This window comes from Paenibacillus sp. NPDC058898 (genome assembly GCF_049316025.1).
In the GTDB taxonomy this organism is placed as follows: Bacteria; Bacillota; Bacilli; order Paenibacillales; family Paenibacillaceae; genus Paenibacillus_AQ.
The window spans coordinates 57,672-173,014 of the sequence record NZ_JBMOSM010000004.1; the positions used below are offsets into that span (position 1 = coordinate 57,672).

At 50.3% G+C, this 115,343-nt stretch carries 97 protein-coding genes and 1 pseudogene (2 of these 98 cut by a window edge); 67 read left to right on the forward strand and 31 right to left on the reverse strand.

Annotated elements, in window-relative coordinates; all coding sequences use genetic code 11:
* Nucleotides 1-816: the 3' portion of a polysaccharide deacetylase family protein gene (locus tag ACOZB4_RS12250; protein ID WP_379415470.1), read on the forward strand. It extends 567 nt beyond the left edge of the window; the window shows 816 of its 1,383 coding nt (coding positions 568-1,383); its start codon lies beyond the left edge, outside the window; the stop codon is at nt 814-816.
* A 129-nt stretch (nt 817-945) separates the two neighbouring features.
* Here ACOZB4_RS12250 and ilvD read toward each other — a convergent pair whose 3' ends face one another.
* Together ilvD and ACOZB4_RS12260 are read right to left on the reverse strand one after the other, a co-directional pair.
* Nucleotides 946-2,634 (reverse strand): dihydroxy-acid dehydratase, encoded by a 1,689-nt coding sequence (gene ilvD, locus ACOZB4_RS12255; protein ID WP_076320468.1) that lies wholly within the window; start codon nt 2,632-2,634, stop codon nt 946-948.
* Nucleotides 2,635-2,872: 238 nt separating this feature from the next.
* Nucleotides 2,873-3,112 (reverse strand): annotated as a pseudogene (locus ACOZB4_RS12260) (KGG domain-containing protein); the annotation flags it as partial.
* A gap of 209 nt (nt 3,113-3,321) precedes the next feature.
* Here ACOZB4_RS12260 and ACOZB4_RS12265 point away from each other — a divergent pair.
* The 3 genes from ACOZB4_RS12265 to mgrA all read left to right on the forward strand — a co-directional run bounded on the left by ACOZB4_RS12265 (nt 3,322) and on the right by mgrA (nt 6,019).
* Nucleotides 3,322-4,089, forward strand: coding sequence for an HAD family hydrolase (locus tag ACOZB4_RS12265; protein WP_379415474.1), 768 nt, complete (start codon nt 3,322-3,324; stop codon nt 4,087-4,089).
* Between the two features lie 37 nt (nt 4,090-4,126).
* Nucleotides 4,127-4,879, forward strand: a complete 753-nt coding sequence (locus ACOZB4_RS12270) for an NAD-dependent protein deacylase (protein ID WP_339271798.1) — start codon at nt 4,127-4,129, stop codon at nt 4,877-4,879.
* Nucleotides 4,880-5,002: 123 nt separating this feature from the next.
* Nucleotides 5,003-6,019 carry an L-glyceraldehyde 3-phosphate reductase gene (gene mgrA / locus ACOZB4_RS12275; RefSeq protein ID WP_076320471.1) on the forward strand — a complete coding sequence of 339 codons (1,017 nt, stop codon included), beginning with the start codon at nt 5,003-5,005 and terminating at the stop codon, nt 6,017-6,019.
* 137 nt (nt 6,020-6,156) lie between these two features.
* Here the strand turns inward: mgrA and ACOZB4_RS12280 are convergent, their stop codons facing one another.
* The gene (locus ACOZB4_RS12280; protein WP_379415476.1) at nt 6,157-7,020 is read right to left on the reverse strand and encodes an AraC family transcriptional regulator; all 864 of its coding nucleotides are present in this window, start codon (nt 7,018-7,020) and stop codon (nt 6,157-6,159) included.
* Nucleotides 7,021-7,209: 189 nt separating this feature from the next.
* Between ACOZB4_RS12280 and ACOZB4_RS12285 the strand changes: the two genes are divergently transcribed.
* The 12 genes from ACOZB4_RS12285 to ACOZB4_RS12340 all read left to right on the forward strand — a co-directional run bounded on the left by ACOZB4_RS12285 (nt 7,210) and on the right by ACOZB4_RS12340 (nt 23,527).
* Complete coding sequence (locus ACOZB4_RS12285) at nt 7,210-8,388, forward strand: galactokinase (protein ID WP_379415488.1); 1,179 nt, start codon at nt 7,210-7,212, stop codon at nt 8,386-8,388.
* A gap of 1 nt (nt 8,389) precedes the next feature.
* The gene (gene galE / locus ACOZB4_RS12290; RefSeq protein ID WP_379415478.1) at nt 8,390-9,379 is read left to right on the forward strand and encodes a UDP-glucose 4-epimerase GalE; all 990 of its coding nucleotides are present in this window, start codon (nt 8,390-8,392) and stop codon (nt 9,377-9,379) included.
* 19 nt (nt 9,380-9,398) lie between these two features.
* Nucleotides 9,399-10,988 (forward strand): UDP-glucose--hexose-1-phosphate uridylyltransferase, encoded by a 1,590-nt coding sequence (locus ACOZB4_RS12295; protein ID WP_379415481.1) that lies wholly within the window; start codon nt 9,399-9,401, stop codon nt 10,986-10,988.
* A 169-nt stretch (nt 10,989-11,157) separates the two neighbouring features.
* The gene (locus ACOZB4_RS12300) at nt 11,158-12,321 is read left to right on the forward strand and encodes an iron-containing alcohol dehydrogenase (RefSeq protein WP_379415483.1); all 1,164 of its coding nucleotides are present in this window, start codon (nt 11,158-11,160) and stop codon (nt 12,319-12,321) included.
* A gap of 202 nt (nt 12,322-12,523) precedes the next feature.
* Nucleotides 12,524-13,057 carry a protease gene (locus ACOZB4_RS12305; RefSeq protein ID WP_076320476.1) on the forward strand — a complete coding sequence of 178 codons (534 nt, stop codon included), beginning with the start codon at nt 12,524-12,526 and terminating at the stop codon, nt 13,055-13,057.
* 4 nt (nt 13,058-13,061) lie between these two features.
* On the forward strand, nt 13,062-14,594 hold the full coding sequence (locus ACOZB4_RS12310; RefSeq protein WP_076320477.1) for a flotillin family protein: 1,533 nt from the start codon (nt 13,062-13,064) through the stop codon (nt 14,592-14,594).
* A gap of 147 nt (nt 14,595-14,741) precedes the next feature.
* The gene (gene glcT / locus ACOZB4_RS12315; RefSeq protein WP_076320478.1) at nt 14,742-15,599 is read left to right on the forward strand and encodes a glucose PTS transporter transcription antiterminator GlcT; all 858 of its coding nucleotides are present in this window, start codon (nt 14,742-14,744) and stop codon (nt 15,597-15,599) included.
* Between the two features lie 282 nt (nt 15,600-15,881).
* Nucleotides 15,882-17,963 (forward strand): glucose-specific PTS transporter subunit IIBC, encoded by a 2,082-nt coding sequence (ptsG, locus tag ACOZB4_RS12320; RefSeq protein ID WP_379416031.1) that lies wholly within the window; start codon nt 15,882-15,884, stop codon nt 17,961-17,963.
* 59 nt (nt 17,964-18,022) lie between these two features.
* Entirely contained in the window at nt 18,023-18,298 is a 276-nt protein-coding gene (locus ACOZB4_RS12325; RefSeq protein ID WP_009591829.1) for an HPr family phosphocarrier protein, read from the forward strand.
* Complete coding sequence (gene ptsP, locus ACOZB4_RS12330) at nt 18,291-20,012, forward strand: phosphoenolpyruvate--protein phosphotransferase (protein WP_339292762.1); 1,722 nt, start codon at nt 18,291-18,293, stop codon at nt 20,010-20,012. Before ACOZB4_RS12325 ends, ptsP begins: the two co-directional genes overlap by 8 nt.
* A 329-nt stretch (nt 20,013-20,341) precedes the next feature.
* Nucleotides 20,342-22,717: a type I pullulanase gene (gene pulA, locus ACOZB4_RS12335; protein WP_379416098.1), complete on the forward strand. Its 2,376-nt coding sequence runs from the start codon at nt 20,342-20,344 to the stop codon at nt 22,715-22,717.
* 180 nt (nt 22,718-22,897) lie between these two features.
* Complete coding sequence (locus ACOZB4_RS12340) at nt 22,898-23,527, forward strand: 50S ribosomal protein L25 (RefSeq protein WP_379416036.1); 630 nt, start codon at nt 22,898-22,900, stop codon at nt 23,525-23,527.
* 84 nt (nt 23,528-23,611) lie between these two features.
* Here ACOZB4_RS12340 and ACOZB4_RS12345 read toward each other — a convergent pair whose 3' ends face one another.
* From ACOZB4_RS12345 to kduI, 4 genes are all read right to left on the reverse strand, one after another.
* Nucleotides 23,612-24,496, reverse strand: a complete 885-nt coding sequence (locus ACOZB4_RS12345; RefSeq protein ID WP_379416039.1) for a transporter substrate-binding domain-containing protein — start codon at nt 24,494-24,496, stop codon at nt 23,612-23,614.
* A gap of 264 nt (nt 24,497-24,760) precedes the next feature.
* A complete protein-coding gene (gene kduD / locus ACOZB4_RS12350; RefSeq protein ID WP_076320483.1) occupies nt 24,761-25,513 on the reverse strand; it encodes a 2-dehydro-3-deoxy-D-gluconate 5-dehydrogenase KduD in 753 nt (250 codons plus the stop codon).
* A 76-nt stretch (nt 25,514-25,589) separates the two neighbouring features.
* Nucleotides 25,590-26,339 carry a DeoR/GlpR family DNA-binding transcription regulator gene (locus tag ACOZB4_RS12355; protein WP_379416042.1) on the reverse strand — a complete coding sequence of 250 codons (750 nt, stop codon included), beginning with the start codon at nt 26,337-26,339 and terminating at the stop codon, nt 25,590-25,592.
* Between the two features lie 40 nt (nt 26,340-26,379).
* Nucleotides 26,380-27,213, reverse strand: a complete 834-nt coding sequence (gene kduI, locus ACOZB4_RS12360; protein ID WP_379416045.1) for a 5-dehydro-4-deoxy-D-glucuronate isomerase — start codon at nt 27,211-27,213, stop codon at nt 26,380-26,382.
* A gap of 274 nt (nt 27,214-27,487) precedes the next feature.
* Between kduI and ACOZB4_RS12365 the strand changes: the two genes are divergently transcribed.
* From ACOZB4_RS12365 to ACOZB4_RS12430, 14 genes are all read left to right on the forward strand, one after another.
* Nucleotides 27,488-28,315 carry a glycerophosphodiester phosphodiesterase gene (locus ACOZB4_RS12365; RefSeq protein ID WP_379416047.1) on the forward strand — a complete coding sequence of 276 codons (828 nt, stop codon included), beginning with the start codon at nt 27,488-27,490 and terminating at the stop codon, nt 28,313-28,315.
* 193 nt (nt 28,316-28,508) lie between these two features.
* Entirely contained in the window at nt 28,509-29,249 is a 741-nt protein-coding gene (locus ACOZB4_RS12370; RefSeq protein ID WP_379416049.1) for a hypothetical protein, read from the forward strand.
* A gap of 226 nt (nt 29,250-29,475) precedes the next feature.
* Nucleotides 29,476-29,886, forward strand: a complete 411-nt coding sequence (locus tag ACOZB4_RS12375; RefSeq protein ID WP_076320488.1) for a BlaI/MecI/CopY family transcriptional regulator — start codon at nt 29,476-29,478, stop codon at nt 29,884-29,886.
* Nucleotides 29,886-31,748: a M56 family metallopeptidase gene (locus ACOZB4_RS12380; protein ID WP_379416053.1), complete on the forward strand. Its 1,863-nt coding sequence runs from the start codon at nt 29,886-29,888 to the stop codon at nt 31,746-31,748. Before ACOZB4_RS12375 ends, ACOZB4_RS12380 begins: the two co-directional genes overlap by 1 nt.
* 328 nt (nt 31,749-32,076) lie before the next feature.
* Complete coding sequence (gene araA / locus ACOZB4_RS12385) at nt 32,077-33,564, forward strand: L-arabinose isomerase (protein WP_379416056.1); 1,488 nt, start codon at nt 32,077-32,079, stop codon at nt 33,562-33,564.
* A 101-nt stretch (nt 33,565-33,665) separates the two neighbouring features.
* A complete protein-coding gene (locus ACOZB4_RS12390; protein ID WP_379416100.1) occupies nt 33,666-34,754 on the forward strand; it encodes a GntR family transcriptional regulator in 1,089 nt (362 codons plus the stop codon).
* Between the two features lie 95 nt (nt 34,755-34,849).
* Nucleotides 34,850-35,539 (forward strand): L-ribulose-5-phosphate 4-epimerase, encoded by a 690-nt coding sequence (gene araD, locus ACOZB4_RS12395; protein ID WP_339271837.1) that lies wholly within the window; start codon nt 34,850-34,852, stop codon nt 35,537-35,539.
* A gap of 45 nt (nt 35,540-35,584) precedes the next feature.
* Complete coding sequence (locus tag ACOZB4_RS12400; protein WP_379416059.1) at nt 35,585-37,255, forward strand: ribulokinase; 1,671 nt, start codon at nt 35,585-35,587, stop codon at nt 37,253-37,255.
* Nucleotides 37,256-37,315: 60 nt separating this feature from the next.
* Nucleotides 37,316-38,506, forward strand: a complete 1,191-nt coding sequence (locus tag ACOZB4_RS12405) for a sn-glycerol-1-phosphate dehydrogenase (RefSeq protein WP_379416062.1) — start codon at nt 37,316-37,318, stop codon at nt 38,504-38,506.
* 390 nt (nt 38,507-38,896) lie between these two features.
* Complete coding sequence (locus ACOZB4_RS12410) at nt 38,897-40,255, forward strand: FAD-dependent oxidoreductase (RefSeq protein WP_076320495.1); 1,359 nt, start codon at nt 38,897-38,899, stop codon at nt 40,253-40,255.
* A 46-nt stretch (nt 40,256-40,301) separates the two neighbouring features.
* Complete coding sequence (locus tag ACOZB4_RS12415; protein ID WP_256720371.1) at nt 40,302-41,594, forward strand: citrate transporter; 1,293 nt, start codon at nt 40,302-40,304, stop codon at nt 41,592-41,594.
* 61 nt (nt 41,595-41,655) lie between these two features.
* Nucleotides 41,656-43,803 carry a hydantoinase/oxoprolinase family protein gene (locus ACOZB4_RS12420; protein WP_379416066.1) on the forward strand — a complete coding sequence of 716 codons (2,148 nt, stop codon included), beginning with the start codon at nt 41,656-41,658 and terminating at the stop codon, nt 43,801-43,803.
* A gap of 12 nt (nt 43,804-43,815) precedes the next feature.
* Nucleotides 43,816-44,511, forward strand: coding sequence for a hypothetical protein (locus ACOZB4_RS12425; protein ID WP_379416068.1), 696 nt, complete (start codon nt 43,816-43,818; stop codon nt 44,509-44,511).
* A gap of 94 nt (nt 44,512-44,605) precedes the next feature.
* Nucleotides 44,606-45,466 carry a MurR/RpiR family transcriptional regulator gene (locus ACOZB4_RS12430; protein ID WP_076320497.1) on the forward strand — a complete coding sequence of 287 codons (861 nt, stop codon included), beginning with the start codon at nt 44,606-44,608 and terminating at the stop codon, nt 45,464-45,466.
* Nucleotides 45,467-45,793: 327 nt separating this feature from the next.
* Here the strand turns inward: ACOZB4_RS12430 and ACOZB4_RS12435 are convergent, their stop codons facing one another.
* The gene (locus tag ACOZB4_RS12435; protein WP_379416071.1) at nt 45,794-46,711 is read right to left on the reverse strand and encodes an ArsR/SmtB family transcription factor; all 918 of its coding nucleotides are present in this window, start codon (nt 46,709-46,711) and stop codon (nt 45,794-45,796) included.
* A 433-nt stretch (nt 46,712-47,144) separates the two neighbouring features.
* On the opposite strand from ACOZB4_RS12435, the gene ACOZB4_RS12440 reads away from it, so the two are divergent.
* The 5 genes from ACOZB4_RS12440 (at nt 47,145) to ACOZB4_RS12460 (ending at nt 52,253) form a co-directional block, all read left to right on the forward strand.
* A complete protein-coding gene (locus tag ACOZB4_RS12440) occupies nt 47,145-48,632 on the forward strand; it encodes an alpha-N-arabinofuranosidase (RefSeq protein WP_379416102.1) in 1,488 nt (495 codons plus the stop codon).
* Nucleotides 48,633-48,793: 161 nt separating this feature from the next.
* Nucleotides 48,794-50,122: an ABC transporter substrate-binding protein gene (locus ACOZB4_RS12445; protein ID WP_379416074.1), complete on the forward strand. Its 1,329-nt coding sequence runs from the start codon at nt 48,794-48,796 to the stop codon at nt 50,120-50,122.
* A 78-nt stretch (nt 50,123-50,200) separates the two neighbouring features.
* On the forward strand, nt 50,201-51,094 hold the full coding sequence (locus tag ACOZB4_RS12450; RefSeq protein ID WP_379416077.1) for a carbohydrate ABC transporter permease: 894 nt from the start codon (nt 50,201-50,203) through the stop codon (nt 51,092-51,094).
* A gap of 2 nt (nt 51,095-51,096) precedes the next feature.
* Entirely contained in the window at nt 51,097-51,930 is an 834-nt protein-coding gene (locus tag ACOZB4_RS12455) for a carbohydrate ABC transporter permease (protein ID WP_339271848.1), read from the forward strand.
* Between the two features lie 107 nt (nt 51,931-52,037).
* A complete protein-coding gene (locus ACOZB4_RS12460; RefSeq protein WP_379416080.1) occupies nt 52,038-52,253 on the forward strand; it encodes a DUF2905 domain-containing protein in 216 nt (71 codons plus the stop codon).
* A gap of 179 nt (nt 52,254-52,432) precedes the next feature.
* Here ACOZB4_RS12460 and ACOZB4_RS12465 read toward each other — a convergent pair whose 3' ends face one another.
* From ACOZB4_RS12465 to ACOZB4_RS12485, 5 genes are all read right to left on the reverse strand, one after another.
* Nucleotides 52,433-53,302, reverse strand: a complete 870-nt coding sequence (locus ACOZB4_RS12465; protein WP_379416104.1) for a YitT family protein — start codon at nt 53,300-53,302, stop codon at nt 52,433-52,435.
* 17 nt (nt 53,303-53,319) lie between these two features.
* Nucleotides 53,320-54,564 carry a cation:proton antiporter gene (locus tag ACOZB4_RS12470; RefSeq protein WP_098742636.1) on the reverse strand — a complete coding sequence of 415 codons (1,245 nt, stop codon included), beginning with the start codon at nt 54,562-54,564 and terminating at the stop codon, nt 53,320-53,322.
* Between the two features lie 3 nt (nt 54,565-54,567).
* A complete protein-coding gene (locus tag ACOZB4_RS12475) occupies nt 54,568-55,059 on the reverse strand; it encodes a cation:proton antiporter regulatory subunit (RefSeq protein WP_076320505.1) in 492 nt (163 codons plus the stop codon).
* Between the two features lie 234 nt (nt 55,060-55,293).
* Nucleotides 55,294-55,638 carry a hypothetical protein gene (locus tag ACOZB4_RS12480; protein ID WP_339271849.1) on the reverse strand — a complete coding sequence of 115 codons (345 nt, stop codon included), beginning with the start codon at nt 55,636-55,638 and terminating at the stop codon, nt 55,294-55,296.
* A gap of 140 nt (nt 55,639-55,778) precedes the next feature.
* Nucleotides 55,779-55,970, reverse strand: a complete 192-nt coding sequence (locus tag ACOZB4_RS12485; protein WP_076320507.1) for a hypothetical protein — start codon at nt 55,968-55,970, stop codon at nt 55,779-55,781.
* A 213-nt stretch (nt 55,971-56,183) separates the two neighbouring features.
* Here ACOZB4_RS12485 and ACOZB4_RS12490 point away from each other — a divergent pair, with 213 nt between their 5' ends.
* The 5 genes from ACOZB4_RS12490 (at nt 56,184) to ACOZB4_RS12510 (ending at nt 62,629) form a co-directional block, all read left to right on the forward strand.
* Nucleotides 56,184-56,807 carry a stalk domain-containing protein gene (locus tag ACOZB4_RS12490; RefSeq protein ID WP_379416084.1) on the forward strand — a complete coding sequence of 208 codons (624 nt, stop codon included), beginning with the start codon at nt 56,184-56,186 and terminating at the stop codon, nt 56,805-56,807.
* A gap of 48 nt (nt 56,808-56,855) precedes the next feature.
* Entirely contained in the window at nt 56,856-57,287 is a 432-nt protein-coding gene (locus ACOZB4_RS12495; protein ID WP_339271852.1) for a zinc ribbon domain-containing protein, read from the forward strand.
* 314 nt (nt 57,288-57,601) lie between these two features.
* Complete coding sequence (locus ACOZB4_RS12500; protein WP_379416087.1) at nt 57,602-59,161, forward strand: extracellular solute-binding protein; 1,560 nt, start codon at nt 57,602-57,604, stop codon at nt 59,159-59,161.
* Nucleotides 59,143-60,981 (forward strand): sensor histidine kinase, encoded by a 1,839-nt coding sequence (locus ACOZB4_RS12505; RefSeq protein WP_422759542.1) that lies wholly within the window; start codon nt 59,143-59,145, stop codon nt 60,979-60,981. Before ACOZB4_RS12500 ends, ACOZB4_RS12505 begins: the two co-directional genes overlap by 19 nt.
* A 37-nt stretch (nt 60,982-61,018) precedes the next feature.
* On the forward strand, nt 61,019-62,629 hold the full coding sequence (locus ACOZB4_RS12510; protein ID WP_379416092.1) for a response regulator: 1,611 nt from the start codon (nt 61,019-61,021) through the stop codon (nt 62,627-62,629).
* Here ACOZB4_RS12510 and ACOZB4_RS12515 read toward each other — a convergent pair.
* The gene (locus tag ACOZB4_RS12515; protein ID WP_379416094.1) at nt 62,619-62,816 is read right to left on the reverse strand and encodes a hypothetical protein; all 198 of its coding nucleotides are present in this window, start codon (nt 62,814-62,816) and stop codon (nt 62,619-62,621) included. The genes ACOZB4_RS12510 and ACOZB4_RS12515 overlap by 11 nt on opposite strands.
* Nucleotides 62,817-63,759: 943 nt before the next feature.
* Here ACOZB4_RS12515 and ACOZB4_RS12520 point away from each other — a divergent pair.
* The 6 genes from ACOZB4_RS12520 to ACOZB4_RS12545 all read left to right on the forward strand — a co-directional run bounded on the left by ACOZB4_RS12520 (nt 63,760) and on the right by ACOZB4_RS12545 (nt 73,377).
* The gene (locus ACOZB4_RS12520) at nt 63,760-64,728 is read left to right on the forward strand and encodes an ABC transporter permease (RefSeq protein ID WP_379416380.1); all 969 of its coding nucleotides are present in this window, start codon (nt 63,760-63,762) and stop codon (nt 64,726-64,728) included.
* Nucleotides 64,729-64,744: 16 nt separating this feature from the next.
* The gene (locus tag ACOZB4_RS12525; protein WP_379416374.1) at nt 64,745-65,662 is read left to right on the forward strand and encodes a carbohydrate ABC transporter permease; all 918 of its coding nucleotides are present in this window, start codon (nt 64,745-64,747) and stop codon (nt 65,660-65,662) included.
* A 282-nt stretch (nt 65,663-65,944) separates the two neighbouring features.
* Nucleotides 65,945-67,477, forward strand: a complete 1,533-nt coding sequence (locus ACOZB4_RS12530) for an extracellular solute-binding protein (protein ID WP_379416372.1) — start codon at nt 65,945-65,947, stop codon at nt 67,475-67,477.
* Between the two features lie 132 nt (nt 67,478-67,609).
* Nucleotides 67,610-72,265 carry an S-layer homology domain-containing protein gene (locus ACOZB4_RS12535; protein ID WP_379416366.1) on the forward strand — a complete coding sequence of 1,552 codons (4,656 nt, stop codon included), beginning with the start codon at nt 67,610-67,612 and terminating at the stop codon, nt 72,263-72,265.
* 441 nt (nt 72,266-72,706) lie between these two features.
* Nucleotides 72,707-72,979, forward strand: a complete 273-nt coding sequence (locus ACOZB4_RS12540; RefSeq protein ID WP_379416362.1) for a hypothetical protein — start codon at nt 72,707-72,709, stop codon at nt 72,977-72,979.
* A gap of 224 nt (nt 72,980-73,203) precedes the next feature.
* On the forward strand, nt 73,204-73,377 hold the full coding sequence (locus tag ACOZB4_RS12545) for a hypothetical protein (protein WP_379416359.1): 174 nt from the start codon (nt 73,204-73,206) through the stop codon (nt 73,375-73,377).
* Between the two features lie 145 nt (nt 73,378-73,522).
* Here the strand turns inward: ACOZB4_RS12545 and ACOZB4_RS12550 are convergent, their stop codons facing one another.
* A complete protein-coding gene (locus ACOZB4_RS12550) occupies nt 73,523-73,729 on the reverse strand; it encodes a hypothetical protein (protein WP_379416357.1) in 207 nt (68 codons plus the stop codon).
* A 332-nt stretch (nt 73,730-74,061) separates the two neighbouring features.
* On the opposite strand from ACOZB4_RS12550, the gene ACOZB4_RS12555 reads away from it, so the two are divergent.
* The gene (locus ACOZB4_RS12555; protein WP_379416355.1) at nt 74,062-74,310 is read left to right on the forward strand and encodes a hypothetical protein; all 249 of its coding nucleotides are present in this window, start codon (nt 74,062-74,064) and stop codon (nt 74,308-74,310) included.
* Here ACOZB4_RS12555 and ACOZB4_RS12560 read toward each other — a convergent pair.
* Complete coding sequence (locus tag ACOZB4_RS12560; RefSeq protein WP_379416353.1) at nt 74,304-74,843, reverse strand: GNAT family N-acetyltransferase; 540 nt, start codon at nt 74,841-74,843, stop codon at nt 74,304-74,306. The two genes, ACOZB4_RS12555 and ACOZB4_RS12560, sit on opposite strands and share 7 nt — an antisense overlap.
* A 607-nt stretch (nt 74,844-75,450) precedes the next feature.
* Nucleotides 75,451-76,215 (reverse strand): aminoglycoside adenylyltransferase domain-containing protein, encoded by a 765-nt coding sequence (locus ACOZB4_RS12565; protein ID WP_379416347.1) that lies wholly within the window; start codon nt 76,213-76,215, stop codon nt 75,451-75,453.
* Between the two features lie 192 nt (nt 76,216-76,407).
* Here ACOZB4_RS12565 and ACOZB4_RS12570 point away from each other — a divergent pair, with 192 nt between their 5' ends.
* Nucleotides 76,408-77,109, forward strand: a complete 702-nt coding sequence (locus tag ACOZB4_RS12570; RefSeq protein ID WP_379416345.1) for a 4'-phosphopantetheinyl transferase family protein — start codon at nt 76,408-76,410, stop codon at nt 77,107-77,109.
* Nucleotides 77,110-77,183: 74 nt separating this feature from the next.
* On the opposite strand, the gene ACOZB4_RS12575 is transcribed toward ACOZB4_RS12570, so the two are convergent.
* The gene (locus ACOZB4_RS12575; protein WP_379416342.1) at nt 77,184-78,758 is read right to left on the reverse strand and encodes an FAD-dependent oxidoreductase; all 1,575 of its coding nucleotides are present in this window, start codon (nt 78,756-78,758) and stop codon (nt 77,184-77,186) included.
* Between the two features lie 146 nt (nt 78,759-78,904).
* Nucleotides 78,905-81,217: a helix-turn-helix domain-containing protein gene (locus tag ACOZB4_RS12580; protein WP_379416340.1), complete on the reverse strand. Its 2,313-nt coding sequence runs from the start codon at nt 81,215-81,217 to the stop codon at nt 78,905-78,907.
* Between the two features lie 198 nt (nt 81,218-81,415).
* On the opposite strand from ACOZB4_RS12580, the gene ACOZB4_RS12585 reads away from it, so the two are divergent.
* The 8 genes from ACOZB4_RS12585 (at nt 81,416) to ACOZB4_RS12620 (ending at nt 90,619) form a co-directional block, all read left to right on the forward strand.
* Complete coding sequence (locus ACOZB4_RS12585) at nt 81,416-82,954, forward strand: extracellular solute-binding protein (RefSeq protein ID WP_379416337.1); 1,539 nt, start codon at nt 81,416-81,418, stop codon at nt 82,952-82,954.
* A 216-nt stretch (nt 82,955-83,170) separates the two neighbouring features.
* On the forward strand, nt 83,171-84,706 hold the full coding sequence (locus ACOZB4_RS12590) for an extracellular solute-binding protein (RefSeq protein ID WP_379416390.1): 1,536 nt from the start codon (nt 83,171-83,173) through the stop codon (nt 84,704-84,706).
* A 150-nt stretch (nt 84,707-84,856) separates the two neighbouring features.
* Nucleotides 84,857-85,750: an ABC transporter permease gene (locus tag ACOZB4_RS12595; RefSeq protein WP_372238778.1), complete on the forward strand. Its 894-nt coding sequence runs from the start codon at nt 84,857-84,859 to the stop codon at nt 85,748-85,750.
* Between the two features lie 20 nt (nt 85,751-85,770).
* On the forward strand, nt 85,771-86,649 hold the full coding sequence (locus ACOZB4_RS12600; protein ID WP_379416335.1) for a carbohydrate ABC transporter permease: 879 nt from the start codon (nt 85,771-85,773) through the stop codon (nt 86,647-86,649).
* A 19-nt stretch (nt 86,650-86,668) separates the two neighbouring features.
* The gene (locus ACOZB4_RS12605) at nt 86,669-88,108 is read left to right on the forward strand and encodes a family 43 glycosylhydrolase (protein WP_379416386.1); all 1,440 of its coding nucleotides are present in this window, start codon (nt 86,669-86,671) and stop codon (nt 88,106-88,108) included.
* Nucleotides 88,109-88,123: 15 nt separating this feature from the next.
* Nucleotides 88,124-89,242, forward strand: coding sequence for a hypothetical protein (locus ACOZB4_RS12610; protein WP_379416333.1), 1,119 nt, complete (start codon nt 88,124-88,126; stop codon nt 89,240-89,242).
* 178 nt (nt 89,243-89,420) lie between these two features.
* Nucleotides 89,421-89,738 (forward strand): cupin domain-containing protein, encoded by a 318-nt coding sequence (locus tag ACOZB4_RS12615; RefSeq protein WP_215157421.1) that lies wholly within the window; start codon nt 89,421-89,423, stop codon nt 89,736-89,738.
* A 71-nt stretch (nt 89,739-89,809) separates the two neighbouring features.
* Nucleotides 89,810-90,619 (forward strand): alpha/beta hydrolase, encoded by an 810-nt coding sequence (locus tag ACOZB4_RS12620; RefSeq protein WP_379416383.1) that lies wholly within the window; start codon nt 89,810-89,812, stop codon nt 90,617-90,619.
* Nucleotides 90,620-90,703: 84 nt separating this feature from the next.
* On the opposite strand, the gene ACOZB4_RS12625 is transcribed toward ACOZB4_RS12620, so the two are convergent.
* From ACOZB4_RS12625 to ACOZB4_RS12635, 3 genes are read right to left on the reverse strand one after another with little or no spacing between them, the layout of a single operon-like run.
* Nucleotides 90,704-91,807 (reverse strand): ABC transporter permease, encoded by a 1,104-nt coding sequence (locus ACOZB4_RS12625; RefSeq protein WP_379416331.1) that lies wholly within the window; start codon nt 91,805-91,807, stop codon nt 90,704-90,706.
* On the reverse strand, nt 91,773-92,795 hold the full coding sequence (locus tag ACOZB4_RS12630) for an ABC transporter ATP-binding protein (RefSeq protein ID WP_379416328.1): 1,023 nt from the start codon (nt 92,793-92,795) through the stop codon (nt 91,773-91,775). The genes ACOZB4_RS12625 and ACOZB4_RS12630 overlap by 35 nt, the downstream gene beginning before the upstream one ends.
* Nucleotides 92,796-92,800: 5 nt before the next feature.
* On the reverse strand, nt 92,801-93,964 hold the full coding sequence (locus ACOZB4_RS12635) for an NEW3 domain-containing protein (RefSeq protein ID WP_379416325.1): 1,164 nt from the start codon (nt 93,962-93,964) through the stop codon (nt 92,801-92,803).
* A 231-nt stretch (nt 93,965-94,195) separates the two neighbouring features.
* Between ACOZB4_RS12635 and ACOZB4_RS12640 the strand changes: the two genes are divergently transcribed.
* The 3 genes from ACOZB4_RS12640 (at nt 94,196) to ACOZB4_RS12650 (ending at nt 96,791) form a co-directional block, all read left to right on the forward strand.
* Nucleotides 94,196-94,801: an RNA polymerase sigma factor gene (locus ACOZB4_RS12640; RefSeq protein ID WP_379416323.1), complete on the forward strand. Its 606-nt coding sequence runs from the start codon at nt 94,196-94,198 to the stop codon at nt 94,799-94,801.
* Entirely contained in the window at nt 94,776-95,672 is an 897-nt protein-coding gene (locus ACOZB4_RS12645) for an anti-sigma factor (RefSeq protein ID WP_379416322.1), read from the forward strand. The genes ACOZB4_RS12640 and ACOZB4_RS12645 overlap by 26 nt, the downstream gene beginning before the upstream one ends.
* An 84-nt stretch (nt 95,673-95,756) precedes the next feature.
* Nucleotides 95,757-96,791 carry a dienelactone hydrolase family protein gene (locus tag ACOZB4_RS12650; RefSeq protein WP_379416321.1) on the forward strand — a complete coding sequence of 345 codons (1,035 nt, stop codon included), beginning with the start codon at nt 95,757-95,759 and terminating at the stop codon, nt 96,789-96,791.
* A gap of 173 nt (nt 96,792-96,964) precedes the next feature.
* On the opposite strand, the gene ACOZB4_RS12655 is transcribed toward ACOZB4_RS12650, so the two are convergent.
* From ACOZB4_RS12655 to ACOZB4_RS12675, 5 genes are all read right to left on the reverse strand, one after another.
* Nucleotides 96,965-100,219 (reverse strand): carbohydrate-binding protein, encoded by a 3,255-nt coding sequence (locus ACOZB4_RS12655; RefSeq protein WP_422759543.1) that lies wholly within the window; start codon nt 100,217-100,219, stop codon nt 96,965-96,967.
* An 80-nt stretch (nt 100,220-100,299) separates the two neighbouring features.
* Nucleotides 100,300-101,649 (reverse strand): ABC transporter substrate-binding protein, encoded by a 1,350-nt coding sequence (locus ACOZB4_RS12660; RefSeq protein WP_379415825.1) that lies wholly within the window; start codon nt 101,647-101,649, stop codon nt 100,300-100,302.
* 99 nt (nt 101,650-101,748) lie between these two features.
* Nucleotides 101,749-102,642, reverse strand: a complete 894-nt coding sequence (locus ACOZB4_RS12665; protein WP_379415822.1) for a carbohydrate ABC transporter permease — start codon at nt 102,640-102,642, stop codon at nt 101,749-101,751.
* A gap of 14 nt (nt 102,643-102,656) precedes the next feature.
* Entirely contained in the window at nt 102,657-103,547 is an 891-nt protein-coding gene (locus ACOZB4_RS12670) for a carbohydrate ABC transporter permease (RefSeq protein ID WP_379415820.1), read from the reverse strand.
* Nucleotides 103,534-104,865, reverse strand: a complete 1,332-nt coding sequence (locus ACOZB4_RS12675) for a glycoside hydrolase family 125 protein (protein ID WP_379415817.1) — start codon at nt 104,863-104,865, stop codon at nt 103,534-103,536. Before ACOZB4_RS12675 ends, ACOZB4_RS12670 begins: the two co-directional genes overlap by 14 nt.
* A gap of 598 nt (nt 104,866-105,463) precedes the next feature.
* Between ACOZB4_RS12675 and sigK the strand changes: the two genes are divergently transcribed.
* On the forward strand, nt 105,464-106,165 hold the full coding sequence (gene sigK / locus ACOZB4_RS12680) for an RNA polymerase sporulation sigma factor SigK (RefSeq protein WP_076320533.1): 702 nt from the start codon (nt 105,464-105,466) through the stop codon (nt 106,163-106,165).
* 105 nt (nt 106,166-106,270) lie between these two features.
* On the opposite strand, the gene ACOZB4_RS12685 is transcribed toward sigK, so the two are convergent.
* The 3 genes from ACOZB4_RS12685 to ACOZB4_RS12695 form a co-directional block, all read right to left on the reverse strand.
* The gene (locus ACOZB4_RS12685) at nt 106,271-106,543 is read right to left on the reverse strand and encodes a hypothetical protein (RefSeq protein ID WP_379415813.1); all 273 of its coding nucleotides are present in this window, start codon (nt 106,541-106,543) and stop codon (nt 106,271-106,273) included.
* 313 nt (nt 106,544-106,856) lie between these two features.
* Complete coding sequence (locus tag ACOZB4_RS12690) at nt 106,857-107,135, reverse strand: hypothetical protein (RefSeq protein WP_076320535.1); 279 nt, start codon at nt 107,133-107,135, stop codon at nt 106,857-106,859.
* 168 nt (nt 107,136-107,303) lie between these two features.
* On the reverse strand, nt 107,304-108,140 hold the full coding sequence (locus ACOZB4_RS12695) for a sugar phosphate isomerase/epimerase family protein (protein ID WP_379415810.1): 837 nt from the start codon (nt 108,138-108,140) through the stop codon (nt 107,304-107,306).
* Nucleotides 108,141-108,443: 303 nt separating this feature from the next.
* Between ACOZB4_RS12695 and ACOZB4_RS12700 the strand changes: the two genes are divergently transcribed.
* The 4 genes from ACOZB4_RS12700 (at nt 108,444) to ACOZB4_RS12715 (ending at nt 112,289) form a co-directional block, all read left to right on the forward strand.
* The gene (locus tag ACOZB4_RS12700) at nt 108,444-109,409 is read left to right on the forward strand and encodes an acetylxylan esterase (RefSeq protein ID WP_379415807.1); all 966 of its coding nucleotides are present in this window, start codon (nt 108,444-108,446) and stop codon (nt 109,407-109,409) included.
* A 291-nt stretch (nt 109,410-109,700) separates the two neighbouring features.
* Nucleotides 109,701-110,048 carry a DUF2294 domain-containing protein gene (locus ACOZB4_RS12705; RefSeq protein WP_379415805.1) on the forward strand — a complete coding sequence of 116 codons (348 nt, stop codon included), beginning with the start codon at nt 109,701-109,703 and terminating at the stop codon, nt 110,046-110,048.
* Between the two features lie 514 nt (nt 110,049-110,562).
* Nucleotides 110,563-110,787: an isochorismatase family protein gene (locus ACOZB4_RS12710; RefSeq protein ID WP_379415803.1), complete on the forward strand. Its 225-nt coding sequence runs from the start codon at nt 110,563-110,565 to the stop codon at nt 110,785-110,787.
* 98 nt (nt 110,788-110,885) lie between these two features.
* Nucleotides 110,886-112,289 (forward strand): MFS transporter, encoded by a 1,404-nt coding sequence (locus ACOZB4_RS12715; RefSeq protein WP_379415800.1) that lies wholly within the window; start codon nt 110,886-110,888, stop codon nt 112,287-112,289.
* Between the two features lie 73 nt (nt 112,290-112,362).
* On the opposite strand, the gene ACOZB4_RS12720 is transcribed toward ACOZB4_RS12715, so the two are convergent.
* Complete coding sequence (locus ACOZB4_RS12720) at nt 112,363-113,436, reverse strand: M42 family metallopeptidase (protein WP_339271888.1); 1,074 nt, start codon at nt 113,434-113,436, stop codon at nt 112,363-112,365.
* Nucleotides 113,437-113,588: 152 nt separating this feature from the next.
* Here ACOZB4_RS12720 and ACOZB4_RS12725 point away from each other — a divergent pair, with 152 nt between their 5' ends.
* The 3 genes from ACOZB4_RS12725 to spoVAD all read left to right on the forward strand — a co-directional run.
* Nucleotides 113,589-113,750, forward strand: a complete 162-nt coding sequence (locus ACOZB4_RS12725; protein WP_179090563.1) for a hypothetical protein — start codon at nt 113,589-113,591, stop codon at nt 113,748-113,750.
* A gap of 243 nt (nt 113,751-113,993) precedes the next feature.
* Nucleotides 113,994-114,482 carry a stage V sporulation protein AC gene (gene spoVAC / locus ACOZB4_RS12730; protein ID WP_076320540.1) on the forward strand — a complete coding sequence of 163 codons (489 nt, stop codon included), beginning with the start codon at nt 113,994-113,996 and terminating at the stop codon, nt 114,480-114,482.
* Between the two features lie 6 nt (nt 114,483-114,488).
* Nucleotides 114,489-115,343 carry the 5' portion of a stage V sporulation protein AD gene (gene spoVAD, locus ACOZB4_RS12735; RefSeq protein ID WP_379415796.1) on the forward strand. 159 nt of this gene lie beyond the right edge of the window, so only the first 855 of its 1,014 coding nucleotides appear in the window; the start codon lies at nt 114,489-114,491; the stop codon falls past the right edge of the window.

Consider the following 115,343-nt stretch of genomic DNA (forward strand, 5'->3'; position numbering starts at 1 on the left):
GACTGCGGCACGACTGTGGGGGCGAACCCCGATGCACCGGAGCAAATGCTGATCGCATTGGAACGTGTTCTGAAAGTCGCAGAGCAGAAGGGAATGAGCAGCGTCCGAATCGACGACATGATAGCGAAGGAAAGCAAAGTGAAAGCGAAGAAGCCGTCTCCTCTCAAGCGTATGATCGTCTCGTTGTGGCTTCTCTGGGAAAAAGGATTTCATGCGGTGTTTGCGCTCGAAACGGTTACTCCGGAGGATCCGATGCTGCATTTCCGGAAGCGTGCTTTTACCGGTAAAACGGTCGTGATGGAAGATGGCAGCCGACTTGAAAAGGGAGACCAGATACTAGAACTTCATTTTGATAACAAAAAATTGTTTGAGATCGGCAGCCGCTCCCGTTCGGAAGTACAGCTCGCCATCAAAATGATTCGTGCCGTGCAAAAAGACCTGCCTTCTCTGGCTAATATGGTGCTGGAACGGCCTGAGTACAAGGATATCAAGGGTTTGTATGCTGTTACCATGATTTCACGGGGACCGGAGCAATTCGGATTTCATGTCATGGATTTACCGCGGGGACTGTTTGCAAGTTCGTCCAGACTGTATCTGAAACTGCTGCTTAGCGTCATTCATCCGAAAGGGCAGGCCCGTCTTAAAGAGGGCAGTCAGATCATGGAGCCAAGAATGCTCATGATGCCGGTGGATGTACTGATTGGCCGTTATGCTGAGAAGAAGAATCAGGCCCAGCCTCCATCCGAGGAGCAGCAGGAAATACAACAAGAACATGTGGGTGACATGGCCGTTGCCAGTGCATCGCAGGGTATGTAATTCATCGAACCGATTGTTTACTGTCATTATGTATGGATCATCTCTCAGATGGAATTTGGATATAAAAAAGGGGTTATCCCTGCAGGCTTACCAATGCCTGCGAGGGATAACCCCTTTGCTTTGTTTGAATTAGATTTTCAATACGCCGCCTGAGCTGGCGTTCGTAACAAGCTTCGAGTAACGAGCGAGATAACCAGTCTTCACTTTCGGTTCGAAGTCAACCCATTTGCTGCGGCGTACAGCCATTTCCTCATCGGAAACGCCCAGCAATTGAATCGTCCGGTTATTCAGGTCAAGCTCGATGATATCTCCGTCTTCAACGAAAGCGATAGGTCCGCCTTCTGCCGCTTCCGGCGAGATATGTCCGATACTGATACCGCGGGATGCGCCGGAGAAGCGTCCGTCTGTGATCAGACCGACTTTGGCCCCAAGCCCCATACCTGCGATCTGTGAAGTCGGTGCCAGCATTTCTGGCATACCAGGTCCGCCCTTCGGCCCTTCATAACGAATGACAACCACATGGCCTTCTTTAACCTTGCCGTTGGCGATGCCGCTAAGCGCTTCATCTTGCGAGTTAAAGCAGATGGCAGGTCCTTTATGGTATCCTCCAACCGATGGATCAACGGCACCGACTTTGATGATCGAACCTTCAGGAGCCAGATTACCATACAGTACGGCGAGACCACCGCGCTCGGAATATGGGGAATCGATCGGATGGATAACGTTCTGATCCTGAATTTCGCAGCCCTCTACGTTCTCGGCTAGCGTCTTGCCTGTTACGGTGATGCGATCCCCGTGCAATGCGCCAGGCTTCTTAAGAAGCTCGTGCAGAACCGCGCTTACGCCGCCTGCCAAATGCACATCCTCGATAAAGTAATCCGAAGCTGGAGCCAGCTTGGAGATGTGAGGAACGCGGTCAGCAACTTCGTTGATTCGCTCCAGCGGGTAATCGAGACCGGCTTCTTGAGCGAGAGCCAATGTATGAAGCACCGTGTTGGTGGAGCCGCCCATGGCCATATCGAGCGCAAACGCGTTGTCGATGGCTTCTACGGTTACGATATCACGCGGCTTGAGGTCCATTTTTACGAGCTCCATCAATTGTTTGGCTGATTGTTTAACGAATTCTTTACGCTCTTCGGCAATGGCAAGAATGGTGCCGTTGCCCGGCAGAGCCAGACCCAGCGCTTCGGCGAGACAGTTCATGGAATTGGCGGTGAACATGCCGGAACAGGATCCGCAGGTTGGACAACCGAATTGTTCCAATTCGAGGAGCTCATCATCATTGATTTTGCCAACCTGGTGAGCGCCGACGCCTTCAAATACGGAGGTCAGTGACAATTTACGGCCTTTGCTGTCCACGCCGGCTTTCATCGGTCCGCCGCTGACAAACACCGTTGGGATGTTGACGCGCAGGGCACCCATCAGCATGCCTGGCGTGATTTTGTCACAGTTCGGAATACATACCATACCATCGAACCAGTGAGCGGATACGACAGTTTCCAGGGAGTCGGCTATGATCTCGCGGCTTGGCAGCGAGTAGCGCATGCCGATATGTCCCATGGCAATTCCGTCATCCACGCCGATGGTGTTAAATTCGAACGGAACGCCGCCGGCTTCACGGATCGCTTCCTTCACGATTTTACCGAATTCCTGAAGATGCACATGACCCGGAACGATGTCGATGTAAGAGTTACATACGGCGATGAACGGTTTGCCGAAATCTTCTTCCTTAACGCCTGCTGCACGCAGAAGGCTGCGGTGCGGCGCGCGGTCGAAGCCTTTTTTGATCATGTCTGAACGCATTTTTTTGGTTGTCATGATGTCGATTTCCCCCCAGATCTATTATAAAATTGTTACGCTTTAGCGCGGTCTTCCGGCAAAGCAGCCGGGTACCTGTAAACAGCGAATAGGTTTTAAATGAGTCTATCACAAAAAGGTAGGTTTTTCTACATGATATTAATTAGGAAGCGATGGAAAGAGGCCTGTTGTGATGGCATGCAAAGAGCCTGTTCCCATAGGGGGGGCACAGGCTCCTATTTGAGTGATGGTACTATTTCTTGCCGCCTTTGCGGCCAATTTCCTGATAGAATTCACGATTATGATTCCGCGAGGTGGCTTCGCCGCCCTTTTGACCGATTTCCTGGTAAAACTCGCGGCTATGGTTCTTGGACGTCGCTTTGCCGCCTTTTTTGCCGATTTCCTGGTAGAATTCGCGGCTATGCTTTTTAGCGGTCGCTTCGCCGCCAAGACGTCCTGCTTCTTCGCGGGTCATCTTTCGATTGCTGCTTGTTGCCATCACAAATCACTCCTTTACCGTCGTATTTGCTATGCGTATATGTTACTTACCACGGCTCATTTGTCATGAATCAAAACATTCGACTAAAGATTGGAAAATTTCCGTTTCGGATCGATTTCTGAGTCCCAGCGTTAAATCCGTTTAAATCAGAGTTTATTTCATGGTTTAATAAGAGTATGATCAAGAATAGGATAGGGAGGTTTTTTACATTGCCGTTTGTTCAAGTGAAGGGACGAACCGTTCCCTGCAAAGGGATTTTGTTTGATAAAGACGGAACGCTGCTCCATTTCATGGCGCTATGGGGAGGGTGGACCGATTATGTGCTCAAGTTCATGGAGGAACGGCTGGAATTAATGGGAGCCGGCTTCACGCTGCCGAAAGAGCAGGTGCTGGGCACAAAGCATGATGCAAGCGGGCGCGTGTCGGGTTACGATCTTCAGGGTCCGCTCGCCATGGGCACCGTGGAGGAGACAAACGGGCTATTGGCTTGGCAGCTGTACGCTGCAGGAATGCCCTGGAACGAAGCGATTATGCAGGTCCATCAAATTACGAAAAACGCCATGTATGAAGTTCGTCAGCAGAAGCCGGCATTCCCGATGCCGGGGCTGGAGAATTTTCTGAAGAAGTGCAGCTTGGCTTCCGTGAAGATGGCCGTGGTTACTTCGGATGAAACCTCAAATGCCAAGGAACAGCTGGAGTGGATGGGGCTTCACTCTTCCTTTACGGCCATTTTGGGAAGAGATCAGGTTCGAAACGGCAAGCCGCACCCTGAAATGACGGAGACCGCATGCCGCCTGCTTGGGATTATGCCCGAGGAAGCGGTGGTGATCGGTGACAGCAATGCGGATATGCAAATGGCGAAGCAAGCAGGCGCCGCTCTGGCTGTGGGTTTATTGACAGATGAGGGGGAACCTGTACATCTGACAGATGCCGATGTTATCATATCCGATTATAATGAATTAGACGTGCACAGGTAGACGTGTTATTTTAAGGGCTGTACGGAGGTGTAAAAGAGTGGAGAACAGGGAAAAGATCGAGCAGTTGGCAACATGGATCGAAGCGAGCGACTACATTGTTTTTTTCGGGGGAGCCGGTACCTCCACGGAGAGCGGGATTCCTGACTTCCGTTCGGCAGCCGGACTATACCAGAGCGAGCACCAATCTCCGTATCCGCCGGAGGTCATGCTCAGCCACACTTTTTTTATGAAGCATCCGGAAGTGTTTTACGACTTTTACCGGAGCAAGATGCTTCACCCGCATGCGCAGCCGAACGGCTGTCACCGGCTATTGTCGAGACTGGAGCATGACGGTAAGCTGAAGGCGGTGGTCACGCAAAATATCGACGGTTTGCATCAGACCGCTGGATGTTCTGAGGTGTTGGAGCTTCATGGCTCTGTGCACCGCAATTATTGCATGGATTGCTCCCGGTTCTACAGCCTGCAGGATATTCTGGACATCAAGGAAATTGTCCCGCGCTGCAAGGATTGCGGAGGACTGGTGCGTCCGGATGTCGTGCTGTATGAAGAGGAATTGGACCAAAACATCATCATGCGCTCGATCCAGGAAATATCGACTGCGGATTTGTTGATTATAGGCGGGACTTCCCTGACAGTACATCCCGCTGCGAGTTTGATATCCTATTTTCATGGGAGCAAGGTGGCTTTGCTGAATGCAGACCCAACCCCTTATGATCACCGGGCAGGCCTCTTGATTGCGGATCGGATCGGTCAGGTCATGACGCAGGTGGATAAGCTGATCAGCACGTAAAGGCGACAGAGGCGGCGTGCTGCTGCACCTATAACTGTAATCGTTTTCTTGTCAAAGGACGACCAAACACGATAAGATGGAATTTAGCAATGGACCTATCACTTAGAGAGGCAGGGATTGTAAGTGACCTATGTGGCTAGCGAAGACCGCTATGAAGGAATGAAGTATAACCGCGTGGGGCGATCCGGATTGAAACTTCCGGCGATCTCCCTTGGATTATGGCATAATTTCGGTGGTGTCGACACGTATGAAAACGGGCGTAATATGATTACGCGCTCCTTCGATCTGGGCATAACCCACTTCGATCTGGCGAACAATTACGGACCGCCTGCAGGCTCTGCCGAAGAGACGTTCGGTAAAGTTCTCTCAAGAGATCTTAAGGCTTACCGTGATGAAATCGTCATTTCGTCCAAAGCGGGCTACTATATGTGGCCTGGACCTTATGGTGACTTTGGATCGCGTAAATATCTGGTAGCAAGTCTCGATCAGAGTTTGAAACGAATGGGTCTGGACTATGTCGATATTTTCTATCATCATCGGATGGATCCAAAAACGCCGCTTGAGGAAACCATGGTAGCGCTAGATCATCTTGTTCGTTCAGGCAAGGCGCTTTATGTTGGAGTCTCCAATTATTCGCCAGAGAAGACGCGGGAAGCGATATCGATTCTGAAAAGCCTGGGAACTCCGCTGCTCATCCATCAGCCAAGCTACTCCATGCTGGACCGTTGGGTGGAGAATGGACTGCTCGATGTCCTGGAAGAGAACGGGGTCGGAAGCATCGCCTTCACTCCGCTTGCTCAAGGACTATTGACCAACAAATATTTGAACGGCGTGCCTGGCGATTCACGCGCCGCAAGCGCATCCGTATTCTTGAACGAGAGCAATATCACGCCTGAAGCGCTGCGCAAGATCAGAGCTTTGAACCAAATCGCTCAAGCGCGGAACCAGAGTCTCGCCCAATTTGCTCTCGCCTGGGTCCTCCGCGGCGGCCGGGTGACATCTGCTCTGATCGGGGCAAGCAAGGTGAGCCAGATCGAAGACAATGTAGCTGCCTTGAATAACCTGGAGTTCTCGAAGGAAGAGCTGGATCGCATTGAGGCGATTCTGAAAACGGAGAACACCTCTTCCGCAGAAGGATGATCATTTGCCACTAATGATTGCATGCCGAACATAACATAAAATCCAACATACATGAATGGAGCGCCTCAGGATGATTACGGACCTGACAGGCGCTCCTTTTTTCATTGAGATATATCGGACTGACGATATCATTAAAGTTAAGTTAATGTGGATGATGAGAGGATATCCTTGCGGTACCGTGTCGGGGATCGGCCGACAAGACGCTTGAACTGACGCGAGAAATAGAGTTGATCGGTGAGTCCAACGGATGCGGATACCTGCTCCATGGACAAATCGGGGCGTTCGCGCAGCAGCCGCTTGGATTGGTCGATTCTTAATTTAAGCAGATACGTAATCGGAGTCATGCCCGTTTCCTGCTTGAAGATGCGCGACAGGTATGCGCGGTTGTAACCTAGGCTAGCGCACATTTGTTCAATCGAGACGGGATGTGCGTATTGAGAAGCCATGTAATTGATCATTTGCTTCACCGTGCGCTGAACCTGTGGTTCTGCCAGTGTTAAACGGGACGGCCGGTCACTCCGATTCATGATCTCAGCCCAGATTAAATGCAGATAACCGATGGCGGCGATATGGGAGCTTTCTTCCCTGGATTGAAAATGGCTTTGAATAAGGGACACATAGCCGGGAATGGGGTTGTTCTCCATGAGATGGAGGACAGGCTTTTCGGGTGTGAGTCCCGAACGGGATACGCCTTCGCCGGCTTGCTCTCCATCAAAGGCAACCCACCGATAACGCCAGGGCTGGCTCGCATCGGATACATAACTGACAATCTGACCGGGATGGATAAGGAAACAGTCACCGGGGCCGAGCTGATACCTGTCGGTTTCGGTTCGAAATAGGCCATGTCCCGACTCGATGATATGCAATAAGTAATGATCGTATATTTTCGGCCCCAAAGCATGCTCCGGCCGGGTCTGGCTCTCACCGGCGAATCGGACGTGGAGCGAACCGCTGCCTTGCTGGGCAGGATTGGAAGCAACAGAATAGGTTGGTTTCATCATTCATTTTCCTTTACAATAAGTTTGGGAAAAAGAGGAATTACGGGGACATCGTTGATTTTATGAATTCATTGTACCTCCAGAAGTCACATAAATCCATATGTAACGCACAAGATTTCATTATCGGTTAACGAGATTTCCATTATACTGAAGACAGTAAAACTACCATATGTACAGGATGGAGTGATGGCAGTGACGACGCAACAGCTTATGGAAAGATTTATGGACAAGCACGGTGAGAACCAGCATAAGGTTCGCATATTTAACGCACCCGGTCGCGTGAACCTGATCGGGGAGCATTTGGATTATAACGGAGGTTATGTGCTTCCGGCCGCCTTGGAGTTTGGCACCACCTTGATTATAAGGCCGCGTGACGATAACAAGGTAAGCTTTTCATCCACGAATATCCCCTATGAACTAACGATCAGCCTGGATGATGATTATGGCCACAAAAGCGATCAATGGACGGATTATCCGGTCGGCGTCATAACGGAGCTAAATAAAATCGGCTGCAATCTTAGCAGCGGTTATGACCTGCTCTACCATGGAGATATCCCGAACGGCGCAGGCCTCTCGTCCTCGGCGTCCATCGAAGTGGTCACGGCTTACGCCTTCTTGAAGATGGAAGGCAAGGAGACAGATACGGTGGAGATTGCGAAGCTTTCGCAGCGGGTGGAGAACCTGTTCGTTGGCGTCAACTCCGGCATTATGGATCAATTCGCCGTAGCCAACGGCAAGCAGGATCATGCCATTCTGTTAATGTGCGATACGCTGGAGTATGAGCTGGTACCTTTCTGGACCGGAGCATACAAAATCGTGATATCGAATACCAACAAACGGCGCGGACTCGTCGATTCCAAATACAATGAACGCCGCAGCGAGTGCGACCTCGCTTTGGAAATTTTGCAGAAGGAGCTGCCGGCGTTATCGTATCTCGCTCAACTGAATCCGGATCAATTCGCAACCTTGCAGGACAGCATCCGAGATGAAACCGTCCGAAGACGTGCCCAACATGTCGTTGAGGAAAACCAGCGTGTGCATGATTCCGTGAAGGCTTTGAAGAACGGTGATCTGGAAGCATTCGGACAATATATGAACCAGTCCCACGACTCTTTGCGTTATCTGTACGAAGTAACGGGCGATGAGTTGGATGCGCTGGTGGAAGAAGCTCAGCGGATTCCAGGCACGCTGGGTTCCAGAATGACAGGAGCCGGTTTTGGAGGCTGTACGGTATCTCTCGTGCACGAGGATGCGGTGGAGCGTTTCATCACGGAAGTGGGGCAGCAGTTCGAAGCCAGAATTGGACTGAAGCCGGATTTCTACGTATGCGGTGTAGGTCAAGGCGTGCATGAAGTGAAGGAGGGCGAATAATATGGCTATTTTAGTGACTGGCGGTGCAGGTTATATCGGTTCTCACACCGTAGCGGAGCTCTTGGAGCAGGGAGAAGAGGTTGTTGTGATTGACAGTCTGGAGACGGGGCATCGCGAAGCGCTGATCGGCGGAAAGCTGTATGTTGGCGATTTGCGTGACAAGGCACTGCTGAAACAGCTGTTTTCGGAAAACGACATTGATGCCGTTATCCATTTTGCCGCGAATTCACTGGTTGGCGAGAGCATGAAAGATCCGGTGAAATATTACGATAACAACGTATACGGCACGCTGTGCCTGCTGGAAGCCATGAATGAAGCGGGTGTGCGGAAGATCGTCTTCTCGTCAACGGCAGCAACCTACGGCGAGCCTGAGAAGGTGCCGATCGAGGAAACGGACCGGACGCAGCCGACGAACGTGTACGGGGAAACCAAGCTGATGATGGAACGGATGATGTCCTGGTTTGATACCGTGCTTGGCGTGAAGTATGTGTCCCTTCGTTACTTCAACGCAGCCGGCTCGCATGCCAGCGGTAAGATCGGTGAGGATCACCGGCCGGAAAGCCATCTGATTCCGCTTGTCCTGCAAACGGCTTTGAAGCAGCGCGCAAGCATCTCGGTGTTTGGCGATGATTATGCAACGCCTGACGGCACATGTGTCCGTGACTACATTCATGTCAGCGATCTTGCGAACGCGCATCTGCGCGCGGTTGAGTACCTTCGCCGCGGAGAGTCCAGCAATGTGTTTAACCTCGGCAACGGACTTGGGTTTTCGGTTAAGGAGGTTATCGAGACCTCGAAGCAGGTAACGGGTGCCGACATTCCGGTTGTCATGGAAGCTCGCCGTGACGGTGACCCTGCGGTATTGGTGGCGTCATCGGACAAAGCGCGAACGGTTCTCGGATGGACACCATCCCGAACGACGCTTGCGGAGATTATCGAGAGCGCATGGAAATGGCACAGCAGCCGTCCGGACGGTTACGGTGACAATTAATCCAAGGGGGACGATGACCATGAATGCAGCAACATCAGGAACTCCCGAATCCAAGCAGGTTCTTCATGCGATTGAAATGCTGGTCCGTTTTGCACTTCATAAAGGCCTGATTCAGGCAGCCGATGCCGATTACAGCCGCAATCTGCTGCTGGAGGATTTCGGATTCAGCGAACCGTACGGCGACGAAGTGAACGACCCGATACCGGATGGGCCTCAGACTATGCTCGACATCATGATCGATTACGGCGCGGCACATGGTATGATCCCCGAGAATGCCGATACGTACCGGGATCTGCTGGACGCCAAAATCATGGGCCGGCTCATGGCAAGACCTTCGGAAGTAACAGCGCAGTTCCGGGCGGTCCAGCAGGAGCAGGGGATTATTGCGGCAACCCGGCAATTTTACAATCTGTGCATCGACTCGAACTACATTCGCATGGACCGCGTAGCCAAGAACGAATACTGGCGGCATGCCAGCGCGTATGGCGATATTGAGATTACCATCAATCTCTCCAAGCCGGAGAAGAGTCCGAAGGAAATCGCCATGGCTAAGCTGCTGCCTCCGCCGGTCTATCCGAAATGCCAGCTCTGCCGGGAGAATGTCGGTTATGCAGGCAGGGTCAATCACCCTGCGCGGCAAAACCTGCGCATTATTCCGCTGGAGCTAAACGGAGAACCATGGTTCTTCCAATACTCGCCGTATGTTTACTATAACGAGCACTGTATTGTATTCCATCACGACCATGTGCCGATGAAGCTGACTAAAGCGACGCTTGCCCGCCTCTTGAGCTTCGTCGATGCCTACCCGCATTATTTTCTCGGATCGAATGCGGATCTCCCGATTGTCGGGGGCTCGATTCTCACGCATGACCATTTTCAAGGGGGACGCCATACTTTCCCGATTCAGAAAGCACCGAAGGTGGCCGGATTTACGCATGGGGATTACCCGGGCGTATCCGTGGCCATTGTGAAGTGGCCGATGTCGGTTATCAGGCTATCCTCAAAGGAACGGGAATCGCTCCTTGAATGCGCGAACAGCATATACGAGGCATGGAAAATCTACAGTGATCCTTCAGCAGATATTGAAGCGTTCAGCCAAGTGGACGGAGAGCGGGTTCGCCATAATACGGTTACTCCGATTGCCCGCCGAAATGACGAGGGCATCTATGAGATGGACCTTGTTCTGAGGAACAATCGCACGAATGAGCAATATCCGGAAGGGATCTTCCATCCTCACCGGGAGATGTTCCACATCAAGAAGGAAAACATCGGCTTGATTGAAGTGATGGGCCTGGCGATCCTGCCGGGCCGACTCAAGGAAGAGCTCGATCTAATCGCCGATATCCTGGCGGGGAACGAGGAGCTTTACGCGGACAGCAAGGCCACCGACCATCCGCTTGCCATCCATGGAGATTGGATCGAGGAGCTGCGAGAACGGGGAGCAGCCTCGCCGGATAAGGCCGAGGCGATCGAGTTGATTCGCCGGGAGGTCGGCAGCAAATTCACGACGATTTTGGAGCATGCCGGGGTATACAAACAGACGGCGGAAGGGCAGCAGGCATTTCAGCGATTCCTGAGCCATATGGGATACGTCCCTGACAGCAGATAAATATTCTTGGATGTAATATGATGTATTGAAGCTAACGATAAATCATTCAAACAGCCGATCTTTCCGAAAGAAGGACGGCTGTTTGTTTTGCATAATGGGAATGGTATAGAATGAAAAAGCACGCATGAATGAATTAGATGCAAACCAGATGTGATGGAGGTAATGTGACATGAGACCTTTTGTCTTTCATAATCCGACTCAGTTGATTTTTGGCAGGGGCAAGCTGAGTGCTTTAAGCGGTGAAGTGGCCAAATACGGCCGGAACGTTTTGCTGGTGTACGGCGGCGGCAGCATCAAGCGCAGCGGACTGTACGATCAGGTTATCGCATTGCTCAAGGAAGCGAATGCAGCAGTGACGGAGCTTGCCGGTGTGGAACCGAACCCGCGCCTGTCGACGGTTCATAAGGGTGTGGCATTGTGCCGGGAGCATGACATTGATCTTATTCTGGCCGTTGGCGGCGGAAGCGTCCTTGACTGCTCCAAGGCCATTGCCGTTGGCGCCAAATATGACGGAGATATGTGGGATTTCGTAGAGCGCAAAGCCGTTCCGCAAGCGGGTCTTCCACTTGGAACGGTACTTACGATGGCTGCAACGGGATCGGAGATGAACGGCGGCTCCGTCATCACCAATGAAGTAACGCAAGAGAAGATGGGCTGGGGAAGTCCTCATGCATACCCCGCATTTTCGATTCTGGACCCTGTACATACGTTCTCTCTTCCGCGGGATCAAACGGTGTACGGTATAGTAGATATCATGTCTCACGTGTTGGAGCACTACTTCCACCAAGACACCAACACGCCTGTGCAGGACGGATTCTGCGAAACGATACTTCGTACCGTTATCGATACGGCACCGAAGCTGGTTGAGGATCTGGAGAACTATGAGCACCGCGAGACGATCATGTACTGCGGAACGATGGCGCTCAACGGCATGATCAATATGGGGATGGCCGGTGACTGGGGAACCCATAACATCGAGCACGCGGTATCTGCCGTATACGATATTCCGCATGGCGGCGGACTGGCGATCCTGTTCCCGAATTGGATGAAATATAATCAAAGTGCGGATCCTCAGCGCTTCAAGTCACTTGCCGTGAACGTATTCGGAGTGGACCCGGCAGGAAAAAGCGATGAAGCCATCGGATTGGAAGGAATTAAAGCGCTTCGCAGCTTCTGGACTTCCATCGGTGCGCCAAGCACGCTGGGAGCGTACGATATTGACGACAGCCAGATCGAGGCTATGGCCGATAAGGCGATGCGGTTTGGTCCTTTTGGCAACTTCCACAAGCTGCAGCGTGAAGACGTCGTGGAGATTTATAAAATGTCGCTATAAGGGTTGTCCTGTCGTTACATGACAAGGAATAGAAATGGGTTCAAAGCCTGCCGGTTCATGCCGTGCAGGCTTTTTAATTGGGACGTGGAATATAGATATGAAGAGATTTTCATACGTTTGAGGGAAATAATTGAAACTTTAGCAAACATTTTGCCGTATTACTTGTTATACACAGTAAGGAGTTCTAGAGGGGGCAATCAACATGGAAGCGTTATATTGGGGCTGTCTGATCGGAGGCGTGATATTTGCCATCGTAACCGTAGTGCTTGGCGACATACTTAGCTCGGCGCTTGACGGATTATTGGACTTTTTGTCAGTGGATTTTTTCAATCCGGTTGTGATCGCTGGAGGAATCACTGTATTTGGCGGTACCGGAATCATGCTGACGAAATACACGGAATTAGCGGCAGGTGCCCATGTAACGCTGTCTGTCTTAGCGGCTATCGTCATTTCGATTCTCGTCTACTTCGGCTACGTTAAACCGATGGCGAACAGCGAGAACTCGACGGGCTTCTCCATAAAGGAGCTCGCGGGCATGATCGGCGTTGTCACCGTACCGCTTCCTGCAGAAGGATTCGGTGAAGTGATGGTCAAGGTTGGCGCAGGCAACACGACGCACATCGCGTCTAGCTTTGATCGCCAAAGTCTCCCCGCAGGTGTCCGTGTGGTGGTTGTCGACGTTGTTGAGGGTGTCCTGAGAGTGTCCGAACTGGAAGAACGAAAAGGAGAGGATTGATTCAATGCCAGAATTCTTAGTAATTCCGTCGATTGTTGTAGGCGTCATTGTCGTGTTAGGACTTGCGTTCTGGGCCCGTTACAAAACGGTGAGCCCGGATGAAGCGATGATCGTAACCGGTTCTTTTTTGGGAAGTAGAAATTTGTCGGAGGATGAATCCGGCCGCAAAATCAAAATCGTACGCGGCGGAGGCGCATTTATACTTCCCGTATTTCAGCGCTCCGAATTTGTATCGCTCTTATCTCATAAACTGGATGTTATGACACCTGAAGTGTACACGGAGCAAGGCGTTCCGGTTATGGCTGATGGGGTAGCCATCATAAAAGTGGGAAGCTCGATCGAAGATGTGGCAACGGCAGCCGAGCAATTCATGGGTAAGCCGATTGAAGCGCTGAAGGGTGAAGCCCAGGAAGTGCTGGAAGGTCATCTTCGTGCCATTCTCGGTTCCATGACGGTAGAGGAAGTTTACCGTAACCGCGATAAATTTGCGCAGGAGGTTCAGGGTGTCGCTGCAAGAGACCTCAAGAAGATGGGATTGCAGATCGTTTCCTTTACCATTAAGGACGTTCGCGATAAGCATGGATATCTGGAAGCGCTGGGTAAACCACGGATCGCTACGGTAAAGCGGGATGCGGAGATTGCCGAAGCCGAAGCGGTGCGTGACGCGCGGATTCAGAAAGCGCGCGCGGAAGAAGAAGGACAGAAGGCCGAGGTTATACGTGATACCAACATCGCGGAAGCCGAGAAGGAACGGGAGCTGAAGGTCGCTTCCTTTAAGAAGGAGCAGGATACGGCGAAGGCCGAAGCGGACCAAGCCTATCATATCCAGGAAGCCCGTGCCAAACAAACGGCGGTTGAGGAGCAGATGAAGGTTGAGCTCGTTCGTAAGGAACGGGAAATCGATCTGCAGGAAAAAGAAATCATGATTCGTGAGAAGCAGTACGACGCGGACGTGAAGAAAAAGGCCGAAGCGGATCGCTATGCCGTTGAGCAGGCGGCCGAAGCGGATAAGGCCCGCAAGATGCGCGAAGCGGATGCCTTGCAGTATTCCATCGAAACCCAAGCTAAAGCCTCTGCGGAACAGAAGCGCCTAGATGGTCTGGCGGTTGCGGATGCTGAGCGTGCGAAAGGTACGGCTGAAGCCGAAGTCATTCGCCTGCGCGGTATTGCCGAAGCCGATGCCAAAGAGAAACTCGCCGAAGCGTTCCAGAAGTTCGGAGAAGCTGCTGTGCTCGACATCATCGTAAAAATGCTGCCTGAGCTTGCCGGCAAGATTGCTGAGCCAATCTCGTCCATCGACAAGCTGACGGTTGTTGATACAGGCAAAGGCGAGGGAGCAGCTCGCGTGAGCAATTATGTGACCGAGCTGATGTCCACGGCGCCTGAAATGCTGAAGAGTGTGTCAGGGATTGATGTGGAAGAACTGATTAAAGGATTGACCAAGAAGTCTGCCCCGGCCCAAAAGCCGGTAGCTGTGGAGCAGGAGCTTGTACCTGTACCGGTGCCTGTTGAGACAAGTGCTGCGAAGGAAGAATAGAACGAGCGGCAAGTAGGATTGGATAGCGCCCACAGGGAGCGGTACGGCACTTTGGAGTCTTTGGCAACCACATATGATTTTGCCGCGCTCTGATATTTCTGATAAGATATCCGAGTATACGCGTATGAATCAAAAAGAGGTGCAAACGTGAGCAGCTTACAAGTGGCTAAAGTGTTGAACAATAATGTAATCATAGCGAAGCATCCTCAACATGGCGAGGTTGTTGTTATTGGCAAGGGAATTGGCTTTAACCGGAAGAATAAAGACCGTATCCTGGCCTCCGCTGCCGAGAAGATGTTCATTTTGACCAAACCGGAGGAGCAGGAGCAGTATAAGCAGCTGGTGCCTCATATCGATGAGAAGCTGATTGAGGCGATGAATGACATTATTCTGAACGCTGCCAAATCCAGCGACGCTCCTCTGAATGAGCATATCCACATTGCGTTGACTGATCATATTGCATTTGCCATTAAACGCCATGCCCAAGGTCTCTATATTCATAATCCCTTTTTATACGAAACCCGAGAGATGTATCCAGAGGAGTACGAGATGGCGGAATACGCCGTCCGTACCATCCGGGAGAAACTTGGGGTCGACTTGGGCCAAGAGGAAATCGGATTCATTGCCCTTCATTTTCACGGCGCGCTCACAAACCAGCACATTTCGGAGGTTCGCAAACATTCGGAGCTGATCGCGGACCTAGTGCATACCGTTGAACAGCAGCTGGATTATACCATCCCGAGGGATTCATTGGATTATTCCCGTCTACTAACCCATCTCCGGTTTGCGTTGGAGCGGATTCGGCGGGGAGAAGCGGTAAACGAGACGAGTTCATTGGATGGTCTGCTGAAGCGTGAATATCCTGAGACGTATTCCTTGGCATGGAAACTGACAAAGATGATGGAGCAGCGACTGAAGAAGCCCGTATATCCCGCTGAAGCCGGTTATTTGACCATTCATCTGGAGCGGCTGGTCCAGCGCAAAGAGCAGGGCGAGCAAATGTGAAGATTTTATTAAGTCCCTTACCATGTGGTTGCAACGAAAAATGAACGATGTTACAATACGAACAGTTATGAAGCATAAAACTTCAAATCAAACGTGTAACTGATTCGATCAGGCATGAGTATTGCAGGAATTTGGTTGTTATTACCCATTTTTGGGTAATCTAATCCATGAGATTAGCCATCCATTTTCCCGTGGTTACTCATGCCTTTTTTTGATTTGCTTGTTTTATGATGTTCTACATTCAGCTTTGTGATCACAACTAGATAGAGGGTGAGAATTTTCATGTTTAAGCGGCTTTTTGGCGTCCTGCAAAGGGTCGGTAAAGCTCTGATGCTGCCCGTGGCCATATTGCCGGCGGCCGGACTATTACTCGGCCTTGGAAATATGCTGGTCAACCCTGATTTCCTGCAGTATGCACCGTGGCTCAATGCGGCTTGGGTTCAAGCAGCTGCCACTGTCATGATGAATGCGGGACAAATTGTGTTCACGAATTTATCCTTGCTGTTTGCAGTGGGGGTTGCCGTCGGCTTGGCCGGAGGTGAAGGTGTGGCCGGGCTTGCTGCGATCATCGGTTACCTTGTCATGAACGTTACCATGGGCAGCGTTATAGGTGTGACGCCATCGATGATTGGCACGAATTACGAATATGCCAGCGTGCTTGGCATTCCGACCCTGGCAACCGGGGTATTCGGCGGAATTATTGTAGGTATATTAGCGGCAAGCATGTACCGAAGATTTTTCAAAATAGAGCTTCCGTCCTATCTGGGCTTTTTTGCAGGAAAACGCTTTGTTCCGATTATGACGGCTGCAACGTCCGTTTTGCTTGGTCTGTTAATGGTCTTTATATGGCCACCGATCCAGTCTGCGCTTAACACTGCATCCCATTTTATGCTGGAGCAAAACCTGACGCTGTCCGCTTTTGTGTTCGGCGTTGTGGAACGCGGATTGATTCCGTTCGGTCTGCACCACATTTTCTATTCTCCATTCTGGTTTGAGTTCGGGGAATATTTGAATCAGGCAGGTCAAATGGTGCGCGGTGATCAAAATATATTCATGGCTCAGCTTCGGGATGGTGTCGAGTTTACAGCAGGCACCTTCATGACGGGTAAATATCCGTTTATGATGTTTGGTCTTCCTGCTGCTGCGCTTGCTATCTATCATGAAGCGAGACCGGAGAACAAAAAGTTCGTTGCTGGTATTATGGGGTCGGCAGCACTGACCTCCTTCTTGACCGGGATCACGGAACCGCTAGAGTTCTCCTTCCTGTTCGTCGCACCGATCTTGTTCGTCGTGCATGCGTTGTTCGCAGGTCTATCCTTCATGACCATGCATATTCTGGGTACCAAGATTGGCATGACCTTCTCGGGCGGCCTGATCGATTACATGATATTCGGTGTCATTCCGAATCGGACGCCATGGTGGAATGTTCTCATTGTTGGTGCTATCATGGCAGTAATCTATTATTTCGGATTCCGGTTTGTCATTCGGAAATTCAATCTGAAGACGCCGGGCCGGGAGGAAGCTTCTGCATCGGAGTCGGAATCAGGCTCCCAGAGAGCAAGTGGTGACAGCAAAAATGAACTGCCGCTTAACATTCTGACTGCGCTTGGCGGCCAACCTAACATTGCGCATCTGGATGCCTGCATTACCCGTCTTCGGGTAGAGGTGAAAGATAAGGGTCGTGTCGATAAGACAAGGCTGAAACAGTTGGGTGCGTCAGGTGTGCTGGAGGTGGGGAATAATATCCAGGCGATATTCGGAACGCGTTCCGATACGATTAAATCGCAAATCCAGGACATTATGTCGGGTATAACACCGACTACCGCACCTGCAGCAGCGGATGTGGAAACGATGCCGACTGCTGAAGAAGAGTTGCAGGCGGGTCAGAACGGAGAAACGCTTGTCATGGAGGAGATCGCATCTCCAGTCGATGGAGAGCTTATGGATATTTCTCATGTACCTGATCCTGTGTTTGCAGAACGAATGACGGGGGATGGATTTGCGGTATTGCCTCATAACGGAACGATCGCTTCTCCTGTTAACGGAACCGTATTTAACGTATTCCCCAGCAAGCATGCGGTCGGCATTATGTCCGATGGCGGCAAGGAAGTGCTTGTCCATATCGGCGTCAATACCGTTAAGCTGAAGGGGCAAGGGTTTGAAGTGCTTGTTCAGGAGGGGGATCTGGTATCTACAGGCCAACCGATCATGCAAGTGGATCTGGATTATGTGAAGGCGAATGCCAAATCGATTATCTCTCCTGTGATCTTCTCGAATTTGCCGGAAGGAGCTTCTGTGAAGCTGAACAAGACCGGTGAAGTAAAAAGCGGCGAACAAGGGATCATCACCATATTGAAACCTTAACTTCACGGTTATCTCAAGGATTCCAAAAAATTTAAATATACGAAAGTAGGATGATGAACATGCAACAAACATTCAGAATTATTGACGAAGATGGAATTCACGCACGTCCAGCAACAGCATTGGTAAATACGGCGAACAAATTCCAGGATACCAATTCATTTGCCGAAGCTAACGGCAAAAAAGTAACGTTGAAATCGATCCTGGGCGTTCTGTCCCTCGGATTGGAGCAAGGTGATACATTGACACTGATCACGGAAGGCGGCAATGAGAGCGAAGCGCTGACTGCACTGCAAGAAGTGATGGTGAACGAAGGGTTAGGCGAGCTTCATGAATAATTTGAAAGGAATCGCGGCTTCCGCAGGCATCGCGATTGCACGTGCATTTACGCTGGAGCATCCCGATTACTCTGTTACGGAAAAGCAAGTGGCAGACACAGATGCCGAGCTTTCGAAGCTGGATGCGGCGCTGGCTCAGTCCCAGGCTGAGCTGGAAGCGATCAAAGCCCGCACGCTTCAGGAACTCGGGGAGAAGAAGGCAGAGATTTTCGAATCTCACCTTCTCATCCTGAATGATCCGGAATTGATTGAACCGGTCAAAGCGAAAATCGCTTCCGATTCGGTTAACGCGGAATACGCCTTAAATGAAACGGCAACCCAATTCATTCAAATGTTCGAGAACATGAAGAGTGCCTACTTGCAGGAGCGGGCAGCGGATATGCGCGACGTAACCAAACGTATTCTTAAGCATCTGCTCGGCCTGAATTATGTCAGTCCATCCGAAATCAGCGAAGAAGTGATCGTGGTTGCAGAGGACTTGACCCCGTCGGATACAGCGCAGTTGAACCGCAACTACGTTAAAGGATTTACGACGAATATTGGCGGGCGTACCTCGCATTCTGCCATCATGGCCCGTTCGCTTGAAATTCCGGCTGTCGTCGGAACGAAAAACGTGCTCTCTTCGGTCCAAAACGGGGATTTGATCATCGTTGACGGACTGGAAGGGGATGTCATCATTAATCCTACTGAAGCTATTGTGGCCCAATACCGTGCGAAGCAGGATGCCTACGCCAAACAGGTCGAGGAATGGAAGAAACTCCGCTCCGAACCGACGGTATCCAAGGACGGGATCCATGTGGAACTGGCCGCCAATATCGGGACACCAAACGATGTAACTGGCGTATTGGAGAATGGCGGGGAAGCGGTAGGATTGTATCGTACGGAATTCTTGTACATGGGCAGAGATAAACTTCCTTCCGAAGAGATCCAGTATGTCGCTTATAAATCGGTACTGGAGAAAATGGAAGGCAAGCCGGTTGTTGTCCGCACGCTTGATATCGGCGGGGACAAAGAGCTGCCTTATCTGGATCTTCCTAAGGAAATGAATCCGTTCCTGGGATTCCGGGCCATTAGGCTGTGCCTGGACCGTCAGGATATTTTCAGAACACAGCTTCGGGCACTGCTCCGCGCAAGCGTCCATGGCAATCTGCGAATCATGTTTCCCATGATCGCGACACTCGGTGAATTCCGCGAAGCCAAAGCGCTTTTGGAGGAAGAGAAATCCAAGCTTGTAAGCGAAGGCATTCCGGTATCCGAGGAGATCCAACTCGGGATCATGGTGGAGATTCCATCCACTGCGGTGCTTGCGGATCAGTTTGCCAAAGAGGTTGATTTCTTCAGTATCGGAACGAATGATCTTATCCAGTATACGATGGCCGCTGACCGCATGAATGAACGGGTTTCTTATTTGTATCAACCCTATAATCCGGCGATTTTGCGACTGGTTAAAATGGTTATCGATGCCGCTCATCGCGAAGGCCGCTGGGTTGGTATGTGCGGTGAAATGGCCGGTGACGCCACGGCGATTCCGATTCTCCTCGGTTTGGGGCTGGATGAGTTTAGCATGAGTGCTACATCCATTCTTCCGGCGCGCAGCCAGATCGGGAAGCTGTCCCGCAGTGATATGCAGGCACTCGCTGCCAAAGCAATTGAAATGGGTACCGCAGAGGAAGTAGTGGCTCTGGTGGAATCCATAGAAGTTGCAGGCGAGTAAGGGGAGGAAGCCCCGAACGGTCTTAGGAATTGATGAAGCACTTCGTTTGTTTTGAGGACTCTACTAATCTTTTTCCACGAAAACCATACATTGACAACATCTGTCCATTTGGGCAGATGTTTTTTTGTCAAAAGAAAGACACCCGGCATATTTGCTAGTATAATAGCCTAAATATATAGTTAATTGGCATCAAACCCAAACCAAATCAGGGCTTTTGGCATATCATGGTATATGAAAGCGTTCTACATTCATGTGCTAGAGGTCTGTCTTATGATTCAGGCGCCCATACTAGGAAGTAAATCTACTTATAAGTGACGGTGATGATGACTATGGACATGATCAAGAGCTGCACTAGTGTTAAGCTGGGGGCAACCTATCGAAGAGAGGGAACGGCCTTTCAGGTATGGGCTCCGGAAGCGGTTCATGTGAGACTGGCTTTGTATGAAAGTCCGGGAGAGTATAACGAGCAAGGTCTCGTAACGGATCACGAGGGCGGTATTTTATATTCAATGGAACATAGTGGCGACGGCATATGGTCGACTGTCGTAAACAGGGATCTTCATGGAACGTATTATATGTACCAAATCGAGTCAGTGGACGGTGACGTGTGTTATGCTGTTGACCCCTATGCAACAGCGGTGTCCGCCAACGGCTGCCGCGGGGCGGTTGTTGATCTGGCGAAGAGCAATCCGCCGGGGTGGGAGCAGGATGTTAGACCCGAGCTGCTGAAGCCTACGGATGCGGTGCTCTATGAGCTTCATGTACGCGACTTCTCGATTCATACCGATTCGGGAATGAAATATAGAGGGAAATATAAGGCATTCACGGAGGGTGGCCTGCAGGATTCCGAAGGGAATACCATTGGCCTGGATCATCTTGAAGAATTGGGTGTAACCCATGTGCATCTGCTGCCGGTATTTGATTTTCGAACGGTCAATGAGCTGGACGGTTATGAAACCGGCTGCTTGAACCGCGAGTATAACTGGGGGTATGATCCGCAAAATTACAACGTTCCTGAAGGTTCATATGCGACAGACCCTATGGATCCAATTGTGCGCATCCGGGAGCTGAAGGAAATGATTCTGGCTCTGCATGCGAGGGGAATCCGTGTCATCATGGATGTGGTTTACAACCATACGTATACGGTGGATGACGGTCCGTTTGAACGATTAGCGCCGGGGTATTTCTATCGTAAGGATGGATATGGAAATTTATCGAACGGTTCAGGCGTAGGCAATGAGCTGGCTACGGAGAAGCCGATGGTACGCAAATACATCAAGGATTCCTTAAGGTACTGGGCCGAGGAGTATCACATCGATGGATTTCGGTTTGATTTGATGGCTTTGATCGATACAACAACGATGAAAGAGCTTGTAAGTGAGCTGCGTCGTGAGGTGGATTACTCTCTTCTGTTTTATGGTGAACCCTGGACAGGAGGCTTAAGCCCGTTAACGGAGCAGACCGTCAAAGGAAGCCAGAAGGGTCAAGGCTTTGCTGTATTCAATGATCATTTCCGGCATGCCATTAAGGGTGACAATGACGGTCGCGGCCCTGGGTTTGCTACGGGCGAACCATGGTACGAGGGTGCGGTCGTTGAAGGGATGATGGGCTCGATCCATGATTTTGCGCTGCATCCGGATGAGACGGTCAATTACGTCACCGTGCACGATAATTTGAATCTGTGGGACAAAATTTTGGTGGCACACGGGATGGAAGAGCAGGCAGGGCTGCTCCATCTGATGGACGGGAAGCTGGTTAACGGCGGCGATGTATGGCAGGCAACTGCTGCATCTAAGCCTTATGTCGATATTCCTGATGAAGATGTGATGTCGGCAGTGCCTGTGCGCCGCAGCTTGCTGGCTAACGGCATTGTACTGCTCTCTCAGGGGATTCCGCTGCTGCATGCCGGCGATGAGCTGCTTCGCACGAAATTTGGCGATCATAACAGCTACCGCAGCGGGGATGCCGTTAATGCCATCCGCTGGTCGAACAAGAAACGATTCAGACCTGTGTTTGACTACTACAAAGGCCTTATTGCCCTGCGCAAAGCCCATCCAGCATTTCGGATGGCAGCAAGAGAAGAGATTGAGGAACATATGGAAGTGCTGCGCAGCAGCGATCGGATTATTGCCTACCGGTTAACGCATCATGCCGCACAAGATAGCTGGGGACAGATCGTTGTGATCGTGAACGGGAATGAGCATGAAATGACGGTTGATCTGCCGCCTACGCCTTACCGCTGGAACATCGTGGTGAATGATCGCCAGGCAGGTACGGATACGATCGAGACGTTGGACCAAGGAGCTATAGCCGTCCCAGGGCTGTCGCTGATGGTGTTGTACGAGGATCAGGCCCAGAAGAAGCAAGGGCTGACTACCGTTGAGATCGAATATGAGAGACGTGATCAAGCTTATGATGGCTGGAACGTATGGGTGTGGGGAACGGGCGTGCAGGATGGCAGCGTGCCATTCTCAAAGGCGGACAGCGGCAAAGTTCGAGCGGTCTTCTACGCAGCTTCCGGAACCAAGCGGGTCGGCTGTATCGTCAGGTTGAATGATTGGGAGGATCGGGAAGGCGAGAACGACTGGTTTATCGATATTCCGCCGGATGAAGCAAAGGTACGGATTTCGCTGCGAAGTCACAAAGACGAAGGCTCTGGGAGCCAAGAGCAGCAGGATATGGCGAGCTTTAGGATTGTATCGTAAAAAAATAAGGAGCCCTCCTTTTGTACTGAAAGGGGGGCTCCCATTATTTATATTTCAAAAGGGGTACCATTCATTACCCATTGGATTGAAATTTAAAACATCTGCATCTCATGATTAGTTAGCAGGGAAATAGGGTAATAATGAGATAGACTTTGTTTTCGATAAAGGAGGATGTCACTCATGTCAAAAGGAAACACAGTTCAACTCCAGGCAGATGTTCGTAACGAATTTACACGGGCTTCTCGCCGAGTGCTTCGCGAGAATGGCGGAATCCCCGGCGTCGTATACGGCGGGGGCGAGGAAAGCATCCCGGTTGCTGTTAATTTCAAGGATACGGCCAAGCTGTTTCACACCGGACGTTCAGAGGTATTCCAGCTTGATATTCCAGGCTCCGGTAAAATTCCGGTTTTGATTAAGGACATTCAAAAGAGACGCGGCACTGTATCCCATGTGGACTTTCTGCGGATCTCCATGAATAAGCCGGTTCGTGTCAGCATTCCGGTGGATTATCATGGTACTGCTGTCGGAACGAAATCTGGCGGTATTCTGCAAACCCAGGTGACCGAAATCGAAGTAGAGGGCTTGCCAGGCGAACTGCCTTCTACCCTTGAAGCAGACGTATCCGCTCTGGAGATAGGCGACAAGCTTACGGTTGCAGATATAAAAGTACCGGAGGGTATTACATTACATGCTTCGGATGAGGAGATTCTCGCAACCGTCATCGTGCCTCGTGCCGTTGAGGTTGCAGAGACAGAGGATGAAGCGGACGCTAAGGAAGCGAATGCGGGAGAGACAGCCGAAGAATCATAATATGCACATGTAAAAAGGCGTTTGCTTTGCTGGTATTCAGCAAAGCAAACGCCTTTTTGTCGGGAATTTTGAATGTTGAAAATTCTATTTAACCTTTCGATCATGGATGCCTTTATAACTCACCGGAGCGTCTCCAAAGTATTTGTTCCAAATGGTCAAATACGTTCCGTCCTGCTGCATGGTGGCAAGTGCGTTATCAACGGCAGCGACGAGATCCGGATTCCCTTTTACAAAGGCTGCAGAAATCTCGAACACCTGATTGGCGGATTCAGCGGTAGCAACCGGCAGATCAGGGAACTGCTGCTTCAGGTTGGTCACGGATAACTGGTCCGAAATGACGGCATCCAGCTCTCCATTTGCGAGCTTGTGGGCTGCGTTTGATATATACTTGATCGGGACGATGTCCGCTCCATGCTTCTTGGCCATATCCTTATAGATTCCGGTGGGGTTCAGGCCGACACGCTTACCCTTGATATCCGAGAAGGAACGGATCTGATCTTCGCCCGAGGAACGCACAAGCAAAACCGGAGTAGAGGATAGATAAGCGACGGAAAAATCATAAAGGGCCCGCCGGTCCGGCCGGTCTTCAATCTGGTTGAAGACGGCATCGTATTTGCCTTCCGTCAGCCCTGGCAGCAGATTCTCCCATTCGGTTTCAACGAATTCTGCTTTTAGCTCCATATGACGGGCAACCTCTTCAGCGATTTCCACATCGAAACCCGTAAGTCTTCCGCCCGTTCCATGGTAGCTGAAGGGAGGATAATCCCGTTCCGTTGCAATTCGCAGGGTTCCGCGTTCCACGGCATTCCGAAGCAGGAAGCCGGTGTTCACCCGGTAAGGGTTTACGCCCATATTGGGGGTTGGCACCCGGTCATTGCTGTTAGGGGTGCAGCCGGTAAGGACTATTGAACCGATCAGTGTGAATAAACAGGCAAGACTGATCCAACGTATCGATTTTGTTCCGCGCATGACTCCAAAAACCATCCTTTCTTTATTCACGGTCCTTCGAGGCCCATTTCGTAAAGTTAGGATGTCCCAAAGGATGGTTCGTATATTCGTGAAATGTCGGTACCCGGCAAGAACTTAGGGTCTCTAATCAGATGAAAGAGGAAAATGGACGAAAAAGAGGCTGTGCTTCCTCTGCCTGCAGCAGCAGTGGAAAAGCACAGCCTCTTATCGCTAGATTGGGATGAAACTTAGGTTGACATGCTTTTGATACAGCACTTATGACCCTTAACGGGCCATCCATCCGCCATCAACACAAAGTACATGTCCGTTCATGTAATCCGAAGCGGCGGAAGCGAGGAATACGGCAGGTCCGCCAATATCCTCGGGTTTACCCCAGCGTCCGGCAGGAATACGATCCGTAATGGAAGTGCGTCGCTCCTCATCCTGACGGATAGCTGCCGTATTATCGGTTTCGATATAACCGGGAGCAATTCCGTTCACCTGGATGCCACTGGCTGCCCATTCATTAGCCAATGCTTTCGTAAGACCGGCAACACCATGCTTGCTTGCCGTATATCCGGGCACGTTGATTCCGCCTTGGTAGGACAGCATCGAGCAGATATTAATGATTTTGCCGCTGCCGCGTTCAATCATATGTCTTCCGGCCAGTTGGGACAGTAAGAATACAGTATTCAGATTCAAATCAATCACGTCAAGCCAATCCTGTGTAGCATGATCCTTGGCCGGTGTCCGGCGGATAATGCCGGCATTGTTCACGAGAATGTCCACGTGCCCCGTTAGCTCCAGCGCTTGGTCAAAAGTCTGCTGGAGTTTGCTCTGGTCGCTTAGATCGACCTGAATTTCGGAAGCTTTTCTGCCGAGTGAAGTGATGGCATCTATCGTTTCGGCGCTTGTATTCATGGACACGGCAACGATATCCGCGCCGGCTTCGGCTAGAGCTATCGCGATGCCTTGTCCCAATCCTCTGGCGGAACCTGTGACGATTGCAGTTTTGCCTGATAAATCAAACCTGTTCATGCTCCGTAAATCCCCTCTCACTTGCTCTCTATTAGAATCGTATGAAGCTGCCCGGTCGATAAGTTTTATGCAGCGGTTACAGCATAGTAACGCCGGCACCGTCATATTGATTGACCGTCTCGGGTGACAGTCCCGTATCGGTAATGATGCCGCTGATCTCCTGCAGGGATGAAAAAGTCCTTAATGCCGTTTGCCCGAATTTATGATGGTCAACAACGGCATAAACCTCCAGCGAGGTTTCGATTAATGCCCGTTTGAAAGGGATCAAGTCCCCGGTATATATGGACAATCCATGATCAAGATGGACGCCCGTCGCGGATATGAAGGCCTTTTGAATGTTCAACTGGGTTACATACGATACGCCTTCGGGGCCTGCGAGCATATTCCGGACCCGGTAGCCCCCCGGTACGACCAAACGGATATGATTCTTCGTCGCCAGTTCGCTGATGATATAGACATCGTTCGTAATGACCGTTAAGGGCACGTCTTCCAGCCTGCGAGCGATCTCCAGCGTGGTGCTGCCTCCGTCCAGGGCAATGATGTCGTCGGTATTGATATGCTTCAGTGCTTTCAGCGCGATTTCAGTCTTTTCATTCGGGTGCTTGGCAAGTGGTTCTTTGGACGGCAGGATGCCGAATTGATCGCTGTGCGCAAGCACAGCCCCGCCATGCACACGAACGATTAGACCTTGTTCCTCGAGCTTGGTCAGATCCTCGCGAATCGTTTTTCCGGTCACCTGAAGCTGCTGGCTTAGATCGGCGACAGTCACTTCTTTATGGGTTAGAAGGTACTCCATTATTTTTTCATAGCGTCGTAACGGGTTCATATGAATCTCAACTCTTCCGTGGGTTAATGGATAATCCCCTCTATTTTAAATCTTTTATGGACACCGGGTCCATATCATCATAACGTTTATTATCTCCGGCCATACCCCAGATGAAGGTATAGTTGCTTGTGCCTACGCCGCTGTGAATCGACCAGCTTGGCGAAATCACGGCCTGTTCATTGCGCATAACGATGTGCCGCGTTTCATTAGGTTCCCCCATCAGATGGATGACCACCGCTTCTTCCGGTAAATCAAAATAGAGATAAGCCTCCATGCGTCTTGGATGGGTATGGGCAGGCATCGTGTTCCACATGTTTCCTTCTTTCAGCAGGGTCATACCCATAACAAGTTGGGCGCTCTCAATGCCTTTTTGATGGATGAAACGATAGATCACACGATCATTGGAATTTTTGATATCGCCCAAAGCGCTGGAATCAGCTTCCTCCAAAGTGGCTTTAGCTGTCGGGAATGTTTGGTGCGCCGGCGCAGAGTTCAAATAGAATTTGGCTGGGTTGGATGGATCCGTGCTTTTAAAAATAACCTCTTTCGTACCCATGCCAACGTACAAGCATTCTTTGTTGTTCAATTCATGCTCTGCACCGTCAACCAGCACGGTACCATGTCCGCCAATATTGATAATGCCAAGCTCACGGCGTTCCAGGAAAGAGGAAACACCCAATTCTTTAAGGTCCGTTTCCAGTTTGACCTGCTCTCGAACGGGAGCGGCGCCACCGATAATCATACGATCTTCGTGGGTCAGGACAAGCTCCAGCTTGTCAGGCGTAAACAGGACTGGGATATGGAATTCCTTGCGGAGTCTTTCTGTGTCAAATTGTTTCACTTCGTTCGGGTGTGAGGCATAACGTCTTTCCATGTTCATTCATCTCCTCAAGATTGTATTTTAATGAAATTTATAATGTTCATATATGTACAAATTACTCCATTTACGTTCATATTACAAGAGCTAAATATAAAATGAACAAAAATCATACCTGGTGAACATTGAGCTGAGTTCATTCATATCTGACTGAACTTGGAGCAGAAAGGGAAGAATTAGCATCAGATGGGGATGGGCAGGCTGTCCTGAAATGATCCTTCACGAGGTAGCCATGAAGTGAACAAGGTACGACTAGGAGATTGATAGCTCTATGAAAAGAATGATTTTTGTCTTAGCAGTTGTGCTTGCAATGACCGGTTCTCAAAATATCGCTGACGTAGATCGAGACCAGTCCTGGGTTAATATCGCCCATCGGGGGGCGTCGGGATATGCCCCGGAAAATACGATGGCTTCTTTTGTTAAAGCGTTTGATATGGGAGCGGATATGCTGGAACTGGATGTCCAATTGAGTAAGGATGGGCAGGTCGTCGTGATTCATGATTCCACGGTTGAGCGAACCACTGATGGGCAAGGAGAGGTAGGTAATTTAACCTTCGAGGAGATGCGTAGGCTGGATGCAGGTTCATGGTACGATTCGGCGTATAAAGGAGAAGTCATTCCAGCATTGGCGGAGGTACTTGAGCATTTCACAGGACGTATCGGGTTGTTGATCGAATTGAAATCTCCCTCCCGGTATCCGGGTATCGAGCAAAAGGTCGCAGACGATTTGAATAGGTATATCTTCGGCGCTGTTGGTGGTGAGCGGTACAAGGACCTGATCATCGTGCAGTCTGCAGATACGGACTCGCTGCTTCGGTTCCACAAGATAATGCCCGATATCCCGCTGGGCGTTATTATCACCAGTTCGGGCGACTTATCCAAGCAGCGGTTGGAGGATATGAAAGCCTATGCGGAATATGTGAATATATCGTTGAGACTGGTCTCTAAGGGGCTGGTTCAAAAGATCCATCAATCCGGGATGAAAACGATGGTCTGGACCATTCGGGACATGCTGCAATTTCCTTACGTGCTTCAAGCGAATGTGGATGGGATTATTACGGATTATCCGGATCGGGTACCGATATCCTATATGAAATGATCATAATCAAGGGTTGTCACTTGGGTTTGCATTTTAACCTGCAGGGGCAGCTCTTCTTTTTTTGTATTCAACGAAAACAAAAAAAATCTGCACAAACCGTGTTGACATTATTGAACTACAGTTGTAGTATTGATTTATAACTACAGTTGTAGTTTATAAAAAATAAAAAATCATAGGAGAGGAGCATTACCAAATGAAGGCAGCAACGAAAGTAGCGATCGCGACACTAAGCAGCATTTTATTAATGGGTTCTTCCGTAAGTCTCGCGGCGAAGGCGCAGTCCAACGAGAAAGCCCAAGAAGCCACTGTTAAAAAAACAGACGAAGCAGCCAAGCCTATATCTGCAGAGGAAAAAAAGTTTATCGAAGCTGAGATCCAGAGAGTGAAGGAGTTGGCCCAAGAATCGGGTGATATGTATGTCCTGTATCATAAGTACCCAAAATTAAATAGCGGATTTGATATTAGCTATTGGGGAGGGATTCATGAATTCACAACATACGAGGACTACTTGAAAAAAGCTTCAACCCTGAAGGGATCCATTCTGCAGCAGCCTGCCAACCTGCCAAAGGGATATAAGTTTTTATCAGCGGTCATTGAAGGTCCGATCGAAGGAAAGTTTGTTGATGAAGTAAGGGCCGAAGGTAAGAAGAGCGGAAAGCCCATCTATGTGAAAAAGATCGATTGGAAAGAGGCGGCAACCATCCGTCTTAAATATGCGAGCGGAAAAGACACGCTGGGCTTTTCCAAGGATACGGTAGATTCGAAGGGAAGCAAGAAAAAAGGTTTCTTTGACGATAAGCTGCCGAAGAATGTCTTTCCAAAATACGTTTTTTGGAATGATGGCGGCAAATTCGAATACAGCATTTCAACCTCCTCTTTGGATATGTCCAGGAAACAGAAGATCGAAGTGCTAAAAGCAGCCGTGAAAAAATAACATTTTGCGCCAGCTATATTTTTTCTCGGACAGGCGCTCCAAAATACGATGACATGGGTTCTTTTGCAGATCATCATGCCCATAGGCGGTGCGAATCATTTTTTCGTGTAACAAAAACGAGAAATTACGCTCTGCCAAACAAGTTGACATTACTAAACTACAAATGTAGCATGTGTATTATAACTACATATGTAGTCTGAGTAAATTGACTTTGGAGGTTTCATGCATGAATCAAATACCACCGATTACGGATGCAGAGCTGGAAATTATGCGCGTATTGTGGACAAATCCGGACTGCCCTTCCAGCGAGGTCGTAAAACAAATGACGGATCAAATGGGGTGGAGCCCCAATACGACCCGGACGCTCCTCAGTCGTCTGGTGCAGAAGGAAGCAGCGGGTGCGAAACTGGAAAAGGGTTCAAAGCGCACCCAACTATTTTATCCGATCATCAGCGAGCAGGAGTATCTGCAGTCCGAAACCAAATCCTTCATGAAAAAGCTTTATGGGGGATCTTTAAAGCCGATGCTGGCCAACTTTCTGCAGGATAAAAAACTGAATGCGCAAGAAATCGAGGATCTAAAGGCATTGTTTGACGATAACCGCAGCGACGGGGAAACAGAAAAGAGAGAGCCCTGATGAGTCCTACATTGCATGAAAATTTATTGTCTTTTTTTGGCTGGGTGATTCGCGGATCGTTCATGGCCTCCATCCTGATCGTACTTGTGCTGATTCTACAGTTTCTATTAAGAAACAAAATTGAGGCCAGATGGAAATATTGGCTTTGGCTACCTGTAGCCATACGTTTGCTGCTCCCTTGGGCTCCGGAATCCTCGCTTAGCCTGTACAATGTTTTGTCTTTGGAGGCCATAGCACCCGGTATTCATCAACAAACTCAAGTTTCATCGGGTGGGAAGGAAGCGGGGAGAATAAGCGAGGCGACGGTTCATGTTGAGCGCTCTTTAAACCCGGGAGCAAGCGGAACCTCGGAAGTACCTGCTCCATCCCTTGAATCGGGACTCGTGCAGAAGAGCGGCTTTTGGTGGAATGGGTTCAACCAAATAGGCTTCACCAATACGCTGATTGCGGTTTGGTTTGCGGGCGTGCTGCTTCTTGCCGCGAAAACGATATACGACCAGCTTCGATTGAAACAAGCCCTGCGCGCGGGCCGAAAGATAGATACGCCTTTTCTATCGGCAGTGTTTCACGAGACGAAACAGCAATTAGGCGTGAAGCAAAAAGTGCAATTTCTGTCCAGCGAGCGAATTCCTGGACCTGCCGTGGTCGGTTTTAGCAAGCCGGCGATCGCCATTTCGCCCAGTCTGCTCATCACGCTGAAAAAAGATCAACTTCAATATATTCTGGCGCATGAGTTCGCGCATATTCAGCGGCGGGATGTCGCCGTGAACTGGTTAATGCATATCATCCTGATCATCCATTGGTTTAATCCGTTATTATGGCTAGCCGTACGTAAAGCAAGACAGGATCAGGAGATGGCCTGCGATGCATGCGCCTTGAATCGGATGAGCCCGCAGCAAAACAATGCATACGGACAAACGATCATCCATGTGTTGGAGCATTTTTCAGGAAACCAACGCCAGCCGGGGCTTGCCGGCCTGTCCGCCACACATAAACAAATGAAAAGGAGACTTACGATGATTAAACATTTTCACAAAAAATCATACCGTCTATCCATTCTGGCAATGGGGATGATTATCGCGCTTGGCAGCGTGACATTGGTTAATGCTAAGGAAAGCGATGCAGGGAGCGTAACACCAAAGGCTTCCGTGCAATCGGAACAGGATTTAAAAGCTGCTGATATGATCTATCCCGAGGGAGATATAGACCGCGAGCTCTACAAGAAAGAACTGGAAAAGGCGCAGAAAAAAGCAGAAGTTGCAGCCAAGGCTCTAACTCCAGAGGAAAAGAAGTATATCGAAGCTGAGACCAATAGAGTGAAGAAGCTAAGTAATGAGACAGGCGATATGTACGTTCTGTATCATAAATATAAGGATCTTAACAGCGGATTCGACCTAAGTTATTGGGGAGGGATAGAAACATTTACCGCTTACGAGGACTACTTGAAAAGAGCTTCCACGCTGGAAGGTTCCATCCTGAAGCAGCCCGCCAACTTGCCGGAGGGATATAAGTTTTCTAAAGCGAGAATTGAAGGTCCAACTGAAGGCAAGTTCCTTGATGAAGTAAGGGCCGAAGGTAAGAAGAGCGGAAAACCTATCTATGCGAAAAAGATAGATTGGGAAGAGGCGGCAACCATCCGTCTTGAGTATACGAACGGGAAAGACACACTGGCCATTTCAAAGTATACGTTGGACTCAGAGGGAAGTAAGAAGAAAGGCTTCTTTGAGGATGACTTCCCGGCGCATATCTATCCAAAATACGTGTTTTGGCATGAAGGCGGCTTCGAATACAGCATTTCAGCCACATGGGATATGTCCAAAGAACAGAAGATCGAAATGCTGAAAGCAGCGGTGCAGAAATAATATTTTGAGCAAGTCATTAAGCATCACAACCAATCCGGGAAATCCGGTGGCGAAAAAAATCTGATCTATTGGCTGAAATTGCGGTCAAGAAATAGAGTGCACTTTTCAATTTTGCAGTTCGTAGATCCTGATTCAAGGCCCAATATACGATTAAATAAAAAAAGCCTGGTTTTCCAGGCTTTTTTTATTTTGATCTTGCTATTTTTGAGATGCGGGGGTAGAATGTGAATGATTCAACTTGTACGTACATATATTATTTAATCTATATATTTGTTTAAAGGTATGTACAAGTTGGTAAGCAAGCATTCATACAGGAGGCGTTATAATTATGAATTTGAAACCGCATTCTTTTTGGTTCGTCACCGGAAGCCAGCACTTGTATGGCCCCGAAACGCTGGAGCAGGTAGCTGAGCATTCCCGCATCGTGGCAACGGAGTTTGATAAAGATCCTGTATTTTCCTATCCCATTGTGTTCAAGCCGATCGTAACGACACCCGATGAAATATACAACCTGATTCTTGAGGCCAACAATGATGAGTCCTGCGCAGGTATTATGACCTGGATGCACACCTTCTCCCCGGCCAAAATGTGGATCGCGGGTCTATCCCAATTGCAGAAGCCGCTTCTTCATTTCCATACCCAATTCAACCGGGATATCCCTTGGGAAACGATTGATATGGATTTTATGAATTTGAACCAATCCGCGCACGGTGATCGCGAGTATGGTCATATTGGTGCCCGTCTCGGCATTGCTCGCAAGGTGGTTGTGGGCCATTGGGAAGACGGGGAGGTTCGAGGCAGCATTGCCGGCTGGATGAGGACCGCTGCGGCCTATGCCGAAAGCCGCAGGCTGAAAGTGGCCCGCTTCGGTGATAATATGCGCCAAGTGGCGGTAACCGAAGGGGATAAAGTAGAAGCCCAAATCAAGCTTGGCTGGTCCGTGAACGGTTATGGCATCGGCGATCTTGTGCAGTCCATGAATGAAGTCGGCGATGAAGAGGTTAAGGCGCTCCTGAACGAATATGCGGAGTTGTATTCCATAACCAAGGAAGGGCTTAGCGACGGTCCCGTGCGCGATTCGATTGCGTATCAAGCCCGGATCGAGATTGCGCTTCGTTGTTTCCTCGAAGAGGGCGGCTTTGGCGCATTCACGACGACCTTTGAGGATCTGCATGGAATGAAGCAGCTTCCGGGACTCGCCGTACAGCGTCTGATGGAGTCGGGTTACGGCTTCGGCGGGGAAGGGGATTGGAAAACAGCTGCCCTGACGCGTGTATTGAAGGTGCTTGCGGGCAATAAAAGCACTTCTTTCATGGAGGACTACACCTATCACTTCGAGCAAGGGAATCATATGATTCTTGGATCGCACATGCTGGAGGTATGTCCGACCATTGCACTGGATAAACCGACGCTGGAAGTTCATCCACTCGGGATCGGAGGCAAGGGAGATCCCGCGCGACTCGTGTTTAACGGCCAAGACGGCCCGGCGGTTAATGCTTCCCTGATCGATCTGGGTCACCGCTTCAGACTGCTGGTGAATGTCGTGGATGGCGTCAAGGTGGAGCAGCCGATGCCGAAGCTGCCGGTAGCCCGTGTGCTGTGGAAACCGCAGCCATCGCTCCGCGAATCTGCGGAAGCGTGGATATTGGCCGGTGGAGCGCATCACACCGTTCTCTCTTATGCCATGACGGCTGAGCATTTGAGCGATTGGGCGGAGATGGTCGGCATTGAAGCGGTCATTATTGATAAGGATACAACGATACCGCGCTTCAAGAACGAGCTCCGCTGGAGTGAAGCCGCATACCGCCTGCGGTAACTGGTTCTGTCAGCATTCCCCTGGCCTGTGTTACAATAGCGAGATAACTTAGGATTGCAGGTGATCCTAACATAATGAGTGCGTGAGGCTAGAGGTGAATGATGAATAATAGACGGATACCCAAATATATTGTATTAAAAAACGAACTGCTCTCCTGGTTTGAATCCGGCCGGCTTCAAGCGGGCAAACAAGTTCCTTCGGAGCATGAAATCGCCGACCAGTTCGGCGTAAGCCGCCAGACGGTCCGCCAAACCTTCGGCGAATTGGAGAAGGAAGGCTGGCTGGAACGGATTCAGGGCAAAGGGACGTTCGCTAGAAATCCCGAGCGGCGGGAGAGCAAGCAGGTTAAGACGATTGGCATCATAACAACCTATATCTCGGATTATATTTTCCCGCATATCGTTCGGGGAGCGGAGGCGGAGCTGCGCAGCAAGGGATACCGCCTGCTGCTCTCCAGTACCGATAACAACAAGGAGAAAGAGATGGAGAGTCTTCAACTCATGACCAGTCAGCCGCTTAGCGGGCTGATTATCGAGCCGACCAAGAGTGCGGAGGGCAACCCGAATTTGACGTATTTCCTATCCCTACAGGAGAAGGGAATCCCGTTTTTGATGATCAATGAGAAGTATCGGGAGCTGGAATGTCCTTGTCTGAAGCTTGATGATGAGCTTGGCGGTTACAAGGCTACACGTCATTTGATCGAGAACGGACACCAGGCGATCGCCGGATTCTTCAAGCGGGACGATCTTCAGGGTGTGAACCGGCTGAAAGGCTTCTTACGTGCGCATCGCGAGGCGGGAATTTCCGTTTCGCCGGAGCGGGTGGTTACGTATACAACGGAACAGAAGGGAAGTTTTCCGTATGATCAGGCCGTCCAGTTGCTGAAGCAGCCGGATGAGCTGCGACCGACGGGGTTTGTATGTTATAACGACGAGCTGGCTGTGTCTTTAGCAGAGGCTGCCGGACAATGCAGGCTGCAAATCCCGCAGGATGTGTCCCTGGTCGGGTTCGATGATTCAACGCTAGCCGAAGCTTCCGGCGTGAAGCTGACAACGATGACCCACCCGAAGACAGAGATGGGGATTATGGCGGCCAGACAATTAATTAGCATGATTGAGCATCATAGCGTTATAGAGGATACGGTATTTCAACCGGAGCTGGTGGAGAGAGAATCGGTGAAGAAACGGTAGAGGATATAGGAGTGAAAGGTCCGAAGTTTCGGACCCTTGTTTGTCAACTTGTACGTACAACTACATTTTTGAAATATAGAGAGGAGCGGTTGTTCATGTTGGAGGATTTAAAGCAGCAGGTGCTGGAGGCGAATCTGGAGCTTCCGATGCACGGACTCGTTACCTTTACATGGGGAAATGTAAGCGGTATCGACCGTGAACAGGGACTGTTTGTCATTAAGCCAAGCGGCGTGCCTTACGAGGATTTAAAAGCGGACGACATGGTCGTGCTGGATTTGAAGGGAAATGTCGTTGAAGGCGATTTGCGACCATCCTCCGATACCCCGACACATCTGGTCCTCTATCAGAAATTTAAAGAGATCGGCGGAATTGTGCATACCCACTCTCCATGGGGAACGAGCTGGGCTCAAGCCGGACGCGCGCTTCCTGCTTACGGAACAACGCACGCCGACTATTTTTACGGGGAAATTCCGGTTACGCGGCCCATGACCCGCGAAGAAATTGAGGGGGCCTACGAGTTGGAGACGGGCAACGTCATTGTTGAGCGATTCGCAGACCTGGATCCGAACATGGTGCCTGGCGTGCTTGTCCATTCGCATGCGCCATTCGTGTGGGGCAAGGATGCGCATAACGCGGTTCATAATGCGGTAGTGTTGGAGGAGTGCGCCAAGATTGCAGCCCGGATGCAGCAGATTAATCCGGAAACCGAACCGATGGATCAGACGCTGCTGGATCGCCATTTTTTACGGAAGCATGGAGTTAATGCCTATTACGGTCAAAAGTAATGCTTGTATTCATCATTCATGATTTCATCTGTAGGAGGAAATGAGATGGGGAATAAATACACCATTGGTGTCGATTACGGAACGCAGTCCGGGCGTGCGGTGTTGGTTAATCTGGCTGACGGGCAGGAAGTAGCGGATCATGTTACGCCTTACCGGCATCATGTCATCGATGAGTTTTTACCGGTTTCAGGGAAGAAGCTGGAGCACGACTGGGCGCTTCAGCATCCGGGCGATTATCTGGAGGTTCTAAAGGTATCCGTGCCTGCCGTCATCCAGCAATCCGGGATTGATCCGGCGGATGTGATTGGCATCGGCATTGATTTTACGGCTTGCACCATGCTGCCCGTTGACGAGCTTGGGGAGCCGCTCTGCTTCCAACCGGAGCTGGCCGACCAGCCGCACAGCTGGGTTAAGCTGTGGAAGCATCATGCCGCCCAGCCGGAAGCGGACAAGATCAACGCGATTGCCGCCGAGCGCGGAGAAGCCTTTTTGCCCCGTTATGGCGGTAAGATTTCTTCCGAATGGATGATTGCAAAGGTCTGGCAAATTCTTGACGAGGCACCGGCGATCTATGAACGTACGGATAGATTCTTGGAAGCTACCGATTGGGTCGTTTCCCAAATGACAGGCCAGATTGTCCGCAACAGCTGTACGGCTGGCTACAAGGCGATATGGCATAAGCAAGACGGATATCCAAGCAAGGAATATTTTAAGGCACTGGATCCCCGGTTGGAGGATCTGGCCGATACGAAGCTGCGCGGAGAGGTCCGCCCCCTTGGGAGCAGCGCAGGCGGTCTGACTGAGAAGATGGCGGTGATGATGGGCTTAACTCCAGGGATTGCTGTGGCCGTCGGTAACGTTGATGCTCATGCCGCGGTGCCTGCGGTCGGTGTTGTCACACCGGGCAAGCTGGTGATGGCGATGGGCACATCGATCTGCCACATGCTGCTCGGTACCGAAGAGAAGCAGGTTGAAGGCATGTGCGGTGTCGTCGAGGACGGCATCATTCCCGGATTATACGGTTATGAAGCCGGGCAATCGGCAGTAGGCGATATTTTTGAATGGTACGTCGAGGAAGCGCTTCCTGCGTATGTAAAAGAAGCTGCGTCCGAGGAAGGGATTGGCGTGCACCAATGGCTTGAGCGGGAAGCGGCTGCATACAAGCCGGGTCAAACCGGTCTGCTTGCACTGGATTGGTGGAACGGCAACCGTTCGGTGCTGGTGGATACGGATCTGACCGGGCTGATGTTAGGGATGACACTGTTGACAAAGCCGCAGGAAATCTACCGCACCTTGCTTGAGGCGACTGCATTCGGCACGCGCAAAATCGTGGACGCTTTTCATGAGAACGGTGTCGCCGTGGATGTCCTGTATGCATGCGGCGGACTGCCGCAAAAGAACCGTCTCTTGATGCAGATTTATGCGGATGTCACCAATCGCGAAATCATGGTGGCTGATTCCAAACAGACGCCGGCGCTTGGCGCCGCTATGTTTGCCGCAGTCGCAGCGGGTCAGGCGCAAGGCGGGTATGATTCCATTATCGATGCCGCCAAGAAGATGGCACGGGTGAAGGAAGAGACCTTCAAACCGATTCCGGAGCATGTGGAAGTGTATGAACAGCTGTATCAGGAGTACAGCAAGCTGCATGACTATTTCGGCCGGGGCGAAAACAACGTGATGAAGCGGCTGAAGCGGATTAAGCAAACGGCTGAATAGGCCCTGGCAGACTAGAAGCCTGAATAGACACGACAGGATGGGATGAAGGAGAGGAACAACGTGACGGATTACTTGAACGATGCAAAAGGTTTAATGAACCGGATTAGGGAGCTACAGCCCGCGTTCCGCGGACTAGAAACCATGGTGCTTGAGCCCGGCGCTATGCATGACGTGCCTCCGTATCTTAAACGGCAGGGCCTTGGTTCACCGATCGTTGTTGCAGATGCGAATACGTATGAAGCAGCGGGTAAAGAGCTGGTGCAGTGCCTAAAAGCCGATGGTCTGAAGCCCCGGCTGTGTCTGATTCAGCCAGATGGGCAAGGCGACGTTGTGGCGGATGAACGCTCCTTGATGCAGCTGTTTATCGAAGTGGAGCCTGAAGGGACAGGATGCCTGGTCGCTGTGGGGTCCGGGACCATTCATGACAGTACGCGCTTTGTGAGTCATCGGAGCGGCAAGCCGTTCATTTCAGTACCTACGGCACCTTCGGTTGACGGCTTTACTTCGGCGGGCGCGCCGATCGTGGTCCGGGGAGTCAAGCAAACCTTTGCGGCCACGGCTCCGATCGCGATATTCGCCGATCCGGACATTCTAGTGAAGGCACCGCAGCCGCTGGTAGCGGCAGGTTTTGGCGATATGCTCGGCAAATACACATCGCTGCTGGATTGGAAATTCTCTTCGATCACGGCCGGTGAGCCCTATGATGATCAAGTGGCAGCCATTACGGAGAGGGCGCTTCAAGCTTGTATTCAGCATGTGGAAGCGATCGGCCAGCGCACGGACGAAGGCATCCGCATTCTGATGACGGCTTTGATCGAGTCGGGGATCGCGATGCTGCTGTTCGGTCAGTCCCACCCTGCCTCCGGGGCGGAACATCATCTCTCGCATTACTGGGAGATGGAGTACTTGCGCCGCGGCAACCGGGCCCTGCTGCATGGTGCCAAAGTGGGGGTGGCCTGCAGCGAAATATCGAGCCTATATCACGACGCGGCCGATAAGGGAGTGTATCCTAATGCCAAGCCTACGCATTGGGAGACATATGGAGAGCAGGTTCGGGAGTGGCTGCGCAAGGTCCCTTCGAAGGAGAAAATTGCCGATCTGCTGCGGCGAGCCGGAGGTCCTTCCACCCTGCAGGAGCTTGGCATCGATGACGAGCTGTTCCGGGAGAGCCTGCGGGAGGCGCACAATCTGCGCGACCGGCATACCATTTTGAGGGCGCTGAACGAGGAAAAGGTTGAGGTAAGGTCATAAGGAGAGTTATTTTAAGCGGATTGCAAGATGCGAACTAAAGATTGCACAGTGATCGATTCTGGTTTTGCTATTCGCATCTTTATAGTAGAGATTATGTTTTGTCAAAGAAGAAAGGGACTTTCAATGATCATTGAAAGTCCCTTTTTGTGTATTGAAATTCAGTGTATTATTTTGGACGCGCGGAGCAGATCGCCGGGGCAAGCTTCGGTGATTTCTTTTATTGTATATGCCGTAACAGATAGATTAAGAACGCTTGGAAAATAATAAACATAATTTACGGATATATAGAAAATAATTTTCTTGTAAGCATTTACATTTAACTTTTTGTTTGATAGGCTATGGATAAAGCAGCAAATCATACATCACTAAATCAGAAGGAGCGAGGATGATATGGGAAACAGGCTGAAGTATGATGTGGTGGTCATGGGCGGCGGCATATCGGGTGCAATGGCGGCCGTTGCGGCATCGAGTTTAGGGGTGAAGACGCTGATCGTTGAGTCCCATGGGTTTCTTGGCGGGACACTTACTGCGAATGGGGTAGGGCCTATGATGACATTCCATGCGGGAGAGAAGCTTGCCATTCAAGGTTTTACAGATCAGCTGATTGAACGGCTGAAGAAGCAGGGCAAGTCGCCGGGGCATATTTTCGATACGGTGGGCTTTACGTATTCGGTTACCCCGTTCGATGCCGAAGCGATGAAGCATGAGCTGGAGCTGATGGTTACCGAGAGCGGAGGGGAGATTCTGTATCATACGATGCTGGCCGGCGTGAAGACCGAGGACGGGCGAATCGTCGGCATTACGGTATGCAACAAGTCCGGTCTGAGCGACATCGAGGCCTCCGTGTTCATCGACGGGACGGGAGACGGCGATTTGTCCGTCGGGGCGGGAGCCGAGTTCACCAAGGGCAGGGAATCCGACGGGGCCATGCAGCCCATGACGTTGAAGATGAAGATGTACAACGTCGATATTCCGAAGGTAAAACAGTATATTCACGCCCACCCGGAAGACTTTCCACTGTATCAGGGCGATACGTCCATCATTGAGAAGGCACCTCGCTTGTCGGTAGGCGGGTTCGACAGTCTGTTTAAACTGGCGAAGGAGAGGGGCGAGATCTCGATTCCGCGAGAGAATGTGCTATTCTTCGAGACCAACAACCCGGGCGAGGTCATCCTGAATACGACCCGGATCCTCGGTCATGATCCGACGGATGCGTTCAGTCTGAGCAAGGCGGAGATGGAAGGGCGGAAGCAGTGCCGCGAGTTAGAGCTGTTCATGCGTAAGTATATTCCGGGCTTTGAGCATGCGGTCGTGGAATCGACCGGCCCGAATATTGGCATTCGGGGATCCCGCCAGATTAAGGGCGTGTACACGCTGACGGCCGATGATTTGCTGGAACAGCGGCTGTTCGAAGATACGATCGCTCATTCTGGCTACCCGATCGATATCCATAGTCCGGACGGCGAAGGTACGAAGCATCAGAAGCTGGAATGGGGCGGTATGTACAGCATTCCTTACTCCTGTATGGTCACGGATTCTGTGCAGAACCTGATCGTCATCGGCCGATGCATTTCGGCCACCTTCGAAGCGCAGGCGGCGATGCGGACGACACCGACGACGGGGGCGATCGGCCATGCCGGCGGGGTAGCATCCGCGTTGGCCGCGAAGAAAGGCATTCGCGTCCGGGATGTGGACATCAAGGAAGTGCAGTCCGTGCTGAAAGCACAGGGCGCTTATTTAGAAATATAGATGAAGATAAGCCTATTGAGAACTTGATTCGAGAGGAGAATACAACGTGACATCTTTCATGTGGGTTCAAGCCATCGGCATTTTACTAGTTTTTCTTGTGTTTGTCGGGTTAATGATGACCCGGAAGCTTCCGACCATTCTGGCACTGCCCTTGATGGCGATTCTGTTTGCCGTCATTGCTGGCGTGCCGTGGATGTCGAACGATCCCGAGACGACCACGATTGCCAAGACGATTCTGTCATCCGGCTCGATGAGGTTATCGGGCGCCATCGCGGGATTAGTGTTCGGGGCCTGGTTCGGACAAATTTTGAATAAAGTCGGCATTACCAAGTCGATTATTCGAAAAGCGGCCGAGCTTGCAGGTGACAAGCCGATGCTGATTGCGGTCCTGTTTTTCGCAACCGCATCCATTATTTTCTCGGCAGCCGGCGGACTGGGCATGGTCATCCTGGTCGGTACGATCGTCATTCCGATTATGCTGACGGCAGGCATCTCCCAGTTTGTCGCATCGATTGTCGTTATTTCCGCCGTCGGCGTCGGCGCGCTGTTCAACGTCTCCAACTGGGCCGTTTATGTTGATGTGCTGGGCCTCTCGGTTCAGACGATTGCGGATTATACGCTGGTCGCCGCGCTGCCGCTCATTCTTGTGTCGCTCGGGATGATTATATTCTACATTAAGCGGGACGGCAAAGGCCGCAAAGCGTGGGCGATGCCGACGGCTTCCGGCGGAGAAGGCAAAAAGGTACCTGCCTTTGCCCTCATTAGCCCGCTAGTGCCGGTCATTCTCGTCTTTGCATTCAAGCTCGACATTGTCCCGGCGGTGGTCATCGGCGCATTGGTTACGATACTGCTGACCTGGCCGAAGCGGCCGATTCATGTCCTATCCAGTGCGCTGGTGGAAGGGATTCAGGACGTTGCCGGTGCGATGGCGCTCATGATCGGCATCGGAATTTTGTTGAATTCCGTTATGGCGCCACAGGTGTCGGCACTGATCAGCCCGTTGATTGAAGCTGTACTGCCGACCAACCCGTTGATGTACATTCTGTTCTTCACGTTGCTATCTCCGCTCGCCATCTATCGTGGTCCGCTGAACGTATGGGGCCTTGGCAGCGGCATTGCTGCTCTGTTCGTCACGGCGGGTATGACCCCGGTCGCGGCGATGCTGGCGCTGCGCGTCGTCAGCAACGTGCAGGCCGTATCCGACCCGACCAACTCGCATAATGTGTGGGTCGCGGATTTTACGAAGAGCGACATTAACGATATTTTGAAAAAGACACTTCCTTGGATGATGGTTGCGGTGCTGATTTCGATGGTGTTGGGTTCATTCATGGTCTTTTAGAAGCAGATAGAATCCGGGCGGAGACTTGCGAGTGTCTGCCCGTTGTTGCAGGAGGAGAACGATGGAGAGAAGAAAAGTAAGGGTCGGGATTGATGTCGGAGGCACCTTCACGGATGCGGCCGTCATTGACAATGAGACATACGAGGTTATTGGGAAGATGAAAATTCCGACGACACATCATGACGAAGATGGCGTGGCGAAAGGGATTGTACAAATATTGAAGCGGATTTTGGAGAGCGAGGGCATTGCTCCGGACGATGTGACCTTTATCGCCCACGGGACGACGCAAGCGACGAACGCCTTGCTGGAGGGGGATGTGGCCCGTGTCGGCATTATCGGCATGGGTTCCGGCCTTGACGGCATGAGCGCGCGCTCGGAGTCGAATCCCGGGGACATTGAGCTGGCGCCGGGCAAATATTTGAAGACGTACCACACGTACCTTGATTCCAAAAATTTGCGGGATGAGGATATCGAAGCGGCGATTGACGAACTAGCGCGGCAGGGGGCGGAAGTGATCGTCGCTTCCGAGGCGTACAGCGTTGATGATCCGGCCAATGAGCTTCGTGTCGTTGAGATAGCGAGCCGCAAAGGTATGTATGCTACCGGCGGGCATGAAATTTCCCAGTTGTATGGACTCAAGACACGGACAAGAACGGCGGTCGTGAATGCATCTCTCATTCCGAAAATGATGGAAACGGCGAACATGACGGAGAAATCCGTCAAACATGCGAATATTCAATCCCAGCTCATGATTATGCGCTGCGACGGCGGTGTTATGAGTATCGACGAGGTGCGCAAACGTCCGATATTGACGATGCTGTCGGGACTTGCCGCCGGTGTTGCCGGTGTGCTGATGTATGAAAAGGTGTCGGACGGCATCTTTTTCGAGGTCGGCGGCACAAGCGTCGATATTTCCGTCATCAAAAACGGGAAGGTCATGATCAAGAATGCCCAAGTCGGCGGCCACCGGACTTATTTGCAGTCCTTGGATGTCCGGACGCTTGGCATTGCCGGCGGAAGCATGATTAAGGTGGCGAACGGGAACATCATCGATGTCGGTCCGCGAAGCGCCCATATTGCGGGCCAGGAATACGAGGCGTTCGCCGGGGCGGAGCAGATCGTCAATCCGAAGGTCAAGTTCGTCAGCCCGCGGGAAGGGGATCCGGCCGAATATATTATTTTGGAGAGTGAGACCGGCAAGGAATTCTCCTACACACTGGCCGGCGCGGCCAACATTCTCGGCTATATTCCGGAGGGCGATTACGCGCGAGGGAACAAGGAAGCGGCCGTGCGGGCATGGGAAGCCCTTGCCGACCATGTAGGCCTGAGCATCGAGGAGGCCGCCAGACAGGTTATGAATATCGCGATTGATAAGACGATGAAGACCGTCAATGAGATGATCGAAGACTATGAGCTGGATCGCTCGTTTGTGACGTTGGTCGGCGGCGGAGGCAGCGGGGCCGTGCTCGTTCCGGCGATGGCGGAACGGGAGCAGTTCCGCTTCCAGATCGCGAATAACGCGCCTTATGTATCGACCATAGGCGTCGCCCTTGCGATGGTGAAGGAGCAGTTGGAGAGAACCGTCGTGAATCCGACGGAAGAGGATATCAAGCGCATTCGGTCCGAGATCGTCGAGCGCATCGTCAAATCCGGCGCCAGTGAGGATACGGTCGAGGTAACGATCGAGATTGATAGCCAGAAAAATATTTTGCGGGCAGTCGCTACCGGCTCGACAGAGCTTCGCTCCAAAGATCTGGGTCAGCAAGCGCTGTCTGTCGAGGAGATGGCCGCCATAGCCGCTAGCTCAGTCGATCAACCGGCGGCCAGCATGATGCTGGCGTCCCAGTGCGGCCGATGGAGCCTATTCGCCTGCGAGGAGACGAAGAAATCATTTTTCGGACTGATCAAGAAGAAAACGACCTATGTGAGCGTGCTCGATCGGGAAGGCGTCGTTCGGTTCAAGAAGGGGAACGTCCACTTCACGAAGCTGACCAAGGCTCAGTTCGGGGACCGATTACAAGATTTTTTGGATGACAATACGATCTACTCCGATGCAAACGCGACGATCCCGAAGGTATTTGTCTTTTATCGGGAGAAGATGCTCGATTTGACCGGAATGCAGACGAAGGAGCAGTTGATGTCGATTCTCGAGATCGAGACGGAGATGCTGACACAGGAAGAAGAATTGATCGTCGTTGTTTATCAATAAGGAGGGAAAGGTATGCCGGAGCCGGACGAGGTTATTCGCCGATTGATGGAAGAGGAAGGGGCTGATGAGTTGCTGGCGTGCGCGGAGCTGGAGCAGGACCCTCTTTTCCGCAAAATACCGAAGGATCGAATGGCGTACTATGTAAGCATGTCGCTGAAACGGGGCAGAGAGACGGCGGCTGCCTACAAGAACAAGGGCAAGTCCATCCGGGAACTGTGTCAGATGGAAGGCTTACAGTATCAAGTGACGAATCGGTCCGGCACTTTCCACAACGTCAGCTTCCGCGCGCAGATTGATTTCGCGAAGAGCCCGCCGGCGATTATCATCTATGCCTCGTCGCTCCACGATATGCGGCAGGCGTACCGGACGGTGATGGGGAATGGATGCGAGGAGCGGGAACAGGAGCTGGAGCGGCTGATCGACCTTCATTTAGCACATGAGTTTTTTCATTATACGGAATACCGGGCGGGGCAGTTCACGAATGAGACGCTGGAGCCGATTGATATGTTCAAGCTGGGAAGCTGGTATACGAAGAGGTCAAGCATTGTGAAATGCAGTGAAATCGCGGCGCATGCATTCTGCAAAACGATACTGGGCCTGCCCTGCTTGCCGAATGTGCTCGATTACGCGTTTCTTGTAGAGACGAGGGCGATGGATGCAGGTGAGCTTAGCCGGCGGGTGGAATATTGGAAGATGATGTTGGCCTGATTTTATCATTACTTCCCTTGATATGATATAATGGGGTGTACTGGCGAAGTTACCGGATTCGCATTTTTCCCATTGGCAGTCAGGAGGAGGTACCATGTCTTCACAGGTTCCGGCGGTTATCGCAAAAATTGTATCGCAAACTCAAAAACTAACATACGGTGAAAATCAGATCGCCAATTTTGTTATACACAATCCGGAATTCATCACCCGTAACACCATTACGGCTATCGCGAATGAAATCGGTGTGTCCGAGACAAGCATCAACCGTTTTTGCAAAAAGGTCGGCTTCAAAGGATTCAACGATTTTAAAATCGCGTTCGCCCAGGATGCGTTTTACCGGGATATGCAGGCCAAGAAGAAAGAGAGACGCGAGATTAACGTCATTGATGCGCTGGCTCTCGACTATAACGAACTGATCGTTAACACTTCGGCGCTCATTACGGAAGATCAGCTTCATCAAGTGGTCAAGCTGCTGAAGGGCGCGCGCCGAATCCTCCTCATCGGCTTGTTCGATTCGTTCCTCGCGGCCATGGCATTGAAGAACCGGCTCGCGATTATCGGCGTTCATGCTGATGCAATCAATGACAGCAGGGAGATGAAAATCGCGGCCTCCCAATGCGGTCCTGAGGATGTCGTAATTGCCTTCTCGCGTTCAGGTTCGACCCGGGAGATTATCGATGCCGTCAACATCGCGCAGGTCAATCAGGCCAAGACCGTGGCAGTCACCTGTTATGACTCATCAGCGATTACAGAAAATGCGGTGGTCGATATTATTGCGCCAGATAAAATCTCGGTCAATAACAGCGCTTTTATGTCCAACCATATCACGTTTCTGTTTGTCGTCGATCTCATTATGAGCGTTTTCATTTCATCGGATAAGCAGTATTTGAAGAAAAAGCTGGACAGCGAAGGAATATTGGCAAGCGATCAATCGATAACGAATTATTTTCTGTGATTGTAGAAACAAAACGCTCTTGTCGCGCAAATGCGCGACAAGAGCGTTTTTTAATGCTTCTTATGACTTGTTGTTTTCCGCTTCCAACAATTTCGGTCAATTCGCGGGCAGCAACTACGTCTAAGTTCAGGTGCTGGAAGTCATCGACAATCACTATATCATGAAGCCGTGACGAGCGGTCCGTTAAATATTCAGCATGTCCGCACAAACAGCAGGAACAGGGTGTCCCTGCTCCTGCTGTTTTCCATACTTTAGTGGATAAACGTATCAAACCAATGCAGATGTTAACCTACTATAGTGATTCTAATTCACCCTTCATTCGACTCTCTAGCCTTCCTTCACATCATACAGTACGCGAGCCAACAGGTCCTGGCTATAGTTGCCGAAATGCTTGCCGTAAATGGTTAAGCCGCGTTTATTAACAGATTGTTCGTTAACGGCGATCCTGAAGGTGAGCTCGCTTTTGTAATCAAGTTGAATCTGGTCCAGACCAACATCCGAGATGCGGCATCCATCGATAAAGCTGCCTTCCTTATTAATTCGGATTAGCTTCAGCATGCCGTATTGGTTCAAATGAGGCGGCCACCATTCGGGGTTGAAAGTACCGCGTTTGTCCCCGAAATCCCCCGGACTTGTCCAGCTGCCAATCTCGATCCCGTTTACGTAAAAGCAAATGTCCGATGGATAATTGTCGCAATATCCCGGCGCCTCGGAGCCAAGCTCTAACGAGAATTGAATCTCGCGGAACGATTGATTGGACTTCAAATAATTCGGGATCCGGTATTCCAGGAATCCTTCGGTAAGCCAGATGATCTCCGAGTTGATCCGCTCCGGATCGGCGAAATAGCGCGGATCGTCAAAATCTCCGATGATGCTGTCCTTGGTCGCAAGCCCGCAGGTCGGGGTAGCCTGGTAATCACTGTAATGGCCAACCTGAATCTCCACCTCGTACAAGTTATCCATATCCTTGCTGCGAAGGTCAACCATCAGGGTGTCTTTATTCAGGTAGCAGATCTTCTGAATGCCGTGTTTACCGCCCGTGGTATTAATTTCGATCAGGCCGCTATCTTCCAATTTCTTGATATGCATGGTAATAGCGCCATTGCTGAGGTTCAGCCTGTTCGCGAGATCGTTTAAGTTTAGACTTTGGTTCTTGGCCAGCAGCTCCAGAATTTGAATGCGAATTTCCGAGCTGAGCGCTTTAAAGATATCAAGCCCGCTCATTAAGTCTTTAATGTAGATCATCTTATCTCAAACCTTCTTCCGATTAAAGGATTTATATAACGATGGTAATAGGTACAGAGGGGTAAAAAGGTTTATTTTAAACAATTATAAATCAATATGGGCGTTAAATAAAGATGTGATCTAATTCTTCAAAAATTTCATTTGAAAACCAAGAATTCCAATACTCAAAACCATTTTATTTCAAATTATTATAAAAATAATGATTCGGAATACAAGAAAAATCAGTGTTTTACACCGCTATTTAGCTGATTTTCAGATAATTAATTAATTCGTTTCTAATATATATAAATCATTTTATGTTTGTGTATTTACAGCGAACCTCTCATATGATATTTTATATTTGAAAACGAATTCATTTAGTATTATTTGAAATGATTCATAATTACATCAACGGAAGGTGAAGGACTTGGCAGCTGAGAAATTGAAAGCACGAATGATCGTGGATAAGTCGTTTCGGATCGCGCAAGTTGATAACCGCATATATGGTTCGTTCATTGAACATCTTGGCCGCGCTGTATATGGCGGCATTTACGAACCCGGCCATGAAACTGCGGATGCAGGTGGTTTTCGTAACGACGTGAAGGATTTGATCAAGGAACTGGATGTCCCGATTATAAGATATCCCGGCGGAAATTTTGTGTCAGGTTATGACTGGGAAGATGGCGTAGGTCCTGTAGCCGAACGGCCGAAACGGCTGGAGCTGGCGTGGAGAACGCTGGAGCCGAACGTTTTCGGCACGAATGAGTTTATTTCCTGGGCCAAGGAAGTGGGCTCGGACGTTATGATGGCCGTGAACCTGGGTACTCGGGGGATCGACGCTGCCAGAAATCTGCTGGAATACACCAACCATCCCGGAGGCACATACTGGAGCGATCTAAGACGCAGTCATGGTTATGAACAGCCGCACAAGATCAAAACCTGGTGTCTTGGCAACGAGATGGATGGGCCTTGGCAGATCGGACACAAGACCTCGACAGAATACGGCCGACTTGCACTGGAAACGGCAAAAGCCATGCGGCTCGTCGATCCGACCATTGAACTGGTTTCATGCGGAAGCTCGAGCGCCGGGATGCCGACATTCCCTGAATGGGAAGCCGTAACGCTGGATCATACGTACGAGGCGGTTGATTACATATCGCTTCATCAATATTACGGTAACCGTGATAACGATACCGCCAACTATCTGGCACTTTCCCTGGATATGGATCACTTTATTCATACGGTCAAATCCACCTGCGATTACATCAAGGCCAAGAAACGCAGCAAAAAGACGATGTATCTCAGCTTCGACGAGTGGAATGTCTGGTACCATTCCAATGACGCTGACAGGCAGATTGATCCATGGAGCATCGCTCCGCCGCAACTGGAGGATGTATATAATTTCGAGGATGCGATTCTTGTCGGCAGCATGCTGATCACCTTCCTGCGCCACGCAGACCGGGTGAAGATGGCTTGTCTGGCACAGCTCGTCAACGTAATCGCGCCGATTATGACCGAGAACGGCGGCCGTTCTTGGAAGCAGACCATCTTTTATCCGTATCTTCACGCTTCGAAATTTGGCCGGGGCGTATCGCTGCTACCTATCGTCGAATCACCGAAGTATGATTCCAAGGATTTTACCGATGTTCCGTATCTTGATAGTGCGGTCGTTCATAATGAAGAGGATGAAGAAATTACGATTTTTGCCGTGAACCGTCATCTGGAGGAAGCATTGGAGCTGGAATGTGATGTGCGCAGCTTTGAAGGCTACCGGCTGCTGGAGCATATCGTGATGGAGCATGAGGATCTGAAAGCGGTGAATACCGCATCTGAGGAAAGAGTCAAACCACATCATCAGGGTGGAGCTAAACTCGATAACGGTATGGTTACCGCAAGGCTTGCCAAGGCATCATGGAACGTTATTCGCTTGAAAAAAGCTTAAGGAAAAGCAGCGGGCAGTTCTCACCAGGGGCTGCCCCATCTCCCAAACAGTCATAACAAATTACACACATTATGAAAGCGCTTTATTTCTGAATGGTAGCAGAAGTACCGATTTTTGAAGTGTAGGTTTGTATGAACGAAAATTAAGGGAGGTCCAGTAAGATGATGAAAAAATGGTTGATTGTATTCACGGTATTATGTATGACATTGTTCTTGTGGGGATGCGGTAAATCGAACAATGCCGGCGGCGAAACCTCGGTTCTGGATGGAGGGGCAGGGGAAAGCGCCACAGAGCTGTCTTATTGGACGTTTGTTGAGCTGCACGGACAGCATTTTGAGAAAATGCTGGGCAAGTGGAATGCCGAGAATCCCGCACGCCAGATTAAACTGAACGTGACGGTCATGCCGTATGACGACATGCATAACAAATTATCCATTGCGGTTCAATCGGGGACTGGGGCACCCGACATTGCGGATATCGAGCTTGGGAAGTTTCCGGATTTTCTGTCCGGCACGCCGCAGTTGGAACCGCTCAATGATATCATTGATCCATACCGGGACACCATCGTTAAATCCCGAATTGACCTATACAGCAAGGAAGATACGAATTACGGCATCCCGACCCATGTTGGCGCGTCCGTTGCCTTCTATAATACCGAGATTTTGGAGGAGGCTGGGGTTAACTATCAGGATATCGTAACTTGGGAGGATTTTAAGCAGGCAGGTATCCAGGTGTATGAAAAAACAGGCAAGTACATGGGAACAGCCGATACAAGCGCAGCCTGGCAAGCTTCCATGCTATTGGCACAGCAAGGCGCGGATCTAACAGACGATTCCGGCAATCCGATCGTGAACTCGGAAGCGATGGTGAAAGCCATGACGCTCCTCAAGGATCTGCAGGATAACAATGTCATAGCAACCATTGCCGGCGGCCAGCCGGATACCGAAGAAGCATATGGAGAGTTTAATGCAGGAAATTACGCTACGGCTTTCATGCCGCTGTGGCAAATGTCCAGATACACCAACTACATGTCAGACTTGTCCGGGAAAATAGCCATCGCGCCGATACCGGTCATTGAAGAAGGAATGCCAAGATCGGTTGGCGGCGGCGGCACCGGCACGGTTGTTACGAAGACCGCAAAAGACGTACAACTGGCGAAAGACTTTCTGGCATTTGCCAAGCTGTCCCTGGATGCCAATAAAGAGATTTGGAACACGCTTGGATTCGATCCGGTCAATATGGACGTTTGGGATATGAAAGATGTTACGCACAATGCCGAGAATCAGTTCGTCAAATATTTTGTTAATAACCCGTTTGATGTCTTAAATGAGATCCGAGATGAAATCCGGTTAATCAAATCGACCTCCGCATCGCCTACCATCAACAACGTCCTGTGTACAACAACCTTCAATGAGATTTTCGAGGATGGCAAAGACATTACTGAAGCTTTGAACGACGCCCAGAAACAAATCGAACAGGAATTGAAATGACACTCGCTTATAGGGTACCAAAACATAGAGCTGCTCATGGAATCGTTAATGGGCGGCTCTCATTAAAGGAGTAGAATCATGATTAAAAAATTTCTGTACTCGCAAAAGGTTGCTCCTTATGTGTTTGTTCTGCCGTTTATTCTGGTGTTCCTTATATTCTGGGTGCTGCCGCTGGGCAGCTCATTTGGCATGAGCTTTCAGAAGACGCAGCTGGGGCAGGAAGCAGATTGGATCGGTATGGCTAATTACGGAAAGCTGATGGGGGACGGCGTCTTTCTGAAGGCGGTCACGAACAGCGCGATTTACATGATCCTGACGCTCCTTATCCTGATTCCGTTTCCGATGCTGTTCGCGGTATTGATTAACAATAAGTTCATGTGGGGAAGAGAATTTTTTAAATCGTCCTTTTTCTTCCCGGCACTGACGTCGGTTGTTGTCGCAGGCACCATTTTTCGGCTGATGTTCGGCGAGATGGAAGGGTCGCTTATTAACAGTATACTGGGGTGGTTCGGGATCGACCCGGTGAAGTTTCTGAAGGGACAAGTTACCGGTTTTATTGCTCTGGTGGCACTTGCCACATGGCGGTGGACGGGCGTTAATATGCTCTATTTTTTATCCGGGCTCAAAAATATCCCGGGTGAATATTATGAGGCGGCATCCATCGACGGGGCCTCGGCCTTTCAGAAATTCACCAAAATCACGATGCCATTGTTAAAGCCAACCACGATATATGTGTTAACGATCAGCATTTATGCGGGGCTTGCCATGTTTATTGAGAGCATGATGCTCTGGAACGGCAACAACTCTCCGAAAAACATCGGCCTCACGATTGTCGGTTATCTGTACCGTCAAGGCATTGAGAAGAACAATCTGGGTTATGCGGCCGCTGTAGGGATCGTGCTGCTGGCGATCACCATGATCATTAATCTGACGCAGCTGACGCTCTCCGGCATGTTCAAGAAGGAGGATTGAGAATGAGAAGAGAAACGCTGATCAAAATAATCCTCTTTATTTTGTTCTCCATACTGTGCTTTCTGATCCTGGTCCCTTTTTATGCCGTCACCATCGCTTCCTTTAAACCGGGCGAGGATTTGATCCGGTATGGGCTGAATTTGAAATTTGACCTGTCGGTGATGAGCCTGGACAATTTCAACTACCTGTTTACAGGCGATCATTCTTATTTTATGTGGTTTTTTAACTCCTTGCTCCTTACGGTGGTGCAGGTTACGTTAACCCTGCTGGTCAGCGCAACGGTTGCCTATGGGTTTGCAGCCTATGATTTCATCGGCAAAAATTTCCTGTTCATCTGCGTGCTTCTGATTATGATGGTTCCTTTTGAAATTCTTCTTCTTCCATTATACTCCCTGACGTACAACCTTGGCCTTATGAATTCGTACTCGGCGATTGTGCTGCCGGGGATCGCAAGCGCGGCTACGATCTTTTTCTTCAGGCAGTATTTAAGAGGGGTTCCAAAAGAAATGATTGCGGCAGGGCGGGTGGACGGCGCGACGGAATACGGTATCTATGTACGGCTGATCTTGCCTGTGATGAAGCCATCCTTCGCTGCCATGGCGATCCTGAACGGCATGAACAGCTGGAACAACTTTCTGTGGCCGTTTATGGTACTCAGCGATGATGGCAAGTATACCCTTCCGATCGGATTGAAGACGCTCTTGACCCCTTACGGGAACAATTATGACTTATTGATTGTCGGCTCCTTCTTCTCGATCATTCCGATCTTTATTTTGTTCATGGCCTTCCAGAAGTATTTTATCGATGGGATGACGGCGGGGGCGGTGAAAGGATGATCACTCGATAGGAAGGGCCTGACCTTGCATGAGGCATCTCAAATCCTTTATGATACAAGGAAACCTGCGTGTTTCATGTTTGATTTGATGAATGAGGTGACCGTATCGTGCATCCTGTAACTCGGGCTCTACTATGGATTGGCGGCGCTCTGATCGTGATCGGGCTGATCTGGCCTGTCATTGGACGATTTGTCGGCCGGCTGCCGGGTGACATCGTGGTGGATAAACCCCATGTCAAAATTTATTTTCCGATCGTAACCTGCCTCGTCATCAGCGTGGTAGGCTCATTAATTCTGTTTCTGATCCAGCAGTTTCGTAAATAGCAGAGATATCATAAGAAAAACGTCTATCGACGTACTTTCTCGGAAGACAGACCGCGGTTAGGGGATGTTTTTCTTGCGATATCAGGAAGGCCTAAGCTTCGAAGTTTATACTTTCTGATAAAAAAACAGGCCGGCTAGGGCAAACCCTTAGCCGGCCTGTTTACATGGAAGAGAGAAACTTACTTCTGAATGATGGTAATCTCGGCATTCGGATCCAGGCTTCTCACGATGGATTTGAATCTGGGCATCTCCAGAATGTGAACCCGATAGATCAGCTGCGTCGAACCGATGGTTTCACCTTCATACATAGAGTCATCTTTAGGGTCAGCAGTTTGGGATTCATACCCCATGATGGCTTTCATGGTATGCTGGATTTCCACTTCGCTCAAGCTGCGAATCCGGACCTCTCGTTTAAGCGGAAGGCTCGAAGTTGTAATACGTCCGGTCTCCAGTGCCATGAGACATGCGATCGCAGAGTACATCGCTCGTTCCCAGCCGAGAAGCAGCCCTGCCAATGTCAGTACGCATGTATTGACCATGATATGGATGTATGGCAGCTTCAAGCGGGTTAGCAGATGTGATATCTGCTGCGGAATCTTGGGCATTTGGAGTGAGTCCAGGACGACGCCGTAACGAAGGCCGAGACCGATGCCCAGCCCAAGGAAAATGCCGCCGATGCCTGCGCTCCCGATCTTGCTGTCGATGAGAGCGGGAACCGGAAAGAACAGGATCGAGCATACGGAAAAAGTAAGCAGCCCGACGGTGGCAATGACGGCTTTTTCCCGATTGGCCCCACGGTAGACCAGCAGGAGCAGGGGCAGATTTAATGCAAACAGAAACATGCCTGTATGAAGTCCCGTCAGATGCGAGGCGAGCGCGGAAATTCCCGTTACGCCGCCCGCGATGATGCCGCCGGGAACAAGAAATAAATCCAAACCGAACGCCGCTATCAGGCCTCCGATGGCAGCCATGCTCATTCTTCTTCGTGTACTTGCCTTGCTTACGGTCTCTTGCGGACCGTTCGTTACCCGAACATGGGCTTGAACCATAGGCAATGTACCCTCCTTTATCCGCTTGCACTTTCATCCTTTAGCTTCGGTTTAACCGGTTTCTTCTCCTTATAGTCTTTAAATTTAATGATTTTGTTCAAGAAGTTATACACATGCTTGGACTCCTTGGTGAGCAGCGGTCCGAGAATAGCCAGTATCAGCACATACAAGGCTGCGAACGGCTGGATGAAGGTTGCAAGTCCGCCCGCTTTACCCATATTAGCGAGAATAATGGAGAATTCCCCACGGGATACGATGGTCAGACCGATATTGGAGGATGCTTTGGAGGACAACCCTGCACTGCGTCCAGCAAGCATACCTGCAATAAAGTTACCAAGGAGTGTGATGATAACGGCGATTAGCGATAACCACACAGCTCCGCCAAGCTCGGAAGGTACAATCGTTAAACCGAAGCTAAAGAAGAATATGGCTCCAAAGAAATCACGGAATGGTAATATCAGATGCTCAATGCGTTCACGATGCTCCGTCTCAGCCAGGACAAGCCCGACGAGCAGAGCGCCGATCGCCTCGGCAACATGAATCGTTTCGGCGAATCCTGCGAGCAAGAACAATGCGCCAAAAACAACCAAGGCAAACAATTCGTTCGACCGTATATTTAACACCTTATTCAGGAGCGGTACGGCTTTACGGCCAATAATAAGGACAAGCAGCATAAATCCAAGGGCGATTACCGCAGATATCAGTACTCCGCCCAGCGATGATGATCCGCTTAATACGAGGCCGGAGAGAATAGAGATATATACAGCCAGGAACACATCCTCGAACATGATAATACCGAGAATCATTTCAGTTTCGGGATTCGCCGTTCTTTTCAAGTCAACCAGCACCTTGGCTACGATAGCGCTTGAGGAGATAGTGGTAATTCCCGCAACAATGAGTGTTTCCGCGACCGGGAATCCGGAAAAGATCCCGATCATCAGTCCAAGCGTAAAGTTAATGGCAATATAGATGCTGCCACCAACTACGATGGACTTCCCTGATTTAATTAACCGGCCGACTGAGAATTCGAGGCCAAGATAGAACAGAAGGAACAGTACGCCGATGCGACCCATAAAGTCGATGAACGGAGCACTTTCAATAAAACGAAAATCGAATGATCCAAAATGAAAAGCATGAGGCCCTACCGCCATCCCTATCAGAATGTAGAAAGGGACGACGGAAAACCGGAGTTTAGCTGATAGCAACCCCGCCAGGGCGATCAGGAAAATCGCCAGTCCAACTTCTAAAACCAAATGATCCATTCATCAACCACGTCCGTTCATCAAGATTTGTTTAAATAGCCGCTGTTGTTGACGTTCACCAACGACAACGAGTGTCGAGTCCGGTGTGATGATAACGTCAGGTCCGGGATTGATTTGTTTACTGTTTTTATCAACTGTCGCAATGATGGTTGCACCTGAGGCTTGGCGCACGTCCAAATCACCAATCGATTTACCTGCCCCGTAATAGTGGGACTCGATGCGATACCACTCGATAATCAATTCGTCCAGCGCCATGTCGATGGTTTCCAGCGCTTTAGGTTTATAAGTGAGACCGCCAACGATGGCAGCAATTTGGCGAGCCTCATCATCGTCCAAGGAAATCATGGAAATGCTTTCGTCCGGATCGTCATGTTCATAATGGTACATTTCACGGCGGCCGTCGTCATGAATGATAATGACCAGTTTATCGCCACCGCGGGTATCAATTACGAATTTCTTGCCGATTCCGGGCAAATCTGTTTCACGAACATGCATAGGTTAAACTCCTCCTAAAAATACACTTTTAGTTTTTTTTGCAGACCGGTCACACGGATCTCAAAAATATACGCAGCCAAATAAAACAATCCATTCAGGGTGAAATTGTACAGTCTTTAATAAACCTACGTGCATACGTCAATTAGCACAGGTTGATTGTATGGTTGCCTGAGAGATGAAAAATTGGCGAATTTAAGAAACCGCAGTCAGTTTGAATGCGAAAAGGGGAGGAATCTAAACGAACTTCGATGTGTATTTAATGGGGAATAATAATAAAAGCCGGAGCCGAAGCGGAATGATCGGCCGATAGGGCAGACGTGTTTTGGGAGCCTGCAACATGAGAACGGCCGACATCAATAAGAACAGTGGCAAGGTATTGCCGGCTGCCTTAAGTTTGGAGAGAATCTGAGAGTGTTTCAGAACAGCTACTTTCAGATGAAGGTCGTGCTTATAAACATACCGCTCATCGTGGGTTTCGCTGCTGGAATACTCCTGGACGGGAATGTAAAGGGCAAATGCCGTAACCAGAACAAGTACCAGCATCCAAAGAATTTTTGCTGTTTTTAAGAAACGGTTCACGGTTACTCCCCCTTCGTCCCAAGCTTCTGTGTTAATCATAACATAAAAATAATCGTTCTCAAAATGAGAACGATAAATTATTTTTGAACACTTTTACAGATTGATTTCATTTTTTACATTATATTGAAGCGAGACTTGTCTTACTTTTTGCGAAGTTTATCGTAATTTTCCGTATCGGGATCGATATCAACTTTCGATGTATCTTTATCTTCCAAAATGCCAAGAACCAGATCATCGAGCTTGTCGGTTGCGGCTTGATCCGGACGATCGGGCTCGGGAATAGGGTCTACGCCGGGGAACTGTCCGTCATATTCAGGTTTCTTTTTGCTCATTAGGGTCTCATTCCTTTCTGGAAATATTTTGGCACAAAAGGTTCCGTTATATGTAACGAATAAACGCGAGGGGTGAAAATGAAACCATGCAAGCGATCATCAGCATGACAATAATCATCCTTCTATGTAATGTATCTCTATATATTCATCTGCTATATAAGAAATATGCTAGAATGTATTGGAGGAATATTATACCAGGGGGTAATTTGAGTTATGAAGAAAAAAATGCTGTGCTGCACCATCGCTTTATTGCTTGTGTCAGGATCGGTCGTTTCTGCTCATCCGGGAAGAACGGATGCCAATGGAGGGCATACCTGCCGCACCAATTGCGAACGCTGGGGTCTGTCTTATGGCGAGTATCATTATCATAACGGCGGAGGAAGCTCTTCAAGCAGCAAGTCGTCCTCATCCAAGCCTAAAGCCAAATCATCGAAGAATAGCACGACAAAATCCACTGCGCCGAAGCCGGCAGCCCCGGCCTATGCCAAGTCCGGTCTTAAAGTTTACGTTAACGGCAGCGTGGTGAAGTTTGACAGTGAGCCGTTGGTGTATAACAACATCAATCTGGTGCCACTGCGGGAAATCGCTGAAGGAATGGGAGCTGAGGTTAGCTGGAATCGTGAAGCGGCCAGTATTGGTGTACAAAGAGGCAATCACAAGATAACACTCACGATTGGCAGCAAAACCGTCTTTTACAACGGCAAATCGGAAACCGTTGCGGTCGCTCCTAAAGTGATCGACGGCGTGACGTACGTTCCGATTCAGGTGTTTGCAAGGGGCCTGGGTGCTGGCGTGAACTATACCGATCATGATAAAATTCTGAGAATCTCCTTATAGGAATAAAATAACAGCATTAAACGGGTGAACAGAGAGGGGAGAGCATACGTGAGTTTTTTTGATAAATTTAAGGCCGGTGTGTCCGACGCTGGAAACAAAGCTAAAACGCTGGTGGAGATCAATCGGTTAAAGCTGCAGAACAACGGTAAAAAAAGCGACATCGATGAACAGCTTCTGGAAATCGGCAAGGTTGTATTTGCTGCAACCGAAGCTGGGAAGTGGCCGCCTGATCAGGAGAGTATTCAAAGCTACGTGGACAAGATTCATCAATTGAATTTTGAAATCGAACAAAATCTGCTTCATATCGCGAATCTTACGGATGAGAAGGTATGCAGAGCCTGCGGGAACAGCTCTGCTATGAACGCTAAGTTTTGTGCTCACTGCGGCCATACGTTCGAAGTGATTCAGGTGGAATCGGAAGAGCAGCGTAAAGAAATTCCCCTTCTGGAAGACGGCAGTGATCAAGAGGAGCCGAAATAGTGTGATTGGTCCAATTGTCCTCACTAGTCTAGGCGGGCCGATCGATTGGAACGGGATCTTATTCTCGCGTGCGTGTTGTGCCGAACAATAACACGAGCAGTGAAAAGGACCTGATGGTCCTTGATGTCAGGATGAATATTTTAGCTAAAGTTAGAGCCGCACCCTGGTTTGGGAATGACCGGGGGCGGCTTTTTCTTTTTGTCCGAGGTGAAGGAAGCTGCTAAACATTACAGAATGATTATAAAGGTGAGCTTACTCACCATAAAATCGTAATATAGTAATATTAGCTTACTAGCTGGAGGGAGTGAGGACATATGCCGATGAACAAGGCCTGTAATGATGAGTTTTTTCAACATGGGAATCGAAGGGTGTCAAGGCTGCTAAAAGGTAACGTTCTATGGCTTCCCGTCTGTGTATTTCTGATGCTTCTTGCTGCTGGATGTAACATTATGGATCCTTCGGAGGAGGACCATTCGCCGGAGAGTCAACCGAAGAGCGCATCCATCAGCATCGTTATTTCAAGTCTCGGGATGACGTTCCCTGCGGGGATGGACGAGAATGACAATCCGTATCTAAATTATATCGAGGAACGCACGGGTCTTGAGATCGGGGTTAATCTTCCACCGTCTGAGGTATACAACGAGAAGTTGGATGTCATTATGTCCTCAGGCAACTTGCCGGATATGCTCCATACGTATGAACCGGTGTGGTTTGACAATTATGTCAAGCAAAAGGCATTTATGCCGCTGGATGAGTTAATCGACAAGTATGGTCCTCATCTAAAGGAGAAAATTCCACCCGAGGTCTGGGATCGGGTCCGATATGGAGGTAAAATCTATGCGGTTCCGAGCTTAAATGAAGTGACTGGTGCAGAACTGATGTATGTACGCAAGGATTGGCTGGATCGACTAGGCCTGGAGCCGCCCGAAACACTGGAGGAATATTACGAAGTCATACGTGCCTTTACGCTCGATGACCCAGACGGCAACGGCGTGCAGGATACGATCGGCCTTACCCTGACATCGAATCTGGGCAGGTCTTCCCCGTTCTTCGGCGCCTTCGGCACGCAGCGGAATACATGGTTTGAACGGGACGGGCAGCTGGTGAACGGAAGCATTCTGCCTGAAACGAAGGAGACCCTCGCGTTTTTTGCCAAGCTGTATCAGGAGAATCTGCTCGATCGGGAGTTTCCTCTTAACCTGCAAAATAATATGTTCGAAAAAATAGAAAATGGCACGGTGGGCCTCTTCTCTGCAGCATGGTACGACACGCGGGGACCGATTGCGGCCAACATGAGCAAAGACCCGGAGGCTGTATGGATGCCGCTTCCGTATCCCACGGGACCGGACGGATTTAAAGGCGTGGAAGGCAAGGACATTATCCGCGGCTACAATGTCATTCCCGCCGAATCGGAGAAAGCAGCCGAAGTGATTAAGTTTCTGGACTTTATCGCCAGCGACTATAAGACGCTGAAGCTTGGCTTCGAGAACGAAATCTGGCGTTGGGAGGACGGGGCGATTGTTACGGATTTTGCGCTTCACGACAAGCATTTGTACCGTGGCATTTATCAGTCGCTTGTTGATGTGCCGGACCAATTGCTGTTTAAGGAGCGGCTTGACTCACTAGGCGATTTCAATCTATACAACAACTTGCAAATGATTAACTCGCATATTATTCCCAATGCATTCTATGGCGTTCCCACACCTGCCATGACGAAGTACAGCAATAAGCTTAAAAATCTGGAGGATGTGTTTATGAACATTATTATGGGGCTGGAACCACTGGATGCCTTTGATGACTATGTGAAGACATGGATGGAAGAAGGAGGAGATGAAATCACGAAGGAAGTGAATGAATGGTACTCCAAACAATGATGTCGGCCGCCAAGAGAGGGGGGAGTCAAATGATGGCGTTGACTCGCTGGGTCCGGGATCGGTTTTCGCAAAATATTCAAACCCGTTTGACCGGTTATTTTCTGCTGATCCTGCTCCCGTTGGTCATCATCAGCTTGTTTGCGGTGGAACGTTCTCGAGATATTCTCTACGAACAGGCGGTTCAGCGGACAGAGATGGCGCTTTCGTCAGCGATGAACCATTTTGATCTGGCGCTGCAAAATGTGGAGGAGATATCCACCTTGATTGCAAGCGACCCTGGAATGAATGAGCTGCTGAACAAAAACAGCACCAACTTTTCTTCTCAATCGATCATGGATTTCAAGCATATTTTGGAACAGTTATCGAATTCCGTATCGGTGAACCGGTTTGTATCCCATATTTCGGTGTATCATCAGGCGTCCAATTGGTTTATCTCTACCCATTACGGCGGCAAAAAGCTGACGGGCGAGACGCAGCAGGAATGGCTTGTCGAAGCCGCGCGGCGGAACGGAACGGGGATTTCCTACGTCATGTCGGAAGATCCTGTAGCGAAGGGCATCACGTTTGGACAGATGATGAATACGGACAGCGTCTCCTTGATTCGGGCCATGGACCTCTACAACAGCGAACGGCAGTCGAATCTGCTGGTGGTGTCTTTTAACAAGAGCAAGCTGTTAATCATCATCAAGACGCTGCTTCCCTCCGAGAACAGCCGTATCGCCCTGTTGAACGAAAAGGGAGAAGTGGTGGTGGAGACCGGCAGAGTGCATGAGGATAACATTTCTGACAAGGATATGACCGTAGCGATTGACTCGGATTACTCCGCATGGCGTCTCGCGTTGGTACAGCCGAAAAGTGAGCTGTACAAAGAGACTGATCAGCTGCGCCTGTTCACAGTTGCGATCATCGGGTTAAGCATCCTGCTGGCCATCATTATTTCATGGGTGGTGTACAGCGGAATTGCCTCCCCTGTGTTGAAATTGTCGCGCGGGATGAAGCGGCTCAGCAGTGGGGAGCTGAATATTCATGTCGATACCAAGCGGAAGGACGAGTTCGGTTTTCTCATCCAGTCGTTTAACAAGATGGCCGTCGTACAGAAGCATCTGATCGAGGATCATTACGAGCAGCAGCTGCGATTAACGACGACGGAGCTCAAGTTTCTGCAATCCCAGATCAATCCGCATTTTCTATACAATACACTCGATTCGATATACTGGACGGCCAAAAACTACGATGCGGATGAGATCAGCGAGATGGTGATGAATCTGTCGAAGTTTTTCCGGTTGAGCCTGAACAAGGGCAGGCAGGTGTTCACGATTGAGGAGAGCATCACCCATTTGCACTACTATCTACGAATTCAGCAGCTTCGTTTCATGGACAATTTCACCGTGGATTATCAAATTTCGGAAGAGAGCAAGCATGTCCCGCTCCTCAAGCTGCTTCTTCAGCCATTGGTGGAGAATGCCATCATTCATGGCATGGAGGGTAAATCCTCAGGAGGGAGCCTGGTCATATCCAGCAGGATTGAAAAGGGGCAGACCGTGGTCATCAGCGTACAAGATAACGGGCCGGGGATTAGGGAAGAACGGCTCCGTTATATTCAGCATGAACTGGAGATGATGGGTTCCCGCAGCGTGCCGGCGTCTTCCCAGGATGAAGAGCATGTGAAGGATCTGTTCGGGCTACGGAACGTGCTGAGCCGAATGAAGCTGTATTATGGCAGGGATGCCCAACTTACGGTTCACAGTGTCTCAGGCGAAGGCACAACCGTCACGATTTCCATTCCGCTGGATCGCTGCAAGGAAGTTAACCTGAAGTAGGTACTCATCTATAGATGCTCGAAAGGGGAAGACATAAATGAATCTCATGATTGTGGAAGACGAACCCCGGCTGCGTAATGCACTGGCTTACAATATCCCGTGGGACATGCATGGAATTGAAGTGGTCGGTATGGCTTCTAATGGCGTCGAGGCGCTTGAGCTTGTGAGTCGGAAGAAACCGGATATTATGCTGATCGATGTGCAGATGCCTGAAATGGATGGACTGACGCTCCTCGGCGAGCTACGAAGCCGGCAGGACATCAGCCGATTGACAAAAATGATCATTCTGAGCGGACATGATAACTTCGAATTCGCGCAGCTTGCGCTGGAATATGGGGTCTCCAAATATTTATTGAAGCCCGCCGGCGAGGAGGATATCCTCGAAGCGGTGCTTGAAGCGAGGCAGCAGCTGCGGGAAGACCTGGAGCAGTGGCAGCGCAAGGCTGCGTTGGAACAGAAATGGAAAGACAATCTCCCGCACCTGCAAAATCTATTTTTTATCCAATGGGTGAGCGGCAAATATACAAAGCAGGATGTTCTTAGCAAGAGCAAGGAATTATATATTCCGTTGAAGGAGGAAGACCGCATCGCGGTAGCCGTGGTGGACCTGGACCCGCTGCCGGAGCATGAGACACGGTTTCAACGGGGGGATGTTGAGCTGCTGCAGTTCACGATGCAGTGCCTGGCTAAGGAGCTGTTATCCCATCCCTCTCTCTGGATCACGTCGGATTCCGGCAGTATGCTGCTGGTGGTGTTGTTCGTGAAGGAAAATCAAGACGCTAAGGAGGCCATGCTGCGGCTGAATGCCGATGTATCCAAGCTGCTCTCCCAGACGAAGGAAGTGCTGAAGTTGACGGCAAGTGCCGGCATCTGTGCTTCGATCGGGGCGATTGAAGATATGAGCCTGCTGTATACGCAAGCCTGCCGGGCACTTCAGGACCGCGTCGTGTACGGACACGACCTCGCGATTCCTTACCGGGAGCAGCACAAACGAGATATCCAGGGCGTGATCGTGCAGCAGAATCTGGAGAAGACGCTGGAGATCGCGCTTGAAACCGCGGACGAGACGAAAGCCCTGGAGGCGCTGAAGGGATTATGGGAAGAAGCCTTCTCCAGATCCGAATCCTCGGATGAATTCCATGAGGCGGTTCTATACATGAACAGCTTCTTTACCCGAATGATCCAGAAGCAGGGCTGGACGGTAAAAAAAGTCGTTGGCGAGGATATCGATTTCTTCCAAAACGTCAAGCTGCTGAGCACTAAAATGCAAACCTGGTCGCTCTTGGAGCGCACGGTGAGGCATATCGTTTCCTTTATGAGCGAGCAGCGGAAAACGACAAGCCATCAGGTAGTGAAGGATATCCTGAACTTGCTTGAGGAGGAGATGGATCAGGAAATTACGCTGCATACGGTGGCAGATCGGCTCTATGTCAATTCCTCCTATCTCAGCCGGCTGTTCAAGCAGGAAATGGGGGTTGTCTTCTCGACCTATGTGCTGGAACGCAAAATGGAGCGGGCCAAGTCGCTGCTGCAGGAAGGACTCAAGGTGTACGATGCAGCTCGGCTGGTCGGGTACCGCGATGTTAGTTATTTCACCAAGGTGTTTCGGAAGTATTGGGGGGTAAATCCGGGGGAGTTCAAAGGGTGAGCAGTGAGGTCGGCTGGGTTGTGAAGGCTTGAAAACCCATCGTTCTATGCCGCTGCGCGGTCGTATCGTTCCTCCAATCGCTGTTGTCGCCAAATTTCCGGAATGATGATGACAGAGGAAGAAATTCGGCTCCAAAGGCGCCCACTATCGTTTTTCCGGAATCGATACGTCCTCTCCGCTGGTCCAAGTGGGTCTAGACCACCCCAAAAGCCTCCCATCTTGAGGTTGGGGGAAGGGAGAAAGAGAAAGCCGCTCCGCGGTCGTATCGTTCCTCCAATCGCTGTCGTCGCCAAATTTCCGGAATGATGATTACAGCGGAAGAAATTCGGCTCCAAAGGCGCCCACTATCGTTTTTCCGGAATCGATACGTCCTCTCCGCTGGTCCAAGTGGGTCCAAACCATCCCAAAAGCCTCCCCCCATGAGGGTGGGGGAGGGAGCAAATCGCAGCGCAGCATAGTGTGCGCAGTTACATAAACCAAGCAAACGAGCCGTTCGGGTCATACATCCCGAACGGCTCGTTTGCTTTTACCCCCAGCCCCAACCATCGGCAGGGCGGAAGTAATCACCCGCGCAGAATGGTTGAGGCTAGGGAGGCAAGCTCGGCGCAGAGCAGAGGAGGCCTCGCTTGGCGACGAAGCACGGCATTGCCGTGCTTCGAATGCCAACTTCATTCTTGAGTAAGCTTCAACGGAGCAGGCTGAATTGTTCTGGAGAAGCGTGAGCGGTCCCCTTTATCCCCGGATTTCAACATTGTTTCATTCATTCAGAAGAAATCCGGGGGTAACAGGGATCGGAAGAACAATTCCGCATGCGGAGTGATGAACAAATCCTCTTTTTTCGATGAAGGTTCAAATGGGGCTAGGGGTTCAAATGGTCCAAGGGTTTTGAAAGCAAATGGTTTGAATTTCAGTTATGAATTTCGGTTGGCAGCGATTAGCCGATCGTAACAAGTTAACACCTCATGAAATACCCGTCGTAACCTCATGACATAATTACTGACGTCCATGCCCCAACACAACATCATATTACCATAAATAGTAATGATCCTCGCCTACTCAGTCCCTTCGGCGGGAATTACAATTTGTAGTAACCAAGGAGATTGAATCAATAGAAAGGGGGAGACGAGTCGATGAAACCCACGATAGAACCATCGCCGGCACCGTATAGAGAGATGAAGAAAAAACGAGGGTATTGGGGCCGTTTAGGGTCGGACATATGGAAAGAGTGGGATCTTTATCTGCTGCTCGTACCGGGCATCTTGTTCATTTTACTGTTCAAATACACGCCGATGTACGGGATTACAATTGCATTTAAGGATTTCAACATATTCACCGGATTTGCAGACAGTCCGTGGGTGGGATGGAAGCATTTCGAGAAGCTGTTCACGTCGCCGGATTTTGCTCAGGTATTTAAAAATACGGTCATCATCAGCTTCCTGAAAATCGTGATCTTGTTTCCGCTCCCTATCATTATTGCCCTGATGCTCAATGAGCTGAGGAATATGGTATTTAAACGAACGGTGCAAACCGTCATCTATCTTCCGCATTTCCTGTCTTGGGTCATTGTTGGCGGATTGTTTATCGATCTCCTCTCAACGAACGGAGGAATCGTCAACAAATTGCTGGTATTCCTGGGCATGGAGCAGATTGCGTTCTTCCTGGATAACAGCGTGTTCCGGAGCGTGCTGATCACGTCGGCAGGCTGGAAGGAAACGGGCTGGAGCACGATCGTATATTTGGCAGCGTTTACAATGATCGACCCGATGCTGTATGAAGCGGCGAAGATCGACGGGGCCGGACGATGGAAGCAGCTGTGGCATATTACGCTCCCGGGGATCGCCCCGATTATAGTCTTGATGTTTATCCTGCGGCTCGGGAACGTGCTGGAAGCGGGAACGGAACAGATTCTCGTCATGTACAATCCGGTGGTGTACCAGGTATCGGATGTCATTGGAACCTATGTATACCGGCAGGGTCTCGGGAACCAGGATTACAGTTTTTCGACCGCGGTTGGCTTGTTCGAAGCGGTTATATCCTTCACATTGGTCATCATGGGCAATGCCATGAGCAGAAAATACTTACAGCGCGGGATCTGGTAAAGAAAGGGTGGCGCAAATGGATCACAAAAAAGCTTTGGAAGGAACAAACACCACCCGAGGTGTCATCAAAACGTCGTTCTCGGAAAAATGCTTCTCGGTATTCAATTATGCTTTTTTCATCTTGATGGGTTTAACGACCCTGCTTCCTTTCATGAACCTGATCGCGAAATCCTTGAGCAGCGAGGGAGCCGTCATATCGGGCCAGGTTGGACTGCTCCCGGTCGGGGTTCAATTCGAAACGTACAAGTATGTGCTGCAGGATTCCATGTTCTTGAATTCGCTCAAGGTATCCATTTTTCTGACGATCATCGGAACAGCTTGCAGTTTGTTTCTGACCACGCTGACAGCTTATCCGTTGTCCAAATACCGGCTGCGGGGACGGAAAGGCCTGCTGTTGATCTTCGTATTCACGATGCTCTTCAGCGGCGGACTGATTCCGACTTACCTCCTCATGCAGAATTTGAATCTGGTGAATTCCTTCCCGGTGTTATTCCTGCCGGCGATGGTGAACGTGTACAACATGCTCATCATCAAAAACTATTTCGAGGGCCTTCCGGATGAGCTGGAGGAATCCGCCAAGTTGGACGGCGCGGGTAACATCCGCATCCTGGTTTCGGTCATTGTGCCGCTCTCGCTTCCGGTCATGGCAACGATTGGATTGTTTTTTGCGGTCGCTTTCTGGAATGACTACTTTGCGGCGATGATTTACATTACTGACCCGGCGATCAAACCCATGCAGCTGTACCTGAAGGAATTGCTGGTTTCGTCCAGCGGAGACTTTCTGAAAGATAATGTCGACGCCGCAATTAACGCGACGCCGCAGTCCATACAAGCATCTTCGATCTTGTTGGCAACGATCCCGATTTTGATGGTGTATCCGTTCTTGCAAAAATATTTTGTCAAAGGCGTGCTGGTAGGTTCGGTTAAAGGCTAGATTCATCAAGTCTTTCTGAAGAGATAAGGAAGTATAAACTTTGGAGGATTTGCAGCCTGAATATCGCAAGCAAAACTACCGCTAAACGCGGCCTGTCTTCTTGGAGAGTACGTCGATAGACGTTTTTCTTAACATTATTATAATTTCGTGGTCCCCGCACAGTACCTGAATGGACGGAGCAAGGCCCCATTTTGTGGGGTTATCTTATAAAGGTGGTGATGCGCTTCGTATTGCTCAGATGGCAGAATTCATTGAATTTCTCAATCACAAGGAGGGTTATCCATGATCAAGATTAAAAAATCCGCGGTACTGGCCGGGATTCTCGGATTCACGCTGGCGCTGTCCGGATGCGGCGGCGGGGGAGGCGGCACGACGGACACGCCTGCGGCTCAGCCATCGGACACACCGGCAAGCACCCCGAAAGATGAGGGGAACGGAGGCAAAACGGCCGAGAAACCGAATCTGCGCATGATCATGCAGTATGGGTTATTTGATCCGAAGACTGAATATGCGGCCAAGTACATCCAGGAAAGAACCGGATTCAATGTGGAATACGAACTGCTGCCGGCCGAGAACGCGGATGAGAAGCTGAACCTGCTCGTATCCAGCAAAGATAACTATGATTTTGTGAAATTGAATGCAGCCCAGTTCTACAATCTGGCCTCTGCGGGAGCGCTTGAGCCGATCGATGAGCTGCTGGAATCCCACGGCAACTACATTAAGCAATCCATTAAACAGGAATCCTTCGGCAGCGCCATGATCGACGGGAAGATTTACGGCATTCCCGAAACCGGAGCTGGCGTAAGCATCGGGGAGGAACTGGTGGTAAGACAGGATTGGATGGACGAATTGGGACTGTCCATGCCGACGACTGCCGATGAGCTTTACAATGTGCTCAAAACGATCAAAGAGAAGAAAAAGGTGATTCCGCTCACCATGAGCAAGGATTCCTTGTACGGTGACATCGCCACGACATTCGGCATTTTGACGGATTGGAAAGAGGTAGACGGCAAGCTGGTGCATCGTGCCGAACAGCCGGAGATGAAAGAATACATTACCTTTATGAACAAATTGTACAAAGAAGGCCTGCTGGACACCGAAACGCCGATCAATACCGCTCAGAAGTCCATCGAGAAATTCTCAGGCGGCAATGCGGCGATGTATAAGCTGGCTTGGTGGAATGCGGGAACAACGATTTCTGCACTGGAGAAAAACTTCCCGGATGCCAAAACGTCCATCATTCCATATCTGAAAGGCAAGGACGGCAAAGCCGTGGTCGGGGCGAAAGCGAATACCACATGGTATGTTTCCATTCTGAAATCCTCGAAGAACAAGGAAGCCGCCATGGAATTTTTGAACGCGAAGTTGGAGCCGGAGACGTTTAAAGGTATCGCGCTGGGTAAAGAAGGCGTCCATCATGAAGTGAAGGACGGAAAGTACTATCCGATTCTGCCGATTTTCAATGATGAATTGAATAATGCAAGCAGCTTCTTGACAGGGGTAGATGAAGAGAAGTACCCAATCTATTGGCAGGCACGCGTTCGTAAAGATCCGATTCTGCAAGCGCATTTCGAAGCTTTCCAGAAAAATGCCGAGGGCATTATCGTAGTGGATCCGATGTCAACGGCACCGCCAATTGAAGCTGTATCCAAAAATCTGTTGAAATTGACGACCATGTTGGATGACAATGTGCTGCAATTCATTTCCGGAGCGAAGCCGATTGAATCTTACGATCAATTTCTGGCTCAATGGAGAGCCGATGGTGGAACCGATATGGTGAACGCAGCGAATGAATGGTTTCAGTCCACGAAGTAAATGATTCATTTGAAAAAGCAGTCTGCGCTGGCGGCTGCTTTTTTCAAAATTAAATAACAGAGGGGAGGTGTTGGTTGAATTTAAATGGCACCAAACGGTTCATTCTGAATAAGAGAAGGGTGGTAATCATTGATGTATCGTTTATTTCGCAGGCGGATCGCACTGTTTCTCAGTCTGTCACTGATCGTTTCCCTCATCGTTCCGGTTGGTTCCTCCGCGTTCGCGGATAACGAAATTTCCCCGGCGCAAAGTGCGGGCACGGATCCCGTTACCTTGGTCTCCCAAGGCGGAGAGATTCTGGAGTTCACGGATATCAACGTAGCAGGCGACACAGTGGAAGGGAAAAATGATTACTTGGCGCTGTATACCAGCGGGGTAGCGGTCACGGGTTCCGTATATACCGATGAGGTATGGGTGCCTACGCTTCATGTCGCGGTCTCCGTGGATGCGGATGGTAAAGTACTGGATATCGTTGGACCGGACATGGATCCACCGACTTCTTGGGCTCCGGATGCGCTGCTTCCAATTCCAGCCGGTGGTTATGTTGTAGTGGCTGGCGGCACCAATGCGTGGGATCAATCCGTTTTTCAGAAACCTCTCTTCAATCATAACAAAACGGGATATTCGGTGAAGCTGATGCAAGCGGGCGAAGAAGTGACTGCAGCTGATTTCCTGCCGGAGCAGCCGGGACCGGGTCCAGGGCCGGATCCGCTGCCACCCGAGCTGCATCTGATTACGCAAACGGATACGACCGTGGATATTCCGGTCATTGAGATTGCAGGTTTTGTAGCGAACTATGCCGCGGATCAGGATTTAAGCGTAACCATTAATGGCGATGAGACTGCGCTTACGGCGGATGGCGTGTTTCGCATGAATATTTATTTGGAGCCGGGTCCGAACGCGGCTGAGGTAAAGCTGTTCAAGGGAGAAGGCGAATTGGCCGTTCAAACGCTGAACATCGTGTACGAACCGATCGAGAATCAGGATTATATTGAAGTCGAAGCGGCACCGAAGGATATTACGATCGACATTGAAGGCCCGCGCAAGAAGCTGGACTATGTCGATAAGGATGTTACGGGCGTGCCGAATATTGTGGCGATTTTTACAAGGGATTACGGAAGCTCCATTACGATTCCCCAGACCAATGTGGCCGTGCAGGTGGATGCCAACAACCGTGTGTTGCGGGTGATCAATCCTTCGATCAACGGCAAGCCGCCGGTATGGGCCGGACCGACCGATCTTGAAATTCCCGAAGGCGGTTATGTGCTGATGGCACAGGACAGCAGCTACGCAGGCAACAACATCAAGCGGTATTTGGCCGAGAATTTTAAGGTCGGCGACATGATCAAGCTGCGAAAGAACGGGGAAGTGGTGCAGGTACGCGACATCATGAGCGGCAATGGTCTTATTGCACGGCTTACGCTGGATAATCAGACGATGTATACCGTAACGGAAGGCAGCACCACGATCAAAGGGCGCATCGACAACATGGACGACATTACGGCGATCAAGCTCCTAGTGAACGGTAACGAGATTCCTTTTGAAGCGGATGGCACCTTTACTCATCAATATACGTTAACAAAAGGGACCAATTATATCGAAGTCAAAGTGTTGAAAAATGACATTGACCAGGATGTTCGTCATCTTGCGGTGTTTGCAAGACCTGATTTCTCCACGGATAAAGAAGTCATACTATGGGTGGACCAGGCTTCCAATGCCAGAAAGTTTAAAACGAGCGAGGATGTTTTGGCATTTCTGCAAAAAGCCAAGGAATCGGGCGTTACCTCGGTGGCGTTTGATGTGAAAGGCGTTGAAGGTTATGTCTCGTACAAGAAGAACGATATGACGGGCAGACCTTACGTCAGCGAGATCAAGGCACCCGAAAAAGCGGGCGCAAGTCCGGATTTGGATCTGCTGCAGGAGTTCATTGACCACGGTCATGCGCTGGGATTAGAGATTCATGCGGCGATTAACGTGTTTGCCGAAGGATCGATTGCCCATAACGAGTATGCCGTTCTGAATGATCATCTCGATTGGGAGGAACGTGTATATTTTGCGGAGAACAATGGCGAGATCAAACGTCTGCGGGAAAGCAAAAAGCAGGGCTTGGTAGCCTTCGTCAATCCGTCCAATGACGAGGTTCGCAATTATCAGCTTCGAACATTTGAGGAGATTATTAAGAATTACGATGTGGACGGCGTTGTCCATGACCGGAGCCGATATGACAACGAAGGGGCCGATTTCAGCGACGAAACTCGCGTGAAGTTCGAGCAGTTTTTGCAGGCACGGAATAAGCAGCTTGTCAATTGGCCAGACGATATCTTCTACTATGAAAACAATGTTCGGGTATACGGTCCGCTGATTCAGGACTGGTGGGAATTCCGCTCGGGCACGATTCAGAGCTTCTTCGGCGAAGTGAAGACGCTGGTGGATTCTTATGAAGTTTCAACAGGCAGAAAGATCGAGGTATCCTCCTATGTTGGATCCTGGTATGAAACGTATTATTTGAACGGCGTGAACTGGGGCAGCAAGAACTTCCGGTTCGATCCCGCACTCGGCATGCCGGACGAATCGGTGTATACACCGGAATATTATGATACCGGGTATATCGAGTATTTGGATTTTCTGATGATCGGGGCTTATCAAACCACCAGCCAGGAAATTCAGAAATATATTACGCTCGGCAATATCGTAACGAACGGGGAAATTCCGCTGTATGCAGGCATTGCCATGAACAATGTGCAGGCACCTGCCGTTCAGCGCGAAGTGTTCCAGGCGGGGCTGAAGTCCACGAACGGACTGATGCTGTTTGACGCATCCCAGGTCAACTGGCCGATCGCGGCGGCATCTCTCCAAGATAAGGAGTGGGTGAAGGATTACCAGCTCGGCATGAGTTTGCCGGGAAGTCCGGATTCGTTCCTGGAAGGCAATTTCTATAATATCAACCGGATCGAGGGAAACGTTAATGTAATGACGGAAGCCTTCGGTTACTCTACGGGCACGAACCGCTTTGGAGTGGAAGTGGTGGTGGACAATATGGGCCACGTGACCCGCGTGGTCAACCGGAATCAAGCGATCAACTGGAGCTGGGGAGCGCCGGAAGAGAATAACAGCGTTATTCCACAGGGAGGTTTTGTCATTTCCACCCTGGACCCGTCAGGCACGAGAACGCTGCGTCAGCTCGTTGCCAATGCCTACAATACCGGGGATCAGGTTCGTTCAGCCGTATTAAGCGGGCTGATGGACGACGAGGGCAAAGAGACGCGCGACAGCCAGCTTGCGCTGAAAGGGCTTGTAGAAGTTCTCGGGCCCGGCAAAGCGACTGTCAAGGTGAACGGTGCTGATGCCGCCGTGGCAGCCAGCGGTGAATTTACAGTTAATGTTCCACTGCAAACAGGCGTCAATTCGATCACCGTGGACGTATTTGTTGACGAATTCAAAACGAACAGTAAAACGTTTGAGGTTATCCGGACCTCTACCGGAGATGGCGGATCCAATCCGGGGACTCCGGGCGGCGGCTCCGGTTCTTCCGGTGGAGGATCGACAACGCCACCTCCTAAACCATCAGAGCCCGAGCGGTTGAGCATCAAGAAAGAGACAGCATCTGGAGGCGGTACGGTCATCGTAGCGGATGCGAGCGAGAAGGGTATGCTCGGCGACGTAGAACGGCTCAGCAAACTGCCCGCGGCTTCACGCGTGCTTACGTATTCGGTGGCCGACGCTTCGGATGCCGTCGTTCTTCACTTGCCGGTGCAGGGGCTGAGCGCTGCGGTGAAGGACCTGCCGGGGGGCTCCATCGTGCTGGAATCCTCCCTTGGCCGATTGGAAATTCCGCTGCATTCGCTTAAGGAAGCTTTACAACAACGGGGTACGGCGGAAAGTCTGCAAATTCGCATCGGTTTAGCTTCGAAAGAAGAAGAGGATCGGGTGAACGCAGCGTTGGAGGCAGGAGCCTCCAAACTGGATGCAGCGCTTGCCATTACATTAGCCTGGAAACAGGGTGACAAGTTATCGGAACTGCCAGCACTGAAGGGAGCTTATGCGAAGTTTACCAGGTCCCTGTCCAGTATCGTCAGTCCATCCCAAACGACGGTGCTGCGATTGGATTCAGCATCCGGCAAGCTGGTCTTCGTACCGGCGCTCATTCACACGTCGAACGGCAAATCCCAAGCGGAGTTTAAGTGGAGGGAGAGCGGGATTTATTCCGTAGTTTCCCATGCGAAGACGTTTGCGGATTTAAGCAGCCATTGGGCTCGCGAGGACGTTTCGCTGCTGGCCTCAAAACAATTGATCGAGGGATTAAGTGATACGCGTTTTGGTCCAAACGAGTCGATCACGAGAGCGCAGTTCACAGCGATGCTCGTTCGCGCGCTCGGTTTGAAGGATCAGGGAGTTCATGCGAGGTTCCAGGATGTGAAGGCAAACGATTGGTATGCAGCCGCTGTCGCTACGGCTGTGGAGCATGGGTTAATCGAAGGCTTCAGCAATGGTACGTTCCGTCCGAACGAGGAGATTACCCGTGAGCAGATGAGTGTCTTGTTGCTACGAGCACTGAAGCTTGCTGGTACGGATCTGGAGACAGGAGATCCGGATTCCATCTTAGAAGGGTTCAAGGATCGCGACCGCATTGCATCCTGGTCCGAAGAGGCCGTATCGGCCATCGTCAAATCAGGGTTGATGGAGGGACGTTCTTCTGACCAGTTCGTTCCGGAAGCTCAGTCCACCCGGGCGGAAGGAGCCGTCGTATTAACCAGAATGCTGCAGATGGCAGAATTCATTAACCGTTAAAGCCAAAGACCCGTTCGATAGTATCGAACGGGTCTTTGCATATATAAGGCTTTTGAAAGTAATACATATGTTAACGTACGGCCATTTTTTCGAAGATATCCTACTCCTTTCTCTGGAAGGAAGGAGTATCCTCAAAGCAGCTTTAGGATCCATCTTGGGATATAGAGGATTACATCGAATATGAGTGTGGTTGTCATCTCCATTCGCTCCAATTTTGTTCTTCCGGGCCAGTTAATCTTTTTCATATGATGAACCTCATTTCAAATGAATTTGTTAGACTCGTATCGAATCAAATTCTTAAAGATATATACGCAGGGATTAAATGGAAGTTCCAGTGTATAGGAGGTAGTATATGTATAAACAAGTGTGAATTTTGGATTGCGGAGTTACCAGCGGAAGAAGGCGTGATTAAAATGAAATAGAAGTTCAGGAGGTAGCAGAATGAGTAGAGATTGGCATAAGGATATGGAGTATTGCAATAGGTTAGATGACAAAGGGCAGAGTTTTATTTCGCCGGAGGCTTTGAAATACTGGCTCCAGCAAGCAGCAGAAGAGAAAAAACGTGCAGATGAACTCGGTAAAGCAATTGAAGAAGCCATCGAAATTTGTGAGCAGATGGAGAACTCAGATGACCCCTTAGAGCTCCTTGAACAAGTGCTGATTAAATTGCAATTGGTGGCGTCCTTCCAAGGGAGGAAAAAGCATACTACATAATTGTTGGCAATTGATGAAAACAGGAGCCTACATCCTTGGTCCGGTTGGGGGGTATATGGTAATATATTCCTATATACGATTATACCATAAAGGGGATTTTAAGGGATGATGTGATGAGCGGTCAGGTTGCGGTCCGAAACTGTGTATGTATCGTCATTATTCGGTTATCTGTCCATATTTATTGAAAGGATACATAGCTTGAAGAACGGTTAAAGGAGGCTGAAATGGGACAAGAGAATGAAATACAAGAGCTTAAAGATCGGTTGAATGCAGTGGAGCAGCAGTTGGAGAAGAGATCAAGGGGGTTCAAAGCGCTTCGAACAGGCGTAATCATTATACTCGTTATTTATCTGCTTATGGCACTTATTGGGATAATTCAATTTGTGAGTAGTGGTTAAAGGCGGCCTATAGGGCGGTCTTTTTCTTGAAATTAATCAAGCTTGCGGATTGGGCAGCTCCTGAGCAGGATTTTAAGCCAAACAAAGACGAGGCCAGCTAAAGATTTTGATTCAATACACACATAATTTAGTTGCACCTATCGTTTTAATCCCTTAATAAAAGAACGATAACTCCAATCACAATAAAAATTATTCCGCCAACTATTCCACTTTCACCATTAGAACGTATTTCTTGTGTATTAGTGTCACTCTTCGGTGTACGAGTAAGAAATTTGAGCAATTTGATATTTGGATTTTTATAGTCATATAAGCCGAAAATAATCATGATGACACCTAATATGATCATTACCATTTAATAATCATCTCCTAAAAAACCATTACGTAAAAACCAAAAGGAGGTCCCAATAAATTAGGAAGTGATCGAGATACAATTTAAAAGAACCAATCAAGTTTAATCCCGGTGACTAAAAACAATATAATCCAGCCCCACAGAATCAATAAACGGAAGGGGCGGGGGATAATCAAATACTCCGAATACAATTTTGAAATAAGCTTCAAAGGCTCACCTCTTTTTTGATTTAGCGATATTTACTTAAAGAAATAGACCCCCATATCCTTCGCCGGGGCGGGGCAATAGGTAATATATTCCTCTCGATAATTATAGCATAAAGGGGATTGAGGGGAATGGCGATGGCATGGGGACAAGGAGAGCTATTTCCAAAGGTAAATGAAGCGGAGATCCAGCGCACAAATTCAGAACAATTGGCGTGGCCATTGGATGCGAAACAGCTCGACGCATTGATCATGAGGATCTGCATATCTGATAAGACGGCCAACGCTACGATTTTGATTGAAAAGCAGCATTGGGTATATCAGAGATATCAGTCTTATACTCATCGGCTCCGTAGGGCATTCTTCCCGCTAGTTCAATAAAGATAGCCTAAAAAATCCAGATTTCCTTTACTCCAATCGGTCTTTCCTACTTCCTTAATCATTAATTCATTCATTGCCTCAAAACCTATTCCATTTGTTAACTGAGTTTCATCATCAATTTTCAACCATTTACACCTGTTCTTCACTGGTTTATATCCATTTCTCAAATACAAGGTCATGTTATCCGCAAATAAAAGTGTAAAGTCAATATTTCGTCCCACAGAAAACTTGTCAATTTCTAAAAGAAGCGTTGAACCTAGTCCTTGGGAGCGTGCGCTTTGTGAAACACATAAATCAATTACTCCTAGTACTCTTATAGGTTTCCCATTTAGATTCATCACCCTGTAATCTAATCCAACATGTCCTATCAGCTGATTTTCTTGGTTGAAAGCTAGAAATCTAACATGCGGTAATTGCTTAAAATAAATTCTATCTCTAGGATAAACTTCTGGGAAACTACCGATTAATAATTCTTGTATTTTTGCTTCTAATTCATTATTTATATCATATTCAAATACTTTTTCTAACTTCAAATTATCCCTCCTATTTGTTTTAACTCTTTTCTACAACAGGAAGCTATATTGCTTCCATGAACTATCCTGTCCGTTAGCTTAATAATTCATCTGCTAGGCAGTATGGGCATTTTGTTACACCAAATGCTTGTTACATAACATCCGTGGGTTCAAGTTGTTCAGGCTGAACTGGACCGTATTAGAAGCAAAATGAGGAGTCTCTTGAGCGCATGACCGCATACGGCGGGCTTCCACCGAATACACCGTCTGATGCTACCAGTGAGGACGGCGATGATGATGAAATCGGAAAATTACTGGTCTCATCCCAGATCTGGGTGAGCGAGATAAGCTATTGTAGGAGCTGCAGACGGTGCTAGAACAGGATTTGATAGGCGGTTGAGCCATCCGACAAAGTGAATGAAGTTATCCTCAAGCACATGGCACCGCATCGGGAAGAAGCAGGCGGGCAGGCTAAACGGTGATCATAACTGTTATTGTAGACTCTGGCGGAGCGAAAAGTTATGACCACCAGCCATGTCGCTCAGTTATGTGCGCCGGGAGCTGAAGACAATCAATGCCGAGCGGTGTAGCTTGCTCGATTAAGACGATCAGCCCGCAATTCCCGCCCCTATTCCAGTTCCTTTCGGATCTGCTCCAGCATATCGCCGGCAAATGCGATGAGTTCATCCGGGGCGGAATCTGCAGAATTCTGGGCTAATCCGCTATATTGATGCAAGGCACGCTTGATAATCGGATGATACTTGGAAGGAAGCGTGCGCAGGCCCCATTCACCGCCTTCTTTTTTGGAGGAGACAACGCCTTCCTTCAAATAGTACAGCACCCGGCACAGGTTTAGCGTGTAGTACATAGGGGAGCCGGTGATGTCTTGTACCGCACCCTCCACGTCATGGAGAATGGCTTGTATGTAATGCTGCCTGTCAACGGATGTAAAGACCTCGCGAACCGGTTTGCCGTACAGGGCAATGCCCCGATGAAAGATCACGGTGTAATGGGCGGCCAGGTCGGCGTCTTGGAACCCGCCGCATAGGTAATCGTCATCGGTCAGGTACTTCTCGCGATGAAAGGCGGAATAGTGGAACTCGAATGGAGGCGGATAGACGGTCTCCTGCAGACTGGATTCCAGGACAAGGCTCAGCTCCAACCCCTGTTGATTGGGCATACCATCGTGGAACGTTATGATTTTTTTGGCCAACCGCCTCATATGATCCCGGGTCAGCTTGTCCTCAACCACGACCAGCAGATCGACATCGCTTGTGTCCGGGTTGAAGCAGCCCATAGCTAACGAGCCGTGCAAGTAAATGCCAACCAGATTGCCGCCAAGCTCCTCCTTAAACAAATCGACCGCTTGATCCAAAACCCATTGCGTTTCCAATTGAAACCCCACCTTCACCTAGTATGATATTCATCCATTATGTTCGGGGATTCTTTTCTTTGTCAATTAATCGATCCGTTCGTCCGTTTATACTTGGAATTGGGGCAGGGAGTCTAATAGAGCAAGCAGGGGATTCAAACATACATATCGAAGTGAACACGTGACTATGTTTTTTGTTGAAAGGACGGAATTATGAATACTTTTTATGATGACCAACCAAGCCATATCGAGGTTTACGCAATCCAGAATTCGGACCAAATTCGCGATGAGACGTTCCGTGCCTTGTTCCAGACGTTATCGCCCGATCGACAGGACTATGTGTCCAAATTCAAAAGAGCGAGCGATTACCAACGATCGGTGCTTGGTGATGCCATGGTCCATCGAATCCTTCGGGATAAGCTGGGACTTGATCCGATGCATATAGAAATCATAAGGAACGCATATGGCAAGCCATCCTTAAAGCATCATGACAATCTGCATTTTAACGTCTCCCATTCCGGGCATTGGATCGTGTGCGCCGTTAGCCACGAGCCGGTTGGGATTGACGTGGAGAAAATGGAAGCCATCGATATGGATATCGCCAAACGCTTTTTCCATAAAACCGAGTTTAATGGGCTGTTACACTGTGATCCTTCCGTCCGGCTTTCCCGCTTCTTTGATCTATGGACGTTAAAAGAAAGTTATATCAAGGCTGTTGGCAAAGGCCTGCATTTGCCGTTGGATTCGTTTGCATTGGAACTGCTGGAAGGGGAGTGGGCACCTGTGCTTGGCGAGAACGGAGAAACCTATTATTTTAAACAGTATGCGGTGGAAGCAGGTTACAAGCTGTCGGTGTGCGGCATTAGCTGTCATTTCCCTAAGAACGTCCAATTCGTAACCGCTGAGGAGTTATGAACGGAACCAGGAAAAACCAGCCCAAGGACGATGCCATTGAGCTGGTTTTTTAGCATTTCGATTGTAGTTGATGATCAGACAGGACGCAGTGCCGGCCATGCCAGCTCGATTCCTTCGCTGACGAGCTTTTGCTGGAAGCTGGCCAGTCTTTCTTCATCGCTCCGCACATCCGTCGGCAGAATATCATGGTCTAGGCAATAGCTGACACAGTATCCGGCGGCCTCGCCAATGTTCCATTCTACGGGATGCAGCCGGTAGCAGCCGTTCGTAATGTGGGTGACCCCGATGTTTTTGCTGGCGGCCAGCACATTCTTCATCCGTTTCGGAATTAAGCTGCCCAGCGGGATTTGGAACGGCAGGGACGAGATATCAATGTAAGGGCGCTCGCCCGTGCTCGGATGCAGATCGATCCGGTAACAGCCGATGCCGACGGAATCAGGGAACGTTTCCGAAGCTCCGTCCGGCCGTGATTCGGTTGCCACATGCTGCTCCAGCACCGTAAACTCGGCCTGAATTCTTCTCGACTCACGGATGTAAGGATACATGGCCATCCCGTCTTCCGTTCCAACCACGTCGGGACGCAGGCGCAGCCCGGGATAACCCTTCCCGCCGTCCGGCCGCGGCACCTCGGTCTGCAGCCAATACAGCAGGGACAAGCTAAGCTGCTTGGCTTGATAGATATGATGGTCAGCCTCTTCCTTCGGAACATCGATAATGGAGCCGAGCCAGTAGTCGTTCTGCGGCCAGTTCACAAGCGACACCGAGCTGTCGAACGTACCCTCTGCAAAATGCTTCGGATCCAGGATTTGACGGTATTGATAGAGCGGGAACTTGCCGTGTCCCGGGAAAATCCCATACTCGATCGGCTCATTGGTCGACGGCTTGACGGCGGTCAGGCTTAACAGCTTATCCGGCCAGAATTCGGGTTTATACTCTCGCCAAAAATCGTAAAGGGCAGGCCTCTCAATCGTGTGGTCCTCACCCTCCAGATAATCCACGGCAAAACAATACGTAAAGCCCTGCATGTCCTGCGGCAGCGGATCGCCGTCAACGGCATGCGGTTCCCCTGTCTGGGACTTGGACTCGGCGCCGGTAACATACTCGATACCAGCCAGCGGAAGCAGATCCCCGAGCTCGGTGGCATCCACGAAGAACGGGGCGCGGAGCGCGATTTGATCCTGCGTTTCAAGATGACGAACGGTTACGCTGTTCACGCGATCCCCTGAAACGTCGGCAGACTCCGCCGCATACTGATACAGGATCGTAAGCCGTCCGCTGTGAATGTACGGGGCCAGCATTTGATGCAGCACGGCGAGAGCCGTGCGCGGCTCATGGCACAGCCGGCTGACGATGCCGCTGCCGGGGTTCAATTGCACATTGGATCTGGCTTTGGGAGTCATGGGGAAAAAATCGCGATAGTACTGGCGGACACCTTCGCGGAACTGCCGGTAGCTGCGCGTGCAGCCAAAGGATTCAATCCATGGATGTTCGTCGGGCGGAACCGCCTGGCTGGTTAGCTGTCCCCCGATCCAAGTGGTCTCCTCGGTCATGATGACCGTCTTTCCTGATTTAGCGGCAGCAAGCGCAGCGGCTGTTCCCCCTGTCCCGCCGCCGAGAATGACGATATCGGCCTGCATTTCTCGTATCATTGACAGATTCTCCTTTTGGGATAGTTTCATAAATGATCCACAAGATCAGCACAACAAGTGACTATTCTAATTGTAGGTTCTCTCCTGCAGGAAAAGTACGGGACATAGGTGACCTTTTTTGGTAATCTGATGCCGTTTTACAAGGTTTATTGTCCGGTTTTGTATTTGCCGCGATATTGCCCGGGTGTCATCCCCTCCAACTTACGGAAGGACCGGATAAAGTTCTGCGAATTGTTGTAACTCAGCTTCTCCGCAATATCCTTAATGGGCATATCGCTTTCGACAAGCCATTTCTTGGACATTTTGAAGCGGTACCGGGACAGGTATTCGCTGAAGGACATATTGGTCTCTTTTTTGAACACGCTGCTTAGATAAAAATTGTTGTAATGGAGGCGCGAAGCACATTCCTCGAGCGTAATATTGCGGTCAAACTCATTACGGATGATCTCGATCATCTGCTCGGAGAGATTCTGATATTGAGAGTCCTGGCGATCCCGGAATACACTGACCATCGGCCGGATGATGCGGGATTTAAACCAGCTTTCGATATCATGATTGGTGTAGAGCCGAAGAAGTTCCTCCACAAGAGAGCTGTCCCGGATGTCGAGCTGCTCGAGCATGATCCCATTCTCCTGCATCACGATCATGAGATCGTTCAACAGCCGGATGAGCGAGATTTGATAATCATGCGGGGTCCGGTCCTTCCGAAACACCTCGTGCAGCCACTGCTTCAGAAGCTCTACGGCTCGATCTTCATCGGCCAACTTGATGGCATCAATCAGCTCGTTCTCCACCTGCATCGGGTAGAAATAGACCCGGGTGTGCTTGCCTGAATTCAGGCTGAAATAAGGGATAATGACACCGGTCCCGAGCTTGATGCGGTGTTTCAGGGCTTCAAGCCCTTCCTGGTAGGCGCGCGACGTTTTGGACAGGTTGTCGTAAGGCAGGCTGATGCCGATGCTGACCTCCAGATCGAGAACACTGCGCGTCGTCTTCTGGATCTCCTCCGATAATGTATACATATAGTCATTGAATGCTTCCAGCGTGATACCGCCTCGTCCGATGAGCGTAACCTGCGTGAGATCGATAATGACAGAGGGGAGACGATGGGAGGAGGGGATCATCTCCTCCATGATATTGTTGATGGCAAACAGCAGCAGATCACGATCCTTGCGTTCATAGCGGGTTTCGTCCAGCATATCGATCTGAAGGGTAAATACCGCCAGATGCTCCCAAGCGGATATTTGCTCCTTGAAGCCGAACAGCTCGATCTGCTCCATCACTTCGGGCGGACTGCTCTTCCCCAGAAACAGCTTATGGAGGAAAAAGGTGCGTACCTGCTGGCTGGTCTGCCGAAGCTCGCTGCGGAGCTTGGTGTTCGAATTGAACATATCCCGGATATGTTCGTCGATGATTTGCAGCTCGCTCTTTTTGTTGGCTTGGATTTCCGGCAAACGCTCCACGATATTTTCAAAAATGTGCCGGATGGGCGTGTACATCTTCCGCGTTCCAAGCCATACCAGCAGAATGCTGAAACCGATCATCAGCATGCAAATATACAGCGTAAACCAGCCGATGGAGCGGGACTCCTTCGTAATGACGGACATTTCGGTAAAGGAGGCATACAACCAGCCGTTAAAATCGGACCGGACGTACGTAACGGACACCGGCTTGTTGTCGATCCTCGTCTCGAACTGCCCCGATTTATTGTCAAAATGGCCCAGCTCCGCCTCCTCATACCCGGTATCGGTCAGATATTGCCCGAGCTTTCCTTGCTCAGGATGTACAACGATCCGGTAATTGTGGTCCAGAACCATTACCTCCCGGGATTCGGAAGGGGTATCCATCATAGCGGCGAGACTGCAGCTGGGAATGGTGGCGAGTGCGACACCCCGGGCGCTGGAGGAAGAGAGTGGCATTTTCTTCACAAGCGCAATCGTGTAGGGGCAGGCATAACTGAGCGTATCGCTGGACCCGAGGGATTCCGTCTCGAGCATCACCCAATTGGAGTTCCCTTGAAGCTCCATGAGTGTCAGCAGCGCATCCTTGGAAGCGTATTCATTAAATTCGTACATGCCCCGGTTATTGATCAGCCAGTTGGTTGTCGTATTCGCAAGGATGACGTCCGTAACCTTCGTCTCGGGAGATTGCAGTAGACTCATCTCTTCTCTCAGCTTGTTATACAATTGGAAGTCATAGTAGGACAGGGGCCGATATAACGCACTTTGCAGAATATTGGAATTAATGACGTAATTCAGTGTATAATCCACGGTCCGAAGCACCTGTTCGAGATTGCTGTTGGTTTGATTCATAATCTGGATATTGCTGCTGTTGACGTGGTTTTGAACGGAGGTGGATGATTTCATGAACGAGAAGAAGCCGAGGGCCACAAGAGGAATGATGCTGATGAAACAGCCGAACAGGACCATTTTAGAATAATAGCTACTTTTTGGATGCAATAGATACACCTTCCTGTTTAACAAAGTGTATAATCATTGTATGGGCAACCCGGGTTACATTCAATAATCATTTCGAAAAGAATAATCACTGTATTTGATCATCATGACTTGTCATAAAAAAAGATGTACATATGTTAAAATCATTTCAAACATATAGGATCCGCAAGAAACATGGTGGAACGGAGGTAGAACGGATTGATGACCCGTCTGTCAAACTATGTCATTCTTACACTCGCTATTCTTATGGTATCGGCTGCATGCATCAGCATGGCCCGATCATCGGGAGCGGATGGCGGAAGTACGTCTTCTGATCGCACAACCAGCATTTCGATTATGGCCAACCTGCACACCACCGAAGTTCCCTCCGATCGGATCGAGAAATGGATCGAGGATAAAACAGGCGTTCAGCTGAACATTCAGTGGGTACCCGACGGGAGTTATGATGAGAAGGTATTTGCTTCGCTTGCAACAGGGACTTTGCCGCAAGCGCTGTATCTGAAGAATGCCGCATCCTTGTCCTATTTCAGGGATGAGATTCGGAGCGGGCTATTCTGGGAAATCGGCCCGTATCTTAAGGACTATCCGAATTTGCAGAGATTGAAGCCCGAGGTTCTGAAGAATACGGCCATCGATGGTAAACTGTACAGCCTGTATCAGGAACGTGCCTTAGCCCGTTCAGGCATCATCTACCGTAAGGACTGGGCAGATCGGCTGGGACTACCGGCACCGGAAACGCTTGATGAATTATATGAAATTTTGAAAGGGTTTACATATCAGGATCCGGACAACAACGGTATCGACGATACCATAGGTTTGACGGACCGCAATGATTTGATCTATGGGGCTTTCAAGACGATTAGCTCCTATTATGGAACTCCGAACAATTGGGGATGGTATAACGATTCATTGCAGCCGGAATTCGTCTCCCCAAAGTATATGGAAACGATGAAGTTCTTCAAGAAGCTTCATAGCGAAGGATTGATAAATGAAGACTTCCCGATTACCAGCAAGACCGACCAGCAGGAGCTGTTCGTAACGGGAAAAGCTGGGGTTTATATCGGTGCAATGGGGGACGTACTGTCCCTGGAATCAAGGCTGCTGGCAAATGATCCCAAGGCCGTGCTGGACGTTCAGAATCGGATTCTCGGGCCGGAAGGGTACGGGATATGGGCTTCGCAGGGTTACGGGACGGTGATCTTGTTTCCGAAGTCCGCGATTGCTACGGAAGAGGAATTGAAGAGCGTGCTCTCTTTCTATGACGCACTGATGAGTCCCGAGCTTGCAAACCTGATGTATTGGGGCATCGAAGGGATCCATTATACCGTTCAGGATGGCAAAGCGATGGCGGTGGATGCATTTGAGCTGAGGGAAAAGGATGTAAAGCCCTATCAGGCTTTAATGGCTGGAGGCTCCAGCACTATACCGGGCATGCTGCAGCCGGTTACTCTGAATCAAGCGAAGGATAAGGCCGAGCGGCTGATTTACGATAATGAGCGTTTCCTCATCTATGATCCCACCGCACCGCTGGAGTCTCCGATGTATAATGAGATCGGCGTCAGATTGAATGAGCGCATGCGGGATGCCACCTATCAATTTATGCTAGGGATGATCGATGAGCAGGGGTTCGAGGCTGAGATCGATCGTTGGCTGGAAGAGGGGGGGAGGCAGATTATCGAGGAATATAATGCTTCATACCGAAGCACAGTCGGACCCTATTTACATGAGAAATACCGCTAGGGGATTGGTTTCCCCGGCGGTATTTTTTTGTTGTGCCATGGCGCGAGCAATCTCATGGACAACATAATCATTAGATTTGATTCCACTCCATTAAATGCCGGGCGGGACCGAACTTCCCATATCCAATCTGAGGATTATATACGTACCAGACTTCCGTCATCTAAGCTTTTCTTGTCAGTCCATATTCAAATTTAAAACGGAGGTCAGAAGATGAAGATGAAGAAGAATAAAGCCAGTACCATCCTGGCAATTGTAACCGCTTTATCCGTGTTGGCGGGCTGTGGCGGCAACTCCGCCCCAGCAGCAACCGGCAGCTCAAATGGCAGTCCAGCGCAAGGCGAGAACAAGAGCGAACCGGTAACCATCTCGATTATGGCCAACCTCCATACCCCTGAAGTTCCCTCCGACATGATTGAGAAGCTGCTGGAAGAGAAAACAGGCACCAAGCTTGACATTCAGTGGGTGCCGGACGGCACTTATGATGAAAAGGTCAATGCATCCTTTGCAACCGGAACGCTGCCGCAGGTGACGTACCTGAAGAATGCCGCCTCGCTTGTGAATATGCGTGATGCGATCCGCAACGGGCAATTCTGGGAGATTGGGCCATTGCTGGGTCAATACCCGAACCTCAGCAAGCTGAAACCTGAAGTGTTAAAGAACACGGCGGTGGACGGCAAAATTTATGCGTTATACCGTGAAGTGCCTTTGTCGCGTCAGGGCATCATTTACCGCAAGGATTGGGCCGACAGGCTTGGACTCAGCGCCCCGACCAATGTGGACGAATTCTATAATATGTTGAAGCAGTTCAAGGAGAAGGATCCTGATGGCAACGGCAAAGACGACACCATCCCGCTGACGGATCGAAATGACCTGATCTACGGCGCGTTCAAAACGATAAGCTCGTGGCTCGGCACGCCGAATAACTGGGGCGAGAAGGACGGCAAGCTGGCTCCCGAATTTATGTTCCCTGAATATATGGAGACGATGAAATTCTTCAAGAAGCTTCACCAGGAAGGCCTGATCAATCAGGATTTCCCGGTTACCAGCAAAACGGACCAACAAAATCTGTTCATTACTGGCAAGTCGGGTGTATATATCGGAGCGATGGGGGACGTATCCAGCCTGCATCCCAAGGTCGTTGAAGTGAATCCGGATGCGGAACTCGATGTTCAGAATAAAATCGAAGGAGGACCGAATGGATTCGGAATCTGGTCGGTTCCCGGCTATGGCTCGGTGATACTCTTTCCGAAAACAGCCATCAAATCAGAAGAGGAACTGAAAGATGTGCTGGCCTTTATGGATCAGTTGATGAGTCCGGAGCTTGGCAACCTGATCTACTGGGGGGTTGAAGGACAGCACCACAAGCTGGAGGAAGGCAAGGTCATTCCTTCGGAAGACACCAAGCTGACCGATCGCGAAGTGAAGCCTTATCAAGCGATGCAGGTCGGCGGGCCGTTAACGATCGAGGGTTTTTATGAACCGAAGCATATGCTCCCTGTCAAAGCGAAATCAGAGGAAATGATCACGGAGAACAATGATTATCTCATTGAGGATCCTTCGGCATCACTGGATTCCAAGACGTTTAACGAAAAAGGTGTACAGCTGCAGGAGATGATTAAAGACGGCACGTATCAATTTATGCTTGGCGATATCGATGAGGCCGGATTCCAGGCGGTCGTGGATAACTGGCTTAAGAGCGGCGGTCAGCAAATCATCGATGAGTTCAACGTATCCTACGAATCATCCAAATAACGAACATGCCAGCATCCCGAATGGCCGGAGACTGCGATGCTGCAGTCTCCGGCAGGCTTCGGGATAGAAAGGAAGTCTGAGATCATGAGCGAAACCGCAGTGAAGACCGGGATGAGCAAGGGCGCCCCCAAAATACCGGAGTCCGGTCGAATGAGGAGAATCATAAAAAACCGGGCGATCTACCTCATGATTCTTCCGGGATTCTTATACTTCCTGATCTTTAAATATATCCCGATGTCGGGATTGATTATAGCCTTCCAGGATTATCAGGCTTATCTAGGCGTTACGGGCAGCCCCTGGGTGGGGCTCAAGCATTTTGAGCGGCTGTTTACCGAGCCGATGTTCTTCACGATTTTGGGCAACACGCTGCTGCTGTTTTTCTTGAACTTGGCCTTCTATTTTCCCGTGCCGATCATTCTTGCCTTAATGCTCAACGAGGTTCGGCGCGAAGTGTTTAAACGTTTTATCCAGACGCTGGTGTATATTCCCCACTTCATGTCCTGGGTTATCATCGTATCCATTTCGTTTGTCATGCTCTCGATGGATCGCGGAATCATTAATGAATTGCTGGTTATGGCCGGATTCGAAAAAATCAATTTCTTGATGAGCAGCGAATGGTTCAGGCCGATGTATGTGATGCAGATCATCTGGCGGGAGGCAGGCTGGGGGACGATCATCTATTTGGCTGCCATGGCGGCGATTGATCCCGGTTTATACGAAGCGTCCCGGATTGACGGGGCCAGCCGCTTTCGGCAAATGTGGCATATTACGCTTCCTTCGATTCGAAGCGTGATCGTCGTTTTGTTGATTTTGAAAATCGGCGATGTGCTGGAACTTGGGTTCGAACATATCTATCTCCTCTTAAACTCAATGAACCGGAATGTGGCGGAGATATTCGATACGTATGTTTATACCGCAGGTCTTAAGCAAGGTCAGTTCAGCTTCAGTACGGCGGTCGGGTTCTTTAAATCGCTGATCGGTCTTATTCTGGTGATGCTGGCCAATTGGCTGGCCAAAAAAGCGGGAGAAGAAGGCATCTATTAACTACAGAAAGGTGGACCGCTATGGTACAAGATAATACGATATCGAGCCGAATCTTCGATATCGTGAACTATACGCTGCTGTTGATCATTGGCCTGGTTACCATCCTGCCTTTCCTTCACGTCATCGCCGGATCCTTCACAACCGTGACGGAGCTGGCGCAGAAGCAGTTTGTCCTGTTTCCGACCGTATGGTCGCTTGATGCTTACAAATATGTGTTTTCAACCAATACGGTGTTTCGCTCGCTTGGCGTTTCCGTGGGCGTCACCTTTTTGGGTACCTTGTTCAGCATGCTGTTAACCTGCTTGATGGCCTACGGGCTGTCGCGCAGGGATCTGGATGGCCGTAATTTCATCATGTTCATGGTTCTGTTCACGATGCTGTTCAGCGGCGGAATGATCCCAACGTTTCTCGTGGTGAAGGAGATGGGGCTGATCGATACGTATGCGGCGCTGATTGTCCCGACGGCGATCAATGCCTTCAATCTCATCATCATGCGTAACTTCTTTCAGAACCTGCCTGAGGGATTGGAGGAATCCGCGAAGATCGACGGGGCCGGCGATTGGGGCATCCTGTTCCGAATCGTGATTCCGCTGTCGATGCCTGCTATTGCGACCATATCGCTCTTTTATGCGGTTACCTACTGGAACACGTATATGTCGGCGATTTTGTACTTGAATGATGCGGCCAAATGGCCCGTGCAGGTCATCCTGCGGCAGATCGTCATCCTTGCCAGCGGTTTGGCGGCAGACACCTCCGGCATGGACGAATTTGTCCGGCCGCCGGAGCAGACGGTGAAGATGGCGGTCATTGTCATTGCCACACTGCCGATTCTGTGCGTATATCCGTTCCTGCAGAAGCATTTTGCGAAGGGTGCGCTGCTGGGTTCAATCAAGGGATAGAGAGGAGCGAGGGATCGTGTTGGAAAAGAAACAGTGTGCACCGATCATTGCTGGCAATTATGCCGACCCGTCGATCATCCGGGTTGGCGAGGATTATTACATGACACATTCCTCCTACAAGCTGACGCCAGGTCTCGTCATCTGGCATTCGCGTGATTTGCTAAATTGGAGCCGGGTTGGGGCAGCATTGCCCCAATACGAGGGGGATGTATGGGCGCCGGAATTCGTGGCTCATAACGGCATGTATTATATTTATTATCCGGCAGCGCGAACGAACTGGGTCGTAACGGCATCCAGTCCGACGGGACCGTGGAGCAAACCGATTCATTTGGGGATCAACGGAATTGATCCGGGGCACACGGTAGGACCGGACGGAAAGCGTTATTTGCATATGTCGGGTGGTGATTTTGTAGAGCTAACGGCGGACGGACTCGCGGTTACAGGTGAAGTCAGACATGTGTATAACGGCTGGCGGTATCCGGACGATTGGGTCGTGGAGGCTTACAGTCTGGAGGGGCCGAAGATTACCGTTCACGATGGATATTACTATCTGACGGTGGCAGTTGGGGGGACAGCTGGACCGCCCACAAGTCATATGGCCGTGTCGTCAAGATCCAGAACGCCATGGGGACCTTGGGAGCACTCTCCGTACAACCCGATTGTTCATACGGAATCCAGGGATGAGCCCTGGTGGTCCAAAGGACACGCCTCGTTGATAGACTCCCCGAACGGCCAGTGGTGGATGGTCTACCATGCTTATGCGGGCGGGTTCCATTCGCTGGGCAGGCAGACCTTGCTCGAACCGATCGAATGGACTTCAGACGGATGGTTTCGTGCTGCAGAAGGTCGTGAGGGACTTATTGGCGAGTACGATCGGCCGCATGATGAAGGTGAAATCAATGCTGTGAATCAAGGCGTTACATTCAGGGATACCTTTTCTGGAACTGTGCTGGGTTTGCATTGGCAGTGCGAAGGCGTGGAGCCTTCCGCCCGGTTCCATCCGAGGAATCATGAATTGGTAGCCGAGGCAGCATCCGAGGAGGCAAAAGCTTCTCCACTGCTCTACATGGCAGGCCATAAGCGTTATTCAGCAGAGGCCGAGATCATCGTGGAAGGTCCGGCAGAAGGCCGCCTGCTGCTCTATTATAACGATGCGGCATATCTCGGGTTGGGAGTCAACGAGCGCGGGGTCCGGCATTTCCGGTCATTTAAGGGCTACGGCACGATGCCGAATGATCAGCGCAGGGCATTTTTGCGGTTGGTTAACGATGCACATATCATTTCATTCTATTACAGCTTCGATGGGGTGGAATGGCTCCGGTATGACAAAGTGGCGGATGTTTCAGGATTCCATCACAATACGTTTGGTGGGTTTCAGAGCCTCCGCATCGGACTGGATGCCGTCGGTAAAGGCAGGGTGATTTTTCGGAATTTTTCATATAACGTCATAAGCAGCTGAAAGAAGGGATAGGGCATGACAAAGAGATTAGAGGACATTCTGACGGGTGGCGACGGGCTGTTTGAAGGTTTCTTCGAATGGCTCGAAGGACAATATGACGCTGCTTCCGGCGGCTTTTATTATGCCCGCAGTTCAAGGGATTCTGATGCGTTCACGCCGGACATCGAATCGACGGCGCAAGCACTGGGCATTATCGAGCGCTGCGGGCTTCAGCAAAGGCTGGCCGATGATATTAAGACGGGCATCGTGCGTTTTTTTCAGTCGAAGCAAGACCCTGCGACGGGGTATTTCTATGATGCCGATCCCAGGATGAGAAAAGACGATGTGATGGTGGGACGTGCACTTGGTTACAGCGTAGGAGCACTCCGAAAGTTGGGCGCAGCCCCTTTGCATCCGCTGCCGGGCAATCGGAATATGGCTCCGGCATACTGCCGTTCTCCTGGGGCTTATGCGGAGTGGCTGCGTTCGATCAGTCTTGCGAACAGCTGGCGCGGCTGCGACCGGCTGTGTAACTCGGCCCCCTATTTAAATCAGATGACGCCTGCAGATCGGGAGCCGTTCTTATGTGAAGCTCTGTCTTATTTTGCGAGTATACAAGACCCCGTGACAGGGTTGTGGGGTGAAGGCACCCTTTATGTGCGAATATCGGGAACCTTCAAGCTGTTGACATTCTATAACCGGTTTCAGGCTCCCCTGCCGCGGACGCCGGAAATATACCGTTCCCTGCTGCACGCTTTGCGTAACGAGAAGGCCGTTGACATGTGTTATATCCGGAACCCGATCAGCCTCCTGACCTCGATGAAGCTGCGCATCCCGGAAGAGGACGTTCTGGAGATCGCGGAAATCACCTTGCGGAATATGGCGCGGCTCAAGCGGGCGGACGGCGGATTTTCCAGGGAAATCGATCATTCCCCGCCGGCACCGAATGTGGCCCAAGTGAAGCAAGGTGAGTATTATCCTGACATGCCGGAGGCGGTTTCACTGGGCAAGGGTGAGGTCGAAGGGGACATGAATGCCGGAACGCAGGCGATTCTTATCCGCTATTCGCTCCGTGAGCTCGGGGGGCTGCAGGAACGAAAGCTGGATATTTCCGATTCTGTGTTCTCATCTTTACGAGCAGATACGGGGATATGATTTACGAGTCATGACCTCTAAATGTATAGAATCAATCAGCCGAGATGATTCTCTGAATTTTTATGACATGGATAATAGGAATACATAGACCCTTCGGCGAAGAAGTTATGAAGGTTTTTAATTTAATGAATCGATGAACGCGAAAATTCGGTACTTGGATTAGCAGAGGAGGAGGATCATGGCGGAAATCGGAGTTTGGGAACAAGCGGAGCCCGGGGTAACAAGGAAGGTGTTTCAACCCGGAACCGGGCTAATGATGATGGAGGTGCATTTTGAAGAAGGGGCGGAAGGTGCATTGCACAGCCATCCCCATGAGCAGATGAGTTACTGTCTGAAGGGCGCCATCGAATTTTATATCAACGGAGAGACAACTCTGGTGCGTCAGGGAGATACCATCGTCATTCCCGGCGGAGCGGAGCATGGGGTAAAAGCACTGGAACCCTCCGCTCTTTTGGATACGTTTACACCGCTGAGACTGGATTTGCTTGGTCTCTGAGTGCCTAAGGCTGAAGGAAATGTAGAAATGAATGAACAGACTTGAGATGAAGACAGAAAGGAATGGATATGATGAAGCTTTGGGAACAGGATATTCCCGGACATGAGTCGGTGGAAGAGAAATTCACACCCTACATCGTACCTTATCTATTACAAAATGAAACGCCCCACGGAGCCGTGCTTGTGCTTCCGGGCGGCGGGTACCAGCAGCGTGCGGATCATGAGGGTGATCCGATTGCCATGTGGCTGAATTCAATTGGGCTATCGGCCTTTGTCGTTCATTATCGTGTTGCCCCTTATCGCCATCCATATCCGCTAGGCGATGCCCAGCGTGCCATCCGGCTTGTAAGACATCACGCCAAGGATTGGAACATCGATCCGGACCGTATTGGAATTCTCGGGTTCTCGGCAGGCGGACATCTCGCGGCCAGTGCCAGCACTCATTTCGATGAAGGAAATCCGGAGGCCGTGGATGCTGTGGACCGGCAGAGCTCCCGTCCGAACGCTTCCATTCTCTGTTACCCGGTCATTTCATTTAAGGATTATTACCATGAGGGCTCCATGACCAATTTGTTGGGAGAGGATCCGCCGGAAGAGTTGAGAAATACATTGTCGCTCGAGCTTGCAGTGAAACCGGAGACCCCTCCGTCCTTTCTGTGGCATACCGCGGACGATGGAGCGGTTCCTGTCGAGAACAGCCTGATGTATGCCAAAGCGCTAAGTGAGCAGCGCATCCCGTTTGAGCTTCATGTTTTCCCGGAGGGTCGGCATGGCCTTGGTCTTGCGGAAGAAGATGCCAGTGTTTCACAATGGACGGGCCTGTGCGCAGGCTGGATGCAGAAGATCGGATTCCTGTCGCAAGCGGTCGTTCAGGGAAGGTAGACGGATGCAGCTAAATTGAACTCATGAAAAAAAACAAGCTCATCTGAAAAATCATCAGATGAGCTTGTTCGTATAACCTAAAGATCAGGACCGGCCTCTAATCTCCTGTCGGAGGAACAGGACGTAAGAGATGGCGAAGCAGATCAGCGTGGCTGCGGTCAGTCCGGTAATTTGCGGCCAGACGAGCAGCAGGCTTTGACCAAAGGGCAGCGGACTAGCGATGGCGCCGTACACCTGCTCCTGCGTGAGCGGTCCGAGATTGCGGATGGACGGCATCAGCAGAGTGCTCGTTGCCTCATTAAACAGGGTATATGGCGACAGCCGGCCAAGCCAGAGCATCAGATTCTGATAGCTCATGACATCATGGACCGTGGCTGAGGCAGAATCCGGAGCCAATCCCCGCGCCAGCAATCGCAGGATCATATCAAAAAAGAAGCTGAAGAACAGCCAAATCGCAATGCTTGACAGGGCGGAAGTCGCAGGCTGGCGGAATCTTACGGAGAACATAATGGCCAGATTCAGCCAGAAGCCAACGTAAAATATGGTCACGACCAGAAAGCTGATGGTTCTCAAAAATTCCTCGAAGGTTGGCGGTATGCCGATAATCAGGGTGCCCAGCGCCATGGTCAGCAGCCCGAGCGTGATAAACATGATGCTGATCACGATCAGGGAAGCGGCGAATTTGGCATTGAGCAGGTCGTCGCGGTGAATCGGCTGGGCCATGATGCGGCTGAGCGTCCCTTTGTTCCGTTCACTGTTGATGGCATCAAAGCCCATGCCGATTCCGAGCAATGGACCTAAGAAACCGACAAACCCGATGAAGGTCGGGAGGGTGCCGTCCGAGAGGGTGAACAGCTTCAGGATGACAAAACCATCGACCCCGTTCTCCGACCCGAGGGCTTCACGGATGCTGTTCATTGCCGTATATAGCGAAGCCACGCATGTTAAGGCAATGATGCCCAGCAGTAAAATGAAGCGCCAGCTCCGGATATGGTCCGCGATCTCTTTACGGACCAGTACGCCGAAGGCTGAAGGCGTGGACGGTTTGACTGCTTCTACTGTCGCCGTTTGGTCTGGCCTGTTGGTGCGCTTGGAAAATGTTTTTTTTGTGTTTTCGGAGAAGGACTGCAGCCGGCGGCCAATGCCAGCCAGCTTACCCTGTACGCTCAGCACTCTTCGCTCTGCCATGCTCATCACCTCCTGCAAAATAACGGTGGTAGATTTCGTCCAAACCATACTGCTGGCGGTTCAGAGAGAACAGCTGGGCACCTGCATTCACTACCGTTCGGGCAATTTCGGGGCTGCAATCCCTATCGGCCCGGATCAGAACCTTAGCCGGAAGGTTTCTGATCCGGGTGTCCGCATGCTCAGCCGTATCGCTTTCGACAGACGGTACCTCGACCTGGTGAACCCCTTCGATGGTGCTGATCTCATCCCGCAATTCGGGCCGTAGCTCATCCAGCTCCACCGTGATTTTAATCGGATCATCCGCGAACAGGGTCCGGGACAGCCCCACGACATCCCCTTCGGCGAGCAGCCGTCCCCGCACGAACAGGCCGACGCGGTCGCAAATCTGCTGAACCTGGTGCAGCTGGTGGGACGATAGCAGTACGGTAAGGCCCTGCTCACGGCTTAGCTTCCGTATCAAACGCAGCAGTTCCTCCATACCTGTTGGATCGATGCCCAAGGTCGGTTCGTCCAGGATGATGATTTCCGGGGATTTCATCAAGACGTCCGCAAGTCCGAGCCGCTGTCGCATTCCGCGGGAATAAGCCCCGGTCTTCTTATGGGCTGCATGCGTGAGCCCAACGTGCTCTAACAGCTCCAGTGCCCTCTCCCGGGCTTGGGAATCGGGGATTCGATTCAGCCGTGCCGTAAGCATCAGATTTTCGAGCCCGGTTCGGTCCTCGTAAAAGCCAACGTCATCAGGCAGGTAACCGACCCGCCGCTTGACCGGGATCGGTTCTCTTGTCGGATTGAGGCCAAGCACGTTAATGGTTCCTGAATCCGGTTCGCTGAGTCCGAGCAGCATCAGGATGGTGGTGGATTTGCCCGCACCGTTCGGGCCGAGCAGACCGAAAATCTCGCCGCGTTTAATTTGGAGGGATAAACGGTCCACCGCCTTCGTTTCATTGTAGCTCTTCGTCAATTCGTGAATGTCAATGACCGTATCCATCAAGGTTATCTCCTTCCGTATTTACGAATGAGAACATAGATGCCTCCCAGAATTGCAACAATTACGAGCACGCCGATCCAGCCCCACAGCATGGAGCCTTTGACGGCTACGCGGAATTGGGCGTCGGAGCTTGCTTCAGCCGCAGCGGCCTTCAGGCTGGTAACATAATCACCCGCAATGGCTTTGTCGCTTGAGGTCAGTTTGGCTTCTACCGTTGTGGATTTGCCTGCGGGCAGATTTTCGATCGTTTTCGGATTGAAGCTTACCTCCCAGTCCACCGGCGTATCGGAGCTAAGATTAATATCCGAGAGAGGTGCCGTCCCCGTATTCTTGACCAGCAGCTCGATGGTTTTGCTGCCGCCCGCATTGACGTTTGTGCTGAGCAAACCGCTTGGTGTTGTAAGCTCCAGCCCATAAGAGCCCGTAATGACAGCTTCCAGCGCAAGCTCGGAGGATGTCGATGAATTGGAGGCGCGGATCGGAATGGAGAAGGAGCCTTCCGTCACTTCGGCAGGCGGTTTGATATCGACAGTAATGGATTGACTTGCACCCGCTTCGATTTCGACGGAGGATACCTGCTTGCCGCCGGAGGTGAATGTAACGTCCCATCCCGCTTGGGCATCGGCCTGCAGAGCATAGTTTTGTTTATTGGCAGTTCGGTTTTGCAGATTCACCGTGTAGGTAAACGTGGAATCAGCATGCCCCTCCAGATTGGCTTGATCGGTTGTGAGCTCGGTCTGATAGGTTCCTTTTTCCGTAATATCCACGGTTAATGGCAGACTGGCCATGGATCCCGCCGTTACTTGAAACCGGTAGGTGCCTTTATCTACTTTGAGCGGCACGGTAACCTCCAAGGACACCGATTCCGATTCGCCCGGCTTCACGGACACTTCCTTCAGCTGCCAGCCTCCCCCGTTAAGCTTGGTGCTCCAGCCGCTCGGCAGGCTGTTGATTTGGAGCGGAACCGTAATGACGCCGCTCGTATTGTTTTTGACTTCAAGGGGATAATTGATGACTTCCCCCGGCGGAACGGAAATCGAGGTGTACGGTGTGTACAAGGTGATTTCCCCCGCCGCGAACGCGGTATTTCCTCCACTTAACAAATAAGTACCCAGGATGAACAAGAGCAGCAGGTTCAGCTGCTTTGCTCTCTTTCTAAGCAATTTCATGACACTACCCCTCCTAATTTATGGATTCATAATGAGTACGTTGGAAGCACCGGGTTTGGATTTATCGGAAAGATTAAAATTAGCTAAAAAATTCATTAAAGGAAGCTGAAAAGTGCCCAGGTTTATTCAAAAGACAAGGAGCGTTTGCTAAAATATTGAATCGAAAATGGCAGTGCGAAAGGCAGGCCATCATGATGATTTGAGAGGAGAACAGATTAGGGGGAGTCAGGAATGAACGATCATTCTGCGACGTGGCTGGAGGAGATTGCAGAAGGTTCGACCGCAGCATTCAGGCACTTCTATGATGCTAATGTCCGCTTGGTTTACCGGCTGGCTTTGCAGATGACCAAGGATCCGGCCGAGGCGGAGGATGTATGCCAGGATATCTTTATGGAAGTGCTGCATAAGGCGGATCAGTATGATCCTGCACGCGGAAGCGTTGAGGCTTGGCTGGCCGTGAGAACACGGTGCAGGGCGATGGATCGGCTGCGCAAGCGGCAGCGCACGGCTGCAGCCGAATGGATCGAAGAGGCGCTGCCGGAAACGGCATGGAGCGAAGAGCAGGAATCGGTAGAGTTGGCCGCCTTGCGCCGATTGGAGCTGGAGCAGGTAAAGGAGGCGCTTCAGGGCATTCCGCCCCTTCAGAGGATGGCGGTTTACGGAAGCTACGTCGAGCAGCGCTCCCACCGGGAAATGGCGGAATTGTTAAACCGGCCTGTCGGAACCGTCAAATCCTTAATCCGGTACGGCATCCACAATGTTAGACGGCGGCTGGATGCGATGAACGGGAAGGAAGGGGGGAGCTCGCAGCATGAAACATTCAAAGCAAGACCATGAGCGTTTCGCTCAAGACAACTTTGACTGCCCGTTATATCCCGAGGAGAAGCTTGTTGATTACGTTATGAAGCGATTGCCGTACGCGGAGAGGATGAATATCGAGCACCATCTTAAGGAATGCAAGACATGTTTCGGGACAGCGGCGGAATGGGCCGACCTTATGGGAGCAGAAGGTATCGCAACGCCATCACATGAATCCGATGTAATCGAGCAGGAGCTGTTTCGAAGCGGTGATATTCGTGGCGAACCGCTTGTCGGATCGACTCAGCCTGCAGGTACGGAGACGGCCATTCGGGAGTCAATGAAGAATCAAGCCGCGGATGGACACATGCCTCCCAAACGACTGCGCAGCAGGCTCCTGCTTGCGGCTTATATCCGGTCCTTCCGAAGCAAAATCCGAATCAGGAAGCATGTTGCATTGCAGGCGATATCCGGAGCACTGTTCATCCTGTTGATAGCCGGTTTATTCACCTTGAAGGGAAACGACGCTCAGACCCATGCGGCCTTCGAACATACGGTGAGCCAGCGGATTGCCGATATGCAAAGCGAGGATACCGAGCGGTATGTCATACAGCCGGTTGAGCCTTTCTATGGCAGCGGCTCGGTGTGGCTGAAACGCGGCTCGGGAGAAATGCTGATCGTTGTGAACGGCCTGCATTCCTTGGAGGAGAAAGACTATCAGGTGTGGCTTCAGGATGAGGATCGGCTGTCGAGCGCGGGCTTTATGCTTGTGCAGGGCCCGCAGGGAAAGAGCTATTATTACGGTTTCGGAGCGGGGAAAGCGAAGCGGATTGTTGTGAGCATGGAACCCAAAGGGGGGAGCCGGAGACCGACCGGGCCCGAAGCCGTCCTGGTGAATATGGGGCCTTGATGCCCAGATATGCAGGGAAATGCGCTATCCAAGGGAACACCTTATCTAAAAAACAGTGAGTAAATCGAAGGCGGTGAGTACGGGATGTGGCGCGCAGATGCTTTGCTGGAGTCCATGTATAACGAGACAATGGGCCGAACGAAAGACAGGCAGGTTGCCATGAGTGCCGAAGAGCGCAAAGGGTATTTGAAGCAGACGCTTCGGCAATTGATCGGCGAATTCGAATCCAATGACAGGCATAAGCTTGTGCTGCTCGAACAGGAGCTGTGTGACGGATATATTCGGGAGAGGGTGGAGTTATCCGCCGTACCGGGCGTATCCTTTGCGGCGTATGTATTAATTCCAGATGGGAATCAGGGGGAGCCGATGCCAGCAGCCGTCGCTGTTCATGGTCATGGCTATGGCAGCAGGGAGATTGTAGGGCTGAAGCAGGACGGATCAAGGGATTCCGATATGCCCGGTATACACCGGCATTTCGCTGTCCAGTTGGTACGGCGGGGCATGGTGGTGATCGCTCCGGATGTAGCCGGTTTCGGTGAGCGTCGCCTTGCGGCGGATCTCGTACGGAATCCGGATGCCCCGAATTCCTGCCACCGGCTGTCCACCGGGCTGATGATGCATGGCAAGACGCTCGCCGGTCTCCGCGTAACCGAGACGCTGAAGGCCTTGGAGTATGTGGCCGAACGCCCGGAGGTTCAGGCTGACAGAATCGGCATCATGGGTTTTTCGGGAGGCGGGTTTATCTCGTTTTTGAGCGCGGCGCTGGATGAACGGATTCGGGCTGCCGTGCTTGCGGGATATCCCAATACTTTTAAGGACAGCATTATGGCGGTGCAGCACTGTGTATGCAATTACATCCCCGGCATGCTCAACCATGCCGAGCTGCCGGAATGGATGGGGCTGATCTCACCTAGACCTTTGTTTCTGGAGTCGGGAACCCATGATCGGATATTCCCGGCTGCGGGCTTTGAAGCCGCAGCTCATGAGCTCAGGGAAAAGTATCGGCGCACCGGTGCGGAGGAGAAGCTGCAAACCGATCTGTTCCCCGGAGCACATGAAATCAGCGGCCGATATTCTTACGACTGGTTGTTTGAACGGTTAAGCAGCCCGGATTTGTGAAGGGTACTCTTCCCTAGCCGTTTCTGATCAGGCACTAATTGTAACAGGGCATCGCACGTATGGGCCGCAAGAGACTATGGGTACAGGTGAAAGAGAACAAAAAGGGACTCCTGAATCATCAGGAGTCACTTTTTTTTATGCGTCATGCATGGTCGCCGCTATAGAGCTAGGGTTTACTCCAAGTCATCCTGCCAATCTTCGAGCAGGGAGTTCGCATCGGTATTTAATACCGTTTTGGCTTGAACGCTGACGTTGCGTCCCATCGGCTCTTTATTCAGGTGCTTGGTGAAATTCTGCATATGCTTGACGGCATGATCCACTCTTCCCAGATCCAGTTGATGCTGTACCTGGTTAAGAGCGTTGGTCAGCTGAGGAATGAGCGCTCCGCTTACATCTCCTGAATCTGCGAATCGGGCGATTAATTGTTTCATGGAAGGCACGCTGGTGATGACCCGGAACTGGATTGTTTTCTGAGGTTTGTTACCGGAGCGGTCTTCAGTCGTAACCGTTGCAGTTATGTCGCCCAAATTCCCGGCCAAATCGATGTCGATAGCGTCCTTGGTCAATGGATCCAGCGTATATACTTTATCGCCGATGGTTATTTCGGCTAATTGGATGGCGGAAGTGTCGATAATTTTGAAGCTGAGAGCCATGTAATCCTCCAAAGCATCGCCATTTTCCAAGTTCTTGCCATTAACAGTCAAAGAGAAGGAAGGAGAATCGGTAACCTCGATGGTGACTCCCTGCGATACATTCCCGGACCGATCAATGGACCGGATGAAGAGCGAGTAGTCCTTGCCCGCTTCGATTCCCTGTATCACAGCTGTTTGAATTCCCCGATTTACCTCAATGACGTCGCCGACCTGCTGTCCATTACTCCGCAGCGTAATTTGCACTTTTTGAGCATCGATATCGTAGGGACCATCCCAAGACAGCGTTATGTTTCCTTCACCGCGCTTCACCTGCACGTTCTCTACCTCACCCGGGGCAACGTCATCCTCTTCGGGTATGGTAGGAGGAGCAGGCTCCGTAAATACGGCCGGATCGCCAAAAGTGAATTTATCAAAGTTGTATAACCAGTCTCCACCTTTGAAAGACATGAATACAATGTGTTTTCCCGTTACAGGGGTCGTTACATCCGTCGAGGAAACTTCGAAATTTTGCCAGCCCCCGGTTCCTGAGACGGTGGCTGTTGCAATGACCGGACCGCCCAGACTGTCCAGTCTGACCTCGATCGTCCCGCCAGCCGTGGCGCTGGCTGCGTTGACATGGAATTGGGTAGGGCTTTCGCTGCCAAAATCGACATAATTATACATAGCATAAGGGTTATTTGGACCAAACATCCCGGCTAAGTAAGTTTCCCCGCCGCCGGTTTCTCTGCCGAAACCTACCCCGTTCGTATAGTTTTCAGCTTCCAGCTTCTTGTAAGCATCTCTTGCTTTTCCTTTCATGGTGGTAAAGGTGAACCACTCCAGATTGAGAGGGTAGTCGCTGCCATTCGCTCCCTTGAAAACAAGATATACATCGTGAACGCCTACAGCGAGGGTGTCATCGATATTCGCCATGATATCGACCCAGTTATCCCAGCTTCCCAGCGCCGGAATTTGAACGACACCTGCGGTAGGTCCATCTAGACTGTCCAATTTAATCTCGATCGTGCCGCCTTGATTGCCGCTTGCCACATGCACAGTGATACCAGCCGCGCCAGTTCCAAAATCAATTCCTTCATAAGAGGCATAGGCATTGTGATGGATTCCGTCCAAATATCCGAACTCGGCATGTTTACTAAGTCCTTCGCTGCTGTCATAATTTCCGGCTTTCAGCTTGGCATAGGCATCGGTTTCAGTCGGATCCGTGGTCGTAAATTGAATCCAGTTTAAATTGAATAAATAATCGTCATTTGTCTTGGTGAAGACAAGATACACATCATGGACGCCGGTTATGGTGCTTGGCGCTCCCTGGTCATCTTTAAGGAGGGTGACGGCATCGATATAATGATTCCAGTCGCCCGTTCCCTCTACGTTCAAGGTCCCGACTTTGGGGCCATCCTTGGAATCAAGCCGGATCTCGATTTGACCTCCGCCCGTTCCGCTAGACGCTCTGGCAATGAACCCAATCGCACCGTCTGATCCGAAATCCACATTTTTGTAAGCGGCATAAGAGCCATGCTGGATTCCGCCTAATTGCAGCGAACCTTCAAATGAACCCTCCAGCACGAATCCGGCCCCGATATTGTAGCGCTCCGCTTCGATTTTATCGAAGGGGTTTTTAACGGCATAACGAAGCTCTGCTTCCATCGGCTTGATCACGTTTAAAGCTTGAACGGCAGCGGCCGAGGACCAGGATTCATAGGTTCCGGACAGCAGCTGTCCTGCCCAGTTTCCATCCACGATATGATCCGGATTGCGGTGGCTCCAGGCCATTTCGACATTGAATGCAAGCCATTCGTCGAATTCAGCGCTGAATTCGGGGTGCTGGCCGGTTTCATCCAGTGTCTTTTGCAGATGGGCCTGATTGCGCATCAGGATCGTTTTACCGCCTTTCAGATCTCCGTTGGGGCCTTCGTAATTCAACACCCCGTTTGAATCCACCAGATGGTTCTTGGTGAATTTAGCGGCTTTGACCGCGTCATCGAGGTAAACGGCATTTCCGGTCGCTTTATACAATCCGACGGCTGACCCGATGTATGTACCCTGGTTGTAGTGAGTGGCATCCGGAACCGCACCATGTTCAACTTCGATGCGGTCGAACACTTTTCCGTTTCCGTCCGTAAGCATCGTTTTGCCCCATCTGAATATTTTGGTTGCCGCGTTTAGATAATGCTCATCTTTCGTAATATCGTAAAGATAAAGTGCAGCTTCCGCTGCCGGGAAATTAATGCACGCATTCTTGGTATTATGGTCGCTGTTCAGCCACCAAATGCCGCCGCTCGCGAACTCTTCATCCCACTGTGTATCGTATACAAAATCGAAATGATCCTTTGCGGCCTTCAAATATCTTGGATTTCCGGTGATTTGATAGGCTCTGGCGCTTCCCATCGCCCACCACATAATATCGTCATTGAAGGGATTATTCGTCCAATCTTGGCCGTACTTGGCGACGGTGCCGTCATATACATCGTCGATCTGCGTTTTAAGCTCGGCTTTCAAGGCAGAATCGGATGTATGCTGATACGCATCCATGACCAATTCCCACAGCTCTGCCTCCACCCAGAAGTCTTGATGCTTTTCGCGCTTCGAGTCCTTCCAGAACATCTTGGCGTTCGGATCCCAAAATGTATCGTTAAAAGCTCTCATCGCTGTATCCCCATCTGATGCGGTATAGGCGTAGGCTTTGGACGTTCCGAAGCCGGGCATGGAACCGAGGATGAGCGCGATAGCCAGAGGCACCGCAAGAAACCTGAAAAGTTGACCTGATCTTAGTGACATGAATGTTCCTCCTCTATTTTCAAATCGAAGCCGATCCGTTCCATTCATGATCGGCTTCATGAGCTTAACGGTTCCGGTTACTACTTGCCGGTCGTAATCACTTTGTTGATTTTTTCGGCCATCACATCCAGTTCGGTGATTGGGGCTTTGCCCATCAGAATGTTTTTCCATGATGCTTCAATGAACGGGTACGCTTTGCCAGCCCATGTCGACAGGAAACGAACCGGCTGCGTATTCTGGGATTTCAGGATATGATCAAGTCCTTCGCCCACCTCAGGATGTCCGGCCGTTTTCAGCGCTTCGTAATAAGCTGCGGAAGAAGCTTGATAGGCTGCGGGAGCCACCGGGGTTGAAGGGAGAACTTCCTCGTACATTTTGGAATCCAGATACTTGAGCACTTTCCATACCGCTTCCGGATTTTTGAGCGTTGCCGGACTGGACCAGCCGACAGCGTCATAAATCTCGGTCTGGCTGTTTACCACCGGCATCGGCACGTAACCCCACTCCAATTCCTTCGGAGCCGTACGGATCAAGTCATCGGCTACCCATTGCCCCTGCAGGGTCATCGGGACTTTACCTTGCTTGAACGAACTCATGGCATTCGTTAAGTCAAAGGTAGGGGGATTCATGTAACAGTTTGCAATGGCGGATTTATATTTTTCGACTCCCTCTCTGAACGGGTCACTGATTTCCACCTTCGTTGGATTAATGATGGCATCAGCGAAGGGAGCACCGCCTGCGGAAACCGAATAGAGAGAGACATGGAAGGGGTCAAGGGGAGCGTAATAACCAAATTGCTGCACGCCGCCCTGATTGCTCGAAAGTTTTTCCATCGCCGTGAAGAATTCATCATAGGTCCAGCCAATCTTCGGTTCCGGAAGACCTGCATCCTGGAATGATTTTTTATTGTAAAAAATGCCGTATGTGTTCAAGAGGCCCGGCAATCCGACCAACTTGCCTTCATAGTACCAGCTGTCTACCACGCCATCGTAAAAGCCCTCCATGAACGCTTTGTCCTGTGTTGCAAGCTCCGTCCAGTCATAGAGAAGTCCTTTGCCGGCATTATCGAGCAGCATGTCGTTACCGGTCATGAAGATGTCGGGTGCTTTCTTCGCCGTGATCATTCCGTTAATCTTGACACCGTAATTGTCCAATGGAGTAGGGATGAGTTTCACTTTGATGTCAGGGTTATCCTCTTCGAATTTTTTCATGGATGCCATAATTTTTTCGTTCATGGCCGCCGACTCCCAAGTAATCATCGTGACTTCGACGGGTTTCTTGGACCCGGCGTTATCTTCTCCGGATGGTGTGTTCCCGGGACTCGCCGAACCGGAGCCTCCGCCGCTGTTGCCGCCGCAAGCGGCTAGCAGACTTGAAAATAACAGTAAAGCGATGATTCCACTGGCCCACTTTCTAACACCCTGTCTCATTGAAAGACCTCCCCAATGGTAAAATTAATGAACTGAACATCACCTGTTTTTTACTTCAGTCAATCCCGGTCGGCATCACCTCCCATACGGTTGGAAGCTTTACTTTAAACCCGCGGAATTCATGGAGCCAAGCCCTTGCATAAAAAACTTCTGGCCAAAGAAGAAGAGCAGCAGCATCGGCAGGATATAAATTAAATCCGCGGCCATAAACAGATTCCAGGCTGTCGCATAGGTGCCCGTATAGGTTGCCATCGCCAGTGACAGCGTCCATTTGCTTGGGTCGATAATATAGAGCAGAGGTTCCAAATATTGATTCCATGCCCCTTGGAACGCAAAGATCACCATGGTCATGATGACCGGCATGGACATAGGCACCAGTACCTTGAGCAGCACATAAAGGTCCGATGCCCCGTCTATTTTGGCAGCCTCATCAAATGAAACGGAGATCGTTCTTATATACTGGACAAACAGGAATGAGAACGTGGCGTTTCCAAAAAAGGCGGGCACGATGATCGGCAGCCAGGAATCGTACCATCCGATGCTGGTGTACAGGTTAAACATAGGGATCATGCCGACAAATCCGGGAAGCATAAGGCTTCCTACAAAAAGCGAGAACCACAGCTTTCGTCCCGGGAACTTTAGCCGTGCCAGCCCGTAGCCCACTAGAACTGAGCTTATAATCTGCCCGATCGTGCAGGTAATCGCGATAAACAGGGAGTTGCCAAACGTTTGCCAAAAGTTGATTTCCTTTGTACCGGTTACAAAATTGGACCAATGAAACTCCCGCGGAAACCATTCGGGTGGAATTTTGAACACGTCATTATTGCTCTTCAGCGCAATGGTAACCATCCACAATAGGGGGAACAGCATCGCAATGGCGCCGATAGCCAATAGGACAAAACGAAAGGCATCAATCCAATTAAACCGTACTCTTCGCTTAACTCGTATGTCCGCTGCATTCAGATTTCCTTTGGGCCGTACTTCCGTTTGCATCACTTCTTACCCCCTTATTTGTCGCTTTCGTAATAAACGAACCGGTTGGAGTACCGGTAAGAAATTACGGTAAAGATCATGATGATGACGAACAGTACCCACACTTCTGCGATTGCATAACCAAACATTCTTCCATTGAAGGCGTCGGTATAGATTTTGTAATTCAGCAGGGAGGTGGAAAAGTTCGGACCGCCTCCGGTCAACACCTGAACCTGGTTAAACGCCTGGAATGCGCCGATGATGCCGAGTATAAGCTGCAGGAACAGGATCGGGGTGATCATGGGCAGCGTAATGTTAAGCGACATGCGCCACCTGGAGGCGCCGTCGACTTCCGCCGCTTCATACATTTCCTGGGGAACCGACTGCAGACCGCTCAGAAAAATGATGACACTGGATCCGACCTGCCATAAACCGATTAACACGATCGATGGGAGCGCTGTCGTTTCACTGGTCAACCAAGTGCCCGGTGGCAGTCCGAACTCTCTTAGCAGTGAATTTGCCAGACCGTATTGCGGCTCATAAATAAATTGCCACAACGTGAGCGTGGCGATGGAGGGAACAACAACGGGAAGATAAAAGATCGTACGGAACCATTTGATGCCTGCCAAGTTTTTATTCAGCATCATGGCCAATAACAAGCCTAGAATCAGTGATAAAGGAACACTCAGCATAACGAAGTAAAACGTTGCCCGGATCGAAGACCAAAACGCCGGATCCTCGGTGAACAGGTATCTAAAGTTCTCAAAGCCGACAAAACGGGGAGAATCGTACCCGCTCCATTCTGTCATGGCGTAATACATGGAGGACAACAGGGGGTAGGCGACAAAAATGCTGAAGCCGATAATGGACGGTAAAATGAACAGATATCCGATGACCCAGCCGCGAAGCTTCCTAGTGGTTCCCATGGTGATTCCGATGACCTCCTCCGGTATCCTTCGCTTTGACTCGAATGCCGCAGTAATCCATAATCAGCTCGCAAAACATCATGTTAGCCCAGGAAAACCATGGGCGGGTATAACGGGCAGGGTCGTCTACCAGAAATCCTTCATGCATCATGCCGGTGCCTGCATCGGTATCGGCCATTAGCCGCAGCAGTCGAAGTTTCTCTTCCCGATCCGTGGTCGTCAAGCCTTGAATCGCCAGCGCAATCGGCCATATATAACGATCCGGCGTGTGGGGGCTACCGACGCCTGCGGCGGCAGTGCCTTGATAATAGTACGGATTGGCGTGGCTCAGCACGAACCTGCGGGTATTCTGGTAGACCGGGTCATCAGCGCTTGTATAACCCAAATACGGAATGGACAAAAGGCTGGGGACGTTGGCGTCATCCATCAGCAGATGGTTTCCCATCCCGTCTGTTTCATAGGCATATATTTTGCCATATTCGGGATGATCTTGAACGCCGTACGACTCAATGCCATGACGGATCTCAGCGGCAAGTTTCTCCGCCTCCGCTTCCAACTCGGGATCGCGCAGGACATCACGGCAAATCTTCGCCAGATAACCGAGCACAACGACGGCGAACATATTGGACGGAATGAGGTATCCGTAGACGCAGGCGTCATCGCTCGGGCGGAAGCCGGACCAGGTCATTCCTGTGTAAGCCACTTCAGCCCCTTTTCCACCGCGCGGCAGCGTGTCGCTTGGAGGACAATCGAAGCGTTCGAAGTAATACGGCGAATCGGTTTCGTGATGCTGCTCGGTTCGCCAGATGTCCAGAATGACCCTGGCAGCTGAATGGAACTTGTGATCCAAATGCGAGGTCCTACCGGTTTCTTTCCATAACAAGTAAGCAAGCTGAAGGGGATAGCATAACGAATCGATCTCATATTTGCGCTCCCATAGCCATGGATTCATGGCGGTGCGGTCGTTCTGATGGCCTTGACCAGAAGGCGAATCATTGAATGCATTGGCGTATGGATCGAGCAGGATGAATGCCGTTTGTCTGCGTACGAGTCCCTCGATCAAATCGGCCAGCTTGTCGTCGTGGCCCGCAGGAACGAGGAAGGGCCGGATTTGCGCAGCCGAATCCCTAAGCCACATGGCTGGAATATCGCCGGTAATGACAAAGGTGGTACCGTCGGGCTGTCGTTGAATGGTCGAACTCAGCGTGTTGTCCAGCATGCTCTTGAACATATGTCCGAGCTTCGGATAAGCTGAGGTGCCTTCGGTTATCGTGCGGTTCAAATCATGCAATACAGAAAAATAGTCCAATGTGTACATGGTAAGCTTCTCCCTTCCATTCTTCAGGGTGTTAATGGTTTTGTTAGGTCATTATATAAAACGCTTACATTCAATATAATTACATACCAATTTAATGTCAATATATTATATTAATAAAAATTATGGCTGTTATATTATGTTGGTGTAGTGAATGGCGTGTCGATCATTCTGTGGTCCGTCGTTTTTATATTTGCCAAAGATGCTGTCTCTCGTTATGGGGCCAGAAATGTTGGATCTTGAATGATTGATTTGAACAAAAAAAGCTTGTCCTAGTTTAGGAATATACCGTTACGACAACGCAATTTATCATTTATTACTGTTTGTATTTATAACATGATATATTGGTATGTTGTGAAAGAATGGCTTTTAGTTGCGGTTGTCCATTGCTTAGTTGAGGAATCACTAAAATATCAAATGGTGTATCATTTCGGGCCGTCTTTTATGAATGGTCGGACAGATATCGGGAATTTAACGTTTTTACGAATCGCTTTCCCACGTACAGGCACTTCTGGGCCGTTGCCTACATAGAATGAGAAGACCGAGAGACCGAGCGCGATAAGAGCCGGTTGCATTGTAACTTCGCAGGAGGTGTCCTAAAGTGCCTGGATTGTTTACCGCAATTGCTTTGTTCATAAAAGAGTTGACCCTGCTCGTTTCGTACGTGAAAAACAACGCGTTTCCCCAGCCTCTGACCGAGGAAGAGGAAGCTAAACATCTGAAGCAAATGGCCGAAGGCGATCCTCAATCGCGTAATAAACTAATTGAACATAATCTTCGGCTGGTTGCGCACATTGTCAAAAAGTTCGATAACACCGGCGAGGATTTGGAAGATTTGATTTCCATCGGGACGATAGGACTCATCAAGGCGATTGAAAGCTTCAGGCCGAACAAAGGCACGAAGCTGGCGACATTTGCTGCCCGTTGTATAGAAAATGAGATACTGATGCATCTTCGTTCCTTGAAGAAGACACGAAAAGACGTATCCCTCCATGATCCGATTGGAACGGACAAAGAGGGGAATGAAATTACATTAATTGACATTTTGGGTACGGAAGCGGATGATATCGTGGATGCCGTGCAGTTAAAGATTGAGAAGAGCAAGATCTACCGGAACCTCGATATATTGGACGACCGGGAGAAGGAAGTTGTTATTGGTCGTTTTGGACTGGAAGCTGGCGGAGAAGAACGGACGCAGCGTGAGATCGCCAAGGAACTCGGCATATCGCGCAGCTATGTATCGCGGATTGAGAAGCGTGCGCTGATGAAGCTGTATCATGAGTTTTACAAGCAGAAACGTTAGGAAGAAAACTGAAACTGTGTCAACCACTGATGACCGAAACGGGAATGTCGATATAGAGCCACTAAAGCCACTTCCTGTGATGGAAGTGGCTTTCGCTCGTTTGATTTATGTAGTGTTCAGCTCGCTCGGCTTGTTGAGTGCACGCAACCCAAACCGCATAGGACTCTCGAATTTATCCTGCTGCCATTGCAGCACGCGGCGAATGGCCATCGGTGCGATGATGCTGCCAATCATGCCGAGCAGGTCGGATTGAAGTGCTTTTTGAGCGATGATGAAACCGCAAGACCCGCCGATAAATTCAATGGACATGTAGCGCTTTACGCTGGATAACGTGACAACATAAATCACGAATTTATCCTGCTCCTTGATGATGGGCATGAAGTACTCCCCCCACTCCTTCTCGTCTCTGTAATTGCGGACAACGGATTTCTACCTTTCTTGGAATCGTACGACTCTCTCGCAAGAAAACCTCCGCTAAAAGCGGTCTGTTTTCTGAGTACTACGGCGTTAGACGTTTTTTCATATGCCATCTTATGTATTTTTATAGGCTATTATGCTTTCCAAGCGTGGATACAAGCCCTGTTACGACAAAAACCAACCGTCTTGGCCATAGAAAAACTGCACCTCCAAATGTTAGATGGTGTCTAACAAGTGGGGTGCAGTTCACGATGGTTGGTTTTTTAGTTCGGCTCTACTCAGGTTTCCTTTGTCCCGGGTCTGCTTGAATGCTCTCGTCTTCACCGGGATACTCCCGTTCGATGCCCATGTGCAGGTTGCGATCCTCATAATCAAACCGATTCGGAGGCCGCTGATCCATGCGCCATGGGGTGCTCTTGCCAAGGGAATCGCTGCGGAGATCGGAACCGTAAGGTCCCTCGGGAAATTCCTCGGCCACCAGATCGTTCCGCTGTGACTCAACGGTGGATAGGTCCGTAAAGTTATCCCTTTCTTCCTTCTCAAATCCGTTCATTCCTGAGACCTCCCAAAAAGGTACTTAAGCTACCGTTCCAGTGTTCCCCTGAACAGATGGAATCATTCCGTTATGTGGCCTGGCTTTCCCCATCTGCATGACATGGAGTGTTAGCCGATCCCGGATCTCTATCGTCAGTTAACGACTCAAACATGCCTGAATCCTCTACTATAATCCTGCAGCACCGAATACGCTGTCAAAGGCTCGCCGTGATTTGGCGATCAATTCCTCAGGAGTCCCGGTCGGCGTGGAAGGTGTCAATATTTCTTGTGTAACTGGGCCTGCATAGCCGATATCGTTCAGAGCCTGAAGGAACCCCGGAAGATTAATTACGCCTTCACCCGGATAAAGCCGATCATTATCGAGAACATCCCCCACGGGTATGTCCTTGGCATCGTTAATGTGGACATGAACGATTTGTTCAGCCCGCAGCTGCCGGATATCCGAAACCGTCATCTCATTGGTGTACCAGTGATAGGCATCATATAGCAGCCCGACATTCGGTTCCCCGATGGCATCGATCCAATCCAGTGTTTCTTGTACTGTCCAGATAAACGGGTTCTTCCATTGGGTGCGCAGATGATGCGGGCCTACGAACTCCAGGGCCAATCGAATTCCGTATGCTCCCAAAATGCTGGCACAAGCCCGCAGCCTTGTGGTGGCCAGCGTCATGAAATGAGCTGCGGGTGCATCAGTGGAAGGAAGAATGTATGTACAGCAGCGAGTGCAGCCGAGGGCCTTGGCAGCTGCCGCTGCAGCCGGCAGTTTCTCGAGTCCGCTTAGGAACTGCTCGTCCGATCCTCTCCATTCCACGGGAAGACCGATTGCCCCAACTTCCAGTTGGCGGGATTGCAGCATATCGGCTGCCGCTTCCACGCCAAGGCGGTCTACAAGACCTTTGGCGTCGATATCGACGCATTGAAATTCATATTTGGCCGCGAGTTCGATAAACTGTAAATCGCTTTCAAGTTTTCCGAGTCCTGCGCTTGTTAAACCTTGCAGCATATTCATCGTCTCCATTCACTATAAGATGTCGTATTGCTAGAGGCGGGCGCTTCGTTTATATCAACCCTTTGGTTTTTCATAGTTTCTATTATGATATGTTCAACTCTATAAATCTATGATCGTTTTTTATTTTTTTTAGAGAAAGATAACGATTGGAGCTGCGGCCTAATCGTTAATATGAAAGGGATTTGTAATAAAGCGGCATGAATTCCTACTCTTTCGCAGGGGATTACGGACGTTATGCCGAAATTACCATGTTATACGAACGTTCATATTACTCGCGAAAAGGAGATATAACTCAGAATGAATACCATTGAGCTGCGTAAAAAAGAGCTTGGCAACTTGTATCCGGAACCCATAATCAACGAGGAGGTTTTGAATCAATTTTGGGAGGAAGTGTTGAAGTCGTATAACGAAAAGCCGCTTCACATTGTTAGTCTACTGGAAGCGACGCCATATCCTCATATGGAAGTATCCAAGGTCACCTATCATGGTTATGATGATACGCCCATCCATGCTTGGTATATAGCTCCAGCTAAACATTCTTCGGACGAAAAAAAACGACCGTGTATCGTAACCTTTCCGGGTTATTCCGGAGACCGTGGGTTTCCAGAGCGGTATGCTCACTGGCTGATGCTGGGTTATACGGTGTTTGCCGTGGATGTCAGGGGACAGGGCGGAGAGACGGGGAATCTGCTTCCATTGGACAGCGGCGTGGTTAAGGGCTGGGTGACACAGGGGATTATGGATATTCGTCGCTCCTATTACATGGCAGTCGTTATGGATGCTGTGCGAGCGGTGGATGCTGCATCGCAGCAGCCCGGAGTGGATCCGAAAAAAATTGCCGTGGTTGGCGGCAGTCAGGGTGGCGGACTGTCTCTGCTTGCAGGGGCCTTGAATCCGAAGGTTGCGGCCATTGTGGCCGACATTCCCAACATGTGCAGGATAGATTACGGGATTCTGCATTCGGTCAGCTCGCTGAACGAAATCGCCCAATACATCAAGCGCTACCCGGAGCAATTGGATCAAATCCTGGAGCATCTCTCGTATTTTGACATGCTGAATCTGGCGCCGCGAATCCAGGTGCCGGTCATGGTATCCGTCGGCTGGAAGGATACGGTCTGCATGCCTGAAACCATATATGCAGCATACAACCGAATGAAATCGGCTAAAGAAATAAGAGACTATCCGTTCTCCGGCCATGAAGTCAATGAGCACCAGAAGCGGGAGGGCGTCTTGTTCCTGGAACGGATTTTTAACGGAGGATAGAACAAGGTGATAGATTTAGGGCGTGGGCACGGGGCCCGACGCTCGATTAGGACTACTCTTTATTTAGAAAGAGGGCAGAAGTAAAGTGAACGGAACAACACTCAAAAAAATGTTATGTTAATGTTATATAAACTAACACAAATTAAGTGTTTGTTATATTTTTTGACGTTTATGTATTGACAACAGCCCAATATCGCCTATAATTATACCCAAGGACAGAAAAAACTCGATAAACACCCTATACCTACCCTGGTCAATGTAATATTAATTTACACAAAGGGGTGTTGAACCATGATGACAGCAGGCGAACTCATACAGGATTTTTTGAGGGTTTACAACGCGATAAATAAGAAAATATTTAACGTGGGTGTAAAGCAGCAAAAAGTCGATTTCGTTGGCAACAAAATCATCATTGTATCGAGAAATAGTAGAGTCCCCGTCCTCAAACTGCTGGATGAGAATTACCCCCTCTCTACCCGGCAGTTGGACCACCTTTTATTCCAGGTGTTCAAGCAGGAGATTAAAGCTTCCAATGAACAGCAGTTTCAATTTAAAATCATCTCCATTCTTAAAGTGATGCAGAGACCGAGTTTTCCGGTACCATCGTATACTTGGAGAAGGAGGTCGAAGCATATCTGAAGGACATGCCGGAACTCTTGTAGTAAGGGTTCAAAAAGTCAGGTTTTCAGCACCGAAGCTTATGCTTCCGATGTGCGTTTTTTCAAAACGCTTTAGTTGGATGAAGCTAGGGACGTCAGGAGCGGAGCGTAGGCAAAACCTACGTGAGCACCGGAAGGCCCGGCTGAATTCAAGATTCGATGTCGATTAAGCTTCATGTGCTGCTTCGTGATCAAAAGATGACTTTTTGAACAACCTCGAGTAGAGAGCGGGCCGATCGTCAGTTTGGTACCAAGGCACATACATGTGTGCGGCTTGGGGCTGGACTGGCGATTTTTTGTTACATCCGCTTTTGAAAATACATGTTTGATGTATCATAGAGGAGGAAGGGACATGACTCACAAAATTGAAATTTCGGGCGTCAGTGAATGGTTCCGCAGAAACGGGGAAGAGATTGCGGCCATGCGGGAGACAAGCTTGGCGATCGAGGAGGAATCGAGACCCTGATCATGACGGGAGCAGCACCAATGTATGCGTGGAATCAACGGCCCGCGACGGGTTTATGCTGGATTATCATATCGTGCTTGTAGCGGATGCTTGCGCATCGTATTCGCAAGCGGCTCATGACATGACGCTTGAGAATATTGAAGGCTATTTCGGGAAAGTTAGTGAAGTGGCGCAGGTTATCGATATTTGGATGGATCAAATGCCTGAAGAACGGCTGCGGTCGATGTCGACCGCTCAGCCGGCTATCGGCTAGCTTGTCAGAACGTGGTTCAACCAAGGGAAGCTCTCCGCATGCGGGGGCTTTATCTATGAACGGCACAGAAATTAATGAATAAAGCGGGTGAGTCCTGCATGAATAACAAATCAAGGATGATCGTCCAATATACCATTTGTTTAGGGGCATTTCTGTCCAATCTGTCGGCTGGCATGTTCAACATTGCGCTTGTTGATATAGCCAGAACATTCGATTCCACCATCCCTACGGCACAGTGGATTGTCACCGCCTATTTGCTCGTCATCTCCATACTACTTCCGGTTATGGGAAAGCTGGGGGATATGTTGGGCAGGCGGAAAATCCACAATATTGGCTATTTTGTGTTTATGGCAGGGGCGCTCTGCTGCGCCTTGTCACCTTCATTAAACGGACTGATATCTTCGCGAATTCTGCAAGGCGTAGGAGCCGCCATGTATCAAGCCACCAATATGGCGCTGATCGTCTCGGTATTTCCGAAGGAGCAGCGAGGTAAAGCGCTCGGGCTCATCAGCACGTTTGTCGCTGCAGGCTCGATGGTCGGACCGAGCCTTGGCGGAATACTGATTCAGTGGTTTTCGTGGCGGAGCAATTTCTGGCTGCTGACGGCCATTTCTCTTATTGCATGGTTGTTCGCTCAGCGATTCATTCCGAAGGACGAACCGGAAAAAGGCGTAAGCCGATTGGATGTGCCGGGGGCTGCCTTGTTTGCGATATCCCTAACCGGCCTGGTTACGGCCGTGAATATGGGGGCTCAGTGGGGTTGGGGTTCCTGGCAAGTTACGCTGTTGTTCATCGTATTCGGAGCGGGAGCTGCTGCATTCATCGGGTGGTGTCTATCTTCGCGGTGGGAACGAGGAGGGAAGGGGAAACTCCCGTTTATGAAGCTGGATCTGTTTCGGGATGCAGGCGTTAGCGTGGGAATCATCATCACCATCATTACCTATATGGCGGCTTTCTCCGCTCAGCTTGTGCTGCCCGTGTTTTTGCTGAGCGAGCTGGGCGTTGAACCTGCCACGGCAGGGCTGATCATGATGGGATATCCGTTGTCGCTGATCATATTCTCGCCACTGAGCGGGAGCCTGTCGGACAAGTTGGGGACATTTCCGTTATTGTCAGCTGGGCTGCTGCTCATGACAGCAGCGTTAATTGTGCTTGGTTTTGTATCGCCGGCATATCCGATCTTCTTCCTGATTCTGCTTATCGTCCTGCTCGGCGGTTCCATGGGCATCATTACGCCGCCGAACAATTCCCTCGTGATGGGCAGGACATCCAAAACGGACCTCGGCCTGATCAGCAGCATTTTGGCACTGTCACGAAATCTGGGGATGATGTTTGGTACGGCGGCGGGGGGTGCCATGCTGGCGCTCCCGAGCCAATTGGCAGGGGGGCTTTTAGGATTTCGCATGATATTTGTGCTGAATACGGTTCTGGTTGTTATTGTCTATTTAACGATGATCCTATCCTTTCGGTTCGCACGACATAAGGAGACATTATCTTCATAGGAATTAGCCGAAAAAAAGGGTATCCTACGGTCTTTTTGAGACCTGCAGGGTACCCTTTTCTTTCCTTATTAGCTTACGCCCGGTCCAGAATCGTCTGGAGTGTCGTGCGATCCAAACCTTTTACGAGCTTGATCAGAAGTTCTTTAGCAGCTTCATAGTCGTCCGTGTGGATGATGGACGAAGATGTGTGAATATAGCGGGAGCAAATCCCGATGATGGTGGACGGAACGCCGATGCCGCTAAGATGCACTTGGCCTGCGTCCGTGCCGCCCGGTGAGACAAAGTATTGGTATTTGATTTTGTTGGTCTCCGCCGTATCTTGAACGTATTCTACCATTCCGCGGTGAGTCAGCATCGTCGGATCGAAGATGCGAAGCAGTGCGCCTTGACCCAATTGGCCGAACTGGCTCTTGTCCCCCATCATGTCGTTCGCCGCGCTGGCATCCAATCCGAAGAAAATATCCGGTTGAATCAGGTTGGCCGAAGTACGTGCTCCACGCAGTCCGAGCTCTTCCTGGACGGTTGCACCGGCGTAAACGGTGTTAGGCAGCTTCTCGCCATGGAGCGCCTGAACTAGCTCGATCGCCAGGCCGACGCCATAGCGGTTATCCCATGCTTTGGCCATGATTTTTTTCGGATTGGCGAGCGGCGTAAATTCACAGATCGGAACCACCTGCAATCCGGGACGAATGCCGAACGCTTCGGCTTCCGCCTTGTTGTCGGCACCGATATCGATATACATGGTCTTGATGTCGACCGGCTTGCTGCGCTGCGCTTCATCCAGCAGGTGTGTAGGGATGGAGCCGACAACCCCGACGACAGGACCGTTGTCTGTAATAATTTGCAGGCGCTGAGCAAGCACGGCCTGACTCCACCAGCCGCCGAGCGGCTGGAAACGGACCATACCCGCTTCGGTAATGCCGGTTACCATGAATCCGACTTCATCCATGTGACCGGCCACCATGACTTTTGGACCTTCATCGTTACCGCGAAGAACGGCGAACAGACTGCCCAGCCGATCCTGCACGAACTCATCTGTATATGGAGAGAGGGTATTCTTCAACCAGGAACGAAGTTCCCTCTCAAAGCCCGGTGCAGCCGGGAATTCCGTCAAAGTACGAAATAATTCCAGTGTTGATTCATTCATTACGAAATCGCTCCTTTAGAAAAGGTATGTAAGAGTTTTTCCTTTTCTAGTATGCCCCTATATATCTGAAAAGTCTACAAGGCCCGTGCCGCTAAGGCTACGTGATTTAAAAGCAAATGGAACAAGCACCCTGCATCCGGGAAAGGAATACGATGTTGAAACGAAGTGGAATTTTTGTTGTCCGAGGGAAGGAGCAGAGTATGAAGCACCATGGGATTGAGGTAAACGTCTATCATGCCGAAGTCAGAGAACTTCTGCTCATTATGGTTCTGTTCATCCTCCTCGTCATTTTGCTGAAATACATTCTTATATAATGACCGGCTCCAGCAATGATGGCAGGCGAATCTTATTTCAGCTTTCAGGGATACTCCTGGAGGCTGATTTTCGTGTGGGGAAATCTTGACGTTAGGACAAGCTGTGATTGCCAAGTAAGAAGGATGATTTTCCAAACATAAAGGGAGTTCAATCAAAGCATAATGATATCGAGTGATATCCATAGTGGCTCTTTAGCGTTTATAGAGGATTCCATACTTAAATAAAAGCGGAGGTGTATTGAAATGTCAGGCTCTAACCAAAAGCCTAAGTCTGATATCACCACAATGAGCTCAGGGGAATATCAGGCGATTGCCAAAAAGCATGAACCTCCCCGCCCCATACTTAAAAATTGCCTGCGTGCGTTTTTGGTGGGAGGTCTCATCTGTTTGATCGGCCAATGCATTCAGAAGTTTTTTATGTCTGTATTCGACATGAGCACCACCGAAGCGAGCAATCCGACGGTAGCCGTGCTGATTATACTCTCCGTCATTCTGACCAGCTTCGGCGTGTATGACAAAATCGCGCAATGGGCGGGAGCAGGCAGCGCCGTGCCGGTTACGGGGTTTGCGAATTCCATGTGCTCCGCAGCGCTCGAGCACCGCGCGGAGGGTTTGGTACTGGGGGTCGGGGCCAGCATGTTTAAGTTGGCAGGATCAGTCATTGTATTTGGTACCGTCGCTGCGTTTATCATCGGTATCATTTACGCTATTTTTGGCATCGAGGGGAGGTGACGAGAGATGAAGGTGATCGGCCAAACCTGGCAGTTCGAGAACAAACCCGTCATTATCGGCACGGGGACGATTGTAGGACCTGAGGAAGGCGAAGGGCCACTCGCCGATGATTTCGACTATGTCTACGACAATATTGAGATCAACGAAAAAACATGGGAAAAGGCGGAGCGAAAACTGCTGGAGGATGCTTCAAGTAAGGCGGTCGAAAAGGCTGGCATCAAGGAAGACCAGCTGCAGTTTTTTGTGGGCGGGGACTTGATGAACCAGATCATCAGCAGTTCCTTTGCTGCAAGACAGTTGGGTGTGCCTTACATCGGCGTATTCGGTGCCTGCTCTACTTCAATGGAGAGCCTCGCGGTGGCCTCCATGCTCGTGGATTCAGGAGGGGCCAAGTATGTCATGGCCGGTACTGCAAGTCATAACTGTACGGTCGAGAAGCAGTTTCGCTATCCTACGGAGTACGGATCGCAGAAACCGCCGTATGCACAATATACGATAACGGGAGCAGGCTGCTCCGTCATTTCGGACAAGGGAGACGGTCCTGCTGTCACGTATGCCACTATTGGCAAGGTGGTCGATCTGGGCATCAAGGACCCGTTCAATATGGGGACGGCGATGGCTCCGGCGGCAGCCGATACAATAACCAAGCACTTTAAAGACACAGGCCGGCAAGCGAAGGATTATGACCTGATCGTGACCGGTGACCTGGCCTCGGTTGGACTTCCGATCGCCAAGGATCTCTTGAAACAGAATGATGTGATCATGGACGGCACGGTATTTGCCGATTGCGGCTTAATGATCTACGACATGGAAAAGCAGAAATACGTCAATGCAGGGGGCAGCGGCTGCGGCTGCTCGGCT

Excerpts from the sequence above, each read along its gene's own strand:
- ilvD (WP_076320468.1), bottom strand. The coding sequence starts at position 2,634 with ATGACAACCAAAAAAATGCGTTCAGACATGATCAAAAAAGGCTTCGAC.
- ACOZB4_RS12280 (WP_379415476.1), bottom strand. The coding sequence starts at position 7,020 with ATGATGAAACCAACCTATTCTGTTGCTTCCAATCCTGCCCAGCAAGGC.
- galE (WP_379415478.1), top strand. The coding sequence starts at position 8,390 with ATGGCTATTTTAGTGACTGGCGGTGCAGGTTATATCGGTTCTCACACC.
- ACOZB4_RS12295 (WP_379415481.1), top strand. The coding sequence starts at position 9,399 with ATGAATGCAGCAACATCAGGAACTCCCGAATCCAAGCAGGTTCTTCAT.
- ACOZB4_RS12300 (WP_379415483.1), top strand. The coding sequence starts at position 11,158 with ATGAGACCTTTTGTCTTTCATAATCCGACTCAGTTGATTTTTGGCAGG.
- ACOZB4_RS12305 (WP_076320476.1), top strand. The coding sequence starts at position 12,524 with ATGGAAGCGTTATATTGGGGCTGTCTGATCGGAGGCGTGATATTTGCC.
- ACOZB4_RS12310 (WP_076320477.1), top strand. The coding sequence starts at position 13,062 with ATGCCAGAATTCTTAGTAATTCCGTCGATTGTTGTAGGCGTCATTGTC.
- ptsG (WP_379416031.1), top strand. The coding sequence starts at position 15,882 with ATGTTTAAGCGGCTTTTTGGCGTCCTGCAAAGGGTCGGTAAAGCTCTG.
- ACOZB4_RS12325 (WP_009591829.1), top strand. The coding sequence starts at position 18,023 with ATGCAACAAACATTCAGAATTATTGACGAAGATGGAATTCACGCACGT.
- ptsP (WP_339292762.1), top strand. The coding sequence starts at position 18,291 with ATGAATAATTTGAAAGGAATCGCGGCTTCCGCAGGCATCGCGATTGCA.
- pulA (WP_379416098.1), top strand. The coding sequence starts at position 20,342 with ATGGACATGATCAAGAGCTGCACTAGTGTTAAGCTGGGGGCAACCTAT.
- ACOZB4_RS12340 (WP_379416036.1), top strand. The coding sequence starts at position 22,898 with ATGTCAAAAGGAAACACAGTTCAACTCCAGGCAGATGTTCGTAACGAA.
- ACOZB4_RS12345 (WP_379416039.1), bottom strand. The coding sequence starts at position 24,496 with ATGCGCGGAACAAAATCGATACGTTGGATCAGTCTTGCCTGTTTATTC.
- kduD (WP_076320483.1), bottom strand. The coding sequence starts at position 25,513 with ATGAACAGGTTTGATTTATCAGGCAAAACTGCAATCGTCACAGGTTCC.
- ACOZB4_RS12355 (WP_379416042.1), bottom strand. The coding sequence starts at position 26,339 with ATGAACCCGTTACGACGCTATGAAAAAATAATGGAGTACCTTCTAACC.
- kduI (WP_379416045.1), bottom strand. The coding sequence starts at position 27,213 with ATGGAAAGACGTTATGCCTCACACCCGAACGAAGTGAAACAATTTGAC.
- ACOZB4_RS12365 (WP_379416047.1), top strand. The coding sequence starts at position 27,488 with ATGAAAAGAATGATTTTTGTCTTAGCAGTTGTGCTTGCAATGACCGGT.
- ACOZB4_RS12370 (WP_379416049.1), top strand. The coding sequence starts at position 28,509 with ATGAAGGCAGCAACGAAAGTAGCGATCGCGACACTAAGCAGCATTTTA.
- ACOZB4_RS12375 (WP_076320488.1), top strand. The coding sequence starts at position 29,476 with ATGAATCAAATACCACCGATTACGGATGCAGAGCTGGAAATTATGCGC.
- ACOZB4_RS12380 (WP_379416053.1), top strand. The coding sequence starts at position 29,886 with ATGAGTCCTACATTGCATGAAAATTTATTGTCTTTTTTTGGCTGGGTG.
- araA (WP_379416056.1), top strand. The coding sequence starts at position 32,077 with ATGAATTTGAAACCGCATTCTTTTTGGTTCGTCACCGGAAGCCAGCAC.
- ACOZB4_RS12390 (WP_379416100.1), top strand. The coding sequence starts at position 33,666 with ATGAATAATAGACGGATACCCAAATATATTGTATTAAAAAACGAACTG.
- araD (WP_339271837.1), top strand. The coding sequence starts at position 34,850 with ATGTTGGAGGATTTAAAGCAGCAGGTGCTGGAGGCGAATCTGGAGCTT.
- ACOZB4_RS12400 (WP_379416059.1), top strand. The coding sequence starts at position 35,585 with ATGGGGAATAAATACACCATTGGTGTCGATTACGGAACGCAGTCCGGG.
- ACOZB4_RS12410 (WP_076320495.1), top strand. The coding sequence starts at position 38,897 with ATGGGAAACAGGCTGAAGTATGATGTGGTGGTCATGGGCGGCGGCATA.
- ACOZB4_RS12420 (WP_379416066.1), top strand. The coding sequence starts at position 41,656 with ATGGAGAGAAGAAAAGTAAGGGTCGGGATTGATGTCGGAGGCACCTTC.
- ACOZB4_RS12425 (WP_379416068.1), top strand. The coding sequence starts at position 43,816 with ATGCCGGAGCCGGACGAGGTTATTCGCCGATTGATGGAAGAGGAAGGG.
- ACOZB4_RS12430 (WP_076320497.1), top strand. The coding sequence starts at position 44,606 with ATGTCTTCACAGGTTCCGGCGGTTATCGCAAAAATTGTATCGCAAACT.
- ACOZB4_RS12435 (WP_379416071.1), bottom strand. The coding sequence starts at position 46,711 with ATGATCTACATTAAAGACTTAATGAGCGGGCTTGATATCTTTAAAGCG.
- ACOZB4_RS12440 (WP_379416102.1), top strand. The coding sequence starts at position 47,145 with ATGATCGTGGATAAGTCGTTTCGGATCGCGCAAGTTGATAACCGCATA.
- ACOZB4_RS12445 (WP_379416074.1), top strand. The coding sequence starts at position 48,794 with ATGATGAAAAAATGGTTGATTGTATTCACGGTATTATGTATGACATTG.
- ACOZB4_RS12450 (WP_379416077.1), top strand. The coding sequence starts at position 50,201 with ATGATTAAAAAATTTCTGTACTCGCAAAAGGTTGCTCCTTATGTGTTT.
- ACOZB4_RS12455 (WP_339271848.1), top strand. The coding sequence starts at position 51,097 with ATGAGAAGAGAAACGCTGATCAAAATAATCCTCTTTATTTTGTTCTCC.
- ACOZB4_RS12465 (WP_379416104.1), bottom strand. The coding sequence starts at position 53,302 with ATGGTTCAAGCCCATGTTCGGGTAACGAACGGTCCGCAAGAGACCGTA.
- ACOZB4_RS12470 (WP_098742636.1), bottom strand. The coding sequence starts at position 54,564 with ATGGATCATTTGGTTTTAGAAGTTGGACTGGCGATTTTCCTGATCGCC.
- ACOZB4_RS12475 (WP_076320505.1), bottom strand. The coding sequence starts at position 55,059 with ATGCATGTTCGTGAAACAGATTTGCCCGGAATCGGCAAGAAATTCGTA.
- ACOZB4_RS12485 (WP_076320507.1), bottom strand. The coding sequence starts at position 55,970 with ATGAGCAAAAAGAAACCTGAATATGACGGACAGTTCCCCGGCGTAGAC.
- ACOZB4_RS12490 (WP_379416084.1), top strand. The coding sequence starts at position 56,184 with ATGAAGAAAAAAATGCTGTGCTGCACCATCGCTTTATTGCTTGTGTCA.
- ACOZB4_RS12500 (WP_379416087.1), top strand. The coding sequence starts at position 57,602 with ATGCCGATGAACAAGGCCTGTAATGATGAGTTTTTTCAACATGGGAAT.
- ACOZB4_RS12505 (WP_422759542.1), top strand. The coding sequence starts at position 59,143 with ATGGTACTCCAAACAATGATGTCGGCCGCCAAGAGAGGGGGGAGTCAA.
- ACOZB4_RS12510 (WP_379416092.1), top strand. The coding sequence starts at position 61,019 with ATGAATCTCATGATTGTGGAAGACGAACCCCGGCTGCGTAATGCACTG.
- ACOZB4_RS12520 (WP_379416380.1), top strand. The coding sequence starts at position 63,760 with ATGAAACCCACGATAGAACCATCGCCGGCACCGTATAGAGAGATGAAG.
- ACOZB4_RS12525 (WP_379416374.1), top strand. The coding sequence starts at position 64,745 with ATGGATCACAAAAAAGCTTTGGAAGGAACAAACACCACCCGAGGTGTC.
- ACOZB4_RS12530 (WP_379416372.1), top strand. The coding sequence starts at position 65,945 with ATGATCAAGATTAAAAAATCCGCGGTACTGGCCGGGATTCTCGGATTC.
- ACOZB4_RS12535 (WP_379416366.1), top strand. The coding sequence starts at position 67,610 with ATGTATCGTTTATTTCGCAGGCGGATCGCACTGTTTCTCAGTCTGTCA.
- ACOZB4_RS12540 (WP_379416362.1), top strand. The coding sequence starts at position 72,707 with ATGAGTAGAGATTGGCATAAGGATATGGAGTATTGCAATAGGTTAGAT.
- ACOZB4_RS12545 (WP_379416359.1), top strand. The coding sequence starts at position 73,204 with ATGGGACAAGAGAATGAAATACAAGAGCTTAAAGATCGGTTGAATGCA.
- ACOZB4_RS12550 (WP_379416357.1), bottom strand. The coding sequence starts at position 73,729 with ATGGTAATGATCATATTAGGTGTCATCATGATTATTTTCGGCTTATAT.
- ACOZB4_RS12555 (WP_379416355.1), top strand. The coding sequence starts at position 74,062 with ATGGCGATGGCATGGGGACAAGGAGAGCTATTTCCAAAGGTAAATGAA.
- ACOZB4_RS12570 (WP_379416345.1), top strand. The coding sequence starts at position 76,408 with ATGAATACTTTTTATGATGACCAACCAAGCCATATCGAGGTTTACGCA.
- ACOZB4_RS12575 (WP_379416342.1), bottom strand. The coding sequence starts at position 78,758 with ATGATACGAGAAATGCAGGCCGATATCGTCATTCTCGGCGGCGGGACA.
- ACOZB4_RS12585 (WP_379416337.1), top strand. The coding sequence starts at position 81,416 with ATGACCCGTCTGTCAAACTATGTCATTCTTACACTCGCTATTCTTATG.
- ACOZB4_RS12590 (WP_379416390.1), top strand. The coding sequence starts at position 83,171 with ATGAAGAAGAATAAAGCCAGTACCATCCTGGCAATTGTAACCGCTTTA.
- ACOZB4_RS12595 (WP_372238778.1), top strand. The coding sequence starts at position 84,857 with ATGAGGAGAATCATAAAAAACCGGGCGATCTACCTCATGATTCTTCCG.
- ACOZB4_RS12600 (WP_379416335.1), top strand. The coding sequence starts at position 85,771 with ATGGTACAAGATAATACGATATCGAGCCGAATCTTCGATATCGTGAAC.
- ACOZB4_RS12610 (WP_379416333.1), top strand. The coding sequence starts at position 88,124 with ATGACAAAGAGATTAGAGGACATTCTGACGGGTGGCGACGGGCTGTTT.
- ACOZB4_RS12615 (WP_215157421.1), top strand. The coding sequence starts at position 89,421 with ATGGCGGAAATCGGAGTTTGGGAACAAGCGGAGCCCGGGGTAACAAGG.
- ACOZB4_RS12620 (WP_379416383.1), top strand. The coding sequence starts at position 89,810 with ATGAAGCTTTGGGAACAGGATATTCCCGGACATGAGTCGGTGGAAGAG.
- ACOZB4_RS12625 (WP_379416331.1), bottom strand. The coding sequence starts at position 91,807 with ATGGCAGAGCGAAGAGTGCTGAGCGTACAGGGTAAGCTGGCTGGCATT.
- ACOZB4_RS12630 (WP_379416328.1), bottom strand. The coding sequence starts at position 92,795 with ATGGATACGGTCATTGACATTCACGAATTGACGAAGAGCTACAATGAA.
- ACOZB4_RS12635 (WP_379416325.1), bottom strand. The coding sequence starts at position 93,964 with ATGAAATTGCTTAGAAAGAGAGCAAAGCAGCTGAACCTGCTGCTCTTG.
- ACOZB4_RS12640 (WP_379416323.1), top strand. The coding sequence starts at position 94,196 with ATGAACGATCATTCTGCGACGTGGCTGGAGGAGATTGCAGAAGGTTCG.
- ACOZB4_RS12645 (WP_379416322.1), top strand. The coding sequence starts at position 94,776 with ATGAAACATTCAAAGCAAGACCATGAGCGTTTCGCTCAAGACAACTTT.
- ACOZB4_RS12650 (WP_379416321.1), top strand. The coding sequence starts at position 95,757 with ATGTGGCGCGCAGATGCTTTGCTGGAGTCCATGTATAACGAGACAATG.
- ACOZB4_RS12655 (WP_422759543.1), bottom strand. The coding sequence starts at position 100,219 with ATGTCACTAAGATCAGGTCAACTTTTCAGGTTTCTTGCGGTGCCTCTG.
- ACOZB4_RS12660 (WP_379415825.1), bottom strand. The coding sequence starts at position 101,649 with ATGAGACAGGGTGTTAGAAAGTGGGCCAGTGGAATCATCGCTTTACTG.
- ACOZB4_RS12665 (WP_379415822.1), bottom strand. The coding sequence starts at position 102,642 with ATGCAAACGGAAGTACGGCCCAAAGGAAATCTGAATGCAGCGGACATA.
- ACOZB4_RS12670 (WP_379415820.1), bottom strand. The coding sequence starts at position 103,547 with ATGGGAACCACTAGGAAGCTTCGCGGCTGGGTCATCGGATATCTGTTC.
- ACOZB4_RS12675 (WP_379415817.1), bottom strand. The coding sequence starts at position 104,865 with ATGTACACATTGGACTATTTTTCTGTATTGCATGATTTGAACCGCACG.
- ACOZB4_RS12685 (WP_379415813.1), bottom strand. The coding sequence starts at position 106,543 with ATGCCCATCATCAAGGAGCAGGATAAATTCGTGATTTATGTTGTCACG.
- ACOZB4_RS12690 (WP_076320535.1), bottom strand. The coding sequence starts at position 107,135 with ATGAACGGATTTGAGAAGGAAGAAAGGGATAACTTTACGGACCTATCC.
- ACOZB4_RS12695 (WP_379415810.1), bottom strand. The coding sequence starts at position 108,140 with ATGCTGCAAGGTTTAACAAGCGCAGGACTCGGAAAACTTGAAAGCGAT.
- ACOZB4_RS12700 (WP_379415807.1), top strand. The coding sequence starts at position 108,444 with ATGAATACCATTGAGCTGCGTAAAAAAGAGCTTGGCAACTTGTATCCG.
- ACOZB4_RS12705 (WP_379415805.1), top strand. The coding sequence starts at position 109,701 with ATGATGACAGCAGGCGAACTCATACAGGATTTTTTGAGGGTTTACAAC.
- ACOZB4_RS12715 (WP_379415800.1), top strand. The coding sequence starts at position 110,886 with ATGAATAACAAATCAAGGATGATCGTCCAATATACCATTTGTTTAGGG.
- ACOZB4_RS12720 (WP_339271888.1), bottom strand. The coding sequence starts at position 113,436 with ATGAATGAATCAACACTGGAATTATTTCGTACTTTGACGGAATTCCCG.
- ACOZB4_RS12725 (WP_179090563.1), top strand. The coding sequence starts at position 113,589 with ATGTTGAAACGAAGTGGAATTTTTGTTGTCCGAGGGAAGGAGCAGAGT.
- spoVAC (WP_076320540.1), top strand. The coding sequence starts at position 113,994 with ATGTCAGGCTCTAACCAAAAGCCTAAGTCTGATATCACCACAATGAGC.